We start from the raw sequence: 115,343 nt of genomic DNA, 5'->3' as shown, positions 1-115,343 counted from the left end.
TTCAGTACGCCAGCACTGCGTTCAAACGCTTTAAACGCGTCCACTTGGTTACCAAACCAAAACGGCTGTTTTATCCACTCCTTTAGTTCAGCGGTCATACTGGCTTCCTGCAGTAGAACCAGCTGTTTATCTTCAGAATATTTGGTCAGTTCTTGTGACCAATTGTCGCGATTTTGCTTATAAATATTCCAAACTAGCAGATTTATATCACCATTGTTGTCAATGGACTCCACGTTAGATGCATGTGCACAACGCAATGACACATCTTCCCCTGACGGAGAAATAGTCGATAGTTGAGGCTGCTCAGGAAGAGAAAACGTGAGTTGGAAACCTCCAACCACGACGGCGATAACAACAATAGGTAAGATCAACAGGCGCTTTTTTTTTCACTTGACACTACCATGAAGAAAAAAAGAGCCTTGCGGCTCTTCTAAGAAAATCGGGTTAGATTGCGTCTTCGTCTTCTTCACCAGTACGAATACGGACAATACGCTCAATATCTGTGATAAAGATTTTACCGTCACCAATTTTACCGGTTTGGGCCGTTTCGACAATGGTATCAACACATTGCTCTGCCACATCGTCTGTCACAACAATCTCAAGCTTCACCTTAGGTAAGAAATCCACCATGTACTCTGCACCACGGTACAGTTCTGTATGCCCTTTCTGGCGACCAAAGCCTTTCACTTCAGAAACCGTCATACCAGTGATACCGACTTCCGCCAATGCTTCACGAACGTCATCCAATTTAAATGGCTTAATAATGGCTTCGATTTTTTTCATGTTCATCCCTTAAACTTCAGCAATTTGTCTCATTATCCCATGATAAAAAGGCAATAAAAAGCCCGAGCTTATGATACTCGGGCTAAACACTATTGCCGATGCCTTACTTTAGACTCGCGTAGTAGGCCGCTAAATTAGCAATATCCGCGTCACTCAGCATCGCAGCTTGTGCCTGCATAACAGCAGCTAATCCACCATTGCGCTCTTTGTTTTTATAGGCATTAATTGACGTCACGATGTACTGTTCATTTTGGCCTTTTAGGTTCGGGTAACCCGGAATAACAGCGACACCATCTGCACCGTGACACGCTGCACATACCGCCGCTTTTGTTTTTCCGGCTGCAACATCGCCTGCAGCCATTGCTTGCCCAGCAAACCAACTCATTCCAACCACTATTCCAATCGCGATTTTTTTTCATTGCTCTTCCTTATTAATTCCACTTTATTTGTGTGTTTTTATGTATACAATTTTGACACAAATGGGACAGGCTTGTCCCAGACAAGTTCACAGTCTTGGCCTGCAAAGTGATGATCAATAAAGACATCGGCGACAGCAGCAACCCGCTCTCCACACAGTAAAATGGGTACACGGCGCCGCAACCAACTTGGCACTCCATATTCCTGAAACAATTTTTTCAATTTTCGGCTATGGTTGCGATCAGTAGGCTTCGCGCTCAAACCTTGAGGCTCAAACGTAACGGATAATGGCCCAGTTTCAAGTTTAGCTAGTGAAAGCTGCCCATGATGACTAGGCTGGAGTAATAAGGTGCCTAATAAATCTGGCAAGTTCAGCCTTGTACCGATAGCGACATCCCGCTGCCAGCCTGACAACTCTCGCCACTGTTCAACCAGGTACAAGCGCCGTTCAAAGCGGCGGATTTGGCCTCCTGCTATGGACAGTTCAGGATTGGCATCTTGACGGCTGATCGCCACTTCCTGCCACATCTTTTTCAGTTGCTCGCGGCTAGGCATGCGTACCTGATGATGGTCGAGCCACATCCTGAGCAGCCGAACGCGCATCAATAGCGTCATATTCTGTAAAGGCTCAATCCACAGGCTGCCGTCTTGATGTAACACCTGTGCTAAGCGCTCAACCAATAATTGATCAAGAAGTTGCTCTTGCTCAGCACACAATTCGGCACTGCGTTGCACGGCCTTAGAGAAATGTGGCCAACGCTGCGTAATGACAGGCGTCACCTGATGACGAATAAAGTTGCGATCAAATCGTATGTCTTGGTTACTTTCATCTTCAACCCATTGCAACTGCTCAGCTACCGCATAGGCTTTTACATCTGATCGGCTTACTGCTAGCAATGGCCGAACAAGTAGCCCTTCACTCAAAGGCATTGCCTGAGCCATAGCGGATAGCCCTTTAGGCCCACTGCCACGTTTTAATGCGAGCAAGAATGTCTCGAACTGGTCGTCGCTATGCTGCCCTGTCAGCAGTAAATCTCCTTTGGAAACATACTGACTTAGAGCCTGATAACGAGCCTCTCGTGCGCTTTCTTCAATGCTTTTTCCGCTTTTTTCAAGCGTCACTCTTTCGAGGTTAAAAGGAATACCATCTTCTGAGCACCACTGCTGACACTGCTCGGCCCAATCGTCAGCATTACTGCTTAAACCATGATGGACGTGTACTGCTAGTCCCTCTTGCTGATGCTCACGGCAGTATCTCGCCATTAGTGACAGCAGGACTCTGGAATCCAGACCACCACTCAAAGCTAGCACTAACTTACCGCTAGGCAGCCTATGTTGGTCAATGACAGAAGAAAATGTCTGATATAAATTCATACACAAAGAAGAGAGATTTCAATGCTGTTAGTTTACCACTCATAACAAAAAAGGCTGAACCTAAGTTCAGCCTTTGTTTTTAATCTTGCATGATTAACAGTAACCGTAGCTCATTAAACGCTGGTAACGGCGTTCAAGCAGAGCATCATTGTCAAAATGTTGTAGCTCATCTAGTTGCTTGACTAAAGTCGCTTTCATATTTGCCGCCATTTGGATGTGATCGCGATGTGCTCCGCCTAGTGGCTCTTCGATGATTTCATCGATCAGTTCCAGCTCTTTCAAACGTGGAGCAATCAGTCCCATCGCTTCCGCAGCTTGTGGCGCTTTATCTGAATCGCGCCAAAGGATTGAAGCACAACCTTCAGGTGAGATAACAGAATAAGTCGAGTATTGCAGCATGTTCACGTAGTCACCTACGCCAATCGCCAGTGCACCACCAGAACCACCTTCACCTACCACGTTACAAATAACTGGCACTTTAAGACCTGCCATTACTTTCAGATTTTTCGCGATAGCTTCAGATTGGCCACGTTCTTCAGCACCAACTCCTGGATACGCACCTGCAGTATCGATGAAAGTGATGATAGGCATGTTGAAGCGCTCAGCCGTTTCCATTAAGCGAAGCGCTTTACGGTAACCTTCCGGCTTTGGCATGCCAAAGTTACGTTTTACTTTCTCTTTCGTCTCACGACCTTTCTGGTGGCCAATGATCATCATCAGGGGCGGCCATCAAGACGAGCCATACCACCAACAATCGCTTTGTCATCTGCGTAAGCACGATCCCCTGCTAACTCTTCGAACTCTGTAAAGACATGCTCAATGTAATCTAGTGTGTATGGGCGCAGTGGGTGACGAGCCATCTGAGCGGTTTCCCATGCCCCCAGATCGCTGAAGGTTTTCTTCTTTAATTCTAAGCTTTTCTTTTCTAGCTGTTCGATCTCTTTGTCCAGATCAACGCCAGAGTCACCACCGTGACGAGAAACACTACGAAGTGCTTCAATCTTAGCTTCAAGTTCTGCGATAGGCTTTTCAAATTCTAAAAAGTTCAGGCTCATCTATAGATCCTTTCTGATTCGGCATTCGACTGCCGAACTTAGTTAAATTCGAGTTCTACCTGGCTCATACCAAGCAGTTGTTTCAAATTGTCTATTAATTCGTCACTAGGCGTCACACGCCATTCGGTACCTAACGTTAAGCGCGCTCGCGCGTCACTGCGTTGGTAGTATATATGGACAGGAACCGTTCCTGCCTTGTAAGGCTCTAGTATCTTACTAAAGCGCTCAAAAAATTGATCATCGATTTGAGATTGTTCAATGGACACCGATAAGCCACGGGCATATTTTTCACGCGCCGTGCCGAGATCCATAACCTCGCGCGCGGACATTTTAAGACCACCATTGAAATCATCAAAGCTGACCTGTCCAGAAACGACCAAAATTTTGTCTTGTTCGAGCAATTCAGCGTAGCGATCAAGCGCATCGGAGAACAACATGACTTCCATACGGCCGCTACGGTCATCCAAGGTCATGATACCAATACGAGTACCGCGCTTGGTTGTCATTACTCGAGCCGCAATCACCAGACCTGCAACCGTGACACTCTGATCACGTCTCGTTGGTGTCGCATCTTTTAGTCGACAACTGGTGTACTTACCAAGTTCCTTTATGTAGGCATTTATTGGGTGCCCGGTCAAATATAAGCCAAGTGTATCACGTTCTCCTTCCAGCCAAACTTTTTCTGGCCACGCGGGTACCTTGGTGTATTTGTGTTCAACTTCTTCAGGCGCTTCGGTCAGAACACCAAACAAGTCGCTTTGACCAAACGCTTCCGCTTGGTGGTATTGGCTGGCAGCTTTGACCGCATCATTAAGCGATGCCATCATCGCTGCACGGTGCGGGCCAAGTCGGTCAAGCGCTCCTGCATAAATGAGCTTCTCTATCACGCGCTTGTTCACTTTCTTAAGATCAATACGAGCACAGAAGTCGAACAAGTCTTTAAAGTGACCACCTTTATTGCGCGCTTCTAGAATAGCTTCAATAGGACCTTCACCAACCCCCTTTATCGCACCAATACCGTATACGATCGCACCATTTTCATCGACGTTAAAACGGTACAAGCCAGCGTTGATATCTGGCGGAAGCACCTTGAGCTTCATACGGAAACATTCGTCTACCAGACCGACCACTTTTTCGGTGTTGTCCATATCGGCGGTCATTACGGCAGCCATGAACTCGGCTGGGTAATGCATCTTCAGCCACAGCGTTTGGTAAGACACCAATGCATAAGCGGCTGAGTGTGATTTGTTGAAGCCGTAGCCAGCGAACTTTTCTACCAAGTCGAAGATTTTCATCGCCAACTCGCCGTCGACGCCGTTCTTTACCGCACCATCTTCGAAGGTCGCACGCTGCTTGGCCATTTCTTCCGGCTTTTTCTTACCCATCGCACGACGAAGCATGTCCGCGCCACCAAGGGTGTAGCCAGACAATACCTGTGCGATCTGCATTACCTGCTCCTGATAGAGGATAATGCCGTAAGTCGGATCGAGGATTTCTTTTAGCGATTCATGTTGCCACTTTTCATCTGGGTACGAGATCGCTTCTCGACCATGCTTACGGTCGATAAAGTTATCTACCATGCCCGACTGTAGAGGACCAGGGCGGAACAGCGCCACCAATGCGATGATGTCTTCAAAACAGTCCGGTTGCAGTCGTTTTATCAGTTCTTTCATACCGCGCGATTCGAGCTGGAATACCGCGGTCGTTTCCGAGTTTTGTAACAATCGGAACGATGCCGCATCATCCAGTGGAATCGATTCGATGCGAACGGGATCTTTGCCTTCACGCTCAAGACGTGGGTTAATCAAACCAAGAGCCCAGTCGATGATGGTTAGAGTACGTAGACCTAAGAAGTCAAACTTGACCAAACCAGCAGTTTCTACGTCGTTCTTATCGAACTGAGTAACCGGGAAGTGACCTTCAGAGTCAGCATAAATCGGCGCGAAGTCAGTAATGGTGGTTGGCGAGATTACAACACCACCCGCGTGCTTACCGGCGTTACGTGTACACCCTTCAAGGATGCGACACATATCGATAAGCTCTTTCACTTCTTCGTCAGCTTCGTACAGTTCAGGTAACGCAGGCTCGGCTTTAAACGCTTTCTCCAGTGTCATACCAGGATCAGGCGGGACCAGCTTTGAAATACGATCAACGAAACCAAACGGGTGGCCTAGTACACGGCCTACGTCGCGGATTACCGCTTTCGCCGCCATAGTACCGAAAGTGATGATCTGGGAAACCGCATCACGACCGTACATCTCTGCTACGTGATCAATCACCTGATCTCGTTTATCCATACAGAAGTCGACATCGAAATCGGGCATGGATACACGTTCGGGGTTAAGGAATCGCTCGAAAAGCAGATCGTATTCCAACGGGTCAAGGTCGGTAATTTTCAATGCATAAGCCACCAACGAACCTGCACCCGAACCGCGCCCTGGTCCAACAGGGATATCATTATCCTTCGACCACTGAATGAACTCCATTACGATCAGGAAGTAACCGGGGAAGCCCATATTGTTAATCACTTCCAGCTCGATTTTCAAACGGTCGTCGTATTCAGGACGTCGCTTAGCTCGCTCTTCTGCATCCGGAAACAGAAACTCTAAGCGCTCTTCGAGGCCTTCTTCTGATTTTTTGACCAGAAATTCGGTTTCCTCCATCCCCTCTGTCGGGAATGCCGGCAGGAAGTACTCACCCAAACGTACCGTCACATTACAACGCTTAGCAATTTCAACACTATTTTCCAGCGCTTCAGGGATATCGGCGAACAGCTCGCACATCTCTTCTTCGCTACGTAAATATTGCTGAGCACTGTAGTTTTTAGGGCGGCGAGGATCTTCTAGCGTGTAACCGTCATGAATTGCCACACGAATCTCATGTGCCTCGAACGTCGTTTCATCTAGAATCACGACGTCGTTAGTGGCGACAACAGGCAGCTGCTCTTTCTCTGCAAAGTCCAAGGCAAAGTGAAGATAAGTTTCTTCATCTGCTCGCCCGGTACGCGTCAGTTCAAGGAAAAATCGGTCGGCAAAGTGTTGATGATAAAAATCAGCGCAGTTTTGAGCAACTTTATGGTTCCCCTTCAGTAACGCTTTACCAATCTCTCCACTTTTTGCCCCTGATAGAACAATAAGCCCTGCCGACAGCTCAGCTAGCCATTGCTTATCAATGACAGGTTGATGTTGAACATGACCACGTAGATACGCTTTGGAGATCAGCAAGGTTAAGTTTTTATACCCCTCATTGTCTGCTGCCAGAACAGTGAGTTTAGTTAACTCTTCACCAAACTCTTCTGACTGCATCGCAAAATCAGCGCCAATAATTGGCTTCACGCCACACCCATGAGCCGTTCCATAAAACTTCACCAACCCACATAAGTTGGTGAAATCAGTTAATGCCATAGCTGGCATTCCCATTTCAGCCACTTTCTTAACCAAAGGAGGCACTTTCGATAGGCCATCGACCATGGAAAAGTCACTGTGAACTTTTAGGTGAATAAATTTAGGATCTGACATCAATGATTCCGCAGTTTTGCTTATTCGGAGAGATTACTGGGGTATTTTACGTGATATAAAATCTTAGATATACCCCAGTCAGTGAGGGTTTCTAATCTAAACCCAACGCTTTTTTGACTGGCTTGAAGCTCTTACGATGCTGATCAGTCACACCGTGTTGCTCAATGGCCTCAAAATGGGCTTTGGTTGGATAACCTTTATGCTTTGCAAAACCAAATCGAGGATGAAGTTTATCGAGCTCTTCCATCTCTTGATCTCGCACGACCTTAGCGATAATCGAGGCGGCACTGATCTCCGCAACACGCATATCACCTTTAACCACTGCCTGAGCATCCATATTGAGCTGAGGTACGCGGTTTCCATCGATGAGTGCAAAGTCCGGTTTCACATCCAGTCCTTCAATCGCTCGTTGCATCGCGACCATGGTTGCTTGGAGAATATTGAGCTGATCAATTTCCTCCGCAGAGCAGCGCCCGACAGACCAAGCGAGTGCTTTCTCTTTAATCTCTGGCAGCAATGCAAGTCTCTTCTTCTCGGTTAATTTTTTCGAGTCATTGAGACCTTCGATGGGATTATTGGGATCCAAGATAACGGCCGCAGTCACCACATCACCGACCAGTGGGCCACGCCCTACTTCATCCACACCGGCAATCAATCGATACCCTTGAGGGTATTCAAATGGTGGCAGTTCTTTTTTTTTCTTTTGTCATGATGACTATTTACCTATCAACTTCAATACAGCACTGGCAGCTTGTTTATCTGCATCTTTTCGAATCCAGTAATGCATTTCTGTAAACTTCTCGATCATGCACTGCCCTTGCTCGCCAAATAGTTTTTCAACTTCGCTCTCTAGTTTTTCAGGCGTGCAGCCTTCTTGCAACAACTCTTTGACCAATTCTTGATCAGCCAGAATATTGGGTAGAGAAACGTATTTCGTCTTGAGCATTTGGCGAGCAATAAACGCAGTCACAGCATTCACCCGGTAACCAACCACCATTGGTCGCTTAATCAACATACACTCCAATGCCACTGTACCCGATGCCAGCATTACCGCATCAGATGCAGTGATCACATTTCGGGCAGTATCATTGACCAATTTGAAATCTAATTCGGGAGCCAGCTCTTGCCAAGTTTGCTCAAATTGCTCACGGCGTTTTTGGTTGACCAGCGCGACAACAAAACCTAAATCTGGATGTTTCTGGTGCAAACGTCGACATGTTTCAATAAAGGGACCAGCAAGCATTTTTAACTCACTACCACGACTCCCCGGTAGGACGGCAAGCCACTTTTTATTCTGCTCAAGACCGAGTAACTCACGGGCTGGTGCTTTTGGAGACTCCAGAGGAATCGCATCGGCTAAAGTATGGCCAATAAATTCGCATGGTACCTGATAGTGATCATAAAACGCTTTTTCAAATGGCAGAAAAGCCAGCACCAAATTGGTGGCCGCTTCGATCTTAAAAATACGTTTCTGGCGCCATGCCCAAACAGAGGGGCTGACATAATGCACGGTTTTGATTCCCGCTTTTTTGAGGTCAAGTTCAAGGCGCAGGTTAAAGTCTGGAGCATCAATGCCGACAAAGACATCCGGTGGGTTTTCGGTGAAATAGCGAACTAACTCCGCTTTGACTTTCAGTAAACGAGAGAGCCTGCCTAGCACTTCCACGAGCCCCATAACTGCGAGCTCTTCCATATCAAACAGAGACTCACAGCCCTGAGCGATCATTTTCGGGCCACCAATCCCGACGAACTCTGCGTCTGGATACTGTTGTTTAACGGCTTTGATAAAACCTTCACCTAAGGTATCGCCAGACAACTCTCCTGCAATAATACCAACGCGAAGTGGTTTTTTATTGTCCATAATCCCTAACCTCAAAAACACAAAAAGACCGCAACCTAGGGCCGCGATCTTTTTAATTTGGATTCAGTGACAGTTAGCGAATAACGCCACGCTCTGAACTTTCTACAAAATCAATAAAGTGCTTTATGGATGGCCATTGTTGCGCCATTTCCAACAACACTTCTTTGGCCTCTGCCTGTGTTTTACCCGCTCGGTAGAATTCTTTATAAGCGTTGCGTAATGCGCGCAATTCACTCTTTTCAAAACCATTACGCTGCAAGCCCACCAGATTCAATCCAAAAGGTGTCGCATGGTTACCTTGAGCAAGCACGTATGGCGGCACATCTTTCACAACCGCTGAACAACCACCAATGTAGCTAAATGCACCCACTTTACAGAAGGGATGAATGGCAGATAAAGCCATCACACCGGCATGATCTTCAACCGTCACATGCCCACCTAAGATAGCATTGTTGCCGACGTGAGTATGGTTGCCAACAATCACATCGTGAGCAATGTGTGCATTAACACACAGTAAATTGTCATCACCAATGACTGTGGTCGCTTTGTCTTGGACAGTACCACGATGGATCTGCACCGCTTCGCGAATCACATTGCGGTCGCCAATAACGACGGTTGTATCTTCCCCACCATACTTTTTATCTTGGTTTTCTTCACCAATCACGGCATGCGGAAAAATACGGTTATCTCTACCAATCGTGGTATGGCCTTTAATCACCACATGCGACATAATTTCTGTACCTTCACCAATTTCAACTTTGCCTGAAATGTAAGTAAAAGGACCAACAGTCACGTTAGCGGCAATGTTCACATCTCCTTCAATCACTGAAGAAGGATGCACCTGAGCGGTTTCATGAATCATATCAAAACTCTCTACGAGCACACTTAAGCTCTGCAGAACACACCACGTCGCCATCTACTTTCGCAACACCGTTAAACGCTGCAATACCACGACGCTCTTTAATGAATTCTACTTCAATAACCAGTTGATCGCCTGGCGTGACGGGCTTACGGAATTTCGCACCGTCAACGCTTGCAAAATAGTAGAGCTCATTGTCAGAAGGCGCACCAAACGATTTAAATGCTAGAAGACCCGTAGCCTGAGCCATCGCTTCTAAGATAAGAACACCCGGGAAAACCGGCAGTTGAGGAAAATGACCTGTAAACTGAGGCTCATTCACTGAAACGTTTTTGATCGCCTTAAGGTATTTTTCTTCTTGGAAATCGATAACACGGTCGATCAGCAAAAATGGGTAGCGATGGGGTAACAGTTCTTGGATCTCAGTGATGTTCATCGTTTTGTTTTCAGTAGTCAAAGTCATGTTCCTATCTTGAATGCTAAATTAACTGGCGGGCATTATACCCAAGTCATCTCAATATGCTAAGCACGCACTGCGATGTTATTGTATTGAGTCCACATAATCAGTCAGAAAAAAAGACCCGCACATCGCGAGTCTTTTTATTCACAATCAGACTAAGTGTCTTCACCCTGCTCCAGCAGTTTTTCAACCGCTTTAAGACGCTTGTTCATCTCATCAATTCGATGAACACGAGTTGCGGTCTTACGCCACTCTTTATTTGGCTGCAGTGGGATGCCAGAAGAGTACATGCCCTTTTCTTTAATGCCGCGCATGACCATTCCCATACCGGTAATAGTAACGCCATCGGCAATTTCGATATGGCCATTGATAACAGTACCACCACCAATAATACAGTATTTGCCGATTGTAGTGCTGCCGGCAATAATCGTACCACCAGCTAGAGCTGAACCATATCCGATGTGTACGTTATGAGCAATCTGCATTTGGTTATCGATGATCACATTGTCTTCAATCACAGTATCGTCTAAAGCACCACGGTCTATCGTTGTACAAGCGCCAATTTCAACACGATTGCCAATGCGCACCGTACCCAGTTGAGGAATTTTAACCCACTCACCTTTGTCATTCGCATACCCAAATCCGTCAGCGCCAATCACTGTGTTTGCTTGGATAAGGCAATCAGAACCAATCACTACATCATGATAGATACTGATATTGGACCACAATTTGGTATTTGCGCCAATTTGGGCATTTTTACCGATAAAGCAGCCTGCGCCAATCACAACGTTGTCAGCTAATTGAACACCCGACTCAATCACGGCGTTAGCGCCAATAGAAACATTGTTGCCAAGCTGAACGTTATCAGCGATCACCGCAGATGGCGCTATTTCATCGGCCGGGAGCGGCGTGGTATCCAAAGCTTGTGTCACTTGGGCAAAAGCGATGTAAGGATCGTCAACTACCAGCACATGACCAGTGCACAACTCACGCTGCGCTTCCTTGACCATAATGACAGTCGCCTGACAGTCACCAAGGTGCTTAGCGTATTTAGGATTAGATAAGAAGGTCACATGACCTTCCATCGCTCTATCCATAGGCGCTACCATGGTTACGACTGCATCGGCGTCACCATGTAATTCCCCGCCAGTAATTGAAGCCAGTTCGGCTAGTGTGATTGCTGTCATAGCCAATTATTTCAGTGAGTTAATAACTTGTTCAGAGATGTTGTATTCTGGCTTACCGTATTGCATAGTCTGAATATCAACAATCATGTCATAGCCTTCTTTTTCAGCGACTTTCTTTACCGCCCCCTGAATCAGTTTAAACAATTTTTGTTTTTCCTCCATTTCTCGGCGTTGCTGTGCTTTCTCAAACGCTTGTCCTTGGAGTTTTAATTCATTGTTCAACTGAGTAATTTCAATACGCAATTGTTCCCGGTCTTCAGAAGACATCAGTTCCTTATCACGGTTGAACTTCTCAAGTTTAGTGTTCGCTTTGGCCTGAATAGATTTTAGTTCACCCGCTTTATCTTTGAACTCTTCCTGCATTTTTTGCAGTACGACTTCGCGTTGAGGAAGTGCTTGGAAAACTTGAGCTGTATTGATATAGCCAATTTTTTGCGCCGCTTCTGCTGCATTTGCAAAGAATGAAGACGACATTACAACAAGGCTAAGACCAGCCGCTTTAATCATTTTGTTCACTGTATTTTCCTCTGTAAATATTTAGAAGGTTCTGCCGATTGTGAAAGTGAAGAATTCTTCGTCATCACCTTCATAAATTTCAATTGGTTTGGCAATTGAGAACACCAAAGGCCCCATTGGAGACATCCACTGTAGAGCAGCACCGTAGGACGCACGATAGTTGGTTGGATCCGAGTAATCCTCGTAGTATCGAGTATCTTGGTGAGCTGAGTTGTAATTAAACTCTGTATCCCACACACTCGCGGCATCGACAAATAGACTAGTTCGGATCTGGCTACGTGCTTCATCTGAAGCGAATGGAGTCGGTACAATTAACTCCATACTCGCCAGAGCTATCGCATTACCACCCACAGAGTCATCGGTTGCACTCACACAGCCATTATTTCCGCAGCTTCCACTGTTGGTTGTATACACTGCTTTTGGACCAGCTGAGTTAGAACGGAAACCACGTAATGAAGTGAAACCACCCGCATAATAGTTTTCGTAGAATGGGTATAGATTGTCGTTACCATCCGTTTTACCGTAACCATTGCCGTAGCCCAAACGACCGCGCATCAATAATGTAAATTCATGCTTTTTAGTGATTGGAACATACTGTCGCACTTCATATTGAAGCTTAAAGTACTGTGCATCAGAACTCGGGATCGTTGCTTTAGCAGACGCTCGCTGATAGTTCCCCGCCGTCGGGAAAAAGCCTCGGTTTAGATTGTTTCGAGTCCACGCAACATTCAGGTCAAAATCATTGGTTACAATATCACCTTCAGATTGGCCAATACTTTGTGCAAACAATTGTGCCTGATCATAGTTAGGGACATTACCGATCTTATTGTGCGTATAACCAATGCCAAATTCGATGTTATTTAATTCGTTGACTGGGAAACCCCATGTCAGGCTAGTCCCATAACTTTCATTGGTATAGTCAACAATGCCCGCTTCAGATGCTTCAAACGTGTTGTAGAACACCTTACCACCTAAGCTAACACCATCTAGGTTCCAGTATGGGTCTCGATAATCAAGGCTGACATTCTTTTGGTAGTCATTCATCATCGCACTGACACCAACGCGATTGCCTGAGCCTAGGAAGTTATCTTGTTGCAAACCAACCTGGAAGCTCACACCTGATTCAGTACCATAGCCGATACCAAAGTTGACGCTACCCGAGTTGGCTTCTTTAACATTGTAAACAAGATCAACTTGGTCTTCACTACCTGGCACACGTACAGTCTGAACGTCGACAGTTTCAAAATAACCAAGGCGATTGAGACGTTTTTTCCCTGTTTCAATTGATTTAGAGTTGAGCCAACTGCCCTCCATTTGACGCATTTCCCGGCGCAGCACTTCATCTTTAGTAGCATTATTGCCAACAAAGCGAATATCGCGTACATAGATACGTTTACCCGCTTCAACGTTTACTACTAAAGATACTTGCTGAGTTTCGTCATCAAATTCAGGAATAGTACGCACTTGAGGATAAGCGTAACCAGCTTCCCCCAGAACTCGTTTAACGCCTTCTTCCAAGCTTGTGACTTGAGAACCGTTGTAAACATCACCGTCTTCAAACGGAACCAAAGCTTCAAATTCGGCTTCTTTGCCAATCAACTCACCGCGAAACTTGACATCTTTAACACTGTACGGAAGCCCTTCGTCAACTACCAAGGTGATATACACACCTTTCTTATCCGGAGAAATCGAAACTTGTGTAGAGTCCACTTTAAACTTGAGATAACCACGGTCCAAGTAGTACGACTTAAGCGCTTCAATGTCTCCCGCTAAGACTTGTTTCTGATATTTATCATCAGAAAGAAAATTCCACCAAGCGACGTCGACATTAAGATTGAAGCGACTCAACAACTCATCATCAGTAAAGACTTTGTTACCGATAAAATTGATTTGTTGGATTTTTGCTGACACACCCTCAGAGAAGACGAATTTCAAGTCAGAACGATTGCGAGGAAGAGGGGTTACGACTGCTTTTACAGTTGCGTTGTACTTACCAACACTATAGTAGAAATCTTCCAGCCCTTTTTCGATGTTTGACAGCGTGGTGCGGTCCAAAGCCTCACCCACTCGAATACCCGATGCATCAAGGTTTTGCTGTAATTGCTCTTCTTTAATGGCCTTGTTGCCAGAAAACGAAATATTCGCAATCGTTGGTCGCTCTTTAACCTGAACCAATAGCTGATTACCGTCACGCAAGACTTTGATATCTTCAAAATTGCCAGATGCATACAAAGCTTTAATAATATCCGACACGTCTTGGCTATCAACCGTATCACCAATGCGCACTGGCATCTTAAGTAATGCAGCTCCCAGCGCAACGCGCTGCAACCCATCAATTTGAATGTCTTCAACAACAAAGTTTTCGGCACCGTTTGCAACAACGCTTGTTGCCAGTAGCGTTGCAAACAGAATTTTTTTCATCGCCATATTTGTTTTAGTTATTCCTTACTACAACCTTTGCCCAGCTACAGACGAGCAAAATCATTAAATATCGCCACTGCCATCAGAGAGAAAATAACTGCCCCGCCGATGCGGTACCCTATTTCCTGAATGCGTTCAGGCACAGGGCGTCTGATCACTGCCTCGATAGCAAAAAACAATAAGTGTCCGCCATCCAACATCGGTAATGGCACAAGGTTAATGATACCTAAGTTAACACTGATCAACGCGAGAAAACCAAGAAAGTACACCAATCCATAATCGGCAGTCGTTCCAGCTCCTTTTGCTATCGAAATAGGTCCACTTAAGTTGTTTAATCCAACATCTCCCACAATCAGCTTTTTCAACATGCTGATTGTTAGATCAATAATTTGTCCAGTTTTATCAATCGCTTTACTGACTGATTCAATTACACCAAACTGAAGCTCGAAGCGATAGCTTTCTGGCCATTCTGCGACTTCAGGTACGATTCCTGCAAATCCTATCGTTCGCTTATTCGCTAGCTCACGGCTGTCAGGAGTTAACGTTAGATTGATCAACGCACCAGAACGCTCGATTTGCAAATCAATGGCTTGATTTGGATGACCTTGAATCAGTTCAACCACTTGTTGCCAATTGGTCAGAGGTTCATCATCGGCCGCAATGAGTACATCCCCAGCTTGTAAACCGGCCGCTTCACCCGCTCCGCCCTCTGAAATCGTCATCAATGTCGTCGAGATTGCAGGAGTAAAAGGCTTGAAGCCAAGTGCTGACATAGCAGACTCAACTTCAGGATCAAAGTTCCAAGAAGTTAAATCAAGCGTCTTCACTTCTTCAATGCCAATATCATTGGCCGGCGCGACTGTCATGGTCAGTTTATCGTCGCCAATATGAGCAATTAACCCCATATTGACTGATTCCCAATCCGGTGTTTTGACGCCAGAGACCGCTTTTAGTTCCATGCCAGGCTCTAAACCTGCATTGGCAGCGATAGAATGCGCTTCAACCTGCCCTACAACAGGCTTAACAGCCGGTACGCCGATCATAAAAACTAGCCAGTAGGCAAATACAGCAAACAAAAAGTTAAATGCAGGCCCTGCCGCTACTATCGAAGTTCGCTTCCATAAAGGTTGCGTATCAAAAGCATGCTTTTTCTGCTCTTCAGGCACGTCATCCACACGTCCGTCAAGCATCTTGACGTAGCCACCTAATGGGATGATTGAAATACTGTATTCAGTGCCGTCTTTACCTATTTTGCTCCAGATTGATTTACCAAAACCAATCGAGAATTTTTCGACTTTGACACCACAGCGGCGCGCAACCCAGAAATGGCCATATTCATGCACGGCAACTAAAATACCTAACGCAATAATAAATGATGCGAAATTCCACAATATCCCAGTCATAATGCACGCTCTTCAATGATTTCGACGGCCAACGCTCGCGCCATTTTATCCAGCTCTAAGATGCTTTCCAAGCTATCACAAACTGAATGATTATTGTTAGAGCAAACTTGCTCCACCACTCGCTCGTTGACAACAGCAATGTCAGTGAATGTGAGCTGGCGCGAAAAGAAATGCTCGACCGCCACTTCGTTTGCCGCATTTAGTGCAGTAGTCGCATGCTGCCCTTCATAACAAGCCTCAATGGACAATTTCAGACAAGGGTAACGTTTAAAGTCGGGTTCTAAGAAAGTCAATTCACCCACAGTGGTGAAGTCCAAAGGCTTAACGCCTGCAGACACACGTTCTGGATAAGACAATGTTAGCGCAATTGGTGTCGCCATATCGGGCTCACCCATTTGAGCCAGCACCGAACCATCCTTGTATTGCACCATAGAATGAATGACGGATTGGGGATGAATCAAAACTTTGAGCTGCTCTCGGCATGTGTTAAACAGCCATTTAGCTTCAATGTATTCCAAGCCTTTGTTCATCATGGTGGCAGAGTCGACCGAAATTTTTGGTCCCATCGACCAGTTTGGATGGGCAATGGCTTGCTCAGGTGTGACAGCTGATAACGTACTGATATCGCTATAACGGAAAGGACCACCGGAACCAGTCAACAAAATATGTTGGATGCCGTGCTCACTTAAATCACAACCGCCCAGATTGGTCTGAATCGACTCAGGCAAACATTGGAATATCGCATTGTGCTCACTATCGACAGGCATCAGTTCAGCACCATGTGCTTTCACCGCATCGATAAAAAGCTGTCCTGACATAACCAAAGCTTCTTTGTTAGCCAGTAAGATGCGCTTGCCTGCTTTGACTGCCGCCATTGTCGGTAGCAAACCTGCCGCGCCAACAATCGCCGCCATCACTGTATCAACTTCGTCAAACGAAGAAACATGACACATGGCTTCTTGACCTGCTAACACTTGCGTTGGAATTTTAAGTTCTTGCAACTGTGTTTTCAGCGTCATCGCTGCACTATCGCTGGACATCACTGCATATTTAGGCTGCCATTTCTGACAAAGTTGGCGCATTTTATCGACATTATTACCCGCAGCCAGGGCCACAATCGAAAAGTGCTGAGGATTCTGTTCAATAACTTTAAAAGTGCTATCGCCAATCGAGCCAGTTGCACCTAATATTGTGAGCTTACGCATAGTAAGAAACCAGTAAAAATTAAACAGGCAGCACTCAGGGCTGCCTAAAACTAGAAAACGAAATAAAGAAGAGCAAATACTGGAAATGCCGCGGTCAAACTGTCAATGCGATCCAATACACCGCCGTGTCCTGGGATAATATTGCTACTGTCCTTAATGCCAGCAACACGCTTGAACATACTTTCAACCAAGTCACCCAACACCGAAATCACTACAGTCACCAATGTAATCATAATCATCGCAATTGGGCTGCTAAACTCAATTTCAAACCAGTAAGCAGTCGCCCAACCGACGATAATAGCCGCAATAACGCCACCAACTAATCCTTCAATGGTTTTATTCGGACTGACATGCGGTGCCATTTTTCGTTTGCCAAAACTTTTACCCGCAAAGTAAGCACCGCTATCAGCAGACCAAACAATGAAGCAGACAAACAGCACCAACTTTGCACCATGGTAAGTATCTTGGTTAATGCCCTCGGCGCGAAGCAATAATACACTCCAAAAGAAAGGAAGCAGTGTCAAGATACCAAACAAGTGGCGAAGTAAGTTCGAGTTTTGCCAAAATTTGGCTGAAGTGGGGTAACTAATCGCTAGACAACTAGATGTAATCCACCATAACCCACCAACCAAGAGAACAGCTAAATGGCTGTCCGTTACTGTACCTAAGCTGAGGGCATCAAATGGAATGAAAACCAGCATTGCCGCACTCACAACGACACTTGGCATTAGTGCTGTAACACGCGCTTTACACTCAACAAATTGAGTCCATTCCCAAAAGCCGATAGCAGTAACGATCGCTATGGCAACCATGAATAAGGGCAGAGATAACTCAAAAATGCCAAGTATCACTATCGGAGCAAGGATAAGCGCGGTTATAATTCTTTGTTTCAAACTTGGATCCTTTAGTCGCTTTCCATCAATGCCTTGATTTGTTCACCGGTGCAACCGAATCGCCTTTCTCGATTAACAAACCAAGTCACTGCTTCAATTAAGCTGTTTTCGTCGAATTCAGGCCAGTAAATTGGCGTGAAGTACATTTCTGCATACGCCATTTGCCACAACATAAAGTTACTGATTCGACATTCACCACTGGTTCTAATCAGTAGGTCCACTTCTGGCAAATCTGACATCGTCAAATGCTGAGTCATCATTTCTTCGTTTACATCGCCTGCGTGAATCTCACCATTTGCGACTTTTGTGGCAATTTCTTTCGTTGCTTCTACGATGTCCCACTTACCACCATAGTTAGCGGCTATGTTAACAACCATACCACTGTTATCCGCAGTCATTGCTTCAGCCTGAGCTATCTTCTTTTGTAAACGCTCATTAAATCGGCTCATGTCGCCAATAACACGGAGTCGTAAGTTGTTCTTGTGTAACTTTTTAATTTCTGTCGAGAGAACCGTAATGAATAACTCCATCAATACACCGACTTCCTCTTCAGGACGACGCCAGTTTTCACTGCTAAAGGCAAATAGCGTGATCGCCTTTATGCCCAATTTTGCAGAGGTCGAAATAGTTTTTCGGACAGCAGCAACGCCATTTTTATGACCAAACACACGCGGCTTACCTTGGGCTTTTGCCCAGCGCCCGTTGCCATCCATGATAATTGCAATGTGTTTAGGAAGTGATTCTGGTGAGAGTTGAGAGTTTTGCATACAAGGATTTATGATTACCAGCAGGGGACAAAGATTAGCATAAAAAAACGCTGTGCTGCGAGCACAGCGTTCTCTGTATCCAGAGTCTAGATGGAATTAAACTTCCATCAACTCTTTTTCTTTTGCCGCTAACACTTCATCTACTTGTTTAACAGCTGCATCAGTGATTTTCTGAATCTCGTCTTGACCTTTACGATCTTCATCTTCAGAGATTTCTTTGTCTTTCAGTAGGGCTTTTAGCTCACCGTTCGCATCACGACGGATATTACGGATAGCCACACGACCACCCTCAGCTTCACCACGAACGATTTTAACGAGATCTTTACGACGCTCTTCCGTTAGCGGTGGAAGTGGAACGCGAATAATCGTACCTGCAGACATAGGGTTTAGGCCTAAGTCAGACATCATGATCGCTTTTTCAACTTTTGGCGTTAGCTCTTTATCAAATACTGTGATGGCCAATGTACGAGCATCTTCTGCAACTACGTTTGCCACCTGATTTAGAGGTGTTGGTGCACCATAATACTCTACTGAGATACCAGAAAGTAGGCTTGGGTGAGCACGACCTGTACGTACTTTAGAAAGATTGTTCTTTAGCGCTTCTACGCTTTTTTCCATGCGCTCTTGAGCGTCTTGTTTGATTTCGTTAATCACAATATCACCTTAATGTGTCATTCTTTTTAGAAGAAAGCCTAATCAGGATCCTTCAAAAGGCAATGCCGCAGCATGAATTAGTCACGCTGCGGTTGAATGAATTATTCAGCAGTACTAATCAGAGTGCCTTCTGCTTCACCCATTACCACGCGACGTAGTGCGCCTGGTTTGTTCATATTGAATACGCGGATTGGCATTTTATGGTCACGAGCCAGTGTAAATGCTGCTAAATCCATCACTTTTAGTTCTTTATCAAGAACTTCTGCGTAGCTCAGGTTATCATACAGCTCTGCGTCAGGGTTGGCTACTGGGTCAGCCGTAAATACACCATCAACTTTTGTCGCTTTTAGAACTACGTCAGCTTCAATTTCAATTCCACGTAGACATGCAGCAGAATCGGTTGTGAAGAATGGGTTACCTGTACCTGCTGAGAAGATAACAACACGACCTTGGCGCAGTTCGCGGATTGCATCTGCCCAGTTGTAATCGTCACACACACCTTTTAGTGGGATTGCAGACATAACACGAGCATTGACGTAGGCACGGTGCAAAGCATCACGCATCGCCAAACCGTTCATTACTGTTGCTAACATACCCATGTGGTCACCGACAACGCGGTTCATACCCGCTTCAGCAAGCCCTGCACCACGGAACAAGTTACCACCCCCGATAACCACACCGACCTGAACACCCAGTTCAACCAGTTCTTTTACTTCTTGAGCCATACGATCCAAGATCGCAGGATCAATACCAAAACCTTCTTCGCCTTGAAGTGCTTCACCACTCAGTTTTAACAGAATACGTTGATACGCTGGTTTAGGGTTCGTAGTCATGGAGTTTACCTTCCAAAAGAGAGTTGTTGTTGATTAACAGTCATGGATGGACAAAAAGTGCATTTTCTACTCTAGAAACACTGACTTCTTACCCATTCATCACGGTTAATCGTTTAAACGCCAGTCGTAAAAAGACCGCAGCCTTGGCTACGGTCTAAACTTTATGCACTGGTCTAAGGATTAACCTTTTTGAGCAGCTGCTACTTCGTCAGCGAAGCTCATTTCTTCGCCCTTATCGATACCTTCACCTACTTCTAGGCGAACAAATGTAGCTACTGAAGCACCGCGCTCTTTCAGGATTTCGCCTACAGACTTCTTAGGTTCCATAACGAAAGCTTGGCCAGTCAGAGAGATTTCGCCTGTGAATTTCTTCATGCGGCCAACAACCATTTTCTCTGCGATTTCAGCTGGTTTACCTTCGTTCATAGCGATTTCAACTTGAACAGCTTTCTCTTTTTCTACTACGTCAGCAGGTACGTCTTCTGGGTTTACGTACTCAGGACGAGAAGCCGCAACGTGCATTGCAACGTGCTTCAGAGTTTCAGCATCGCCTTCACCAGCAACAACTACACCGATTTTCTCACCGTGACGGTAAGAAGCGATCGCTGTACCTTCAACGTACTGAACGCGACGGATGTTGATGTTTTCGCCGATCTTAGCAACAAGAGCAACACGCTCTTCTTCGAATTTAGCGACTAGTTCTTCAACAGAAGCTTTAGATGCTAGAGCGTCTGCTGCAACTTTCTCTGCGAATGCTGTGAAGTTACCATCTTTAGCAACAAAGTCAGTTTGGCAGTTAACTTCAAGAAGAGCAGCAAAACCGTTGTCTTCTTTGATGATGATTGCACCTTCAGCCGCAACGTTACCTGCTTTCTTAGCAGCTTTCGCAGCACCTGATTTGCGCATGTTTTCGATTGCTAGTTCGACGTCGCCGTTAGTTTCAACAAGCGCTTTCTTACATTCCATCATGCCTGCGCCAGTACGGTCGCGCAGTTCTTTAACTAGAGCAGCAGTAACAGCCATTCTCTATTCCTCAGTTTAAATCTGGATTTGGTAAAAAACAGGGGCCTACATTTTGGCCCCTGCTGATAACTATAACTCAGTTTAAGTAGCAACTAGATTGCACATAAACCAAGTGTGACGCGGAGCCGCTATTATTCAGCTTCTACGAAACCGTCTTTTTCAGCAGCTGCAGCAACATCTTTGTTACGACCTTCAGTTACTGCAGAAGCAGCAGCGTTTAGGTATAGCTGTACCGCACGGATTGCGTCATCGTTACCAGGGATAACGAAGTCAACGCCATCTGGGTTAGAGTTAGTATCAACTACAGCGTAAACTGGGATACCTAGGTTGTTTGCTTCTTTAACTGCGATGTGCTCGTGATCAGCGTCGATTACGAATAGAGCGTCAGGTAGACCGCCCATATCTTTGATACCACCAAGAGATTTCTCTAGCTTCTCCATTTCGCGAGTGCGCATTAGAGCTTCTTTCTTAGTTAGCTTGTCAAAAGTACCGTCTTGAGACTGTGCTTCTAGGTCTTTTAGACGCTTGATAGACTGACGAACAGTTTTGTAGTTTGTTAGCATACCGCCTAACCAGCGGTTGTTAACGTAGAACTGGTTGCTTGCAATAGCAGCTTCTTTAACAGCTTCAGATGCAGCGCGCTTAGTACCTACAAATAGAACTTTACCTTTCTTTTCGCCAACTTTAGCTAGTTCAGCTAGAGCGTCGTTGAACATTGGTACCGTTTTTTCTAGGTTGATGATATGAACTTTGTTACGAGCACCAAAGATGAATGGCTTCATTTTTGGGTTCCAGTAACGAGTCTGGTGACCAAAGTGAACACCAGCTTTAAGCATATCGCGCATTGATACAGTTGCCATTTTAAAATCCTCTATGGGGTTAGGCCTCCACATCCCCCATAACTCCGACTGGGTTTCTGCCCAGCACCCCGGAATATGTGACGGAATGTGTGTGATTTAAAGATATAAGTTAGTTGGAAGTCATCAGCTTCGCCGTATGGTTTCACCAAACAGAGAGAACAGACGACATTTCCGGCGCGCTTTATACCATATTTTAGCCCTTCATGGCTAGTAAAAAACGATGATTCATTGCACAGACTGGCTATCTCCGTGCTTATTTGCGTATAGGACTACATGAAGAATCATTCTCATTATGCACGGTTCCTGCTAGAATGCGCCCATTCGCACCATAGAGTGCCACTGAATGAAATAGAGAAAGCCGATGTCAATCAAGATCAAAACCGCTGAAGAAATCGAGCGCATGCGAATCGCAGGCGCACTAGCCGCTGAAATCCTAGAAATGATCGAGCCTCACATCAAAGAAGGGGTAACGACAGATGAATTGAACCAAATTTGTCATGACTATGGGCTCGAAAAAGGCGCTTACTCTGCCCCTCTTGATTACCACGGATTCCCTAAATCCATTTGTACTTCAATCAATCATATTGTGTGTCACGGTATCCCAGCATCAGAAGATGAAGTGGGCAGCAACGGTCAGCCAAAACCTGCCGTTCTGAAAAATGGAGACATTATCAACGTTGATATTACTGTCATTGTTCCTAATGATGAAAACGCTGACCTCAGCGTACGACCGCAAGGTTATCATGGCGACACATCGAAAATGTTCTTTGTTGGCGATGTATCTCCGGCTGATAAGCGCTTATGTATGGTCACTCAAGAAGCACTGTATGTAGGAATGCGCAAGGTAAAACCAGGAGCAACTGTCGGTGACATCGGTACTGCGATTGAAAAGTACATCAAGGAAAACAACAAAAAGAACCCACGTAATAAGTTCTCTATTGTGAAAGACTTCTGTGGTCATGGCATTGGTAATGAGTTCCATGAAGAGCCCCAAATTGTCCACTACAAAAACAATGATCGCCGTGTTCTGAAAGAAGGCATGTGCTTTACTATCGAGCCAATGATCAACGCCGGTAAGTTTGGCGTCACAGTTGACGCGGAAGATGATTGGACGGTTTATACGGGCGATGGTAAAAAATCAGCACAGTACGAACACACCCTTCTGGTGACCAAAACAGGTTGTGAAGTCATGACATTGCGCAGCGATGATACTATACCGCGTATAATGAACAACGTTTAACCTACCTGAGTACAATAAAATATCCCCACATCATCGGGGATATTTTTTTATCTGCTCCGTTTTGATAGATTGGTATCTAATGGATGTTTAGCACGGATTTGCAGTATGCCCTTTCAGTCTCCTTTGACGTTTGCCGATGAGCAGATTTCAATTAGTATTCTTAAGTCTCAGCTTGAGCAATTTCATCTCTATCAAAAGCAAGAGTTTCTCAGTCATCATTCAGTAACAGCTCTTGTGCTGGGGCGCTCAGACTACATTGATTTACTTCTCAATCGGCTTTGGCAGCATTTTGGTTTTTCTGAGAAACCAAATATCAGCTTAGTAGCCGTTGGCGGCTACGGGAGAGGGGAACTGCACCCGTTGTCTGACATCGATATACTTGTGGTGTCTAAACATTCCCTACCCGACGCTTTAGCCAACAAAGTCAGTGAATTTATTACGTTACTCTGGGACCTTAAGCTCGAAATAGGCCATGCGGTACGAACGGTTGAAGAATGTGCAGCTATTGGTCGCGACGATCTCACTGTGGCGACCAACCTCCAAGAAGCAAGACTTCTATGTGGTTGTGAAGACACGTTCCAGAAACTGAAATTGGAAATTCACGCCGAATCTTTTTGGCCAAGCGAAACCTTCTATAAAGCCAAAGTTCAAGAACAACGAGAGCGCCACGCTCGTTATCATGATACAACTTATAACCTCGAGCCCGATATTAAATCCACACCAGGCGGATTGCGCGATATTCATACACTCAGCTGGGTAGCACGCCGTCACTTCGGTGCAACTTCTTTGCTAGAAATGAGCAAATATGGCTTTTTAACCGATGCTGAATATCGTGAACTCGTTGAATGCCAAGATTATCTCTGGCGAGTGCGCTTTGCACTACACTTACATCTGAAAAGGTACGACAATCGCCTTACCTTTGCCCATCAGGCTCAAGTCGCAGATTGTCTAGGCTTTGAAGGCGAAGGGAATCGCGGCGTTGAAATGATGATGAAGGAGTTCTACCGTACGCTAAGACGTGTCGCTGAACTCAACAAAATGCTGCTTAAACTGTTTGACCAAGCTATTTTAAACAATGGCATTGAGTGTCAACCTGAGATCCTTAGTGAAGACTTTCAGCGTCGTGGTCACCTAATCGAAGCTCGCAAACCTGCATTATTTCAAGCTCGTCCAGAAACCATTCTCGATATGTTCCTGCACATTGCCAACGACTCAAGTATCGAAGGCGTAGCGCCACCGACACTACGTCAGCTCCGCACGGCACGGCGACGTCTTAATAAGTTCCTACATACCATTCCTGAAGCACGAGAAAAGTTTATTGAGCTTTGCCGTCATCCTAACGCTCTACACAAAGCGTTTAGTTTGATGCATAAGCTCGGTGTTCTCGCCGCTTATTTGCCACAGTGGAGTCAAATTGTCGGCCAGATGCAGTTTGACCTGTTTCACGTCTACACGGTTGATGAGCATAGTGTAAGGTTGCTGAAACATATCAATACTTTCGGCAATTCAAACAACTATGACAAACATCCGATATGCTGCGAAGTGTATCCACGTATTCAGAAGAAAGAATTACTGATCCTCGCCGCGATTTTTCATGACATAGGTAAGGGACGTGGTGGTGACCACTCGGTGATTGGCGAGACAGAAGCCTACAACTTTTGTATTGACCACGGGCTCTCGAAACCTGAAGCCAAATTAGTCGCCTGGTTAGTAAGGCATCACTTACTGATGTCGGTCACTGCACAACGCCGTGATATTTATGATCCAGAAGTCATTACTGATTTTGCCAAAAAGGTGCGTGACGAAGAGTATCTTGAGTACTTGGTTTGCTTAACAGTAGCCGATATTTGCGCTACTAACCCAGAGTTATGGAACAGCTGGAAGCGAACGCTATTGGCAGAACTTTTCTATTCTACCCAAAGAGCCCTGCGCAGAGGCTTGGAAAACCCCGTTGATGTGCGAGATCGTATTCGTCATAACCAACAGCTCGCGTCTGCCCTACTTCGCAAAGGAGGCTTCAGCGCACGAGAAATTGAAGTACTGTGGCAACGTTTCAAGGCTGATTATTTCTTACGTCATACACACAAACAAATTGCTTGGCACTGTACCCACCTACTTCGTCATGACGATCACTCCAAACCCTTAATACTGATCTCAAAGAAAGCGACCCGAGGGGGCACGGAAGTGTTTGTCTATAGCCGTGACCAGCACGCCTTATTCGCAACAGTGGTGGCCGAGCTGGATAGGCGTAATTTTAATGTTCACGACGCTCAGGTTATGACCAGTAAAGATGGTTATGTACTCGATACTTTTATGGTGCTGGATCAACATGGTCAAGTGGTTGACGAAAGCCGCCACAAAGCGGTCATTAAACATCTAATGCACGTACTTCAAGATGGGCGACCAACGAAGATAAAAACTCGCCGTGTACCCAGAAATTTGCAGCACTTTAAAGTTAAAACCTGCGTAGATTTTCTGCCGACAAAGAGCAAAAAACGCACACTAATGGAATTCGTTGCATTGGATACACCAGGTTTACTTGCCACAGTCGGAGCAACGTTTGCTGATTTGGATCTTCATCTCCATGCAGCAAAAATTACTACCATTGGCGAACGGGCAGAAGATTTATTTATCATCACCAGCGAGCAAGGTAGTAAGTTAACCGAAGAGCAAGAAACTAAACTTCGAGAACGTCTTACCGCTAATGTGGCCGAGCTGGCACCGTAAGCGATCTTGCCCACAAGTTGCAAAGCTGTTCTAAAAATCAACTATCTACAACGTGGTTAGACTGCTACATTATTGATGTTAACAATATTTGTTCACTCTGAGCACAAGAGCGCAGGGTGTTTTTAATCAACACAAAGAGGTAGCCTATGTTCCCACACCTCACTGGTTTAGGTATTCAGGATCCTAAACAGATTGAGCGCTATTCATTACGACAAGAAGCGCACAAGGATGTGTTAAAAATCTATTTTCACAAACAAAAGGGCGAATTATTCGCTAAAAGCGTAAAATTCAAATACCCGCGTCAAGTGAAGAATGTTCTGGTTGACAGCGGCAGCCATAAGTATAAAGAAGTCACTGAAATCAATCGTAACCTTACATTAGTGATAGATGAACTGAATAAGCTAACTAAACCGGGGAAAACCACTGAAGTCGATGTCAAACAGAAGATCCTTACCGACTTACGTCATTTAGAGAAAGTGGTTTCAAGTAAGATTGCCGAAATTGAAGCGGATTTAGAGAAGCTGAAGTAAGTCACTTCGCAGACACTAAAAGTTAAGGGTTGGCACGGTGCCAACCCTTTTTATTTTTAATGACGAACCTGTCATCCTCGAGAGTGAGGCACGAACGAGTTGAGGATCTCTTAAAGCGAGCCGAAAAGCGAAGGAGATTCCCTACTCCCTCATTCTTCGGTCTATGGAATGACAAGGGCAATACAATTGATACTGGCATCCCCGAGAGTGAGGGGCGAGCGAGTTGGGGACCTCTTAAACCTAGCCGAACGCGATAAGAGATTCCCTACTCCTTCCTTCGTCAGTCTATGGAATGACGAGGCTTTTACGCCGTTTCCGGATCCGCCTTAAACCAACCAGCCTGCGTATTTACCGACGAGATAAAGAGCTACTCCAGCCATCACGCCTGCGACGATATCGTCCAGCATAATACCCAAGCCGCCATGGACTCGCTTGTCTAACCAACCAATCGGCCATGGTTTAACCATATCGAAGAAACGAAACAACACGAACCCAGTCAGTACCCATTTCCAGTCCGTCACTGAAAGTTGAAATAATGGTACCACCAACATGGTTATCCAAAAACCAGCAAACTCATCCCAAACGATGGAACCATGGTCGTGGACTCCCATATCATCGGAAGTTACCTGACATATTTTGACTCCAAGTAAGCAAGAGACAACGACAGCCACTATATATACAGGCAATGGCAACTGAACAAGTAGTAAATAAAAAGGGATAGCTGCTAAGGTGCCCATTGTGCCCGGGACAATTGGCGATAATCCGCTACCAAAACCGGTTGCCAATAAGTGCCACGGATTCTTTAGAGAAATAAGAGTTAAAGGGTTAGTCATAGTTAATACTGTTTACTTGAAGTGATCATAGCCACTCAGATCCCAATCAATCGGTTGGCCGCTATTATGGAGTTCAAACGTTCCTTGTGGTCGTATTTGACCAATGCAGGTAATCTTAGCGCCACAATGCGCAAGAGCGCTCTCGATGGAGCCTTTATTATGCTCAGGTACCGTAAAGCACAGTTCGTACTCTTCCCCGCTGGATAACGCATATTGTTGAGCTTTAGATAAAGTGCCCGTAAATTGGATAAGTGCATTAGAGACAGGTAATAGCGAGACGTCAAGGCTTGCCCCAACAGAAGAACGTTTCAGAATGTGTTGCAGATCTGAAATCAAACCATCTGAAATATCGATAGCTGAGCTGGCGAGATTAAGGAGTGCTTGACCAACTAAAACGCGAGGCGTCGAGAGATAGTGGCGTTGTTCTAACTCCAGAGCAAAAGGCTGGGACTTCAGTTCCGAGTTGAGGATTACATCCAGACCAGCTTTGCTGTCCCCTAAATCACCCGTGACATAAACCCAATCACCCACTTGAGCCCCATCACGACGTAGTGCTTTATCTGGATCAACCAATCCTTGTACCGTGAGCGTTAGACTTAACGGGCCTTTAGTGGTATCACCACCGATCAACTGCACCCCATAATAATCCGCAAGCTCAAAAAATGATTCACAGAAAGGGGCCAGCCAAGCCTCATCGGGCTCAGGCATTGTTAACGCGAATGACACCCATGCTGGTGTTGCGCCCATGGCAGCGAGATCACTGATGTTGGATGCTAATGCTTTATGGGCAACCCAAGCTGGGTTGGCACTTTCAAGAAAATGAGTCCCTGATACCAGCGTATCTGTGCTGATCGCGACAGAGAGCCCCTCAGGTACTTTGACTAAGGCGCAATCATCACCAGCCGCCAACAAAACATCTTTACGTGATGCTTGACGACCAACAAAATACGTTTCGATTAGATTAAATTCACCAGACATAGTACTCAATGTAACGTTAGGCATAAAAAAGGTCAGCACTTGCTGACCTTTTTTTATCAATTCGACTTATTTTTTGCGAACGTGAGGTGCGGCTTTGTCTAGCACACCGTTAACAAATTTGTGGCTCTCTTCAGCAGCGAACACTTTAGCTAGTTCGATGGCTTCGTTGATGACCACTTTGTAAGGCACATCTTCACGACGAGTCATTTCATACATAGCAAGACGAAGCAAAGCCAGCTCCATCATGTCCAAATCTTGCATTGGACGAGCAGTATAAGGACGAATCTTGCTGTCTAGCTCTGTGTGACTTAGCACAACACCTGTTAGCAGGTCACGGAAGTATGCAACGTCAGTGTCTGGTGCAACAAGCGCTGGTTCAGCAGCATGATGCTCTTCTTCATCATACTTACCACCAGATAAGAACTGCTCTTCGATAGTGGCAACATTCTCTTTAGTAATTTGCCATGAGTAGATCGCTTGTAGAGCGAATCGACGTGCATTACGACGTGCGGCTGGTTTCACACTGGCCCCCATTAGGAATCGATTTCAGATAGAACGTTTATCATTTCAAGTGCGCTTAGTGCAGCCTCTGCACCTTTATTACCAGCCTTGGTTCCCGCGCGCTCAATAGCTTGATCAATTGTATCAACAGTCAGTACACCAAACGCTACTGGAAGGCTGTATTCCAGAGACACTTGTGCAAGGCCTTTGTTACATTCACTACAAACATAGTCAAAGTGAGGTGTGCCGCCACGGATAACAGTACCCAGAGATACGATTGCATCGAACTTGCCTGTTTTCGCTACTCGCTGAGCGACCAATGGAAGTTCAACCGCACCCGGACAGCGAACCACTGTGATGTTATCTTCGCTGATTTGTCCATGACGCTTTAAAGTATCGATTGCACCAGACAATAGACTTTCGTTAATAAAACTGTTGAAACGAGAAATAACGATAGCAATTTTTGCGTTTGGCGCTGGGAAGCCACCCTCGATCACTTTCATAAGCTTTCCTTTAACTATGTTCATCAAGTGAGAATCGCCGGATTCTAGCACAAATCTGTGAGCAATATCTAATGGAAATTTAGCATTACTCAATTAGCAGATCGGCGTTAAAAACAAAGAAGGCAATTGGTTTATCACCCTTTGCCTTCTTATCCAACCTAGTCGTTTTCTGTCTGCTTATTCACAAACGTATTCAACCACATTAAGACCAAAGCCTCCCAAAGCGTGGTATTTCTTATTGGTGGATGAGAGTAGACGCATGTCATGTACACCCAAATCCGCCAAAATCTGCGAACCGACACCAACACGTCGTGATGTCCCTTGCTTCTTCGCTAAGGTTGGCGCTTCGCCTTTATCTTGGGCTTCAAACATTTTTACTCGGTGAATAAGCAGGTCCGTCGACTCTTCATTACCAAGAATCACCAAAACGCCACCTTCTTCGCCAATACGTTTCATTGCTTTATCTAACGTCCAGCTTCTTTCCGCATTGCGGTCGCTGCGCAACAAATCAGTAAACGTATCCTGAAGGTGAACTCGAACCAATGGTGTTTTTTCTTGCACGTCGCCTTTGCACAAGGCGTAGTGGACCTGATTGTCGATCGTATCGCGGAAAGTCACCAGTTCAAATTCGCCGTATTCTGTCGGCAATTTGCACTCTGCAACACGCTCAATCGTCGTTTCTGTGTTGTTGCGGTATTCGATCAAGTCAGCAATCGTACCTAACTTAATATTATGTTTCTCAGCGAAGATTTCTGAATCAGGGCGGCGAGCCATTGTGCCGTCATCATTAAGGATCTCAACAATAACACCGGAAGGCTCTAAACCAGCAAGACGAGCTAAATCACAGCCTGCTTCTGTATGCCCAGCACGAGTGAGAACGCCCCCTTCCTGCGCAGCAAGTGGGAAGATATGTCCAGGTTGAACCAAGTCTGCCGCTTTGGCGTCTTTTGCGACCGCAGCTTGCACAGTGCGCGCACGATCGGCTGCTGAAATTCCCGTTGTAACGCCTTCCGCAGCTTCAATAGAAACAGTGAAGTTGGTGGTATACTGTGCGTTATTGTCCTGGACCATAGGCGGTAAACCTAAACGCTCACAACGTTCTTTGGTCATCGTAAGGCAGATCAGGCCACGACCATGAGTCGCCATGAAGTTGATTGCTTCAGGAGTGACATGTTCGGCCGCCATGATCAGATCGCCTTCATTTTCACGATCTTCATCATCCATCAGGATGACCATTTTACCTAATCGAATATCTTCGATGATTTCTTGAGGCGTACTAATTGGCATTTCTCTAGTTCCTGTTATCTGGGCACTTGGCGACTTGATTCTGTGTCAAAACCCAGCTCCTAGGCTGGGTATCCGCTAATTTATGCAAAACCGTTTTGCTGGAGAAATTCCATAGTCAAACTCGATTCTGGCTGCTCATTTTGGCTGGTCAATAAACGTTCCATGTAACGCGCTAGTACGTCCACTTCCAAATTAACTGTTCGTCCAACATGGAAATCTGCGATGGTCGTCTCTTCTCCAGTGTGAGGTACTATCGTAAGTTTGAAGGCATTTTTGCGTAGAGCATTCACCGTCAGGCTAATACCATCCACAGTAACGGAACCTTTCTCAGCAACATATTTGCATAGCTCTTCAGGCATGGAAACCCAAAACTCAATAGCCCGCCCTACCTGGTTACGTTCAGTAATTTCACCGACGCCATCCACGTGACCAGACACTATATGGCCACCAAAGCGCGTGGTTGGCAACATCGCTTTTTCTAAGTTAACCTTGCCACCCACTTGATAATCCGTGAATCCAGTTTTGTTCAATGTTTCTAACGATAAATCTGCGCTGTAGCTGGTTGAATTGAAATCCACCACAGTCAAACACACGCCATTTGTTGCAATACTGTCTCCGAGTTTGACGTCTGACATATCCAGCTTACCCACTTCAACGGTGACACTAACATCTTCACCTTTTGGAGTAATCGCTGTTAGCGTACCAACAGCTTCAATAATTCCTGTAAACATAGTTACACTTCTTTGTTCTTAAGTCGGGCTACAAGTCGAATGTCTTGGCCAACTTGCCTGATATCTTGAATATCGAGTTCAATAACCTCTGCCATCGACTCTAGGCCAAGCGCACCTAATAACCCTCGACCATCACTGCCCATAATTTTAGGTGCTAGGTACAATATTAACTCATCCACCAAGCCCTCTTTAATCAGACTGCTTGCCAGAGTGGCACCCGCTTCAACCCATAGGTGATTAATATTGTGATGGGAGACTAGGTTTGCAAATACTGATGTCAAATCGATTTGCTCTGAGTCATTAAGTAAAGGATCCATATCGCCTTGTGCGGAGACAACAATACGCTTACCGTCAGTGGAATAGAACTTGAGCTCGGAAGATAGCAGTTGCTGACGATCTAACACCACTCTGACAGGTTGGCGCACATCACTTTCAGGCAGCTTAGCCTGCACAGATTCAGGTAACTCAGACCAGCGTAGATTCAGTGATGCGTTATCCTCGATCACCGTTTTGCTTGTCGATAAGATAGCGCCAGCTTGAGCACGATAGTGTTGCACATCTTGCCTTGCCTGAGGAGAAGTGATCCACTGACTTTGACCATTACTCAGCGCGGTTTGGCCATCAAGGCTGGCAGCCATTTTCAGTTGTACAAATGGCATTCCGGTTTTCATACGTTTGATGAAAGCAGAATTCAGAGCCATTGCATCGCTTTCTAACAATCCAACCTGAACCTCAATACCCGCATCACGCAGCATTTTAATGCCACGCCCTGCTACTTGTGGGTTTGGGTCTTCCATCGCGCAAATCACTTTCGCAACCTTAGCTTTGATCAAACCTTCAGCGCATGGAGGAGTACGCCCGTAATGAGAGCAAGGCTCAAGGGTGACATAAGCGGTCGCCCCTATAGACTTATCGCCTGCCATTTTTAGTGCATGGACTTCGGCATGAGGTTCACCAGCACGATAGTGAAAGCCTTCACCAATGATGTCGTCATCAAGAGCAATAACACAGCCAACGTTCGGGTTCGGTGCCGTGGTGTAAATGCCGCGTTTCGCCAATTTAATCGCACGCGACATCATTTGATAATCTAGAGGAGTGAATTCAGACATTTTACTTTAACCTTTAATCTTCTAGTCGGGCAATTTCTTCGCCAAACTCACGAATATCTTCAAAGCTACGGTAAACGGATGCAAAGCGAATATAAGCGACTTTATCTAGTTCTTTAAGCTGATCCATAACCAAATTACCGATCATTTCACTCGGTACTTCACGCTCTCCAGTCGCTCGCAGCTGAGACTTGATCATACTAATAGCCAGTTCAACAGAGTCTGCGCTCACGGGGCGCTTTTCCAATGCTCGCTGTAAACCACCAACCATTTTATCTTCATTGAATGGTTCGCGATTTCCATTGGATTTAATCACACGAGGCATCACCAGCTCAGCGGTTTCGAATGTGGTAAAGCGTTCGCTACAAGCTAGGCACTGCCTGCGACGACGAACCTGATGACCATCAGCCACCAGACGAGAATCAATCACTTTCGTGTCATTCTCAGAGCAAAAAGGACAATGCATATCACCTCCATAATATACTCAAACAACCTCTGGCGATTAACGCACGTTGATGAAACGAACAAAGGCACTTTGTTGATAAAATTACCAACGAAAAACCCTTTAGAGATAAGTTGTTACCACGTAAACGAAGTCATTTGAGTATATCGCAGCTAGTGTAGCGGATTTGGTAAAGTGAAGAAAAGCAAAAGGGACGAAAATCGCCCCTTTTTCGTATAGGAATACTGAGTTTTGTTAACTACGCGGTAGGTAGTTGGCCTTTCCTACCCATTTGTAGCTGGTTAGCTCCTCTAATCCCATTGGACCGCGAGCATGCAGTTTCTGTGTAGACACCGCCACCTCAGCCCCTAAACCGAACTGCGCGCCATCGGTAAATCGAGTAGAGGCGTTGACGTACACAGCAGCAGAACCCACTGAATTAATGAACAGCTCCGAGTTTTCTAAACTGTTCGTCATAATTGCATCAGAGTGGCTGGCATTATGCACTCGCATATGATCGATAGCTTGTTTGACATCCTTAACCACTTTGACCCCAAGAGTGTAACTGAGCCATTCCGTATCAAAGTCGCCTTCGCCACTATCACGTATCTGCTTAGCATTGGTCATCAAAGCCTTTGCTTGAGGCTCTGCAACAAAGGTGACTTTCTCTTCCATGCGAGCTTTCAACATTGGCAAAAACTCGGCTGCGATAGCTTGGTGAACCAATAAAGTATCCAGAGCGTTACAAGCCGAAGGGCGCTGTACTTTCGCATTCTCGACGACTTCCAGAGATTTCTGGAGATCAGCGCTCTCATCAACAAATACATGGCTGATACCAAAGCCGCCGATAATGACAGGGATAGTGCTGTTTTCTTTACACATTTTGTGAAGGCCAGCACCACCACGTGGAATGATCATGTCGACGTAGTCATCCAGCTTAAGCAGCTGAGAAACTAGCTCTCGATCCGGTTTCTCAATATACTGAACTGAGGCTGCAGGCAGCTCTGCTTTAGCAAGGGCAGACTGAATAACCTTAACCAGTTCCATATTGGAGAAAAATGTCTCTTTACCACCACGGAGGATACTTGCGTTACCCGTTTTCAAACACAAGGCGGCAATATCAATGGTCACATTCGGTCGCGCTTCATAGATAACGCCAACAACCCCTAATGGCACTCGACGGCGAGATAAAGACATGCCGTTTTCCAGCACTTTGCTGTCAATTTCACTGCCAACAGGATCATTAAGGCTAATCACGTTACGTACATCATTGGCAATACCTGCCAAACGCGCTTCGTTAAGCAGTAAACGATCCAGTAACGCTTCTGTTAAACCCGCTCCACGGCCCAGTTCAATATCTTTGGCATTTGCTGCCAAAATAGTTTCTGCGTTGGCTTCGAGTTCATCGGCGATGATCGCTAATGCTTGGTTCTTTTGCACCGTTGATGCTGTTGCTAGTTGGAAAGCTGCGTCTTTGGCAGCTTGCCCCATAGAAATCAGTTCCACTGTCTTTACCTCAATTATTCCTGAATGACGACCATATCATCGCGGTGCAGCACTTCGCTGCCGTAGTCATAACCCAAAATTCCTAAAATATCTTTACTGTGCTTGCCAATTATCTTGCTCATGTCTTGGCTTGAGTAACTGGAAATCCCACGCGCGACCAAAGCACCGCTCTTATCAGTCACACGCACCACCTCACCACGGGCAAATTCACCACTCACGTGAGTCACTCCCTTTGCCAATAGACTGCTCCCTTTATCGATAACAGCTTTCACCGCTCCATCATCGATAACAATATCACCGGATGCAGCAGGACCGGCCAGAATCCAGCGCTTGCGACTTTCAAGTGCTTCTTCAATGGGCAAAAAACGGGTGCCTTGTGGTGCTTCACCTAATGAATCAAACACCACATCAGGCGCACTGCCAGCTGCGATGATCACTTCAATTCCGGCTCTTCGAGCAATATCCGCCGCCTGAAGTTTAGTTGCCATCCCGCCTGTACCTAGCGTTGTGCCACTGCCTCCAGCGATTTTGCGTAGCGTGTCATCAATGGTTTTCACTTCTTTAATCAATTCAGCGTTTGGATCTTTGCGCGGATCAGCGGTAAACAGCCCTTTTTGGTCCGTCAAGAGCAACAGCTTGTTGGCTCCACACAAAATACCCACTAGAGCAGATAAGTTATCGTTGTCACCGACTTTAATCTCACTGGTCGCTACGGCATCATTTTCGTTAACGATAGGAATGATATCGTTATCAACCAACGCATTAATAGTATCGCGGGCATTCAAGAATCGTTCACGATCTTCCATATCCGCACGAGTTAGCAACATCTGGCCAATCTTAATACCGTAAATACCAAACAACGCTTCCCAAGTTTGAATCAACTGACTCTGGCCTACAGCTGCTAACAGTTGTTTATTCGCCATTGAGTTAGGGAGTGCGGGGTAACCGAGGTGCTCTCGACCAGCCGCAATTGCGCCAGACGATACCATGACCACAGAGTGGCCCAATTTTTGTAGCTCTGCACACTGGCGGGCTAGCTCAACCATATGAGCTCTGTCCAACGCCAAAGTGCCACCAGTTAAAACACTGGTACCCAGTTTCACAACCACAGTTTGACGCTGTGTCGCTTGTCCGCATTTTTGATTCATTGTCTTTCTGCTATGAAAAATAAAGAGTTCACCGATTAGCCTACTGATTGCATAACTTTACATGTCACTGGCAAATTGGGTCATGGACCTGATGTTTTAACAATCAAAGCACAAATTCACAAGTAGAAAAGGCGCCGTTGAGCGCCTTTTTATTTGGGAAAATGGTTATGAGGAAAAAATCAGACGAATTCGACCGATTCTTTGTGTAAATCGACACTCATATTGAATTCCGTCTCCAACGTTTCTAATAGCTTTTTATGGAAACCTTCTTGAGTACGAAACACTTCTTCTATGGCTTTTTCGGAAGTTTTTCATCCATCCAATCGCCCTTAACATCATAAAGACCAGTGCGGTAACGAGCTGCGAATGTCTGCCCTTCTTGTTCAAGCTCTAGCCACCATCCCCAGAACTCTCGTTCTTCTGGCGATTTTTTGTCATTCACACACACAGAAAGACAATCAAAAAGGTAGCGACCTTCTTCACATTGAGACTCTCTGAGGTAAGGGCCAATGGCCTTTAGTGTAGACAACAAACGGTAATGAGTTGGATTCTTTGGCTGTTCAGACATAATGAATCTCCGTATTCAAAATCTGTTGTGATTATTCGTTGTAATTATGACGAGCAAGTTAAACAGGACTAATTAGCTTGGGTATTGCTCTTATATGAGTCTTGCCTAATTTATTAGATTTGTCATCTAATTAGCTCCTCCTCCAACCACTTAATCGCCAAATCGAGGGATTGCTCATAACCTTGTGTAATTGTTTTTGCACTGATTTTCTTCGCTTTTCCGTAATCACTAAACAAGGCAACCAGTTGATTGTCACTGTAGGGTGAAACCGGATCGCTTTCGAGACTCATTGCCAGAATAGGCACCTTAGTTTTACGGTTGGACAAAATGCCTTGAACCTTAAGTGACCAAGCCATTAACTGACCCGCCAAACTGTTGACGTCGACGGCGTTTTTCCCTAAGCGTGAGGCTAAAACATCCAAGTACATTTTCGGCATTTTCTTAAGCTTTTCCGGCGATGAAAGCACATCATGAATAGGGGCTCCCAAGCTGACACAGGCTTTAATTTTGTCTGGCTCCATAAAAGACAATCTAACCAGCGCATTGCCACCAAACCTGAACCCAATCAACCCAACTCTATGGTGATCAATCCAAGGAATGTGGAATAACTCGTTCAATACGGCTTGATGGAGACAAGAAGTGTCCTCCGTCAATGTCCAGTGGCTGTTGTGTCCGACGGAGGGCATATCGACAGTCAACATGGCGATATCTTTCTTAGCGAGATGATCACGGAATAACTTCCACATGTCCGTTTGTAAGCTATCTAAGCCCGCACTGACCATTACCACGGGTTGTGGCTTATCTGTTTTAGTCAGATGAAGGTGAGCCAAGATACGTTTGTTCTGGTAGGGAACTTCTATCTGCTTAACGATGTATTTTGTCTTCTTCGACGCTTCAGTATAAGCACTACTAGCAAGGACCTGAGCCTGGACCGCCAAGTTGTCATTCTTAAGGTGCGGGTAACCGGCAATACTAAAGCACAAAGAAGCGTTGAACAGCTCATCTGCGGCTTTTTCACCCGCCAATCCATTGGAACGTTTATGGTGCTGCATACCCAGCTTGGTCCACTCGTACGTCCAATTACCGCTGTGATAGCCCATGACGGTATCCAGCCACTCATCGTGGGTACGTGAATGTTTTGAGGATGCAATCTTGGCGAGAACAGCTTCGAGTTCAATAGGGTCTATACCTTGCCATACCCACTGCATTCGACGTAGATTTCGATACCATTTAAAGCCATCTTCTTCACGCTTTTGATCCAACATCGACTGGCTGCTGGGCATGTATTGTGTCAACGCAGAGGTTTCTTTGGCTTGTTTATGATTGGTGAACAGGGTTTCAGAGAGGTTTTTGCTCACTTCTTCAGACATAAGATGACCTAATGGGAATAATTTCCCACATTGTATACCTGTCGCGAGGTAAAAGTCAGACAAGAATCAAGGTTCGAAGTATTGGCTTACGAAAAGTCATAAAAGGAGGCCAAAGACATATACGGTAGCCTCCAGAAAGCGAAAAAAACCAATGCTCAACCAACAAAAATGACCCATTTAGGGCCATTTCACTTTAATTGAACCACTCAGGAAAGGTTATTTTTGCTTGCGATTGATCGGTTCAGCGTACTGAATCGACATATCCCAAGGCTGTTCAATCCATGTTTCCTGTGCAATATCAACCACATAATCATCAAGGAGAGCAGCACCAGATGGTTTCGCACATACTGCGATCAATTTTGCTTTCGGATACAGTTCACGCAGCTTGCGAGCGGTATCACCACTGTCCACTAAATCTTCGACGATTAAGTAACCTTCGCCGTCACCTTCAGGTGCTTTCAAGACGCTCATATCACGTTGGTGATCATGATCATAACTAGAGATACAAATGGTATCAACATAACGAATACCTAGTTCACGAGCGAGAATTGCACCTGGAACAAGACCACCCCGACTTACGGCCCAGATACCTTTCCACTGCTCTGCCGGCATTTGCTGCTCAGCAAGCTCACGACAATAACTGTGCATTTGATCCCAAGTAATAATGAATTTCTTACTCATTGTTCTAAACCTAATAATAAAAGTTGAGGGGCAGTCCATTCCACTTAGCGCAGAACGTTCGACCCCTTAATGAAGTTCTTTAAGCAACAATGTACTTGAAGATAAAGATTGCTGACATCACCCATACACTGAGGGAAACATCACGACCTTTACCACTGAATAACTTGATTGCCGCATAAGCGATGAAACCGAGAGAAATACCTTCCGCAATAGAGAAAGTCAGAGGCATCAACAAACAGGTAACAACAACAGGTGCCGCCTCTGTCAGGTCTCGCCAATCGATGCTCACCAGACCAGAAAGCATAAGAATCGCCACGTAAAATAGCGCACCAGCTGTTGCATAGGCAGGGATCATACCAGCCAATGGCGAGAAGAAAAGAGCAAGAAGGAACAAAATACCAACCACAACCGCCGTTAGACCTGTTCGACCTCCAGCGGCAACCCCCGATACGCTCTCAATGTAAGAGGTCGTATTGGACGTCCCCAAAAGAGCCCCCACTGAAGTCGCGGTCGAATCAGCAAGAAGGGCTTTGTTTAGACGAGGGATTTTACCATCTTTATCCATCAGACCAGCTTTTTGAGATACCCCGACTAACGTGCCAGCAGTATCAAATAAGTCGACGAAAAGGAAAGCAAAAACCACTGAAATCATACCGATCTCAAATACCGCAGAGAAGTCCAACTGCATAAAGGTCGGAGCAATGCTTGGTGGGGTTGACATGATCCCCCCCATTGCACATCACCAAACACCAGACCTAAGCCCGTAACCGCCAAAATAGCGATCATCACCGCACCTTTTACGCCACGGTGAACCAGTGCGATAGTTAAGAAAAAACCAATTGAGGCTAATACCGCAGGTAGTGAAGTAATCGCTCCAAGAGAAACAAGCGTGGCTGGATTATCAACCACAATGCCTGCATTCTTTAGCGCGATAAATGCTAAGAACAAACCAATCCCCGCAGAGATACCCGTGCGCAAAGAAAGTGGGATGGAGTTTATGATCCACTCTCGGATCTTAAACACACTCAGTAGAATGAATAGCACACCGGATACAAATACTGCTGCTAGAGCGACTTGCCATGTATAGCCCATACCCAGAACAACGGCGTAGGTGAAAAAGGCATTCAGCCCCATTCCCGGTGCCTGGGCAATTGGGTAGTTAGCGACAAGGCCCATGATGAAACAGCCGATAGCGGCCGCGAGACAGGTCGCGACGAAAACAGCACCACGATCCATACCGGCATCAGCCAAAATCGCCGGATTGACAAAGATGATGTAAGCCATAGTAAGGAAAGTTGTCATACCGGCTATGATCTCAGTTTTTACATTCGTTCCGTGTTCACTGAGCTTGAATATTTTTTCGAACATAATCGAATTCCAAAGGGTAAAAGTAAACGGTTGCGTAATCGATTGGCGGGATTATAAAGTCTACAAATGGCAAATTCCAGATAGAATTAGGACTCTAATCAATATTTCTATCTATAAAACTCGAACTCAAATGCTCTACCTAAAGGAACATTGGTAAAAAATCCCGTTAGCTCAATGAATAACGGCGATGCATCTATGAGTTTTTGAAGGGTGATTTTTTCAACCATGTCGTAAACTTACATTGAAGAAAAAGCGCTGGAGCGAGGTTGGATATGTGTTTACGCGAATAATGCGAAGCAAAACTGATGAAAATAAGAAAACCATGCCATTGGAGGCGTTATTTTCAACAGATAAAAAAACGCCACTCAAATTGAGTGGCGGTTGAATCATGTCAGCAAATTGTGAGCTGTAATAAAATTCCAATTATAGGGGTGAACAAACTTGTTCGAGAGTCACAAGTTCGGAATTAGTAACCGAAGCTCGTTGGGTATGCAAAATTGCCAGTGTAAACAGAGTTGTTTATCCAGAACGCTGCACTTGGTAAACCTTTCATAACTATCACCTTCTAAATCAATGAAAACAGATAACAAATATTGATTTCTCGGTTCCTTGGAGGCGACAAATCGGACTCATCCTTTGAGCATTTTCTCTTCGCTTTCGAAGTTGGTTACTAATATACCCTAAAGAAAATTAATTACAACAATAAAGGTGATAAAAGTCACACAAATTTCAATAAATGACCAAGATCAAATGATTTTGGTAATTAAATTACACAAATATTAATTTGGATGTTGTTTTTATTACACTCAATAAGAATTCAGACTCACATAGCAAAATGATTGAATCTAGGTTCTGTGATGGCAGCGAAACATTTCGTTTCTGCTTTGACTACTACCTAACCTTAGGTAGTGCTATTCTGTGCCTCTCTACCCAATAGGTCAGATTTGGTTTTTTGTTCGTTTAATTGACTAAGTTTCCTAACAAGATCTGGCATTATTATGATTAAGGAGTCATCCGTGTCTGAATTCCATTCTGAAATCAGCAACTTATCACCTGCACCATTATGGCAGTTTTTCGATAAGATCTGCTCTATCCCTCACCCTTCTAAATATGAAGAAGCGCTCGCTCAATACATTGTGGGCTGGGCGACTGAGCAAGGCCTAGATGTCCGTCGCGATCCGACGGGCAATGTTTTCATTAAAAAGCCAGCCACACCTGGCATGGAAAACAAGAAGGGCGTAGTTCTTCAAGCGCACATCGATATGGTGCCGCAAAAGAACGAAGACACGGATCATGACTTCACTAAAGATCCTATCCAGCCTTATATAGACGGTGAATGGGTCACCGCAAAAGGGACCACTCTAGGTGCAGACAACGGTATGGGTATGGCATCTTGCCTAGCAGTACTCGCCTCTACCGATATCAAACACGGCCCAATTGAAGTACTTCTGACTATTGATGAAGAAGCAGGCATGACTGGTGCCTTTGGTCTGGAAGCCGGATGGCTAGAAGGTGAGATTCTGCTGAACACCGATTCAGAGCAAGAAGGCGAAGTCTACATGGGCTGTGCGGGCGGTATTGATGGCGAAATGACATTCGACATCAAGCGCGAAGCGATCCCAGCAGGCTACGTAACTCGCCAACTCGTATTGAAAGGCCTGAAAGGCGGCCACTCTGGTTGTGATATCCATACTGGTCGTGGTAACGCCAACAAACTTGTCGCTCGTTTCCTAGCAGGTCACGCACAAGAGCTGGATCTACGTCTGGTTGAATTCCGTGGCGGTAGCCTGCGTAATGCGATTCCACGTGAAGCATTCGTAACTGTCGCTATCCCAGCAGAAAACGAAGCGAAGCTGGCTAAACTCTTCAACTTCTACACTGACTTGCTGAAGCAAGAGTTAGGAAAAATAGAAACAGACATCGTTTCATTCAACGAAGCCATCGAAACTAGCGAGCAAGTGCTGGCCATTGCTGATCAGCAACGTTTTATCGCTGCACTGAATGCTTGCCCTAACGGTGTGATCCGCATGAGTGACGAGATCGAAGGCGTGGTTGAAACGTCTCTGAACGTGGGCGTTGTGACCACAGAGAGTGATAAGATCAACGTACTTTGCCTAGTTCGTTCATTGATTGACTCAGGTCGTCATCAAGTTGAAAGTATGCTGACATCCGTAGCGGAACTGGCAGGGGCGAAGATTGCTTTCTCTGGTGCATACCCAGGGTGGAAGCCAGATGCAAACTCTGAAATCATGGCTATCTTCCGTGACATGTACGAAGGTATCTACGGCCATAAACCAAACATCATGGTCATCCATGCAGGTCTAGAGTGTGGCCTGTTTAAAGAACCGTACCCGAACATGGACATGGTTTCATTTGGCCCAACGATCAAATTCCCACACTCACCAGACGAGAAAGTAAAAATCGACACGGTTGCCCTATTCTGGGATCAAATGGTCGCGCTACTGGAAGCCATTCCGGAAAAAGCCTAACCCGCTCGTCCTATAGAAAAACATGTCAAAAGCCAGCTGGAAACTGCTGGCTTTTTTGCTACCGACGTTGATAATCAAGTTTTGTCGTCACGGTGAAATTAAATCGTTAGTCAACCTCACCTCTCGCTGATACAGTCGCCGCCGTTGAATCGCCATAGGCAATCCATCTTGCCCACTTCAACCCCTATAACAGATACACGCTATCCTTATATATCGGGGATGCTCGGTTCTCAGAGCATCTTGATGACTTCCTCAATGTAAATGACATGCAATGAACGAAAAACTGCTAGTAGGCTGGCGAGAAACCCTGAGCCTTCCTGAGTTAGGTATAGAAAAAATCAAGGCGAAAATTGATACCGGAGCCAGAACTTCTTGTCTGCACGCATTCAAAGTCGAGAGCTTCCATAAGGAGGCTGAGCTGTGGGTTAGGTTCTGGATTCACCCTTTACAGCGTGATACTTCAAAAAAGGTGGTGTGCGAAGCCAAGGTCATCGACCAACGTATTGTGCGCGATTCTGGAGGCCATGAGGAAACACGCTATGTAATTGAATCAACAATTCAACTCGGTCAGCAAAGTTGGAAAGCGGAATTGACGTTAACCAATCGTGAAAACATGGCGTTTCGCATGTTGTTAGGCCGCACTGCAATGCACCATCGCATGCTTGTCGACCCTGCTAAATCGTTTTTAGTCCCCTTCGAGGAAAGCCAACAATGAAAATCGGTATTCTGTCTCGCAACGCCAACCTTTACTCAACCAAGCGTTTGATCGAAGCGTGTCAGAAACGTGGTCACGACGTTAAAGTGATCGATGCACTACGCTGCTATATGAACATTAACTCTGACAAACCTGAGATTCACTTTAAAGGCGAAGAGTTGTCAGGATTTGATGCCATCATTCCACGCATTGGCGCATCCGTGACTTTTTACGGCACGGCGGTACTGCGCCAATTTGAAATGATGGGTGTTTACCCAGTCAACGAGTCAGTGGCTATTACGCGCTCACGCGACAAACTGCGTTCTATGCAATTGCTGTCTCGTAAAGGGATCGGCATGCCAGTTACCGGATTTGCTAGCAAACCCGATGATGTCAAAGACTTGCTAGACATGGTCGGCGGCGCTCCAGTCGTGATCAAACTACTTGAAGGCACTCAAGGCATTGGCGTGGTATTAGCGGAAACACGTAAAGCAGCAGAAAGTGTTGTCGAAGCTTTCATGGGACTTAAGGCCAATATCATGGTTCAGGAATACATTAAGGAAGCGGGTGGCGCTGATATTCGATGCTTTGTAATTGGCGATAAGGTGATCGCAGCCATGAAACGTCAGGGCGCAGAAGGCGAGTTTCGCTCTAACCTGCACCGTGGTGGCAGCGCATCACTCATCAAAATCACACCAGAAGAGCGTCGTACGGCGATTGCTGCAGCAAAGATCATGGGGCTAAACGTTGCTGGGGTCGATCTACTAAGATCAGAGCGAGGGCCTTTGGTGATGGAAGTCAACTCTTCACCAGGCTTAGAGGGAATTGAGGCCGCAACAGGCAAAGACATTGCAGGCATGATCGTTGAATTTATCGCGAAAAATGCCTCAACCAAAGGGACCAGAACTCGTGGCAAAGGCTAAAGACAATCATGTGTTTGACATTCTCGGCGAGCAAATCTCGCCGGGACAAAGAAAGGTGGTTGAACTAGAGTCAGCAAAACTCTATACCCATTCCCCTTTGTCGATCCCAATCGAAATCATCAATGGGAAGTTTGCAGGGCCAACTCTGATGGTTAATGCCGCTATCCATGGTGATGAACTCAATGGCGTTGAAATAGTTCGTCAGTTAATCAACACCATTGATGCACAAAAACTGAAAGGCACTGTGATCGCAGTGCCCATCGTCAACGCGTTTGGCTTTATTCATAAATCTCGTTACTTGCCAGATAGACGCGACCTGAATCGCTGTTTTCCTGGCAGTGAAAAAGGTTCGCTGGCTTCTCGAGTGGCCAGTGCTTTCTTCAATAAGGTGGCAAAACGTTGTGACTATATTCTCGACTTGCATACTGGCGCGATTCATCGCACTAACTTACCGCAGATTCGGGCGGACTTAAGCAACCCTGAAACACTGCGAATTGCACAGGCCTTTGCCACACCTGTCATTGTTGATGCTCCTTTAAGAGATGGTTCACTGCGCAGTGAGGCCGAGCGTCTTGGGATCCCAGTGTTGACTTACGAAGCAGGGGAAGCGCTGCGATTTGAGCCCATTTGCATCAGTGCCGGTTTTATTGGCGTGAAACGTGTAATGCAAGCCATTGGCATGTTACGACCAAGTCGTAAAAAGCTTCCAGAACCCGTGATCGCCAAGTCCACCAGTTGGATACGAGCAGAAAGCGATGGGATTCTACGTACGGTAGTGACACTGGGAGAAAAGGTAGTAAAAGGCCAAACATTGGCCTTCATAAGCGCACCGCTGGGACACAGTGAAGTTGAGCTAAAAGCCCATAAGGGCGGTATTGTGATTGGCCAGCAAACTCTGCCATTAGTGAATGAAGGAGATGCGGTATTTCATCTGGCTTATTTTGTTGAAGACGCCCAACAAGTGGAACAAGTTGTAGAAGAGTTTATTGAAGAGGTGAACGACGCTGACCTCGAGCCACTGACAACAGGTCAAATTCAATTCTCATCTTAACCAAGAAACCGCTTACACCCTGTTTGATGTAAGCGGTTTTTTCTTCAAGTATCGCTTATCAAGTTGATTAACCGAAAGACGCCCAGATCACCGTGGCAACCAATACAGGGCAGACAAACTTGACGTAAGCTGGCCACAGCTTTCCGAACCAACCTTGCGTAAATTCCGGGTAGCCTTGCTCGAGTTCTTTAATTTTCGAGTGGCGATTCCACACCCAGCCACCAAACAAACAGAAGAGTAACGCTGCAGCAGGTTGAAGGTACTGCGTTGCAACTGTGGCAATCAAGCCAAATAGAGCACCAAAATTAAATACTATTATGATACTCACTAAAGCAATTAAACCACCGAGAACCCAGCTTGTGGTGCTGCGTTTAGTGTTGAAGCGTTCACCGACTAGCGCAACTGGACATTCCAGCATAGAGATGGAAGAAGTCAGTGCTGCAATCGTGAGTAGTAGGAAGAACACAGTCGCAAACAGCTGGCCCAACAAACCAAGACTATCAAACATCAAAGGCAATACTTGGAAAACCAGAGTATCTGAACTGAGCAGAGAACCATCCTCAGCATAGATCTGTACACCTTTCTGCATCGCCACAAACATCGCGGGCATCACTACTAGACCCGCGATAAAAGCAACCGCAGTATCTACCAGAGTCACATTCATTGCCATTTTCGGCAAGTTCTCTTTCTTGCTGAGGTAAGAGCCATAAATCAACATGGAACAACCACCAATGGTCAGAGAAAAGAAGCCCTGCCCCATGGCTGCGAGAATCAATTTTCGGTCCATCACCTTGTCAAAATCTGGGACAAGATAATGCTTAAGTCCTTCCATCGCACCAGATTGAGTCATGATATAAATGAACAACAAGCCAAATAGAATGAACAAAGCAGGCATCAAGCGCGTCGACCATTTTTCGATACCTTGTTTGACCCCACCCTGTACGATGAGAATTGTCAGCACGTAGAAAACAAGGGTGCCAAACAGGTTACGTTCAACACTGAATCCCTTAAACCAAGCACTTGCGGCTTGAATGCCTACCACATCGGCCACAGCACCAAACAAAAAACAGATCAACCAACCGCCTACAATGCTGTAGAACGCCAACACTGCGCTTGGGACACTTAAACCTATCCATCCAACAAACCCACCGACCTTTTTAGCGAGTGGATTAGAGCTGAGAGAGCGCATGCTATCAACAGGGTTGGCCTGACCATGACGACCGATCGCCATTTCAACCACCAACATGGGAAACGCCACCAGCAAAATCATCACTAGATATACCAATAGAAAGGCTCCACCACCATTACTGGCAGCTTGAGTTGGGAAGCCCCAAATATTGCCTAAACCAACCGCAGCACCTGCTGCCGCTAGAATAAAGCCTAAACGAGAGCCAAAGTGCTCACGTGTTTGAAAATTGTCTGCTTGTGCCATACCGCTTAACTTGCACCAATAAACTAGTTGACTAGTACGATATTACAAAATTCATATTCACTCCAGCCATAAGGGTATTAAGTAACCAGATTTAGACAAATAAATAGAAAATTAAGCTGTACATTAATTGATACAAAGCATTTTTAACCAATGAGTAAGGGAAGGTTGAAGCGTGAAGTGTGCCGAACAACCAATGCAATGAAAGAATCCAGACAATTTTCATCGTGATATCCAACGAATAAAATCCAAATAATCATTAAGTTAGCGGGAAAAGATCAGCATCTTCGCTATTGGTTATGAGTTGGTTTACTACATCCATTAAGGAGAGAAAAATGGGTTCGAATCTGCTCAGAGTTACCATCGTCGCAGCATTAGGGCTAAGCTACCAAGCACACGCCTATGACTGCATTGGCTTGGAGGTTTGGGATAGCAATACGGTATACACATCTGGAGATCTAGTTCAGACATCCAATCATGCTTATCAAGCCAGTCATTGGACACAGGGCAATGACCCCGTCAGAAATTCTGGGGATTGGCAAACATGGCAAGACCTTGGACAATGCGACACTGGCAGTGGTAACACCGCTCCAGCAGTATCTATAGTTTCTCCTGTCAATAACGCTGAGATCCCCGAAGGCACAGCCACCACGATACAAGCTTCCGCCAGTGATAGCGATGGCAGCATCGCTCAAGTGATCTTCCTGGTTGATGGTCAGAACATCGCGACGGTCACACAAGCACCTTATCAAGCAGATTGGACAGCGATCGCAGGTGCAACCACCATTTCCGTTATTGCCACTGACAATGAAAGCGCAACATCAGAAACGCAGATTGCAATCAGCGTCACCTTAGCTAACGAACCGATCCCTCCTTCGGTCACTTTAACTAGCCCTTCAGGCAGCGAGCAATTAACGGACGGCGACCTTCTCACATTAAGCGCGAATGCCTCCGACACCGATGGCAGCGTTGATAAGGTCGAATTTTTTGTTGATGGACAATTGATTGCCAGCGATACATCCGCACCCTATGAAGCCACGTGGACTTCAGTCAGTGGCACTCATAACATCAAAGCCAAAGCCACAGACAACGGTAACCAAACCACTTCAACACAAGAGGTATCAATGGTTGTGGCCAGCAAGGCAGCAGGTGGCTGTGCAGGGCTACCAACCTATACCGCAGGGTCCAACTACAGTACGGGGCAGCTGGTACAGAACCATAATCAAAAATACCGTTGTGACATCGCTGGTTGGTGTTCTTCAACTGCTGATTGGGCCTATGAGCCAGGACAAGGAGATTATTGGGAGCAAGCCTGGACGGGGTTAGGTGCTTGCGCGGCTCCACCAGCGGTAACCATCACTCACCCTAGTGACAATCAAATATTGCTCGCTGGCAGCACGGTCAGTTTCTCTGCTGACGCATCAGACTCGGATGGGACAATAAACCAAGTCGAATTCTTCGCAGGCAATAACAGCCTAGGTGTAGTGACACAGCCACCTTACTCAGTGAGTTGGACAGCGACTCAAATTGGCCTAAATAGCCTCAAAGCCGTCGCGACAGACAATGAAAACAACACGGGCGAAGCGATGGTTTCGGTAACAGTCAGTGACCAAGACTTAGTAGTTGCACTGACATCACCAGCCCCGGGCCAAACCGTCGGGTTAGGTAAATCGGTCCAGTTTGCCGCCGATGCAACATCGCTGTCTGCCAGCGTGAAGCAGGTCGATTTCTTAGTCAACGGAGCCACTGTCGGTACCGATACTACTGCACCATACAGTTTTAACTGGACCGCAGGTGCAGTAGGTCGTTATACCGTAGCAGCCAAAGCCATAGATTCAACCAACAGCGAAGTGACGTCCGATGCTGCGACAATATCTGTCGAAGAACAGACAGAAAAAACGCACAAGTTGATCGGATACTGGCATAACTTCGTCAACGGTGCAGGGTGCCCAATGCGATTGGCAGATATGTCACAAGCTTGGGATGTTATCGACATTGCATTTGCCGAGAATGATCGCAACAGCGATGGTACCGTCCACTTTAACCTTTACTCTGGTGATATCCATAGCAGTTGTGCTGCACTTGACCCAGCTCAGTTCAAACAAGACATGGCGGCACTACAAGCTAAAGGTAAGAAGTTTGTCCTTTCTCTTGGTGGTGCAGAAGGCACGATTACACTCAATACTGCTCAGGATGAAGCCAACTTTGTCTCTAGCTTGACTGACATCATCAAGGAGTGGGGGTTCGACGGTCTCGATGTAGATTTAGAGAGTGGTTCTAATCTGGTTCATGGCTCGCAAATTCAAGCGCGTTTAGGTCGAGCATTGCTCCAAATCGAGCAAAACATGGGCGGAGATATGTACCTGACAATGGCGCCAGAGCACCCTTATGTTCAAGGTGGGTTCGTCGCTTACAGCGGTATTTGGGGCGCCTACATTCCTATTATTAACGATACACGCAGTACACTAGATCTTCTCCACGTACAGCTATACAACAATGGTGGCCTGCCGAATCCTTACACGCAAGGTAGCGCTGCTGAAGGTTCTATCGATATGATGGTGGCCCAATCTAAGATGCTGATTGAAGGTTTTGAGTTAGCCGATGGCACTCTGTTTGCGCCGCTTCGAGATGATCAAGTCGCTATCGGCTTGCCATCAGGCCCTAGCTCAGCGAACTCAGGGCAAGCACCGACTCAGAATATTCTTGATGCATTGGATTGTCTAACTAAAGGCACCCGCTGTGGCTCAGTCACTCCTGCCTTTAACTATCCTAACTATGCGGGTGTAATGACCTGGTCAATTAACTGGGATGAGCACGATGGGTTCATCTTCTCAGGTCCTGTTGGCGACAAGCTAACCCAGATGAATAACAGCCAATAAAAAAGAGAGCGCCGTTTGGCGCTCTTCTCTTATCGGGCGTTAAATAGTGAAAATCTGATAATCTTTTAGCTGTGGAATTTTTTTATGCAATTCCTGCTCTTGCTCTACCATGTTATCAAGTGAGTCACAAAATTCCTGACTCTGTTTCTCCACGTCAACGGAGTGTGCTTCAAGTCTTTTTGCAATTCGCTCTTTTAGCTCACTCATGGTGTCTGTCATTTCTGTCAGGTTCAGACCGCCTTCCGCTTTCATTTTTTCCGACATCGCATTGAATGCGCTGGTGATGAACTCTTCATTGAACAGCTTCTTCGCACTTTCAAAATCTTCCGCCCACGTTTCACGCAGTGAGCGAAAGCTGTCGGCTGGTAATACCAAATCGCCATTCTGATAATAACGGGCTTCAATATCAGCGTAGAACTTCTGCATGGAGGCTTTCACACTATCGAAAGCTTCCGGTGCATCGAAACTTTGGCCAACATCATCGATGATATCGTTCGCCAAAGCCAAACCATTTTGAGCAATCTGCTTTGCTCGTGGCAAGTAATCATTTAAATTGCTGCGATAGTCAGCGACTGCTTGCTGCTGTGACGCATCTAAAGGGATGACTTCACCATGAATCGTCAAGGTGTTATCGGCATTCACGATCGCACTGTCACCACTGACTTGATGGATCTCTAACGTCTCACCATTGAGGCGGATACCATTTTTCAAATCGACCTGACACTGAGCTGCGTACGCTTGACTCATCACAAGCAACGGGATGGTCATTAGAATTCGTTTCATTTTAATCTCACCATATTGACTCTTCGCTACCCTAACAAAAACCCAAAGCACTTGTGTCAAATTATTGTATCGACCTCATAGTTAAAGGTAGTTGTCGCGACCTGATACTCTATTTCATCCCCCATGACCTTACCCTTCATCGCAAAGCCAAGTGGTGAATCGAATGTGACCAACATGACTTCCTGTTGCTTGTGCTGAACTTTCAAACCACCCGCACAAGGGGCAACAAAAAACCATCGACATTTATCTTCCAGATCAATCAAACAAACCAGACTACCAAGAGTGATTCGCTCTGATTGTTGTGGTAGTTTAAGTTGACCCATGACACTAAGATTTCGCTCGCCGTCCTGTACACGCATTGCCTGTCCATGGGCAAGGTAGGATGCCTCAAGCGCCAAGGTATCATACTTGTGTTCTGGAACCGTTTCTTCATCAGTAGCAGACTCGATTGCGCGTTGAGTCGCACGGTGGGCGACCTCAAGGGATTGTTGCATGGAAGATAGAATAGTTTGCAATAGCTCCAATTTGTTCATACTAAAATCATGTTCCTCCCCTCTTAATACCTCTAGAATACTATGTCAGGCACTTTCGTCATACTGGTAATAGGCAAATGCAAACATCAGGCAACCAAGATCAAATTCACGCTACATTGCGTACCGCTTTTGGCTTTGAACAACTTAGAGACGGGCAATATCAAGTCATAGACAAGGTTTTGGACGGCAAGTCCTGTGCGGCTATTTTTCCGACTGGTTCAGGAAAGTCTCTTTGTTATCAGCTATCTGCTTTATGTTTACCACATCTGACCTTGGTCATTTCTCCTCTACTAGCCTTAATGAAAGATCAGCTCGAGTTCTTGCATAGCAAAGGGATCGCAGCAGCGTCTCTCAACTCCAGCCAAAGCAAGGAAGAAACCCAACGGATCATGGCGCAAGTGCGTAATGGCGATGTGAAGATCCTAATGGTTTCTGTCGAACGATTGAAAAATGAGCGTTTTCGTCACTTTTTATCTCAGATTAGTATCTCGCAATTGGTTATCGATGAAGCACACTGTATCTCAGAATGGGGACACAATTTTCGCCCTGACTACCTAAAGCTTCCTCAGTTTCAACAAGAACTCGCTATTCCTCAAGTTCTCCTTTTAACCGCGACGGCAACGCAAGCGGTATTGGATGACATGAGTAAGAAATTCAACATAGCGCCGCATGACATTACGGTCACTGGTTTTTATCGACCTAATCTAGACATTTCAGTCATGCCCTGTTCGCAAGCACGAAAAAAAGGACGCCTTGTTGTCCGTCATCAACCAAGATCCAAAGTTACCGACCATTGTGTACGTGACCCAGCAGAACAGTGCCGAATTTATAGCCAAGCTACTCACTGAACAAGGCGTTAAAGCAGAGGCCTATCACGCGGGGTTAGATAGTGAAACCAGAGAACGAATTCAACAGGATTTTATGTCTGGTCAAACAGATTGCATTGCCGCTACCATTGCTTTTGGCATGGGAGTAGATAAATCAGATATCCGCCGCGTGATTCATTTTGATTTACCTAAATCAATTGAAAACTATGCGCAAGAAATTGGCCGTGCAGGTCGAGACGGACAAACTTCACAATGTATTTTGCTCGCCAACGAGGACGGTGTGTGTACGTTGGAAAACTTTGTCTACGGAGATACGCCTGAATACGATGAAATCCACAACGTCATTCAGCAAGCGATTACGTCAGAGCACAGCTGGGAAGTGGTGATCTCTCGTCTTTCCTCTGACAGTAATATTCGTCAGCTTCCGTTGAAAACATTGCTCGTGTACATGGAGATGGCTAAGGTTATCACAGCCCAATACAGTTACTTCGCCGATTATCGCTTCAAATTCATCAGGCCTAAGCAAGATATCATTGACCACTTTGATGGCGAGAGACGCCAATTTAGCGAAGCACTGTTTCACTGTTCACCACAAGCTAGGCTGTGGTGTCAGGTTGATTTTGATGCTCTGTGGCAAAGCTATAAAGGCGAACGCTCGCGTGCCGTCGCCGCACTGGATTATTTCCATCAAAACGGATGGATTGAGCTGGAAAGTAAGTTAATGACAGAAGTGTATCGGATAAGCCCACCTCAACAGTCTATCGAGGATCTCAGTGAGCAGCTTTGGCGACTGTTTAGAAGTAAAGAACTCAGTGACGTCAAACGTATTCACAATCTTTTAGCACTGTTTAAATCCAAACACTGTTTGAGTAAAGCACTGGCAAACTACTTTTCAGACAGCCAAGCTCCAGAGGCGTGTGGTCATTGCAGCGTATGTCGTGGAGAACAGCATGCTTGGCCTAATACGACACACCCACAGCTAGAACGCCAACAGATTGCTGACTGGTTGGCTCCTCTACAAGGTAAATCCGCCTCACCACTATCCAACAACCTCAAAACGAAGTTCCTGTGCGGCATAGCTACCCCTTGGTTTACCAAAGTCAAAGCACGCAGCTTAGCTGGGTTTGGCAAACTCAGTGAACATCCATATCAGCAAGTACTAAGTGAAATAGAAGCGCTGTAGTTTAACGTCAGAAAAAGCTCAGTTGCTTGGTCTGCTCTTCGGGTTTAAGCATCACGTTTAAGCCCAACAATCGAATTTCGCGTCCTTGCTGACGTTTAAGGATATCACGCAACAGACCTTTGAAATAATCCAGCTCAAGTTCAGGGTGTATGTGTTCAATTGTCGTGAGCTGGAAGTCGGCAAACTTGAGTTTGATACCCTGCTTAATAATCGCTTTATCAGGAGAGGCTTTGATCAGTCGTGTTTCCAGCTCAGGAAAGAGCTTGTGTTCAATCATGCGCCAACACTCGTCATAAGTACTGATATTTTCACTGAACGTCCGCTCGACACCTACGGACTTCCGTTCACGTTCAACGACTACCTCTCGCCCATCAATACCATGGCTCTTTTTCCACAGAGAAGCGCCTAATCGACCAAAGCGCAATAACAGTTCGCGATAATCACTGTTTTTAACATCCTCACAGAGATAAAAACCGGCCTGATGCAACTTTTCTAAACTTACCTTTCCCACTCCAGGGATTTTTTCTAACGGTAGCTTATCGACAACTTGCTGCACTTTGTCAGGCGGTATCACATATTGCCCATTGGGCTTATTCATGTCCGATGCAACTTTTGCCAAAAATTTGACTGGAGCAACACCAGCCGATGCGGTCAGTTGCAGTTCATTAAAAATATCTCGTCGGATGGCTTCTGCAATTAACGTCGCTGAGCCATAACACTGTTGACACTCTGTCACGTCCAAAAAGGCTTCATCCAAGGATAGAGGCTCAATGAGTGTCGTATAACGGGAGAAAATCTCACGAATATGCTGAGAGGCTTGTTTGTACACCTGCATACGGCCAGGGACGACCAGTAGGTGAGGACACAATTTCAACGCTTGGCCTGTGGGCATCGCACTGCGGATGCCAAACTTTCTCGCTTCATAGTTGCAAGTACTCAGAACGCCACGTTGTTTTTCACGCCCACCAACAGCCAGTGGCCTTCCACGATAACTTGGATTATCACGCATCTCCACCGCCGCATAAAAGCAGTCCATATCAACATGAATGATCTTTCTTACTTTTTCGTCGGACATAAACACACACAAGAACTGTACATAAATACAGTATAACTTTTCTCTCTCTACTCGCCAACTGTGGCACGAAGAGCAACACTTTTTTCCGACTTTCTAATAGAAGTATCAAAATATGCAGTTATTATTAATTTATAGGATGCGATAAGGAGGACTCAGGTGAACCATAAAGTGTTGGTGGTCGAAGACAGCCGTGCTTATCGCAGATATTTGACGCAACAATTGAGCTCTATTGGCTGTGATGTCATAGGATGTGAATCGTACGCAGAAACTCAGAAAGCTCTCTCTGAGCATCGTGACTTCCATTTTGCCGTGCTGGATTACTGCTTGCCTGATGCTCAGGACGGTGAAGTCATTGATCTTGTTTTGGATAATAAACAAAAGGTTATCGTACTCACCGCCACTTTTAGCGATAAGATTCGTGAGCGCTTTATCGCCAAGGGTGTTATGGATTACCTTCTCAAAGACAGCATGGCATCAGTTTCCTATCTTCTGCCACTAGCCAATCGTCTAATGAACAATGTCAGACATCACGCACTCGTAGTGGACGACTCACCAACAGTGCGTAAACACGTCGCCCAATTGCTCGAACATCAATACATTCGTACAACGCAAGCGCAAAACGGTTCTGAAGCACTGCACAAACTCGCAGAAACCCCGGATATTACCTTCATCATTACCGACCATGATATGCCGAGCAAAGACGGAATTGTTATGACGCGGGAGATAAGGCAAATGTACGACAAAAACAGCATTGCGATTCTTGGTTTGTCAGGCAGCGGGGATAGAACGCTAACCGCTAGGTTTCTGAAAGCTGGCGCTAATGACTTTTTGCACAAACCGTTTAACCAAGAAGAATTTTTTTGCCGAGTCAATCAACTCCTTGATATGAAAGAAGCCACTGACGAGCTTTATAAGTTGGCTAATCAAGACACCTTAACCGGGCTGTGGAATCGACGTTTTTTGTTCAATCAATCCTGTACTGAAGGCAGCGCTAGATACATCGCGATGCTGGATATCGACCACTTTAAATCCGTCAATGACACCTTCGGTCATGACGGTGGTGATACTGCACTAAAGACCATTGCCAATATATTGAAAATCTACTTTCCAGAAGATGTGGTTGTGCGCTTTGGAGGAGAGGAATTTTGCGTTCAGTCTTACGCAACACTGGATGAGTTTATCACTCGCCTAGAAAAAATGCGCCAGAGAATAGAGAATTCAATCATTAAGCATAATGGTCAAGACATCACGCTAACGATCAGTATTGGTGTATGTAGTTTAGAAGGTAGCTTGGAACAGCAAATTAAATTGGCAGACGATTGTCTTTATGTCGCCAAAGAACACGGCCGCAATCAAATCATTGCTACAGAATAAAAAAAGCCCGGATTGAACTCCGGGCTTTATGGTCGATTAAGCAATACGGTCTTTTTCCCACGCTGCCAGTTTTTCTTCACGAGCAGCAATCTTTTCTGCTCTTAAAGCTTCGCGAGCTTCTCGTTTTTTACGAGCATCACACGGTTCAGGGCAATTACATACCTTGTCGACACCCACAGCACCAAGACCACCACAACTGCCTTTTACCACTTTCTTTTGGAAAATGTAGCCGACAGACATGGCTGCGATAACGGCAATAAAAATGCCGAAAGTAATCAGAAATGTACTCATAATAACATGCTCACTTGGTATTATTTGTTCATAAATGGCTTATACGCTTCCGATGCCATTTCTTTAAATCCATCTTCGGTCTTAACGATCATAAACACAGGGATATTATTCTCGTTGGCTATCTTCATTCCCTGCTCTTCGCCAAGTACCATCAATCCTGTCGCTAGACCATCAGCAGTCATCGACGATTTATCCAGCACAGTCACTGACACCACTTTATGACGGATTGGTTTTCCGGTCTGAGGATTAATGATGTGCGAGTAACGTACACCATCACGCTCAAAATAGATACGATAATCACCCGAAGTGGCAACTGCCATATCACCCGGCTCGATAATCTCCTGCACAGCACGCTCATCAGCAGATGGTTTTTCAATTGCGATACGCCATTTAACGCCCTCACGATTGATGCCTTTGAGGCGCATCTCACCACCGACTTCTACCATGTAATTTTGGATGCCTTGTGATTGAATATAGTCCGCAACCACGTCTACCCCCCAACCTTTTGCAATGGTTGAAAGATCAACATACAAGTTTGGGATATCCTTACTCAGCAGATTACCTTCCACAGTCAAATGTTGAATACCAGTGTGGGTTTTACGTGCTGCCAGCTCTTCGTCCGTAGGCACAACTTCAGGACGCGCTTCAGGCCCAAAGCCCCATAAATTGACCAATGGGCCAACAGTCACATCAAGTGCTCCTAGAGTAAGACCGTTTAAACGAATCGCTTCTTTCACAACCGTGGCAGTCTGTGGTGACACTTCGAATGGCGTTGATGTCTGGCTTTGGTTGAAGCGGCTCAATTCGGAATTTTTGCGGTAAGTCGACATCTGGTCGTTCACTTCTTCCAGCAAGCGGTCAACTTCTTTTTGTAGGACTTCAGGTGATGGGTTACCCTCAGACTCTATGTACTTTATGTTGTAAGTCGTGCCCATTGTCGGACCACTTAAATGAATCTGTTCTACGGGCTTTTCACAGCCAGCAAGAACCAATAGAGAAGCAAATGCAACAAGCCACTTTTTCACTTGTTAGACTCCTTATAAGAGAAACAGAAATAGCACATGACTCTGTTTCAGAGCACATCGACTATGGCCATTTGTAAAATTCATAGCAGGAAAAAACAAAGGCTGACTCTTACGAGTCAGCCATAGATTTCAATTACTTAGTGGCTAACCACCAAAGTCATCGAGTAGGATATTTTCATCCTCAACACCAAGATCTTTTAGCATGCCGATAACAGCTGCGTTCATCATTGGTGGACCACACATGTAGTACTCACAATCTTCAGGCGCTTCGTGGTCCTTCAGGTAGTTTTCGTACAGTACGTTGTGGATGAAGCCAGTGTAGCCATCCCAGTTATCTTCAGGCATTGGATCAGATAGAGCACAGTGCCATACGAAGTTGTCGTTTTCTGCTTGTAGGCCGTCGAAATCTTCTACGTAGAACATTTCGCGCTTAGAACGAGCACCGTACCAGAATGACATCTTACGTGAAGACTTCAGACGTTTAAGCTGGTCAAAGATATGTGAACGCATCGGCGCCATACCTGCACCACCACCAACGAATACCATTTCGTTGTCAGTGTCTTTCGCGAAGAATTCACCAAATGGACCAGAAATCGTACACTTATCGCCTTCTTTCAGAGACCAGATGTACGAAGACATGATGCCTGGTGGTACGTCTGGGTTGTTTGGCGGCGGTGTAGCGATACGGACGTTCAGCATGATGATGCCTTCTTCTTCCGGATAGTTCGCCATTGAGTAAGCGCGGATAGTCTCTTCGTTTACCTTGGACTCGTAACGGAACAGGTTGAACTTGTCCCAGTCTTCACGGTATTCCTCAGGGATATCGTAGTCAGCATATTTCACGTGGTGAACTGGTGCTTCAATCTGGATATAACCACCAGCACGGAAAGGTACTGATTCGCCATCTGGGATTTGTAGCTTAAGTTCTTTGATGAATGTCGCTTTGTTATCGTTAGAGATAACGGAACATTCCCACTTCTTAACACCGAAGATTTCTTCAGGGAGTTCGATGTCCATGTCAGTTTTCATTGCAACCTGACACGCTAGACGCTCACCTTCACGTGCTTCACCTTTAGTAATATGGTCAAGCTCGGTAGGTAGGATATCGCCACCACCTGATTTAACTTTTACGCGACACTGACCACATGAGCCACCGCCACCACAAGCAGAAGATACGAATACACCAGCACCAGCTAGAGCACCCAGAAGCTTACTGCCTGGCTGTGTAACGATCGCCAGTGAAGGGTCATCGTTTACAGAAATTGTAATGTCACCTGTTGGTACAAGCTTAGACTTAGCGAAAAGAATCACTAGTACTAGCGCAAGTACGATCAGAGTAAACATCACTACACCAAGAATAATGTCCATTGACTATTCCTTAATTGTTGCGGTTTACCCGACTTACAGTTGAACACCAGAGAAAGACATAAAGCCTAACGCCATAAGACCTACACTGATAAAAGTGATACCAAGACCACGAAGACCAGGGGGCACGTCAGAGTACTTCATCTTCTCACGGATACCTGCAAGAGCAACGATAGCTAGCATCCAACCCACACCTGAACCGAAGCCATAAACAACTGATTCAGCAAAGTTGTAGTCACGTTGTACCATGAAAGATACACCACCGAAGATCGCACAGTTTACTGTAATCAGCGGTAGGAAGATGCCCAGCGCGTTGTACAGAGGTGGGAAGAAGCGGTCTAACACCATCTCTAGAATCTGTACTAGTGCTGCAATTACACCGATAAAGGTGATGAAGTTTAGGAAACTAAGATCCACACCTTCAACTAAAGCATTTTCTTTCAGTACGAGGTTGTAAACTAAATTGTTAACCGGAACTGCGATAGTCAGTACCACAACAACAGCCACACCAAGGCCAAAAGAAGTCTTAACTTTCTTAGATACTGCAAGGAATGTACACATACCTAAGAAGAAAGACAGAGCCATGTTTTCGATGAAAATCGATTTAACTAATAGACTAATGTAATGTTCCATGACGCCCTTACTCCTTCGCTTCTACTTGTTCTGGTTTCAGAATACGGATCACCCAGATCATGAAGCCGATGAGGAAGAATGCTGATGGGGCTAGAAGCATCAGACCGTTTGGCTGATACCAACCACCATTGCTCACTAGAGGTAGCACTTCCATGCCAAATAGTTTGCCTGAGCCAAATAGCTCGCGGAAGAAACCAACAGTGATAAGAACGAAACCGTAGCCAAGACCGTTACCAATACCATCGATGAGAGATGGCACAGGTGCAGACTTCATAGCGAATGCTTCAGCACGACCCATAACGATACAGTTCGTGATGATCAGACCTACGAATACCGATAGCTGTTTAGAGATATCGTATAAGTATGCTTTCAGCACTTGGTCTACCACGATAACAAGTGACGCGATGATCGCCATTTGAACGATAATACGCACACTGTTAGGAATGTGGTTACGGATTAGAGATACAGAGAAGTTTGACAACGCAGTTACAAACGTTACCGCTAGTGTCATTACAAACGCTGTCTCTAGTTTAGTTGTTACTGCAAGAGCAGAACATACACCAAGAACCTGTAGCGCGATTGGGTTGTTATCCAACACCGGCGCCATAATGCTCTTTTTAATGTTTTGTGCGCTAGACATTAGTTCAGACCTCCGTCACGAACTTTTGCTAGGAACGGACCAAAGCCCATATCGCCTAACCAGAAGTCGAATGTACCTTGAACACCGTTACCAGTTAGTGTTGCACCTGAAAGGCCGTCGATACCATGCTCTGAACCTTCTGGAGCGCCACCTTTAACAATCTTGATTGCTGGCTTGTGGTTGTCGTCAAACAGTTTCTTACCGACCCACTGAGCACGCCATGATGGGTTTTCAACTTCACCACCGAGTCCAGGGGTTTCACCCTGTTCGTAGTAAGTGATACCAGACACCGTATTACCGTCAGTTTCAACAGCAACAAATGCGTACATCATAGACCATAGACCAGTACCATGAACTGGCAGAATAACTTTAGACACGTCATTGCCGTCTTTCACTAGGTATACAACACCCGTGTTAGCACGGCGGATGATTTTCGCCTTGTCTTCTCCACCAGTAAGTTTAACTGACTCTGAAGGATCTTTTGCAGCTTTACGCTGATCATAATTCTCAGCGGTAGAACCATCTGCTGCTTCTGCAACAAAGTTTCCAGTGTTGAAGTCAACCAAGCGAGGTTCGATGTACTCAGCGAATAGCTCTGGTACTTTTTACCCGCTGTATCAATACCAGCAACTTCGATAATCTTAGTTTGCTTATCTAGTACAGCGTTAGATTTTTGCTGATCGCGTAGACCAACAGCGGCTGTTGATACGATGATTGAACAAACAAGGCTCAACCCGATAACAACACCCAGCGTCTTTTTAATGCTGTCGTTATTACTTGCCATAGCGTGCTTGTCTCCGCTTGATGTTCTTCTCGATAACTACATGGTCGAACAGAGGTGCAAACAGGTTCGCGAATAGAATCGCCAGCATCATACCCTCTGGGTAAGCTGGGTTAACCACACGAATAAGTACACACATCACGCCGATTAGCGCGCCGTACCACCATTTACCACCATTGGTAAATGAAGCGGATACAGGGTCTGTCGCCATAAAGAACATACCGAATGCAAAACCACCTAGAACTAGGTGCCAATGCCATGGCATGTTGAACATTGGGTTGGTATCAGAACCGATAACGTTGAACAGCGTTGCGGTTGCAATCATACCGATCATCACACCAGCAATGATTCGCCACGAAGCGATTCGCATGTAAACGATCATCGCTGCACCAATCATCAGGGCAAGAGTCGATACTTCACCGATTGAACCTGGGATGTTACCGATAAACGCGTCCATCCAAGTGATAGGAGCACCGGTTACTGTGTTAACAAGAGCACCGTTACCACCTTGAGCCCATTGGCTAAGCGCAGTAGCACCTGAGAAACCGTCAGCAGCAGTCCAGACTACGTCACCCGAGATTTGAGCTGGGTAAGCGAAGAATAGGAAAGCACGACCAGCCAGTGCAGGGTTTAGGAAGTTACGACCTGTACCACCAAAGATCTCTTTCGCTACCACAACACCGAATGTGATACCTAGAGCCGCTTGCCATAGAGGCAGCGTTGGCGGAACGATTAGCGCAAACAAGATAGAAGTAACAAAGAAGCCTTCGTTAACTTCGTGCTTACGCACCATACAGAACAACACTTCCCAGAAACCACCAACAATAAACACTGTGGCGTAAATCGGTAGGAAGTAGGTCGCACCCAGTAGCATCTTAGTGCCAACCCCTGCATCAGCTGCAATAGTGCCGCCAAGCATTTCGGTTAGCCAGTAATGCCAGTTACCTGCGATAACGGCTGCTAGCTGCTCGCCAGCATACATGTGGTTAAGTGCTGCAATAGCTTGGCCACCTGCGTTGTACATACCCCAGAACATTGCTGGGAATACCGCGAACCAAACCATGATCATGATACGTTTTAAGTCAACGCTATCACGAACGTGCGAGCTTTTCTTTGTGATAAGACCTGGCGTGTAGAAAACTGTTGCAACAGCTTCGTACAGGGCAAACCATTTTTCATGTTTACCGCCAGGCTCAAAATGATGCTCGATGTCTTCAAGAAACTTTTTAAGAGCCATGAAAATTACCCTTCCTTCTCGATCTTATCTAGGCATTCACGAAGTAACGCACCGTACTCGTATTTGCCAGGACATACAAAGGTACACAATGCTAGGTCTTCTTCATCCAATTCTAGCGCACCCAGTGCTTGAGCACTGTCAACGTCGCCTGCACATAGATCACGAAGTAGCAAAGTTGGTTCCATATCCAATGGCAATACACGTTCATAGTTACCAATTGGCACCATTGAACGATCACTACCATTCGTGGTTGTTGTCATGTTGAACAACTGACCTTTGAAGATATGACCAAGGAAAGCACGGGTTACTGAGAACTTATTCTTACCAGGCATAGCCCAGCCAAACAGTTCTTTGTCACGACCTTCACGTAATACAGAAACCTGTACATGGTAACGACCTAGGTAAGCGTGAGCACCAGTTGCATGAGTACCTGTCAGTACTGAACCAGAAATCACACGAACTTCACCAGGCATTAGCTCGCTATCAGTCAAATCTTCTAGGTTTGCACCTTGAGTTGTACGAACTAAGCGAGGGTTGTTTACTACTGGACCAGCCAGAGATACAACACGATCCGTGTAAAGTTCACCAGTTAGGAACAACTTACCGAACGCAATAACGTCTTGGTAGTTGATGCTCCAAGCCACGCTTTCTGCATTTACTGGGTATAGGAAATGCATGTGGGTGCCAGCTAGACCAGCTGGGTGAGGGCCATCAAAAACATGCTCTTCAACATTTGACTGAGAAGAACGAGGTAGACTGGTGCCAGATTTACAAACGTAAACCTTACCGTCTGTCAGAGTTGAAAGCACATCCAAACCAGCAACAAACGCATCTTGCTGTTCATTGATAACCAACTCAGGCTGAGCTGCTAACGGATTAGTATCCATAGCAGTTACAAAAATAGCCTGTGTAGAAGATTCGATTGCTGGAACCTTGCTAAACGGACGAGTACGTAAAGCCGTCCAAAGACCTGCATCAACAAGCTGAGTTTTAACCGCGGTGCGGTCAAGACTTGCTAGTTGGCTGGCTTCAAACTTATCGAACGTTACCTGCTCCTCACCTGCCACTTCAATCACTACAGATTGAAGGACACGTTTGGCGCCACGGTTAATCTCGATCACTTTACCGCTTGCTGGTGAAGTAAATTTCACACCTGGGTTCTTTTTATCTTCAAAAAGAACTTGGGCTTTTTCACTTCATCGCCTACGCGAACATGCATAGTAGGACGCATGCCAACGTACTCTTCGCCAAGCAAGGCGACTTTCTTGATGGTTTTACCATCATTAATCACCTGGGTAGGAGTTCCTGCGATAGGAAGGTCCAAACCCTTCTTTATTGTAATCATACGCACTTGCACTACTTTTATCGGGAAAAAGATTCTTTGATTGCGTAACTTTTAGACACGACACTAGTGTCCGGTTTTGGCGCAATTTAAAACACCAAAATCGCAACATCCTATTAAAAACCTCGCTACAAATTTAGTCGAGATTTATCAGGTGCGATAGTCTATCATCTTTTTAGAAGTCTATGCCATGACCAATAAGGGTAATCAGATAGATATTTCAAAGGAATTGAGTTTAAAAGGTTAAGTATTGGTCATAAGTTTGAACCATCGCACAAACACCAATAACCACATTATCAACAATGCCTTTAACTATTCACATTGTGAAACATTTCTGATTAAAACTAATTCAGCTGTTTATTTGTTTCTACATTGTTAACGTAGACTGACATAGCAGAAAACAAAAGAGGCAGCATAAGCTACCTCTTCAGATTCTATTATTTGGACCCACCCATACACATTGGACTATCTGGGGCCAGTTGGTTTTGCTCTTTCCACTCCATAGGCGTGTACGTGTGCATCGACAAGGCATGAATATGATTAGCGAGTTCATCGGCTAGCACCTGATTCACTTGGCGATGGCGCCCAATCAGACGTTGACCTTCAAATTTCTCACTGACCACGACCACTTTAAAATGACTTTCCGAACCCGCCGGAACATTGTGCATATAACTTTCGTTTAGCACGTGAACAAACTCAGGCTCGAAATGCTCTTGCAGTTTAGTTTCAATCACTTCTTGTAGCATTGTGTGTCACCATCTAAATATGAACAGTATCAAAGAGCAAATAATAGTCTTCTTATACGCAAAGCAAAAGGTTTTAGTTTCCACACGCACGACCTTCTGCGACAATTTACACCATCAATTTGCCTAAGCGTTCCAAATATGAAAACTGAACTTGTGCTCCATGAGCGCACCTTAACTTTGCATCGATTCCCTCAACGCAATAATGAAACTCTTCAGGCTTGGGATGCCGGCGATGAATACCTGATTAATCATGTAGAAGAACTTGGTCTCACTGGCAAACACATTCTGATTCTAAACGACAATTTTGGTGCGCTGAGCTGCTGGTTGTCGGAGAAAAATCAAGTCACTATGATGAGCGATTCCTTCATCGCTCATCAAGGAACCCGATCCAACCTTAAACGAAATCACTGCCGTGATGTCACCTTGCTTCATACCATGGATGATATTCCGCAAGGCGTGGAATACGTTTTGATGCAAATCCCGCGAAACAACCGCCATTTGGTATGGCAACTTAGCCAGCTTAGACAAAAGTTTGATGCTCCAGTACCTGTGATTGCAGTGAACAAAGCAAAAGAAATTCATACTTCTACATTAAATCTATTTGAAAAGTATCTGGGGACAACAACCACCTCTCTAGCATGGAAAAAGCATCGTCTGGTTTTCTCACAAGCAGATACCACGACGAAGATTTCAGTAGAGCCTACCACCCGCTGGAGTATCGATGAGCACGACTTTGCGCTCGACAACCTGCCTAATGTCTATTCAGGTGAAAAGCTGGATCAAGGAGCACGATTTATGCTTGATCACCTCCCTAAACATCTCGCCGACAGAAAAGTGGTCGATCTTGGGTGCGGTAATGGTGTTTTATCCGTAAAACTTGGACTATTGAACACAGACATACAACTCACTTGTGTCGATGAAAGTTTTATGGCGACAGAGTCAACCAGAAGGAACCTAATTAATAGACTTGGGAAAGAGCGTAAAATAGACTGTGTGACCAACAACTGTCTAGACGGATTCGCAGCGGAAAGTGCAGATTTTGTCGTATGCAATCCTCCTTTTCATCAGCAACAAGCGATTACCGATCATATCGCATGGCAGATGTTCTGTGATGCAAAGCATGTTCTCAGCAAAGGTGGGCAATTATTAGTTATCGGTAACCGCCACCTCGGCTACGATGTGAAGTTATCTAAGCTATTTGGAAAAACGAACGTAAAACTTGTCGCTTCAAATAAGAAATTTGTTATTTTACAAGCAACTAAATAGTTCACTATCATGTCTCTAATACGTTTAGAGTGACGATTAAAGGAAATTACAATGAGAAAACTGGTTCTAGCCGCGTCAATGGCCTTACTTACTGCTTGTTCTGCACCGCAACACGAACAGCTAAACTTTATGCCTCAGCCAGTTCTGAGCAACAATGACATCGTACAAAACGCAAGTTTCACTCTGACAAGTAAAGACGTTCGTTCAGCGCAGTATGTTGCTCTGATTGATAGTGGCCGTTCAAACATTGAGCCCATTCATTCTAAGCAAAATGTACGTATCGCCATTGAGAATGCCTTGTTGGAGCAATTCAAGTCTCAAGGATTCCGCAGCACGGTTAACAGTGAAAACTCAGTCAAAGTGGAAGTACAAGAAGCGCTAGTATCTGTCAAGCACTCCATAATGGAAAATGAAATGGATGGCAAGGTAGTCGTCGAAGTGACGGCTGAAACGCCTCAAGGCAAACTGGTCAAAACATACTCAGGTACAGCAAAACGCACAGGTGCTCTGAGTGCTTCAAATGAAGAGATCGAAATTGTACTCAATGATGTCACTAATCTAGTACTGAAAGAAATTTCAAGCGATCGTGAATTGAAAAACTATATGCAGGAGCGCTTCTAATGTGGAAAGTTGCTATTGCCTCTTTGGCTCTAGTCAGCAACCTTGTTTTTGCTGGTCCGAAAGTTGAGTTCGAAACTACACTAGGTGCATTTACGATTGAGTTAAATCAGGAAAAAGCGCCGCTAACGGTAGAGAATTTCCTCAAATATGTAAAAGATGGCAGCTATGTAGGCACTCAGTTCCATCGCGTGATTCCGGGCTTTATGGCTCAGGGGGGGTGGTTTTGATCAAGACATGAAACAAAAGCCAACTTACGCACCGATAGAAAATGAAGCCTCAAATGGATTAAAGAACGAAACAGCAACCGTTGCCATGGCAAGGACTAACAACCCTAATTCGGCAACGCGTCAGTTCTTTATCAACTATGTCGACAACAGCTTTCTCGACTACGACCAACGTCCACCTGGTTATGCTGTATTTGGTAAAGTGACTCAGGGTTTTGACGTAGTACAGCAGATGTCTAAAAAACGCACCAAGACGGTCGGCAGATACCGCGACGTACCTGCAACGCCTATTGTGGTGACAAAAGTGACTTTGCTTCCATAATCTAATAAGGCTCCAGCTTACTAAGTTGGAGCCTTTTCAAATCCACCTTCTTTCCATAAATTGGCAAGCACTATTCAATTCACAAGGAAGACGTCATGTCTACCAAACCCTCTCCAATGTCTTGGTTGGAAACCATTTATAGTTATTATGATAAGCGCCTACTGTGGGTGTTTATGTTAGGCTGTTCAAGCGGCTTCCCATGGGTGTTGATTGGCTCAAACATGTCGGGTTGGTTAAAAGATGCTGGTTTGACACGCACAGCGATTGGCTACTTTGGCAGCGTTTTTGCTGTTTACGCGATTAACTTTTTGTGGGCTCCACTCGTGGACCGGGTCAAACTTCCGGTACTACATACAGTACTAGGCCAACGCCGAAGCTGGATTTTCTTCTGTCAGTCACTAGTCCTTGTCGGTACTTTATTTATTGCTGGCGTGGACCCATCGCAAAACTTAGCCTTAACCTCAATGCTTGCCTTAGGCATCGCGATAGCATCGGCAACTCAGGATATTGCCATCGATGCTTTCCGCATCGATACTTTCCCTAAATCAGATTCATCCAAGCTACCACAAGCCTCAGCGATGGCAGTGATTGGTTGGTGGACTGGCTATTCACTGCCGGGTTACGTTGCTTTCATCAATGCAGATTCAATCGGCTGGAACGGTGTCTACTATGGTATGGCAGGTATTGTCGGTATTTTGATGTTGTTTACTCTGCTAGTCGGCGAACCAAAGACCAATCGTGAAGCACTCCAAAAACAAGCCGAAGCGCGTCATAACCAAATCGTCGGTTCTCAAACGCTCTCTTGGTTAAGCGTTACCGTGGTTGAGCCTTTCCTAGATTTCTTTAAACGTAATGGCGTCAAAGTAGCAATAACTCTACTTCTATTCGTCTTCCTGTTTAAAATTGGTGAAGCTTTCTTAGGCAGGATGTCCATCGCTTTCTATAAAGACGTCGGCTTTAGTAATGAACAAATCGGCCATTACTCTAAGTTGATTGGCTGGGGAGCCACCATAGTCTTCACTTTAGTTGGCAGCATGTTTAACGTTCGTTTTGGTATCGTAAGAGGTTTAATGATCGGCGGCATCGCTATGGCTGGTAGTAACTTAATGTTTGCTTGGATTGCCTCTGTGGGACCGGATGAAGATTTATTCTTAGCGACCATTATTGTCGATAACTTTACAACAGCATTTTCCACCGTCGCCTTCGTGTCTTTCTTAACTGTCCTCACAGGCCAAGCTTTCTCTGCAACGCAATATGCATTACTGGCATCGTTGGGTAACTTTGGACGGACCACATTAGCGTCATTCAGTGGTGAGTTGGTTGACTTTCTCGATGATTGGTCAATGTTTTTTGTCATTACATCGGTGATGGTCATCCCGAGCTTGCTTATGCTCTATTCACTTCGTCACTACTTCGCTGACCTATTGAACAAAGCCAAAGAGCGAGATTGACCACAACTTAAAAAGTAGTCCCTCAAATAGAAAAAAGGCTTGGCAGTTCGCCAAGCCTTTTGCTTTTGAGTCTCTTATGGGTACATACCTTTGCCGAACATGTTAAATATGCGGGCAACACCTTGAGTAAATATCATAGGCTCTGTGAGTACGGTAATACACAAGCAGTCCTCTCCTTTTTGAGTATAGGGACTGTGTTTTATCGAAGCATCTTTAACGAGGTAATCACCCGCTTCGTAATGGCCATCTTCGTCGCTAAAGCCACCATGCAATATCAGCGTCGATTCCATACCCCTATGAGTGTGCTGTGGAATCTTCACATCTTCCGCGATGTACATTAAGTTCACTCGTACACTGTTACCCAAGTCGACTGGTGCGCTAAATACCTTGCCACCGTAGTTTTTCCATTCCCCCACCTTATCGCGGAAACGTGTAAGAGACAGGGGTAACTGAAAGGTTTTACCGTTGACTTCAATGCTGGATGGCTTTCTGGTCGGTCGAACCGCTTGTGGAGCTGGGTCTGTCTCTAAAATGTCGTTCAGCATACTGTCAAACCCGCTGTCATCGAAAACATCGGTTTCCATTAGCGCTTCACCACATAGACTCTCAAGCGCTAACACTTGTTTTTTGCAACTAGGGCAGCTCTCCAAATGAGTGGCGACAGTAAACCCATCGACAGCATCCAGACTGCCTTCAACATAAGCCTGTAACATATGCTGGTTTGGATGATAGCTCATAGTCTCTCTACCTCTATTGAATGACGTAATTTTTCTACTGCTAGTCGAAGCCTTGATTTTACTGTGCCGACTGGAATATCGTACATGTCTGCCACCTGCTGATGTGGCAGTTCCTCTAAGTACACGGCCTGAACAACCTTCTTTTGCGCCTCAGGGAGGACGTCTAAAAATTTCACGACCTGCTCTTTAAGCATTTCGTGTTCAGGCGCATAATGCTCTACCAAATCTGGTGGACAATAATCATTAGGCCATATGTCCTCCGAATGGATATGCAGATCTTTACCGCGTTGTTTGCGCAGTGTGTCGTAACACAGGTTTCGCGCTATGGTGTAAATCCAAGTCGACAGCGAGCTTTTGGCTCCATCGAACAGGTGACTTTTCTGCCAAACCGTGGTCATCGTTTCTTGCACTAGCTCAATAGCAACTTGTTCGTTGCCCATATGCTTGTATGTGAACTGCTTCAACCGTGGAGCAAAATGCTTAAACACCAAGACATAGGAAGCTTTATCTTTTTCTTTCACTTTTCCCATACAGAGCAGCCAGTCTTGTTTAGCAAAAGAGTCTGTGTCCTTAGCAGCCATATTTTTGGTCCTTTCCAGCGCTTTTGAAGTAGTACGTAAGAAAAAATGAATGGATCACTTTGTCAGTTTAGCTTTCAATGGAGCGGGAGAGAAATTCTATCGCTTCGTTGCAATCTTTTTGCTGCACAAGAAAGTCAAATTGTTTTTGGGGAATGGGCAGTATCTCAAGCCAACGCTGACTCACCCAGCTTGCATCGTCGAAGAAACGTTGGTCATACAGTTCCCCAAGTTGAGGGAACTGACTGTAGACTGTTCGTAATTGTTCACTCAAATATTTGTGTTCGTTGGATAGCTGAGAAAACTCCCAGCTTGAGCGCCACTCAACGCGTGCTCTGCGTAACCCATCAAACTCGGTTCTGATTCTTTTGATTTCGAAGCATCTGATCCCAACAACTGTGACGCCCAACAATCCATCATCAAGTAATTCAAAGTCGACGATTTTCGCGAGCGCCCCAAAAGACGATAAACGAGACATCGCTGGCACTTCGTCATGCTCTATCAGACAAATGCCGAAAGTTCCGTCTGACTGGCTGGCCTCTTTTATCAATCTTTTGTATCTGGGCTCGAATATACGAAGCTTCATCCTTCCTTCGGGAAGAAGAATCGAGCCCAGCGGAAACAACATAATTTCAGACACTATTTATCACCCTCAAACACTTTACAATTGCTTACGTAGAAAGTGAGAGTTAGATCAATCACCAAATATGTTGATTGCTTGATCAGCACAAAAATCAGCGCAAGCGCTTGCGTAAACGATACCCATATCACTTTTTGTGCAAAAAAATCATAGTTCCGTTACATCGTTGAAAAATGATCATTAGTGAGATCTTCATCACTAGTTTTATGTATTTTTGCACTTCGTATCACTATTAATTGAGATTTTTATCGTTATGATGCGCTCCAGAAAAAGCACAACGGAGATTGTGCAACAACGGCTATATGAAAAAATTTTAATATTGAAAAAACATAGAGAGTCTCACTATGCGTAAATCACTTTTAGCTCTTGGTGTCGTAGCAGCAATGTCTGCACCAGCAATGGCGGCCGATTACTCTGACGGCGATATTCACAAGAATGACTACAAATGGATGCAGTTCAACCTAATGGGCGCATTCAACGAAAAGCCAGGTAACTCAACACACGATTACCTAGAAATGGAATTTGGTGGTCGCTCTGGTCTGTTTGATCTGTATGGCTACGTTGACGTCTTCAACTTAACGTCAGATCCAGGCAGTGATAAAGCAAACGCTGAAAAGATCTTTATGAAGTTTGCACCGCGTATGTCTCTAGATGCACTGACTGGTAAAGACCTTTCTTTCGGCCCTGTTCAAGAGCTATATGTGTCTACATTGATGGAATGGGGTGGTAACTCAGGTGTAAATACTCAGAAGGCCGGTATTGGTTCTGATGTCAACGTTCCATGGTTGGGCAAAATTGGCCTAAACCTATACGGTACTTACGATTCGAATAAGAAAGACTGGAACGGTTTTCAAATTTCAACCAACTGGTTCAAACCTTTCTACTTCTTTGAAAATGGCTCATTCATTTCTTACCAAGGCTACATTGATTACCAATTTGGCATGAAGAGCGAGTACTCTACGTCAAAAACTGGCGGTGCAATGTTTAACGGTATCTACTGGCACTCAGATCGCTTTGCTGTCGGTTATGGCCTAAAAGCTTACCAAGATGTGTATGGTATCGAAGACACGCCTGCATTCCGCTCTTCAGGGGTCACTAACTACTTGGCAGTGACTTACAAGTTCTAAGCGACTAAAAAAGCTTCATTGCCTACAAATGGTACCTTCGGGTACCATTTTTTGTTTGCTTTCGCTTAAACGGTGATTATCCTTGTGAGAAATTATCTGTTCGGCAAACCAACGTGAATATCGTTATTCTTGGCCCAGGCGCTATTGGGACACTATGGGCAACTAAACTCTCCATCGCGGGGCATAATGTCGCCGTATGGTCTAACTCAACAGACCGTCACCTGAGTCTGCAGCTTGATGAATTACCGCCGATTCAATGTGATAACCGAGATATCACTTCCATTAGGCAGGCTGATTTACTGCTAGTCACCGTAAAAGCGTGGCAAGTTAAGCGCGCCCTTGAGCCGCTTAAAGCGCATATAACTCCAGAAACCATGATTTCCCTGATGCACAATGGCATGGGAACCGCAGAATGGCTCAGCAACACTTTTCCTCGCAACCCTTTACTCCTAGCGACAACTGCACATGGCGCCTATCAATCGGCCAAACACCAAGTGATACACACTGGGTTAGGCGTCACCCACATAGGTGGTATTAACCATTCAGGCAAACAATGTGACTTCCTCAGGGAAGTCTTACAGCACGCACTGCCAGAGGTTATTTGGTGTGACAATATAGAGCATGCATTATGGCTTAAGCTTGCCGTCAACTGTGCGATCAACCCCTTAACAGCCATATTCCAAATCAAGAATGGTGAGCTGGGTTCTGAACGATTTAAAGAACAACTGACCAATGTTATCGAAGAAGTCTTTCGTGTCATGAATGCTTGTTCCATCCCTATCGACAAGTCCATACTAGCATCCACAGTTCACCAAGTGATCAATGCCACCGCTGAGAATATGTCTTCTATGAGGCAAGATATTCACTATCGACGCAGAACAGAAATTGATTTTATTACTGGTTACTTACTAAAGCAGGCTAAAATTCACAATATTCAAGCCCCTGAAAACCAAGCGCTATACAACCAGATCCACCACATCGAACAAAGCTGGAAACAACAATGAATAAAAAGTACTGGTCCCGATTGCACCGGGAACGGAAGAAATGGAAGCGGTCACCATCATCGACATGATGGTACGAGCTGGCTACGACGTTACCGTGGCCAGTGCTGATTTTGCTGGTCGGCTGACAATGAAAGCTTCTAGAGGCGTCACGCTCACTGCTGACTGTAAACTCGTCGATATCGCCGATGAAGAATTCGATGCAGTGATCTTATCTGGTGGCGTTGGTGGAGCTGAAACCTTTCGCGACAGTACCGTGTTAGTCGAGATTGTTCGCCAACAGATGTATGAGGGTAAGCTCGTTGCAGCTATATGCGCAGCCCCAGCCTTGGTGCTAGCTCACCATAAGCTTTACCCAGACGCTTTAATGACGTGTCATCCAAGCTTTGAGTCTCATATCACTACAGAAAATTGGCGAGTTAAACGCGTTACCTACGATATCAATCACAACTTACTGACCAGCCAAGGTCCTGGCACCGCATTAGAATTTGCTATGGAAATCATCATTAACCTTTCAGGTAAAGAACACGCTTGGACGGTTGCAGAGCCTATGGTAACCATTCCGACACTGCAATATCACAAGCTGGGTGGCCTTGAGTCATGCTAGATGTTCATGCTATCCGTTTACAATTCCCTGCATTAGCTCAAGATGTTAATGGAGAACAATTAGTGTATCTCGATAGTGCAGCGACTACACAGAAGCCTGATTGCGTTATTAGTGCCATTTCACACTACTATCGTTCTCAAAATGCCAACGTTCATCGTGGCAGTCACAGCCTGACCGCACAAGCAACCAGTCACTTTGAAGCCGCTCGTCAAACCGTCGCAGACTTTATTGGCGCGCAGAACAGCAAAGAAATCATCTGGACACGCGGAGCGACAGAAGCGCTCAACCTAATCGCACAAACCTATGCGCGAAACACACTACAGAGCGGTGATGAAATTCTGGTTAGTGAAATGGAACACCATGCCAATATCGTACCTTGGCAAATCGTTGCAGAGCAGACAGGAGCAAAAGTCGTCAAAGTACCAATGACCGACAATTGCCAATGGGATATGGCGGCATTTTCCGCTTTGCTATCCGATAAAACGAAACTGGTGGCGCTGGCTCACATCACCAATGTGACGGGAACACGCCTACCCATTGAGTCAGTGATAGCTCAAGCTCATCAAGTGGGCGCGAAAGTCGTTGTCGATGGTGCTCAGGGCATTGTTCATGAAACGATTGATGTGAAGGCGTTAGATGCGGATTTTTATGTTTTCTCTGGACACAAACTCTACGCTCCTGCTGGCATTGGCGTCTTATATGGCAAACTGTCGCTGCTTGATGCTATGCCACCCTGGCACGGAGGGGGAAAATGGTTGATAAGGTGTCATTTGCAGGGACCACTTTTAGCGAATTACCCGGAAAATTCGAGGCTGGCACACCCAATGTGGCAGGTGTGATAGCCCTAGCTACAGCGATCGACTGGTATCAGTGTTTTGAACAAGCCGACGTAGAAAATCACATTCGCAATCTGGTTCAAAACGCTTATCAAAGGCTATCTCAAATCGATGATGTTAAGGTATTGGGGTATCAACAAGATGCTTCTTTGCTGTCGTTTATCATTGATGGTGTGCATCATCAAGACCTCGCGACGTTACTTGATCAACAAGGTATCGCCGTCCGCGCGGGTCACCATTGTGCTCACCCTTTAATGGATGCACTTGGTGTTAAAGGCACTGTGCGCGCCTCTTTTGCCATTTACAACACACAAGAAGACGTTGACAGGCTGGTCGCAGCTGTCGAGAAAGCCGTTGATATGCTTTAACGAAAAATAGTACGGGGTTGACGATAAGCGCCAACCCTTTTTACACACTATAAAAATACTCTAGCTTACAGTTCGTCAAAAGCTTCAATCGCTTCAGAAAGTTTTTTCACACCATGGATCTGCATTCCCGGGATCCCACCTTTAGGCATATTCGCTGCCGGAACAATTGCTTTCTTAAAACCATGCTTAAAGGCTTCATTCAACCTCTCCTGCCCACTTGGAACCGGACGAATCTCTCCTGCTAAGCCGACTTCACCGAATATCACCACATCTTTAGGTAAAGCCCGATCTCGAAAACTGGATAGAAGCGCAATCACTAATGCCAAGTCAGCGCTGGTTTCTGTTACCTTGACACCACCAACGACATTAACAAACACATCTTGATCCGCCATCTGTAAACCACCGTGCTTGTGTAAAACCGCCAGCAAGAGCGACAAGCGGTTTTGCTCAAGGCCCACAGCAACACGACGTGGGTTAGCCAACTGAGAGTAATCAACCAAAGCTTGAATCTCGACCAATAGAGGACGAGTGCCCTCCCATACCACCATGACTGAGCTACCAGATGTTTCTTCTTCCCCTCGAGAAAGGAAGATGGCTGACGGATTGCTGACTTCTTTGAGCCCCTGCCCTGTCATCGCAAATACCCCTAGCTCATTGACTGCTCCAAAGCGGTTCTTATGGCTGCGCATAGTTCTAAAACGATTATCCGTTCCGCCATCAAGCAATACTGAACAGTCAATGATGTGCTCAAGCACTTTAGGCCCCGCTAACGTCCCGTCTTTCGTCACATGGCCGACAATAAAAACAGAAACATTGTTCTGCTTAGCGTAACGAGTCAAGGCCGTAGCCGACTCACGCACTTGTGCCACACTGCCTGGTGATGATTGCACATCCGCAACATGCATCACCTGAATCGAGTCGATGACCATGATCTTAGGTTGCTCTTTCTCAGCAATTTGACAGATACGATCGACGTTAGTTTCTGAAAGCATTTTCAGGTTGTCTTTAGGCAAACCGAGTCGTGACGCTCGCATCGCAACCTGTTGTAACGACTCTTCACCTGTGACGTATAAGGTTGGCATTTGTGAGGCGAGATAACACATAGTTTGCAAAAGTAGCGTTGATTTACCCGCTCCTGGGTTACCACCAATCAGAATGGCAGCACCCGGCACTACACCGCCACCAAGAACACGATCAAACTCTTTAAAACCACTGGTAAAACGAGGAACTTCCTGCAAATCAATGTCAGATAGGGTCTGAACCTGAGTTTCACCAGAGTTACCTGCATAACCCGCTAACCGCTCATTGCGTGCCGCTGCTGGTGATGCCGCCAACCTGACTTCACTGATCGTATTCCACGACCCACAAGCATTGCATTGTCCTTGCCAACGCGGAAAATCTGCCCCACAGTCATTACACACATATGCTCTTTTTGCTTTCGCCATATCACCTCAGACCTGTATTTGTGACTATGCTATTATCATTCGTCACCTATTCACCTTGATTCGGTGTAACATATCATTAAAGATCTTTATATCAAGGTCGATATTGAGAGTAAGGGACACGCTAACAAAAATATATGCAGCAGTCAGAGATTTTATCTTTAGCAGAACGATTGATTCCTGCTTACAACTCCGGTGATTTTGAATACCTTCTCGCCCAAATGACTGAAGGGGAGCCCCCATCGGTTAAAATTCTGGTCAAAATGGAGCTCAATCGAGTGATGGCTCCGTGTACTAAACCCGTAGACCTTCGCGGCCGTGTAAAAGGTGAGTGCCGCGAATACGAACTCGATGGTGTAAAACATTGGCTCGATGACGTTGCCTTCAACGCCTACCATAAAAATACTCGTAAATTTGGCGGCTATACTGAAGGGGTCTGGGAAGCATTATGTAATACTCATAATAATTTTCGAGTAATGCAAAAACGGGGTAAACCTCACGGCATTGAGTTTTCAGAAAAAAAGCTCAGCATACGATGTTGAAGCAATTAACTTGGGTTACGATCTCAAGCGTCGTGAGAACCGTTTAAAACTCTCTTCTCAAATAGAATTTCAGATCAACAGAGATCAACTTGTCCACGCCACAACTGTCGATATCTCGCCATCAGGAGCAAAGTTTAAGGTCCCATCCGCATTTAACTACAAACTCGGAGAGATCATAGCGGTACGTTTCGTTGAGTTAATTAAAGAAAGTGAAGTCGAAGGGCTAGACACCCCTATCAACTATCGGATTGTTGGAATTGATGAATCTTACGAAAACGATGCCGTAAAATATTTACGGTTACTCAAACTTGACGAGTCAAACGTCGTTGAACAAGTTATCGAAGACAAACTGACAAATGATAGCCAACGAAGCCGGCATGACAATCAAGATAAAGTCATTCGAGCTCGCTCTCGAGGCTATGAGCATACATTCCTTAAGCACACCTGTAATTTACCTGTTTTCTTCAGTGGGAGTGAACTTAAACTCGCCTTAATGACAGAGAACAACCAACCCATTTGGCAATACTGGCAAGATGAGCGCAATCAACAAACCTTGACCAGCTTGTTCAATAAAGAACGTTTAGAACAGCTCACAAAGCCTGGTATGCGAGGTAGCAATAATGTGTTTTACTCCTTCACTCACAGTCATCAAGGTAAGACCCTATTTTTCTCCATGATGATGCCAGAGGCGAGTCGAGAACTCCGTCAGCTTTTCTGGCACGTTGGGGCCAAAAAAGAGAGCTGGAGAGTGTTTCGATTACATGTTTTTGAACTGTCTAAAGAAGAACGGGTAGAGCTGTCCAAGCATTCAACTGAACTCAACTTTAAAACTAACTCGCTCAGCCATTGCGGTATTCTTCAGGAGCTCTCTACTGAGTCTACTAACCAAGATTACCTCCTGACTGCAAAGCCTAGGATGCCAACCAGTGAACTCAACCGCTTTCGCCATGTCCGTAATCCAGAAAATAACCCTGTTTGCATCTACTTTGATGCAATATCCCGTAGGAAAGAACCACGTTTTCAATTTCGTTCACCGATCGAATTGTCTTATCCTCATGATACCGTTCATACAGGGGTGACATTAGACATTTCTAAACGTGGCATTAGCGTCGCCTTAACTTCTCAAAGCGAGCTAAAAGCAGGAGATACATGTTCGGTTAACTTTAAAGAGCTTAGTCTGTATGATAAACAGCTGCCTCTTAATAACGTTCCATACGAGGTTGTTCGAATTTCTCCAGGAGGAAAGCGTCTTCAGCTAGTTATAAAAGAAGACAGCAATACCATGCGCACCATTGCTTTTTTTGGACGGCTGATCGAGCATAATCAAGATAAACTGGTTGCCCAAAAAGAACTGTTGCCCAGTAATCAGTTGCTGGAAGGTTTGCACGACATCTTACTGGATAAGATTGTGAGCTCGCCTATCTTCGTAGAAAAACGAGGGAAAAACCTTAAGCCTCGCGTGATAGGTATTAACTACCCTCTTGCTTCCCACCTAGTGGTATTCGCTAAACTGGGCCATGATGAGAATTTTTCTGTCGAGCCTATCTATAAAGGTCATACTAATACACTGCTCGCTCAACCAATGCGTCGTATTGATGGTGCACAGCCTCAGTTTCAAGAAATTTATTTATCAACCACAAGGTTTGGTACACGTATTCAATCTTATGAATCCAAATTGGTGAGCGAATTTGATTCGCTGAAAGATCGTATTGCTTTCATCAAAGACGCGCAAGGAATGGGAGAGTTTTATGCGCTTCGTATTTGTAGTGCTCCTGTTTTTGATGCCATGAGCGCACTACTTCAAGAAGATCTCAAAGAGCTGGCGGCTATCAGTATGAATCAAGCCAGAAGCTTAGAAAAAGAGCTCACAGGTATCATGGGATATGGCGAAATCACGGATATCACAGAAGAAGTGCTTACTCGTCTTGAAATGACCAAGTAAGAATAATAAGAAGTAAGAAAGCGAGGTTTTAACCCTCGCATCTTCATTATGGAGCTGGTTTAAAACTCAGTTTCTTCTGCTTAGACAGAGCAGCAGATAGAATACACAGTACACCTCCCAGTCCCACATAACGCACGGCCGTTTGCGCTTGTTGCTCCACTTTAGGTTTTGCATGGTACGCGATACCAAGACCTGCAACGGACATCATCATCAGATCGTTTGCACCGTCTCCAACAGCGATAGTATTGTGTGGTTCAATATCGTATTGTTTGGCTAACTCTTCGAGGATATCCGCTTTAGTTTGAGCTGATACAACGTTACCAACCACTTGACCAGTTAACTTGCCGTCAATGATTTCCAGCTGATTAGATTCTGCATGGTCTAAATTCAATGTCTCTTTGAGGTAATCAGAGAAATAGGTAAAGCCTCCAGAGGCAATTGCCGTTTTCCAGCCAAACTGACGTAAGGTACTTACCAGCTCAGGCAAGTCAGGCATCAATGGCAAAGTGTTTCTTACACTAGACAGGATACTTTCATCAGCATCAGCTAGTGCACTCACTCGTTGACGTAAGCTCTGTTCAAAATCCAGTTCACCTTGCATGGCGCGCTCTGTCACTTCCGCGACTTCCTCACCCACACCAGCTAATTTGGCTATTTCATCAATACATTCAATTTGAATCGCAGTCGAGTCCATATCCATAACGATAAGGCCTGGCTTTGATAAATCGGGAAGATCATTAAGCGACGCATAATCCAGCCTAATGTCTTGGAGAACTTTTTCATGTTGAGCAGTCAGCTCACCTTGCATTAATGCTACTTCATAGCGGCCAACCTTCCACACATCAACGACAGCATTGTGTTGGCCAGTACAAAGGTCAATAGTTTCAAAATATTGCGATGACAAGCACTCTGCGAACACAATCCAATTAGCCTTAGCTTTATCAAATTGACTAAATAAGCGTGTCTCGGGAATTCGATTGTATAGTGATGTATGTTTTTGAATAGAAAAGGTCTTAAACGTTTCCATGTGAATCATTCCTAAAAAATCTACTAACACGTTAACCTATTGCAATTTAGCTGTGCAAGCATCAATATGCTCTATAGGAGAATTAACCTTAAGTTAGGCGAGTATGGAACCCTCTCTGTTCTCATTTCGTATTGCCTTAAGAGCGCTGGCAATCCTCTCGTTGATAGCAATGATGGGAGTAATTGGTATTAACAGCGTAAAAATTACTAAAGGCAATGAGCAAATTCAGAAAAACCAGTTGGAAACACTGATAAAAGTGTTGGTTTCTCAAGCTTCTTTATCAGCAGGTGATATGATAGCCAATCAAGATCAAGAGCGCTTATTGAAGCTAACCAACCAACTGGCTAAAGACAATCTCGTGTTTGATGCCACCATTTATGACGCGGAAGGGATTCGCTTGGCCTCAAGCGACAAGGGGAAAAGTGTGCGTGAAGTTCTCGGTTTAGATACGCCACTTGAAACCGCTCGAATTGGCAAACAGCAATTAGTTGAGCCCATTATGCACGACAATACAGCCATTGGTTTTGTTCGTATCACCTTTGAGACGGGTAAAGTAACTGCCTTTTCTGATCACTACTACCGTAAAAGCGACCGTTACATGTATACGATGGTCGGAATGAGTTTTATCGCAGGCTTACTGTTGGCCATTGTGGTGAGAAGAAAACCCAAACGCAACAGTGAAAACCTGCTTCTTAAAGAAATGAGTTAGCCAATGGCGAGTAAAAAAGAGGGGTAGTACTTTAAGTCACTCCCCCTCTTTTTACTATTTTTCAGCGATTGAGACTGTATCTAGGCCTCATCACCTAACAGGATAGAGTCTAGCGCGATAATCATCATATCGTTAAACGTAGTTTGACGCTCATCAGATGTTGTCTGCTCGCCCGTTTTGATGTGATCAGACACAGTACAGATAGTCAGAGCTTTCGCACCGTACTCAGCACAAACGCCGTAGATACCTGCAGCTTCCATTTCAACACCAACAATACCGTACTTGTCCATTACATCGAACATCTCTGGATCTGGCGTATAGAACAGTTCAGCGGAAAACAGATTACCGACTTTCACTTCGATACCACGTGCTTTCGCTGCCTCTTCTGCTGCTCGAACCATCTTGTAGTCAGCGATAGCAGCAAAGTCATGGCCTTTAAAGCGAATGCGATTTACTTTAGAGTCAGTACAAGCGCCCATACCAATCACAACATCACGGACTTTGATGTCTTCGCTAACTGCACCACAGCTACCTACACGGATGATTTTCTTCACACCGTAGTCTTTAATCAGCTCAGTAGCATAGATTGAACAAGATGGGATACCCATACCGTGGCCCATCACAGACACTTTACGACCTTTGTAAGTCCCTGTGAAACCGAACATATTACGCACATCACAAACCTGAACGACATCTTCTAGGAAGGTTTCTGCAATGTACTTCGCACGTAGCGGATCACCCGGCATAAGAACGACATCTGCGAATGCACCCGTTTCAGCATTAATATGTGGAGTTGCCATGTCTGTTAATTCCTTAACTAAGTTAAACGTTGTCAGAGAGGCGGTTTACCTCTCTAACTCTCTCATTACAAAAAGTTTTTACCGTAATCCATTGGTGAAGTACCAAAGTAAGTCGCCAATGATTGACCAATATCCGCAAAAGAGTCGCGCAGGCCTAGAGAACCAGCTGGCACTTTCTGACCATAAACAATTACAGGGATGTGTTCACGTGTGTGGTCAGTACCTGGCCAAGTTGGGTCACAGCCGTGGTCGGCCGTCAGGATTAGAACATCGTCTTCTTCCATCAGTTCCATCACTTCATGGATACGACCATCGAAGTACTCAAGCGCAGCCGCATAGCCTGCAACATCACGACGGTGACCATAGGCGGAATCAAAATCAACAAAGTTAGTAAAGACGATAGTATTGTCGCCCGCTTCTTTGATTGCCTGTTTTGTTGCTTCAAATAAAGCAGGAATACCTGTTGCTTTAGTCTTCTTGGTGATACCGCAGCCAGCGTAAATATCAGAGATCTTACCGATCGAGTGAACTTCACCGCCCTTCTCGTCAACAAGCTTCTGTAGAATCGTCGCTGAAGGTGGCTCAACAGACAGATCGCGGCGATTACCAGTACGCTCAAACTGGCCTTTACCCGGGCCAATGAATGGGCGAGCGATAACTCGGCCGATGTTGTAGTCTTCAAGCTCTTCGCGTGCGATCTGACAAAGCTCAAGCAAACGATCTAGGCCGAAGGTTTCTTCATGGCAAGCGATTTGGAATACCGAATCCGCCGACGTATAGAAGATAGGTTGCCCTGTCTTCATATGCTCTTCACCAAGATCATCCAGTACCTGAGTGCCTGATGCATGACAGTTACCAAGGAAACCGTCTAGACCAGCACGCTCAAGAATGCGATCCGTCAGCTCTTTCGGGAAGCTGTTCGCTTTGTCGGTAAAGTAGCCCCAGTCAAACAGAACCGGAACACCGGCAATTTCCCAGTGGCCTGACGGCGTGTCTTTACCTGAAGATAGCTCAGCAGCATGGCCGTAAGCACCAATGATCTCCGCCTCAGTATCTAAACCTGGCGCAAAGCGACCCGTTGACTCTTTGTGGGCCATTGCTAAACCAAGCTTTGACAGATTAGGCAACGTCAGTGGCCCTTTACGATCAGCGTTATCCGCTAGGCCTTTATCACATTGGTCTGCGATATGGCCCAGAGTGTCTGAACCAACATCACCAAATTTCTCAGCGTCTGCTGTCTCACCGATTCCAAATGAATCCAGTACTAATATAAATGCTCTTTTCATTGCTCTTCCTCAGGCCCACCGGTAATCATTTTTATATGGCGGGCCTTAGTGTAATTTTTGATTAAACGTCTTCTGCGCGGATCTGACGATAAACCTCAGGCGTTGGAGTATACTCACCGCCGATAGTAATAGCCTGCTTCAGCGCTTCAGCCGCTTCACGCCATTGCTCTTCACTACGTGCATGAATCACGGCCAGTGGTTTATCACTCGATGCTTTTTCACCAAGACGGATGAACCCGTCAAAGCCCACAGCATAGTCAATGTCATCTGTTGCCACACGGCGGCCGCCACCCATGGAAACCACCGCCATACCGATTGCACGAGTGTCCATAGCCGATACCACGCCGTCCTCATCAGCGAAGACAGGTTTGATGATTTCTGCTTTTTCCAAATAGTTTTCGTAGTTTTCAACAAAATCGGCTGGACCGCCTAGGCCTGCGACCATCTTACCAAAGCACTGAGCAGCTTTACCGTTATCCAAAACTTTCATCAGTTTGGCGCGTGCATCTTCTGTGTCGTCAGCCAATTTAGCCAACACCAACATTTCTGCACATGACGCCATCGTAACTTCAAGTAAACGAGGGTTGCGGTATTCACCAGTCAGGAACTGAACCGCTTCACGTACTTCGACTGCATTACCCGCAGAAGAAGCCAGAACTTGGTTCATGTCAGTTAGGATAGCTGTTGTCTTGGTACCTGCACCGTTTGCTACTGCTACGATAGATTTAGCGAGCTCTTCCGAGGCTTCATAGGTTGGCATGAATGCACCTGAACCCACTTTTACATCCATCACCAGTGACTCAAGCCCAGCAGCCAGTTTCTTAGACAGGATTGAAGCCGTGATCAGAGAAATGTTGTCGACCGTCGCGGTAATATCGCGGGTTGCGTACACACGTTTATCGGCTGGCGCTAAATCACCTGTTTGGCCAATAATAGCAACACCTGCGTCTTTCGTAACATCACCGAACACTTGATTGGTTGGCGTGATGTTATAGCCAGGAATTGACTCCAGCTTATCCAGAGTACCGCCAGTGTGACCAAGACCTCGACCCGAGATCATTGGAACGAAGCCACCACATGCCGCAACCATTGGCCCAAGCATCAGCGAAGTCACGTCACCAACACCACCTGTTGAATGCTTATCTACAATTGGGCCGCCAAATTCTTTATGGCTCCAATCGATAACCATACCGGAATCACGCATCGCACACGTCAGCGCAATGCGCTCTGGCATTGTCATTTCATTGAAAAATATCGCCATCGCAAAGGCTGCGATTTGACCCTCTGAAACGGTGTTTTTGGCCACACCTTGGATGAAGAAATTGATTTCGTCGGCAGTCAGGACTTCGCCATCGCGTTTTTTACGAATGATTTCTTGAGGTAAATACATTAGTTCCTCCCACACTAAAAGTAGCGGTGGTTGTAAGGTAAAGAGGTATTGTGGAGCAGCAATTCGCTACTCCACCAAACAGACTTAGTGATTGCTTTACTCTAAATATTTGACGTTGCAGCTAGGCGGCAAATAAGTTCATTCCTATGAGCATAGGTTTTCTATGTGATTAGGATGAACTTATGCAGTCAACAACGCTGGAGCGCCAAATATGACGAGTAAATTAGTACGCTGTAGGGTCTGCAGTCTCGTCTGTTACTTCTAATGTATTTAGTAGGTTAGTAAGCAGGCTAGAGGCACCAAAGCGGTAGTGGCGAGCATCTACCCAGTTGTCGCCCAAAATCTCATCTGCCATTGCTAGATACGCGGCTGCATCTTCAGCCGTGCGCACACCACCTGCTGGCTTGAAGCCAACCGATTTTGCAACCTCCATATCACGAATCACTTCCAGCATCATGCGTGCATATTCAGGTGTTGCATTGACTGGCACTTTACCCGTTGAAGTTTTAATGAAGTCAGCGCCTGCTTTAATTGAAATTTCAGAGGCTTTCTTAATTAGAGCTTCTTCTTTCAGCTCACCGGTTTCGATGATGACTTTCAGAAGAATGTCACCACACGCTGCTTTACATTGCTTAACGAGCTCGAAACCCACTTCCTCGTTACCTGCCATTAGAGCACGGTATGGGAATACAACATCCACTTCATCTGCACCGTAAGCAACGGCCGCTTTCGTTTCTGCAACCGCGATATCAATATCATCGTTACCGTGTGGGAAGTTCGTTACTGTCGCAATACGAACGTCTGGTGTACCTTGCTCGCGAAGTGTCTTCTTAGCAATAGGAATAAAGCGAGGATAAATACAGATCGCTGCTGTGTTACCGACAGCAGATTTTGCGTCATGACATAGTGAGATCACTTTTTCATCAGTATCATCATCATTCAGCGTTGTAAGATCCATAAGTTTAAGTGCACGTAGTGCTGCTGCTTTTAAATCGCTCATTTCTATCTCCGATCAATATTCATAAATATATCTGCTCAACCTAAAATAGTTGACGCATTCATTAATGAACGGACTTGGTTCCCTGAAGACTTAGGGATAAACAGCGAATCTACCCCCAATTGCTATCCTTGTCACCGCACAGTACCAGTTTGGTCTATGGCACAACAATCTGCGATTGTGGTGTCTAACGGTATCTGTAGCCGATTGTCCAATGTACTGACATCGCTACAACCAGCACCAATCATACTCCTTGTACTAACAGGTGCTAGCTAAAATCACTTTTCAATAATCCATTGATAAGTCACATCATTAAGATAAACCCAACGATTCCCGATAAGCCAGCTAACGCGGCAATGCAGGTTTGGGCAACTTAATGGCAGAAAACAGGACTCTAACGACAAAACCCGACAGGGTTGCGAGGTAAACTTCGTTAATGAGTTTTACCCTACTCTCTATATTTACATACATTATAGATATTCGTCGCAGAACTGTAGTGGTCCATAAAGCGCAAACGGTTTGTATCTCAAAAAAGATTCTAGTTAACGTTCACTCAATAACCTTACTGAATAATCGTTGCGAATCAGATTGTCTGAACTCAGTCCAAACTTGTCATACAAGCTAACGAAACCTCTTGCCAACTTGTACGAGTTTTCTCTCCAAGCAGTGCGTGTAAAACAAGCTAACTATGGTTAAACCCCAGTTAATATCGTCATCGAGCTCACTCTATTGGAAGAAACAAAAAAGCCCCGTAGCACACAAGAATGTGTGTCTACGGGGCTTTTTAAAACGGCGTCTATATAATCTTTCGCTTACTTAATTAGAAAGATAGGAAGAAGCCAGCGATTGTCGCCGCCATTAGGTTAGATAGCGTACCAGCACAAACCGCTTTGATACCCATACGGGCAATGTCATGACGACGGTTTGGCGCTAGACCACCTAGACCACCAAGCAGAATCGCAATAGAAGAAAGGTTTGCGAAACCACATAGAGCAAACGAGATAATTGCTGCAGTCTTAGTTGACATTACTTCGCCAGTCTCTTGGACTACTTGCGCAGCATCACCAACGTATGGTACGAAGTTTAAGTACGCGACGAACTCGTTAACCACAATCTTCTGACCAATGAATGAGCCAGCCAGCGTAGCTTCTTCCCACGGAACACCGATTAGGAATGCTAGAGGCGAGAAGATGTAACCAAGCAGAATTTCAAGTGTTAGTTCAGGCATACCGAACCAACCGCCAACACCACCTAGGATACCGTTGATAAGAGCAATTAGGCCGATAAACGCTAACAACATTGCACCAACGTTCAGTGCCAGTTGCAAACCAACAGAAGCACCGCCAGCGGCTGCGTCAATCACGTTAGCTGGTTTATCTTCACCACCGTCAATGTCAGTGCCTAGTTTTTCATCAGGTGTTTCTGTTTCCGGCTTGATGATTTTCGCGAATAGTAGACCGCCTGGTGCTGCCATAAATGATGCCGCAACTAGGTACTCTAGAGGTACCCCCATAGAAGCGTAGCCCGCTAGTACACCACCAGCAACAGAGGCAAGACCACCACACATTACCGCGAATAGTTCAGATTGCGTCATCTTAGGAACAAACGGACGAACCACAAGAGGTGCTTCAGTTTGACCTACGAAAATGTTCGCAGCCGCAGACATTGACTCCGCACGCGACGTGCCAAGCGCAGCCTGTAGACCGCCGCCAAGAATCTTGATGACCCACTGCATGATACCAACGTAGTAAAGTACAGAGATAAGTGCAGAGAAGAAAATTAGCGTTGGAAGTACTTGGAACGCAAAAATGAAGCCAATACCGTCAACTGAGAAGTTAACTAGGCTGCCAAATAGAAAACCAGTACCGTCTTTACCGTAGTCGATTACATCCTGCACACCAGCTGAAAAGCCAGCTAGGAGGTCACGACCCCATGGTACGTAAAGAACGAAACCGCCGATGATAAATTGGATAGCAAATGCGCCACCCACAGTTCTTAGATTGATAGCTTTTCGGTTATCAGACAGTAGTAATGCAATTCCTAGCAATACTGCCATACCGACTAGGCTCATAAACAGGCTCATAGTTTATGATTTCCTTATATGTTATTTGTTGGCGTGTTACAAAATGGAGCTCTAAAGCGGAGTCAATTATACTCATCCGTCCAATGATAAAGTAATGCTGCCCTCACAGTTTCTAATAAGATTCATCATGCGTTTACCCATTTACGTGAAGAAGATCACTATATAGGGAACTACAAATCATAAAAAGAACATTTTCTTTAGAAACTATTCACAAATACCGAACGCCGAATTGCTATTTTTCCAAATATTTTCAGCAAGCGTTTGCTCATTAATACCCTTCAGCTTTGCGAGGCAGGACAAGGTTTGAGCTAACATTTCCGGATGATTAGGTTTGCCTTGGTGCCCATAAAGAGGCATGTCCGGTGCGTCCGTTTCCAGTACGATACATTCTATGGGTAAGTTCATCACCGCTTGGCGCGTTTTCCGTGCTCTTGGATAAGTGATAACCCCACCAATACCAATATAGAAACCCAACTCGACAAATTGCATTGCCTGCTGATAGCTACCCGAAAAACCGTGTAACACTCCACCGTAAGGAAATTTATGACGCTTCAGCAACTGAAGAACCAAATTGTGGGTTTTCCTCGCGTGGAGGATCAGCGGCAACTTGAGTGTTTTCGCCAATTCAACCTGAGTAATAAACACTCGCCGTTGAATCTCTTCGTCAACAGCAACCATTGCATCTAAGCCACACTCACCAATCGCTTTACAACATTCAAGCTTTGTTTCAAACAAAGTGTGTAACTCAGGTAACTGCTGCTGACTATCTTTCGTTAAAAAGTAGGGGTGCATGCCCAACGCAATATAAAGAGATGGATATAAAGAAGACAGTGCAATTAATTGCTGCCAATTGGAGGGCCCAATAGCCGGAATCATGAACCGTTCAACACCCGCTCGCTTTGCCAGTTGCAGTTGAGCCGGAAAATCATCTGAAAAGGGGGCGAAATCGAAATGACAATGGGTATCAAAAAGGCGCATTACCGCTGCGCCTTTTTATTAGATTGAGAAGCTTGCTGAACGGGGTCTGTGTGATAAGGAACACAACTGCGTTTATTCTGCGGAGTTAGCCCCATCGACTGACACCACTCGTCGTATCGCGCAACCCACTGTTTAAACCAAGCTATCATCTGTTGATTCCTTTATTGCTCTTCGCGTTTAAAGACCAATTCGGTCGGTGAAGACTCATCTTCAACAAAATAATAGCCCGCTGTGTCAAATTTAGTCAGGTCCGCAACGCTCTCGATACGATTCTCAATGATGTATCGCGCCATCATGCCACGTGCTTTCTTCGCATAGAAGCTGATCACCTTGTACTGACCATTTTTGCAGTCTTTGAAAATTGGCGTAATTACCTGAGCATCCAGAGATTTTGGTTTTACGGCTTTAAAGTACTCGTTTGAAGCAAGGTTAATCAGAACATTATCACCCTGTTCAGTAATAGCTTGATTTATCTTATCAGTAATCACATTACCCCAGAACTGATACAGGTTACTGCCGTTTTCATTGGCAAGCTTCGTTCCCATCTCCAAACGGTAAGGCTGCATTAGATCAAGTGGTTTTAATAAACCATATAAGCCAGATAACATGCGTAAGTGCTGTTGAGCATAATCAAAGTCATCGTCTGACAGGCTTTGAGCGTCTAAGCCAGTGTAGACATCACCTTTAAAAGCCAGAATCGCTTGGCGTGAGTTCTCCGTCGTAAACGTCTCACTCCACTCCTGAAAGCGGCCAACGTTCAGGTCAGCGATCTTATCACTCACTTTCATCAAGCTAGCGACATCGGCAGGCGTCAGCTTACGACAGACATCAATCAGTTGTTTGGAATACTCAGTCAGTTCTGGCTGAGTAAATTTCTCTGTAGCCAGTGGAGATTCATAATCTAAGGTTTTCGCTGGTGAAACGACGATTAGCATGGCTTTACTCTATCCGTTCTGTTTTTATTGGCTATAGGTTACAAAAAAAGCCATGCAATGTCTGCATGGCTTTTTGAATCGTTTTAATAGGTAAAAGTTATAACCTAAATAATTGGAGCTGTAGCTAGGCGGCAAATCAATTCAGCCCATGAGCATAGCGTTCCTATGTGATTAGGGCGGCCGGCGCTCCGGTGGATTTATGCAGCCAACGACGCTACGGCTTCAAGTATGACGGTTATATTAATCTTTTTTGCTTTGATCCCAGATACCATCTTCAAGCTGAGATTTCAGCTCAGGAAAATCGTTCGAATCAAATGTCGGCACTTTACCTTCTTTTAGCTGACGGTTGTAATCTTTCGCCAGCTTAATCACGATGCCAGAAAGAAGCAAAATCGCCACCAGGTTGACAATCGCCATCATACCCATAGAAACATCTGCCAATGCCCAAACGATAGGTAGTGATGCAACGGCTCCAAACATCACCATCGCTAGTACAACCAGACGGAACACGCCCAGACCTGCTTTATGATTATGCTCAAGGAAAATAAGGTTTGTTTCCGCGTATGAGTAGTTCGCTATAATAGATGTAAAGGCGAAGAAGAAAATCGCAACAGCTACAAAGATTCCACCCCACGAGCCTACCTGAGAGCTCAACGCTGCCTGAGTCAGTTCAATACCCGTGATCTCACCATGAGGAACGTACTCACCGGACATGAGGATAATCGCCACCGTCGCTGAACAGATCACGATAGTGTCCATAAACACACCTAACATCTGAACATAGCCCTGAGACGCAGGGTGTGGCGGATAAGGTGTAGCTGATGCCGCTGCGTTTGGCGCAGAACCCATACCGGCTTCGTTTGAGAAAAGACCACGTTTGATACCGTTAATCATTGCTTGAGCAATGGCATAACCTAAACCACCTGCCGCGGCTTCTTGCAGGCCAAAGGCACTCTTGAAGATCAAGCTCAGTACTGCCGGTAACTTATCGATATTCATAAACATAACGAATAGCGCCAGTAGCAGGTAAAGTAGCGCCATTGCAGGGACAATCATTTCTGCTACGCGCGCGATACGCTTGATGCCACCAAAGATAACCACTGCAGACAACAGAACTACGGCAACACCGACATAAGTTTCATCCCAACCAAATGCCGTATTCATGGCACCAGCAATTGAGTTAGCCTGAACCGCGTTAAATACCAAACCAAAAGCGATGATCAAGAAGATAGAGAACAATACGCCCATCCAGCGCATCCCTAAACCTTTCTCCATGTAGTAGGCAGGGCCACCACGATAGTTACCGTCATCATCTTTGGTTTTGTATAACTGCGCCAAGGTACTCTCGGCGAACGAGGTTGCCATACCCAGCATTGCGATCAGCCACATCCAGAAAATTGCACCTGGGCCCCCGGCGGTAAGAGCGACGGCAACACCCGCCATGTTACCTGTACCCACACGGGCTGCCAGGCTAGTACACAGAGCTTGGAATGATGAAATACCCGCTTTATCCGCTTTACGGCTGTTCTTTAACACCGAAAACATATGGCCAAAATGGCGGAACTGGATAAAGCCCAGTCTGAATGTGAAGTAGACCCCCACACCAACTAAGAGATAAACCAGAATAGAGCCCCAAAGTAGGTCATTCATCAAATTAATTAAATCTGTCATAAGATCCTCATAGTGAGTTTTCGCTGATCTCTGCTTCCCAGCCTTCCATCCAGTTGCAAACCAAGTGTCAATTTTGCTTAGTATTATTGTGTAATTATTGTGCAACTCAGATATGTAAAACGCGCCTCATGCTTCCATTTTACGTACCAGCGTATTTTTGACGGGCGGATAATGCAGTCAAGGATACCAAAAATCAATATGCATCAAAATGTATATTGTTGTTATTTTTCACTATAAAATCACCATTGATTAACACAAAAAAGAACATAAAAACCACAAAAACAGAACATTAACATCAAAATTTAACAACAATAAAGAACACACAACTCGATAAGAAATAGCAGAGCCGCAAATAATTGACACTCCTTTGTCATCAAGGACTCAGAGAAGAGAAGGTTAAGTGATTCGATCTGTAAATTCGATGTATCAACTCAGCCAAATAAACCTAATTGCATAGTTCAAGAAACCGCTGTTTTTTCACACACAGCGTTAACATACATCTTTTGAAAATTTAATCGTTTTCGGCAAACCGTTTGAACAAAAAACAACCAATCATTACTCCGTTTTTTGTGAAGCCAAGTCTAAAACAACATGAAAACTTCATGGAATCGTAACAAATGAGAAACGAATCAAAGTTACGCTCCAAACAGAATGGTATTTAAACAGTACCCCTTCAAAGAGTAATCATTAAAAGAGGTAGCTTATGGAAGGCTTAAACTTTGAAGAAATCATGGAAATGGATTTTCCAAAAAATCGGGCAACACGTTCTAAACCCGCAAAGCGTAAATGGCGTGAAATCGAAGCAATAAAGGACAGGCAGAGACTTCGACGTGAATTAAAAGATATGGACATCGGATTCGACGATATTGATAATCTAGATTACTAACATTAGAAAAGAGGCGTATTAGCGCCTCTTTTTTGTTTATCGGCACTTGAGCGTCAAACACACTCTTGATCGACCTGCCTAACACGTTGGGCTAATTGCTGATACTGCTCTGCAATGGTGTGGCCAAAAACAGGGTCGTCTTCAGTGACGCTCCAACGTTTCTCGACAACTTGCCAATCATGTAAAGTGAAGCTCTTATTAATGAGAGGTAATATTGACTGCTCTTCAAGATCCATGTGGCGCTTTTGCGTCAGGACAAAATCTTCGAGTTGCTGTACAAACAGAGCTTGAGGTACCACAGCATCTTGGAGAATCATATCAACAGTATCGAGAAAAGCATGAGTTCTTTGTGACAATGTCTCATGCTCTAGTTCAAGATTCTCGATATCCGTGTGATGGCCGTAATGCTCTAGGTAATAGTGGTAGAGAATATCCTCTTTAGGGTGATGGACACGCTCAGAGTGGTGAGCCAGATAGTCCACTATTTCTCTCACTAAACTGTAATTGATGGTCTGTTCTTCCTTTAGCAGGGCAATCTTTTGCCTCAATACTGCCAGCAAACGAACCATGTAACCATGCTCTCGCCTTATCCTTTCAATCATCATAGCGCTTCTCCTTAACACCTACTTTTAATGAGTGTATAAAAGAAGCGCCAGTCAAATTTTGACATTGCTCGAAGATTAAGCAATCCACTTTAGGGAGAACTACATATTGACTTGAGCAGGAAGGTGCCAATTTATAGTTGGTTTACCTTGTGAACTAAGAATATGATTTGCTTGAGAAAAGTGTCGGCAACCGAAAAATCCGCGATGCGCTGACAATGGAGAAGGGTGTGGCGCAGCTAATACATGGTGCTTATTGCGGTCGATGAAACGCCCCTTCTTTTGCGCATGGGAGCCCCAAAGTAAAAACACCACACCAGACTGATGCTGATTAACCGCTTCAATGACTTTGTCAGTAAAGGTTTCCCAACCGGTTTTAGAATGCGAATGGGCTTTTCCCTGTTCGACCGTAAGAACAGTATTAAGTAGCAAAACACCTTGTTCAGCCCAGCTTTGAAGGTAACCATGCGCCGGAATCTGAAAACCATCAATGTCCTGTGCTAACTCTTTATACATATTGACTAAAGAGGGAGGAGTCTTGATACCTGGTAAAACAGAGAAACACAGACCATGAGCCTGTCGAGGGCCGTGATAAGGATCCTGTCCTAAGATCACAACTTTCACGTCATTAAACTCAGTCGCCCGAAAGGCATTAAACACATCTTTTGCCGGAGGAAAGATCGCTTTACCTGATGCCCTTTCCGATTCAACAAAATTCAACGTCTGCTGAAAATAGTCCTGCTGCTTTTCAGCCCCAATGACGTCTTGCCATGTCAATGACGGGTTCATGTTTTGTTCCTTCTACTATTTGCGCTCAAACAATTGTCGCAAAAGTTAATGAAGGAACAAAGCGATAAAGTGAACTAGCTTTTTTGTGGGATCCGATAATGCCCCTGACCCGTCACATGGCGATTAGGAACAGGAAGGCGTGGCGAGCGTGCGATAGTATAAAAAGCAGTGTAAGGCATAGTGGCATCCTTATTGGTCTGAGTACCTCAACTCACTATGAAAAATTAATGCCACTTTTAGATAGTTCGGCCATTTCATTGAGCTGAGTAACATGATGCTGACGTATAAACTCAATTTCGTCAGGCCAACTTTCCGGCTCTATTGTTTCTAGAATCAATGGGATATGGTCAAATCGAGGATCTTTGGCGATATACTCAAAACACGACCAACCAATTTCTCCTTTGCCTAATGCGTGGTGACGATCGACCTTCCCACCTAGGGCAACCTTTGAATCATTAATGTGCATTGCCCTTAAATAATGCATACCAACAACGCGCTCAAACTCCTCAAAAGTCGCCTCGCACGCATCAAAGCTGCTCAGATCATACCCAGCAGCGAAAGCATGGCAGGTATCAATACAGACACCAACGCGAGATTTATCCTTAACTTGTTGAATGATTTCCGCCAAATGCTCAAATCGCCAGCCTAGGTTGGTACCCTGACCCGCCGTATTTTCTATCACCGCGGTCACGTTTGGTACCGCTTGGTGGGCAATATTGATCGATTCCGCGATTCGCACTAAACACTCTTTCTCAGAAATTTTCTTTAAGTGGCTTCCAGGATGAAAATTGAGTAAGCCTAGCCCAAGCTGATGGCAACGCTGCATTTCATCAATAAATGCAGCGCGGGACTTCTCAAGTTTTTCTTCTTCTGGAGCGCCGAGATTAATCAAGTATGAATCGTGTGGGAGTATCTGCTCAGCGGTAAAACCTAACAGGGTACAATTAGACTTGAATGCGGCGATGGTTGTTTCATCAAGCGGTTTGGCATTCCACTGGCGCTGATTTTTAGTAAATAAGGCAAACGCATTTGCTCCTATTTCATTTGCCCTCAATGGTGCCTGATCCACACCACCTGCTGCGGAAACATGAGCACCGATAAACTTGTTACCGTACGACTTTTCTAACATGTTGCTTTATCACTTTTGACTTTCAATATATGGCACGAATTACAGCAAGTTATTAGACTCATCTCAACAACCACACCACAATTGTAGTAATATTACAACAAAACAAGAAATCCGAATCTATCGCCAAGGCCATAAATCATTGCTATATATGACATTATTGATTCAAATCAACATATTAACCGCTTAGTAAATAATGATATTAGTAGTTATTTGACTTAAATCAAAACCACCCAAGTAATTTCGGGTTATATAATACGCAGCTCGACAAAATTCGGAAATTAACACCAATAAAACCACTAATGTGGATAGGAGACTGTGATGATTCAAGGCATTCAAATTACTAAAGCGGCAAACGATGCACTACTGAACTCTATTTGGTTACTTGATAGTGAAAAAAATGAAGCGCGCTGCGTGGCTGCAAACACAGGTTTTGAAACTGACCAAGTGGTAGCAATCAACGAACTTGGCGAATACGAAAGCCGCGAAGTTGCGATCGAGAAAGCACCTCGCATCGAAGGTGGTCAACACCTGAACGTTAACGTTCTTAAGCGTGAAACTTTAGAAGATGCGGTTGAAAACCCTGAGAAATACCCTCAGCTAACTATCCGCGTTTCTGGCTACGCTGTTCGTTTCAACTCACTAACGACTGAACAACAACGAGATGTAATTGCACGTACATTTACTGAATCTCTATAATTCAGTGAGTGGTACATTGAACATGACAACGGCGCCTTAATGGCGTCGTTTTTTATGACTTTAGAAAGAAGCAGTGCAAGCGAGCTTTTTTTCCGTTACATTAATTGACCCATTCCTAGTTTTCATCAGTAGCTATGTTACTTGAAGGCATCGAGACTTTATTAGTTCTTAGTAAAGCGAAAACCATGAGCCGAACTGGCAGCTTACTGTATATCAGTCAATCAGCAGTCAGTAAGCGAATCGCCAATTTAGAAAAAAAACTCGGTAAAAAATTAATCGAACCTTCTGGCCGTTCAATCAAACTGACACCCGATGGACAGGCTCTGATTGACAACATAGGTCCTTCTTTTAATGAGCTGCGAGGTCTGATCTATGAACAACAAGCGTTGGAAGATACCTCCCTCATCAAACTCGATAGCTCAAAATCTTTGATTGCAGGATATCTAGGCAAGACCATTGGCGACTACATCAAAAGCGATCAGTACATTACAATCACGACCAACCACACACCTCGTATTGTAGAACATGTTCAATCAGGTAAAGCAACGCTGGGCCTCTGTGCGGGTTTACTACCAGCCCATCATGGATTGATGACCTTTCACTTATTTGATGAGCCTTTCGCTGTCGTAAACGATGCACCTTTAAAGCAATTACCCGACAAGATCATCACAAACGATTTAACCAATCCCGCCAACAGCTATCAACTCATCACGCTAGAAAAGCTCGGTATCAAGCCAATCATGGAAATGGATGCTTACACCGCTGCAGCCCAGCTGGCGTTAGGCGGAACAGCGCCAGCGTTGATCCCTCACTCAATCATTAAAGCGCTCAATATCCCCGACAAACATTGCTTTCATTTCAAACAATTACAACACCTAATTCGACCTATCCATATTTGCGTCAGACAGAGTGTGTATCAATCACCTCGGGTTAAAAAGCTGATAGCAACCATTGTTGATGCTGTTCCCAAAGCAGTTTAAATGCCATCGCCATCGACATCACGATCACTAGGGGACGGATCCATTTTTGGCCTTTGGTCACAACCACTTTCGCTCCCATACGAGCCCCAAAGAACCCACCGACCGCCATTACCAATCCTAATTCCCAGATCGGTAATCCTGCCAGCACAAAAAACAGTAATGCAGCGATGTTAGAAGTAAAGTTCAGCACCTTGGTGCGAGCGGTCGCATCGACCAACGAAAAATGCCCAATGGCAACAAAACACACAGTAAAAATGGAGCCTGTTCCTGGGCCGAAGAAGCCATCATAAAACCCAACCCCACCGCCTACGGACAAAGCAAACATCGCTTCTGACAGCTTGGCTTGCCCCGAGTGTGGTTTCGTTTTTGGCATCAGCAAAAAGTAAAGCGAGATAGCGACAAGAAGAATGGGAATAAGACTGGTCAGGGTACTTGCGTCAATATACTGCACCGCTTCCGCACCAATCGCTGAGCCAATGAAAGTACACAGAATGGCTAAGCGCATCTCTTTTATACTGACAATACCGTTGCGCACGAAATACCAGCTAGCAGAAAAACTCCCAAATGAGCTTTGCAACTTGTTTGTCGCTAAGGCTTGAGTCGGTGGAACCCCCGCCGCCAGTAGCGCAGGTAGCGTTAATAAACCACCGCCACCAGCCATAGCATCGATAAAGCCTGCAGCAGTAGCAACAAAGAAAAGTATGGTCAGTATTTCGAGGGAGATTTCCATAACTTATGTCTAAACAGCGAAACAATGGCCATAACCATAACACTGAGCTTTCCAGTCGGATAAGGAAAGCATCGACATTGACCTATTCCATTTTTTCATCATTCTAATACACCGCATAAAAAAGCCCGCTCAAAAGAGCGGGCAACGAGGTTGTCATATAGGCTCTGTTGCGAGCCTACTGGTTTTTATTGCGCTTCGTTCTGTGCCACTTTAGCGTGCAGCTCTTGAACTGAAGTCACTGACGTTTTAGCGTCAGCCGTATGTGCCATACACACTGCAAACGCTGCATTCAGTGTCGTTGTGTAGTTCACTTTCTCAGCCAATGCGCCACGACGTAGTACTTTTGAATCCTCAATCGCTTGACGACCTGCCGCGGTGTTGACGATGTAGGTGTACTCGTTGTTCTTGATACGGTCAAGAATATGTGGACGACCTTCGTGTACCTTGTTCACTAGACGCGGGTTGATACCTGCTTCGCCTAGGATAACTGCTGTACCGTGCGTTGCATCCAGTTGGTAACCAAGTTTAGTTAGCTTAGATGCCAGGTCTACCACACGCTGCTTGTCGCCTTCACGAACTGACAGCAGCGCACGACCACCTTCTGGGTAAACTGCGCCACAACCAAGTTCTGCTTTCGCGTAAGCTTCTGCAAACGTTGCACCTACACCCATTACCTCACCAGTAGAGCGCATTTCTGGACCTAACAGTGGGTCAACACCAGGGAACTTGTTGAACGGAAGTACTACTTCTTTCACTGAGTAGTAAGGAGGAATAATCTCTTTAGTAAAGCCCTGAGACTCTAGAGATTGACCCGCCATCACACGTGCAGCGATTTTCGCTAGTGGAGCACCTGTTGCTTTAGATACGAATGGTACGGTACGAGCAGCACGAGGGTTTACTTCGATTAGGTAAACTTCGTTTTCTTTAACAGCAAACTGAGTGTTCATCAGACCGCGTACACCAAGTTCGAAAGCGAGTTTCTCTACTTGCTCACGCATCTTATCCTGGATTTCCTGACTTAGCGTGTAAGCAGGGAGTGAACATGCCGAGTCACCAGAGTGAACACCCGCTTGCTCGATGTGCTCCATGATACCGCCGATAACGACGCGCTCACCGTCACAGATAGCATCGATATCAACTTCAGTGGCGTCGTCTAGGAAACGGTCGAGAAGCACTGGTGACTCGTTCGATACGCTCACCGCTTCGTTAAAGTAGCGACGTAGGTCTTGCTCGTCGTAGACGATTTCCATTGCGCGACCACCAAGTACGTATGAAGGACGCACAACCAACGGGAAGCCAATTTCTTTCGATTTCTCAACCGCTTGCTCGATTGTCGTTACTGTCGCGTTTTCTGGCTGTAGAAGACCTAGGCGGTCAACGGCAGCTTGGAAACGCTCGCGGTCTTCAGCGCGGTCGATGGCATCTGGGCTGGTACCAATGATTGGTACACCTGCCGCTTCTAGAGCTCGAGCCAGTTTAAGTGGAGTCTGACCACCGTACTGAACGATAACGCCTTTTGGCTTCTCGACACGTACGATTGAAAGCACGTCTTCAAGTGTGACTGGTTCGAAGTACAGACGATCTGACGTGTCATAGTCAGTAGAAACTGTCTCTGGGTTACAGTTAACCATGATAGTTTCGTAACCATCTTCACGTAGAGCTAGTGAAGCGTGTACACAACAGTAGTCAAATTCAATACCTTGGCCGATACGGTTTGGACCACCACCAAGAACCATGATCTTGTCTTTGTCTGTCGGCTGCGCTTCACACTCTTCATCATAAGATGAGTACATGTAAGCCGTATCAGAAGAGAACTCAGCCGCACAAGTATCAACGCGCTTGTACACTGGGTGAATGTCGTACTGGTCACGCAGGCGACGAATTTCGTTCTCAGAGACACCAAGAATTGAAGAGAGACGAGCATCAGAGAAACCTTTACGCTTCATCTTACGTAGCACATCTTCAGTCAAGCCAGCAAAACCGCCTGCCTTAACTTGGTTTTCCAGATTAACCAGTTCTTCAATCTGAACTAGGAACCAACGGTCAATTGCCGTTAGATTGAATACGCCATCGACTGACATACCAGCACGGAATGCGTCTGCGATGTACCAGATACGCTCAGCGCCAGCTTCTTTTAGTTCATGACGAATGGTTGTTAGTGCGTCAGGCGCATCCAGATCAACCATTTCGTCAAAACCGTTAGCACCAACTTCAAGGCCACGAAGCGCTTTTTGTAGAGATTCTTGTTGGTTACGGCCGATAGCCATAACCTCACCCACTGACTTCATCTGGGTTGTCAGACGGTCGTTAGCGCCGGCAAATTTCTCGAAGTTAAAGCGAGGGATCTTAGTTACTACGTAGTCGATTGTTGGTTCGAATGATGCCGGAGTCGCACCACCAGTGATGTCGTTTTGTAGCTCATCAAGAGTGAAGCCAACGGCCAGTTTCGCTGCAATCTTAGCGATTGGGAAACCTGTTGCTTTAGAAGCAAGAGCAGAAGAACGAGATACACGTGGGTTCATCTCGATGATAACCATACGGCCATCTTTCGGGTTAATACCAAACTGTACGTTTGAACCACCTGTCTCAACACCGATTTCGCGCAGTACCGCTAGAGATGCATTACGCATCAACTGGTACTCTTTGTCAGTCAGCGTTTGGGCTGGTGCCACTGTGATTGAGTCACCAGTGTGGATACCCATTGGGTCGAAGTTTTCGATAGAACATACGATGATACAGTTGTCCGCTTTGTCACGAACCACTTCCATTTCATACTCTTTCCAACCGATGAGTGATTCATCGATGAGAAGCTCGTTGGTTGGCGACAGGTCCAAACCACGACGACAGATCTCTTCGAATTCTTCTTTGTTGTAAGCGATACCACCACCAGTCCCCCCATAGTGAATGACGGACGGATGATACATGGGAAGCCGACCATATCGAGAACTTTGTAAGCTTCTTCCATCGTCTTAGCCGTATCCGCACGAGGACACTCAAGGCCGATAGACTTCATCGCTTTATCGAAACGAGAACGGTCTTCTGCTTTGTCGATAGCGTCAGCGGTTGCACCAATCATTTCTACGCCGAACTCTGCAAGTACGCCGTGCTTCTCAAGGTCTAGAGCACAGTTAAGTGCAGTCTGGCCACCCATAGTAGGTAGTACTGCATCAGGGCGCTCTTTCTCTATGATCTTGCGAACCACTTCCCACTGGATTGGTTCGATGTAAGTGGCATCCGCCATATCTGGGTCAGTCATGATGGTTGCAGGGTTAGAGTTTACAAGGATAACTCGATAACCCTCTTCGCGCAGTGCTTTACATGCTTGAGCACCAGAGTAGTCAAACTCACATGCCTGACCGATAACAATCGGGCCTGCACCTAGAATTAGAATACTTTTTAAGTCAGTACGTTTTGGCATTCTCTACTACTCCGAATTAAGCGCTGTGTTGTTTGATTAGTTCGATAAAGTGGTCAAATAATGGTGCTGCGTCGTGTGGACCAGGGCTTGCTTCAGGGTGACCTTGGAAGCTAAATGCTGGCTTATCTGTACGGTGGATACCTTGTAGAGATCCATCAAATAGTGACACGTGAGTTGCACGTAGGTTCTCAGGCAATGTTGCTTCATCAGCAGCAAAACCGTGGTTCTGAGAAGTAATCATCACAACATTACGATCTAGGTCTTTAACTGGGTGGTTAGCACCGTGGTGACCAAATTTCATCTTAACGGTTTGCGCACCAGACGCTAACGCAAGGATTTGGTGACCTAAACAGATACCAAAGATTGGCAAACCTTTATCCAAGAACACTTTGGTCGCTTCGATTGCGTAAGTACATGGTTCTGGGTCACCAGGGCCGTTCGATAGGAATACGCCATCTGGGTTTAGAGCCAATACTTCTTCTGCACTGGTTTCAGCAGGTACAACCGTTAGGCGGCAGCCTCGGTCAACCAGCATGCGCAGGATGTTACGTTTCGCTCCGAAGTCGTAGGCAACAACGTGATATGGCAACTCGCTGTCGTCTTGCGCTTCAGGAAGTCCACCCTCGAGCGTCCACGAACCTTGTTTCCATTGATACGCTTCTTTTGTAGTAACTTCTTTCGCAAGGTCCATACCTTTTAGGCCAGGGAATTCTTTTGCTTTAGCCAGCGCTAGAGCCTCGTCTAAGTTGTTACCCGCAACGATACAACCGTTTTGTGCGCCTTTTTCACGCAGAATGCGAGTCAGCTTGCGCGTATCAATATCAGCGATGCCAACGATGTTTTGCGATTTAAGGTAATCAGAAAGGGATTGTTCGTTACGAAAGTTAGAAGCGATGAGAGGAAGATCGCGAATCACAAGGCCTTGTGCATGAATGGAAGAGGATTCTTCGTCTTCGGAATTGGTTCCGGTATTGCCTATGTGAGGATAAGTAAGGGTGACGATTTGTTGGGAATAGGAAGGATCAGTGAGGATTTCTTGGTACCCCGTCATCGAGGTATTAAAAACAACTTCACCAACGGACGACCCATCTGCTCCAATGGAAACTCCGCGGAACACTGTCCCATCTTCTAGGACTAACAGTGCTGATTTACTCAAGACAACCTCCAGAATAAAAATGCAAAAATAATAAATTAAACTGCAAACTTGCCTTCCTTCACGCAATAAAAACGCGTTCTCAGGTTATTTAGACAAATTGGCGGTATTCTAATGAGGCGATAAAGAAGTGTCAACAGAGACACGAAAATAAATTTAATATTTAGAGCAGTTAAAACCAAAAATGTTTTTAGATGGCTAAAATATACAGTTTAGTCCCACTAACAAGGAGATAAGGTGAACGATTTCTGAAATGGAGTATTTTCAACATATCTGAGATCACAGTTTTTATTATCACCTTAGCGCAAACGTTGAACAACACACAGTTACCATAACTTTTAAGCAACTAAGCAAAAATCAACACACAAACAACCAAAAACGACAGTAAACTTAGATGCAGATATCATACATCAACTTGTTTATTGGATTACTAATTTAAACCAGATACAAAAAGCGCCGGGCAAGCCCAGCGCATAATTATTTACTTTCAGTTTCTAGCTTCACTTTAATACTAAGATGCAGGATAATTCCCTTCAAACTAAAGCTCGTTTAGACCCAATACATCGGTCATAGTGTAAAAACCCGCTGGCTTCTCATTAAGCCAAACTGCTGCCTTAATTGCACCATTAGCGAAAGTCATGCGATCTGTAGCTTTATGGGTCACTTCCACACGTTCGCCAATATCAGCAAACATGGCTGTATGCTCACCAATGATGTCACCAGCGCGGATGGTCGCGAAGCCAATTTCATCTTTAGTACGCTCACCTGTGATACCTTCACGAGCGTAGACCGCCACATCACTTAGCTTATTCCCCATCGCATCAGCAATCGCTTCTCCCATACCAATTGCAGTACCTGATGGCGCATCTACTTTATGACGATGGTGTGCTTCTACAATTTCAATATCGCAATAATCGCCCATTACCTTGGCGGCTTTTTCGAGGAGCTTAAAAACTAGGTTTACTCCCACAGAGTAGTTAGGCGCCATGACCACAGGTACATGCCGAGCAAATGCGTCAATTTGTTCACGTTCTTGCTCGGTAAAGCCTGTCGTACCAATAATAATACCCTTTGCGTGTTGCTTACATAACTCAAGGTTAGCAAGGGTGCTTGAAGGGGCAGTAAAGTCGACTATCACATCAAAGTTATTAATATCTTTTGCCAAATTATCGGTCACTACAATGTCAAACTTTCCTTCACCACACAGCTCCCCAATATCTACGCCGACTAAAGATGACTCTGGTCTCTCGGAGCCTGCACCTACTTGAGCCTGTTGGTTCAAGTAAGTGGCTTTAACTAAGTTTCGGCCCATACGACCAGCAGCTCCTGCAATTGCAATACGTACCATTGCACCTCTCCATTATTATCATTAAATGTGCTTAGTAGATTAAAACTACCAACATTAACCATTGCTGGCTAGATCCGGATGATCTTTCATCACAAAATTTTTATCAAAACGAACGACACTTACCTACCTCTGTGCAAATTCGTTCATCACTCGATGTAAAATGGGTATGTTAGCTTCCGGGAATGCATAGTGAGTAAGCTCAGTTATTGGTACCCAAACGCCTTGTTGACCTTCTTTACCATACGGAGTGTTCTCGAATCTGGTCACACTAATGAAATCAAACTTGAGCGACTTTTCTGGGTAGTCATATTCAAGATGTTCGAATAGACTCTGCTCTGTCACCTTAATACCGACTTCTTCTTCGAGTTCCCGAACAATAGCGTCTTCTATGGTTTCACCTAACTCCACTTTACCACCAGGAAACTCCCAGAAGCCCCCCTTATGTTTATCATCTGGCCGTTTGGTGATAAAGACTTGTGACTTATCTTGATTGAAGATGATTGCTGCTACGATGTGAATTCTTTTCATATGATAATGTTCCTAAATAAAACGCTTAGATAATCTAGTCAGTATCGCGTCATCCTCAAGAAGGAGGAACGACTGAATTGGGGAGCTCATACCACAACAATCCTAAGCCAAATTATCAGCGAGATTCCCTACGACGCTCATTCTTCGCTATAGGGAATGACGACTTTTCTTCTTAATATCGAGATAACTAATTAAATTCGCATATAAAAAGAGCCGCTTAAGCGACTCTTTACTTTTCATGTACGATTTCAAATTAGCTATTAATTTGACCGTGACATTGCTTGTACTTCTTACCGCTACCACATGGGCATGGCTCATTTCGGCCAACTTTGCGTTCTTCACGAACCGTTGGCTGATGTGCACCATCATGGTTTTCTTCGTCGGAAAGTTGATTTTCAGCAGATGCATGCTGAGCTTGAGCACGACGAGCCGCTTCTTCTGCTTGGGCACGGCGCTGCGCTTCCATACGCTCAACTTCTTCCTGCTGTTGAACTCGCACTTTAGACAGTATGGTAATGACGTCTGATTTAAGCGCATCTAGAAGACCTTCAAACAACTCAAACGACTCACGTTTGTACTCTTGCTTCGGGTTTTTCTGAGCATAACCACGTAGGTGGATACCTTGACGCAAGTGATCCATTGCCGCCAAATGCTCTTTCCAAAGCGTATCCAGCGTTTGTAGCATAACGGATTTTTCAAAGTTACGTAGAACCTGCTCACCCACCACCGCTTCTTTCTCTTTATAAACGGCAACAGAAGTTTCAAGGATCTTCTCACGTAACGCTTCTTCGTATAACTTATCGTCTTCTTCAAGCCACTGTTTGACCGGCGCATCCAAATCAAAATCGTTCTTCAGACGCTCTTGAAGGCCTTCTACATCCCACATATCTTCCAGAGATTGTGGTGGAATGTATTCGTCGATAATAGCACTGATCACATCAGCTCGATTTTGCTCAATCATTTCACTGATGTCTTCAATACTCATCAGTTCATCACGAAGCTCATAAACCACTTTACGCTGATCGTTCGCCACATCATCGTATTCAAGTAGCTGTTTACGAATGTCGAAGTTACGACCTTCGACTTTACGTTGCGCTTTTTCAATGGAGCGAGATAGCATCTTAGATTCAATCGCCTCACCTTCTTCCATACCACTTTGGATAAGACTAGCCATGCGATCTGAGGTGAAGATACGTAATAGGGAGTCTTCCATCGATAAATAGAAACGCGAAGAACCTGCATCTCCCTGACGACCCGAACGACCTCGTAGCTGGTTATCAATACGACGGGACTCGTGACGTTCAGTACCAATGATGTGCAGACCGCCAGCTTCAAGAACTTTGTCGTGTACTTCTTTCCACTCTGCTTTAATCGTTTCGATTTGCTCTTGTGTTGGATTCTGCATTGAATCCACTTTCGCCTGCCAGCTTCCGCCTAACACAATATCAGTACCACGACCAGCCATGTTAGTGGCGATTGTCACCGCGCCAGGGGTTCCTGCTTCAGCAACAATTTCTGCTTCACGTTCGTGAAATTTTGCATTCAAAACGTTATGTTTGATCTTCGCTTTTTTCAGCGCATTAGACAGCAGTTCAGACTTTTCAATAGAAACTGTACCTACTAGAGAAGGCTGACCTTTAGCAACGCGCTCTTTAATATCTTCAATAATCGCATTGAATTTGTCTGCTTCAGTACGATAAACCACATCCGGCATATCGTTACGAATCATGGGTTTGTTGGTTGGGATCACAACCGTTTCTAGGCCATAAATAGACTGAAATTCAAACGCTTCAGTATCCGCAGTACCCGTCATACCTGATAACTTTTCGTATAAACGGAAGAAATTCTGGAATGTAATAGATGCGAGCGTTTGGTTTTCGTTCTGGATCTTCACACCTTCTTTGGCTTCAACAGCTTGGTGAAGACCTTCAGACCAACGACGGCCAGGCATTGTACGGCCAGTATGTTCATCAACGATCACCACCTCGCCATCTTCATTGACGATGTAGTCTACGTTCTTTTCAAACAGAACATGGGCACGCAGAGCCGCATTAACGTGATGCAACAGGCTAATGTTCGCCGGAGAGTAAAGTGTATCTCCTTCTTCCATTAAGCCATTCTTGATCATCAGTTCTTCAACAAACTCCTGACCCGTCTCTGTCAGATGGACCTGCTTCGATTTTTCATCGACGGTGTAATGGCCATCACCACGATACTCTTCTGAATCTTCCTGATCTTGTTTCTGAAGATTTGGAATAAGTGTGTTAATACGCGTGTACAGTTCAGAACTATCTTCTGCAGGACCAGAGATGATCAATGGCGTACGTGCTTCATCAATAAGAATCGAATCTACTTCATCCACTACTGCAAAGAACCGAGCACGTTGAACGCGGTCTTCGGGACGGAAGGCCATGTTGTCACGCAGGTAGTCAAAACCAAACTCATTGTTGGTTCCGTATAGAATATCCGCTAAGTAAGCTTGTTTCTTTTCTTGTGGAGGCATATTTGGCACATTGACGCCAACGGTCATCCCAAGAAATTCGAAGAGAGGACGGTTTGTTTCTGCATCACGCTTTGCTAGGTAGTCGTTGACGGTAACAACGTGCACACCCTTTCCTGCAAGAGCATTAAGATAAGCAGGTAATGTCGCTGTCAGTGTTTTACCTTCACCGGTGCGCATTTCAGCAATCTGACCAGCATTCAGTACCATACCACCAATAAGCTGGACGTCGAAGTGACGCATACCATAAACACGCTTTGATGCTTCACGTACTGTCGCAAACGCTTCTGGCAGCAGTTTATCTAAGGTTTCACCCTGTTCAAGACGCTGGCGGAACTCAACCGTTTTGGCTTTCAATTCTTCATCAGAAAGCGCTTCGAAGGTTGGTTCATAGTTATTAATTTCTTTTTACAATTTTTCTAAGGCGACGTAACGTGCGGTCGTTGCGACTGCCAATTACTTTTGTCAGTAGCTTAGTTATCATTTGCTATGCATCTCTCTTTACTTAGATCGGGCCCGATCTACATTCTGTGCCTTCAGTCTCTAACAGTTTTGAACTAAGAATACTGAGATAAATCACTTTACTCAGATATTGTGATGAGAACTATAGATTTCAAGGCTTAAGTGGCGGTTAGTTTAAGGAATTTTGCCTCTAACGACCAATAACAAGGTGATTTGTTTGAAGCATTCTTTATTTTTGTTCGTTATATGATGGATGTTTATCCTCTGAGATTAAAATATGCCCAGTAAACCGAATAAATTTATTTATTGGACCTAAAGATTTAAATTGATCGGCAAGATCTTTTGAACCGTTGGCAGATCTTTGCCATGCGGCAAACGACAAAAACAAAAAAACCAGGCTTTCGCCTGGTTTTTCAAATTTTTTGCTTTTTACGCTACAACCATGCTTGGTTGCGCGAAAGCGACTGGTGAAACTGCTTCTTCTTCAAACGTTACCCACTCCCACGCTTCTTGATCTGCTAGAACAGAACGTAATAGTTGGTTGTTTAAACCATGGCCAGATTTAAACGCACGGAACTCACCAATGATTGGGTGGCCACACATGTAAAGGTCACCAATAGCATCCAATACTTTATGAGTGACAAATTCGTTTTCGAATCGCAGACCTTCTTCATTAAGAATACGGTATTCGTCTAATACGATGGCACAATCAAAGCTTCCACCTAAACATAGGTTTTGAGATTGTAAGTATTCAATGTCGCGCATAAAACCGAAGGTGCGTGCACGAGATATATCTTTGACAAAGCCTTGTGATGAAAAATCAAACAATAAATGTTGTTCATCTGATTCAATTGCTGGGTGGTTGAACTCAATCTCGAAATCCATACGGAAACCATTGAAAGGTACAAACTCTGCCCATTTATCGTCATCTTCAAAGCGCACAGGTTTCTTGATACGAATAAAACGCTTAGGTGCGTTCTGTTCTTCAATACCAGCTTGTTGCAGCAAAAACACAAAAGGACTGGCACTGCCATCCATGATTGGAATCTCTGGCGCATCAACCTCAACGATAATATTATCGATGCCCATACCTGCAAGTGCAGCATTTAAGTGTTCAACTGTTGAAATGCGTACGCCTTCGTCATTAACCAAAGCGGTACAAAGCATGGTATCACGAACTGATTCTGGATCTGCTGGAAAATCGACAGGTGGATTAACATCTGTACGACGGTAGATAATACCTGTGTTTGCAGCCGCTGGGCGAAGAGTAAGTGTCACTTTGCGACCAGAGTGGAGTCCCACACCAGTTGTTTTCACTATTTCTTTCAGAGTACGTTGTCTGATCATCTGCTTGCCTCAGTACTAATTGCTACAAAACGCGGTCAATGAGTAATATTGACCGCGAATCGTACCATAATTTTGAACAGTGTCAAATTATGACTTAATTTTAGTCAGCCTGACGACGTAAGAATGCTGGAATATCAAGATAACCAGTGTCCTTATCAGCTTTAGGGGCGGCACTTTGTTGACCAGCACCTGAGCTCGAAGGAGCAGAACTTGTCGGCTGAGGAGTCACCTGAGGTTTCTCTTGCAAACTTGGTGCCGGTTTTTCTTCCACTTTATTGACAGCTGGCTGCTGAGTAGGTGCAGCTGGTTGTGTTTGTGGTTGTGCGACAGAAGAAACTTTCGTTTTTCCACCGGCCACCAAAGTGATATCAGGCTTTTTCTCTGTGCCAATACCAGTAGCAACAACAGTTACGCGAATTTCATCAGCCATATCAGGATCTAACGAAGTACCAATAACAACTGTAGCATTATCTGAAGCAAATGCTTTAACCGTGTTACCCACTGTTTCAAACTCATCCAGACGCATATCAAGACCAGCTGTAATGTTAACAAGAACACCACGAGCACCAGCGAGATCGATATCTTCCAGAAGTGGACTTGAGATAGCCATCTCAGCCGCTTCTTCAGCACGATCTTCACCTTTGGCAACGCCGCTACCCATCATCGCATGACCCATTTCCGACATCACAGTTCGAACATCTGCAAAGTCGACGTTAATCATGCCCGGACGAGTAATAAGTTCTGCAATACCTTGTACTGCATTCTTAAGTACGTCATTCGCGCTAGCAAAAGCTTCAAGTAGAGTGATGCCACGGCCCAAGACTTTGAGTAGCTTTTCGTTTGGAATTGTAATTAATGAGTCTACATGTTTAGACAGCTCTTCAATTCCTTGCTCAGCAAAAGCCAAACGCTTTTTGCCTTCAAAGCTAAATGGCTTAGTGACAACAGCGACAGTAAGAATACCCAGCTCTTTTGCGACTTCTGCAATCACTGGAGCAGCTCCTGTACCTGTACCGCCACCCATGCCAGCTGCGATAAATACCATATCGGCACCATCGAGCTCTTCTTTAATTCTATCTCGATCTTCGAGAGCAGCGTCACGCCCAACCTGAGGGTTAGCGCCTGCACCCAGACCTTTGGTCATGTCACCACCAATCTGGATTACGCTATTCACGCTTGTTTTACGAAGCGCTTGCGCATCAGTGTTGATGCTAATGAACTCCACGCCTTCGATGGATTCACGTACCATGTGTTCAACGGCATTACCACCACCGCCACCAACCCCAACGACTTTAATTACTGCGTCGTCAGACATTTCCATCATCGGTTCAAACATGTGTTATCTCCGTTTATCCTGCTGCTCAGGTTAAAATTCTTTTTGTATCCAGTTACGCAAGCGTCCAAATAATGTCGTTACAGATTGGCGTTTCGGCTCATTGTATTCTGCATCGTCATTGATTTGGCTGTCTCTTGCATAATGAAGTAAACCCACCGCCGTCGAGTGATACGGCTCTTTTACATAATCTGTTAGCCCACTAACCTCAAGAGGCTTGCCGACTCGCACTTGATTGCGGAATACGCGTTCCGCACACTCTACCAACCCTTCAATCTGTGCAGCACCACCAGTCAGTACCACACCAGCTGCAAGGTGATGTTTAATCCCTTCTTCACGCAGCTTCTCCTGAACAGTATCGATAGTTTGGTTAACCAATCCCATCAACTCAGTATAACGAGGTTCAATCACCTCAGACAAAGTTTGTCTTTGTAAACTGCGCGATGGTCGACCTCCCACACTAGGAACGTTAACCGTGTCATCCTTGCTGACCAGCTCACTGAGAGCACAGCCATATTTCACTTTTATTTCTTCAGCATCACTGACTGGCGTACCAAAAGCAAAGGCAATATCGCTTGTTACAGCATTGCCTGCATAGGAAAAGACTTCCGTATGCCTCAGGGCACCACCAGTCCAAATCGATACATCCATAGTGCCAGCACCGATATCGACAACGCAAACACCCAGTTCACGTTCATCTTCAGTGATCACAGCATTACTCGCTGCTAAACCAGAATAAACCAGATGCTCAACTTTCAAACCGCAACGTTCAACAGCTTTGATAATGTTTCTTGCCATGTCATTGTGGCAGGAGATCAAATGCACGCTCACTTCCATCCTTACTCCTGATAAACCTAGCGGATTTTTAATCCCTTCTTGGTAATCAATCGTAAATTCTTGTGGAATTACATGCAGAATGCGCTGTTCGTCACCTATTTTGATAGATTTAGCAGTATGAATCGCACGGTCCATATCTTCTTGAGAAACTTCTTCGTCAGAAATAGTTCCCATGCCTTTTTCTATACGGCTAGCAATATGTCTACCAGAGATAGAAATAAATACATGACTGATTTGGCATTCGGCCATCAGTTCAGCTTGATCAACCGCTCTCTGGACAGACTTCACAACGGATTCAAGATCGTTGACGCCACCCTTGTCCATTCCGCGCGATGGACTACTACCTGCACCGATTATGTTTATCTGACCATCAGGCAGTACTTCTCCAACCAGAGCCGATACGGTTGCAGTACCTATATCAAGACCAACAATAATGTTGTCATCAGCGGTCTTAGTCATCTGTGCTCTCTTGTTCTAAATCTTGCTCAGGGAACCACCCAACGGAAGCTCCCGTATCATACCTGAGGTCAATATAACTGACTCTTTGGGAGTCACTACCTAAGTTTTTGTACAAAGAGAGGAATCTTTCCACCCTCTCTTCTAAAGATTCTTTACCTAGTTCTAGCCTGATACCGTTATCAAGGATAATCTGCCATGCACGGCGTTCATTCAGTAATAACGAAGAGATTTTTAGGTTTAATACTGCAAATTGAGGATTGATTTGTTGCCATATATCCAAGACTTCTTGGTTCGTGCCTATGGGGCCATAGAGCTTAACTCGCTCTTCCTCTAACTTGCCAATATCTCCATTAAATACCAACCCCCGACTATTGAGCAGCTCATTACCATTCCAGATAGCGACCGCTTTATACTCGGTCAGAAAAACTTTTACAGTATCTGGCCACTGTTTACGAATCGATGCATGCGAAACCCAAGGAATAGCCTCAACCGTATCCTGAAGTACTTTCACATCTTGTGACATAAAAGTACCGACATGCTGTAACCTAGCGAACGCGCGCTGAACGTCGAGAGGGGAAACGTATTTCAAATCCCCCTCTAAAACGATGTGAGATAAAGGTAGACGCTTATCATCCCACATCCAAGATAACGTGGCATAAAGGGTAGACCCTATCAACATCAAAACCACCAGCAAAAATGCACCGCCAAAGGTGTGCTTTTTCACTCGTGGTGAGTCAGTAAAACGACGGCCTTCATTCACAGCACTTTCAATCAAGTCCGCTGTCCCTACTATCAGTTCGCAACTCTAATCCCTATCTCATTTTTCGTAAAAAAGGCAAAAGCAATTACTTTAACCTTCGGATTATACTGGCGTCATTGAAAGTATCAAACACTGAAATTGAGAAATCGCACTTTAATTGCATTAATTAATCGAATTAATCGAAATCTCATATTTAAATCATGCCATTTGCATCTTATCGATACTTAATTCAAAAGCAGCTAGCTGCTTGGCTACTTTGCCAATATCTCCAGCACCTTGCGTTAGTACCAAGTCACCATCTTGCAAAACATTCGCTAAAACAGAGGGTAAAGTGTAACTATCTGAGACAAAAATGGGGTCAATTTTACCTCTACTACGAATAGTGCGGCATAAGTCACGACTGTCAGCTCCAGCAATTGGTTTCTCACCGGCAGAGTAAACGTCGAGCATCAAAAGAACATCGACTTGCTCTAGCACATTAGCAAAATCATCGTACAAATCCCGCGTTCGACTATAACGATGGGGTTGAAAGATCATCACCAAACGCTTGTCTTGCCAGCCATTGCGAGCAGCATGAATTGTGACATCTACTTCGGTCGGGTGATGACCATAGTCATCCACCAACATAGCGCTGCCATTGCCTGTATCAAACTCGCCAAGGTGTTCAAAGCGGCGTCCTGTTCCTTGCGTTCCGGCCATAGCACGTAAGATAGCTTTATCGTCTATATCATCTTCCGTCGCAACGGCAATCGCCGCAGAAGCATTAAGTGCATTGTGGCGGCCAGGAATATTCAGTGTAATATCCAGATTTACACGCCCTTTACGCACCACGGTAAATTGTCCCTGCTGGCCTTCCTGGCGGTAGTTTTCAATACGAACATCTGCGTCTTCAGAAAAGCCATAAGTGATGACTTGTCGACTCATTCTCGGGATCAAATCTCGAACTACCGGATCATCAATACACACAATCGCTTGCCCATAAAAAGGCAAATTGTGAAGAAAATCGATGAATGTTTGCTTTAGAGTTTCAAAGTCTCCGCCGTAGGTATCCATATGATCGGCTTCGATATTGGTTACGATACTCACCATAGGTTGAAGATGAAGAAAAGACGCATCGCTTTCGTCCGCTTCAGCGATTAGGATACGACTCGAACCAAGACGTGCATTCGTGCCAGCGCTCTTAACTAAGCCCCCGTTGACAAAGGTAGGATCGAGGCCTGCTTCAGAATAAATTTGAGTAACCAGTGCAGTCGTCGTGGTTTTACCATGAGTACCAGCCACGGCAATACCGTGACGGAAACGCATAAGTTCCGCCAACATTTCCGCACGGCGCACAACAGGTATCCGCGCTGTTCTTGCTGCTTTAATCTCAGGATTTTCTTCATTGATAGCGGTCGAGACAACGACAACACTTGCTTGCTGAACGTTATCTTCAGTATGACCAATAAAAATCGTCGCACCTTTTTTAGCAAGTCGCTCAGTGACAGGGTTTTCAGCTAAGTCAGAACCAGTAATTTGATAACCTTCATTGAGGAGAACCTCAGCGATCCCACTCATTCCTGCGCCACCGATACCGATAAAATGAATACATTTGACACGGCGCATTTCTGGTACCATGGCTCGAATTTGCGCTAAATCTTGGGTATGTTGAATTGTCATGAATATTTCTCTTTAATTCGCGAGCGCAATGATAGCTTCAGCGACTTTGGTATCGGCATCTAACTTGGCAGCAGTTCGGGCACTTTGTGCCATCTCAAGTAGCTTCGTGCGATCCAACTGGTGAATTTGTTCAGTTAATTTTTCGATGGTGAGGTCAGGTTGCTCAATCATTTTTGCTGCACCACATTCAACTAAGTGATCGGCGTTCAATGCTTGCTGCCTGTCTTTGTGCATAAATGGAATAAACACAGCGCCGACTCCAGCAGCCGACACTTCGGAAACCGTCAGAGCTCCCGAGCGACACACTAACAAATCTGCCCATGCATAAGCTTGTGCAACATCATCAATGAATTCTATTGCCTGAGCATTTTCAACATTAAAAGCTTGGTATGCCGCAGACACTTCTAAGTGATTATTTCTACCTGCCTGATGGCGAATTTCATACTTAGAGCCTAACCTAGACATGACTTCCGGCATTGTAGTATTGAGGATTTTCGCGCCTTGGCTCCCACCCATCACTAGGATACGGATTTTCCCATCGCGCTCCATCATTCTCTGTTGTGGGCAGGGCAATGCTACCACATCCTCGCGAACAGGATTACCGACCACCTCAGCATTTGGGAAAGCCCCTGGAAATGCTTGAAAAACCTTAGATGCAATGCGCGATAGCCACTGGTTAGTGAGTCCTGCCACCGCATTTTGCTCATGCAGAATAACCGGTATTCCTAATATCTTAGCCGCAATACCACCTGGACCGCTAACGTATCCGCCCATTCCAAGCACAGCATCAGGCTGCCATCGTTGCATATGTTTCTTTGCTTGCAGTATAGCATTCGCAATTTGAAAAGGCGCTTTGATAAGTCTACTCAGTCCCTGACCACGTAATCCTTTGACTTTAATAAAGTCAATATCAATACCGTGCTTAGGTACCAGTTCCGCTTCCATACGATCGGCCGTTCCAAGCCAACGAATTTCCCATCCTTGCTGCTGAAGCTTCTTCGCGACAGCCAATCCAGGAAAAACGTGACCACCAGTGCCTCCGGCCATCACCATTAATCGTTTATTCTCTTTCATTTTCTTCTTTCTGTTGCTGCTCGCTATGCAATGCGATCAATCGACATTCATGATCTATACGGAGCAATATCGCGACGGCTGTCGACATTATAATCAGACTGGAACCACCGTAACTAATCAAGGGTAACGTCAGGCCTTTCGTTGGTACCATACCAGCCGCAGCGCCAACATTAACCAAAGTCTGAAAAGCGAACCAAATTCCGATTCCAAACGCTAAGTAACCTCCAAACAATAAATCGTGTTCAAAGGCTTTACGGCCTATCAGAATCGCTTTAACCACCAGACTAAAAATCAGCATTAAAACCAGTACTACACCAACAAAACCCAATTCTTCAGCTAGTACTGCAAATACAAAATCTGTGTGTGCTTCTGGCAAATACTCTAACTTCTGAATCGAATTACCCAGCCCCTGACCAAACCATTCACCTCGACCAAACGCCATCAGTGACTGAGTTAGCTGGTAACCACTACCAAACGGATCTTCCCAAGGATCAAGAAATGACGTCACACGACGCATTCGATAAGGCTCGACTAAAATAAGTCCAACAACAGAGACAATCCCTACGACCATCAGTGCCAAAAACTGAGTGAGCTTTGCCCCAGCAATAAAAAGCATACCAAACAAGGTAACAAGCATTACAATGACAGTACCAAGATCCGGTTGAAGCAACAGCAAACTTGCAAGGGTGCCAAACACTATAATGGGTTTGATAAAACCACCAAAAAAGCTGGATCGAACTTCTTCGTGTTTGCGGACTAAGTAATCGGACATATAGATAAACAGAGACAGCTTGGCAATCTCAGCTGGTTGAAGGTTAAACAGCCCCAGGGGTATCCAGCGGGAAGCACCATTAACCGATTTACCCGCCACGAGTACAACCACTAACAGAAAGAAAGATAGCCCAAGCAACACAGAACTGTACTGAGACCATTTTCTCAGCGGCACCTGCAAAATGACGCTAGCTGTAGACAATGCCAGTAGCAAAAAGACAGCATGGCGAAACATAAAATGGAACGGTTGATCTGTTAAACGTGAGCTGATCGGGAATGAGGCTGAAGTCACCATCACTAAACCAGTTAACATCAAACCTAAAGAGATCCACACCAATTGACGGTCAAAAAGGCCTCTGGAGACGAGGTTGTCATCCACAGTTTGGTAGTCGAAAATAAGTGTCTTATCTGCATTCCAGTCGGTTCAATTAAGCATATTGCTTAGCGAGGGCAGCAAAAGCCTCACCACGTGCCATAAAATTCTTAAACTGATCAAAGCTCGCACATGCAGGAGACAACATAACCATATCTCCTGGCTCGACCTGTAAGCTGACCCATTTTACAATCTCTTCAAGAGTCTCAAATCGTTTGGCGTCTGGATGTAACGGCAGAAACTTATCGCCGTCAGCTCCAAAACAACATAGCTGAACGTTCAATGGACTCAATACTGACGCTAATTCAGAAAAATCCGCCCCTTTTCCGTCACCACCGACTAACAAATACAGTCTGCCAGAGAGAGTTAAACCGGAAAGTGCTGCCAATGTACTTGCTAAGTTGGTAGCTTTGGAATCGTTGACCCACTTAACACCCTGATTATCCATGACTACCTGACATCGATGTGTCAGGCCGCTGTAAGTCCTAAGTGCATCTATTCCGAGAGAAATAGCAATACCGGCTTGTTCGAGTAAGGCAAAGACAACTAATGCATTAGCTAAATTGTGTCTTCCCACTAGGTTAAGCTCATCAGACGCCAATATTTTTACATTTTGGTGACACAAGTACTCTCTTCCATCCACGACTTTGATATGGAACTCGCAATTTTTTTCTAGGCTAAATTCGACGAGAGGGGCATGATCCTTGTCTGGATAGGTAGCGAGATCATCTGCATTGACAATACATGCCTGAGCATTATCAAAAATGCGAAGTTTAGCCTGACGATAGTCTTCCATACCGTCATAGCGATCCATATGATCCTCAGACAGATTTAAGAAGGCCGCCGCTTTAAGACTTAGGCTAGATGTTGTTTCCAACTGAAAACTGGATAACTCAAGCACATACAATTCGGCTTCTTGCTCAAGCAAGTCCAACGCAGGTACACCAATATTACCGCCAATGGCAGTTTTTACTCCCGCGGCATTGGCGACCACACCCGTCAAATCGGTCACAGTGCTCTTACCGTTTGAGCCTGTTATTGCCAAAACTGGCTTATCTACCTGCCAAGCGAACAGCTCTATATCACCAACTACGCGAATATTAGAGTCTATAGCATGTTGAATTTCTGGATTGGTCAGCGCAATACCAGGATTGGCGACGATCAAATCGGCTGCCATCAACCAGTCCAAGTTCCAACCACCAGAATGAAGTTCAACTCCCTCAGGTAGCGCTTCACTACCCGGTGGGTTATCGCGTGTATCGATGACGCGAATGGTTAAATAGTAAGGTAATTTTACCAAGTATTTAACAACCGAGAGCCCAGTAATACCGAGCCCCACAACGACAACACTCTCTATGTTCTGCCAACGATCCATAGTCAAATTCTGATTTCCCTAACGTACTTTGAGTGTTGCTAAACCTACAAGGACCAGAACGATAGAAATGATCCAGAAGCGTACAATAACACGTGGTTCGGGCCAGCCCTTAAGCTCGTAGTGATGATGAATTGGAGCCATACGGAAAATACGCTGACCACGTAACTTGTAGGAACCAACTTGAAGAATCACCGACAGAGTTTCCATGACAAATACCCCTCCCATGATAACTAACACAAACTCTTGGCGAACAAGCACTGCAATTGTGCCCAGTGCACCACCTAGTGCCAGTGAACCAACATCGCCCATAAAGACTTGGGCTGGATACGTGTTAAACCATAAAAAACCTAACCCTGCACCGACTATTGCCGTACAAACGACCACCAGCTCAGAAGCGTGAGGAACGTGAGGAATATGGAGGTAATTGGCGAAGTTAACATTGCCAGTAGCCCAAGCAATCGCGGCAAAGCCTGCTGCGACCAAGACTGTAGGCATAATGGCTAAGCCATCAAGACCGTCGGTCAAGTTAACGGCATTACTAGTGCCAACAATAACGAAGTAAGTCAAAACAATGTACATCAGGCCAAGTTGAGGCATGATGTCTTTGAAGAAAGGCACAACCAGTTGAGTCGCCGAAGTTTCATTTCCATACGCATACAAGCTGAAGGCAACAACCAATGCAATAGCCGATTGCCAAAAGTATTTCCAGCGCGCAATAAGTCCATCGGTATTTTTACGCACAACTTTTCGGTAATCATCGACAAAACCGATAGCACCATAGCCAATCAGAACAGCCAGCACCGCCCAAACGTATGGATTAGAGAGATCAGTCCAAAGTAAAACCGTCGTCACTATGGCAGTCAGGATCATGATTCCCCCCATTGTCGGGGTCCCACGTTTACTGAAGTGAGACTCTGGACCTTCGTTGCGCACGACCTGACCAATTTGAAGCATCTGTAAACGGCGAATCATGAGCGGCCCCATCCAAAGTGATATGCCTAACGCAGTCAACACACTTATGATAGCCCGAAACGATAAGTATTCGAACAAACGGAAGAATGAAAAGTATGGCTGTAGGAGCTCTGCAAGCCAAATGATCATGTATACATCTCCTTCAAAGCAGCCGCGATCTTGCTCATGCCTGCACTGTTTGCTCCTTTAACCAGTAATGTCTGAGAGCCAGTATTCAGGTTGAGCTGCTGCTCAATAAACTCAATCATGCTGTCATGAGTATCAAAGTGCTTACCCTTGCACACATCGCTGATCGCTTGAGTATCAGCACCGTAAGTAAGCACATATTCAAATTTAAATGGGGCCGCATGTTCACCGACTTGGCGGTGAAGTGCAAGACTTTCATCACCTAACTCCGCCATATTGCCCAAAATCAACCACCGTATGCCGTCGAAGCTATTTAATAGATCTGCAGCTGCTTTCATAGCAGGGACGCTGGCGTTATAACTATCATCAATCAGCCTTATGCTATCGCTTAGCTCAATCGTTTCAACTCGACCTTTCACTTTTGATAAGTTGGCTAGACCTGATGAGATCATCTCTGATGTTGCCCCCAGCTCTATTGATAAAGCTACTGCTGCGAGTGCATTTGCTACATTGTGCTGACCGATCATCCCCAGCTTGACATCAAATGA

General features: G+C 45.2%; 93 protein-coding genes and 11 pseudogenes (2 of these 104 cut by a window edge). 23 read left to right on the top strand and 81 right to left on the bottom strand.

Translation table 11 applies throughout. The annotated features are described in order from the left end of the window. The 21 genes and pseudogenes from KW548_05485 to rpsB form a co-directional block, all read right to left on the bottom strand. Positions 1-374, bottom strand: partial view of an endonuclease/exonuclease/phosphatase family protein gene (locus KW548_05485; GenBank protein ID QXX07987.1) — the 5' portion only. 469 nt of this gene lie to the left of the window's left edge; only the first 374 of its 843 coding nucleotides appear in the window; its start codon is at positions 372-374; the stop codon falls past the left edge of the window. A gap of 70 nt (positions 375-444) precedes the next feature. Then, complete coding sequence (glnB, locus tag KW548_05480; protein QXX07463.1) at positions 445-783, bottom strand: nitrogen regulatory protein P-II; 339 nt, start codon at positions 781-783, stop codon at positions 445-447. Between the two features lie 103 nt (positions 784-886). Continuing rightward, positions 887-1,168 carry a cytochrome c gene (locus KW548_05475; protein ID QXX07462.1) on the bottom strand — a complete coding sequence of 94 codons (282 nt, stop codon included), beginning with the start codon at positions 1,166-1,168 and terminating at the stop codon, positions 887-889. Positions 1,169-1,239: 71 nt separating this feature from the next. Then, positions 1,240-2,574, bottom strand: a complete 1,335-nt coding sequence (gene tilS / locus KW548_05470; GenBank protein QXX07986.1) for a tRNA lysidine(34) synthetase TilS — start codon at positions 2,572-2,574, stop codon at positions 1,240-1,242. 93 nt (positions 2,575-2,667) lie between these two features. After that, positions 2,668-3,629 (bottom strand): annotated as a pseudogene (gene accA / locus KW548_05465) (acetyl-CoA carboxylase carboxyl transferase subunit alpha). Between the two features lie 38 nt (positions 3,630-3,667). Beyond that, positions 3,668-7,147: a DNA polymerase III subunit alpha gene (gene dnaE / locus KW548_05460; protein ID QXX07461.1), complete on the bottom strand. Its 3,480-nt coding sequence runs from the start codon at positions 7,145-7,147 to the stop codon at positions 3,668-3,670. 91 nt (positions 7,148-7,238) lie between these two features. Further along, positions 7,239-7,835: a ribonuclease HII gene (gene rnhB / locus KW548_05455; protein ID QXX07985.1), complete on the bottom strand. Its 597-nt coding sequence runs from the start codon at positions 7,833-7,835 to the stop codon at positions 7,239-7,241. 27 nt (positions 7,836-7,862) lie between these two features. After that, entirely contained in the window at positions 7,863-9,008 is a 1,146-nt protein-coding gene (gene lpxB / locus KW548_05450) for a lipid-A-disaccharide synthase (GenBank protein ID QXX07460.1), read from the bottom strand. A 73-nt stretch (positions 9,009-9,081) separates the two neighbouring features. Further along, on the bottom strand, positions 9,082-9,870 hold the full coding sequence (gene lpxA, locus KW548_05445) for an acyl-ACP--UDP-N-acetylglucosamine O-acyltransferase (protein ID QXX07459.1): 789 nt from the start codon (positions 9,868-9,870) through the stop codon (positions 9,082-9,084). A 1-nt stretch (position 9,871) separates the two neighbouring features. Further along, positions 9,872-10,324 carry a 3-hydroxyacyl-ACP dehydratase FabZ gene (gene fabZ / locus KW548_05440; protein ID QXX07984.1) on the bottom strand — a complete coding sequence of 151 codons (453 nt, stop codon included), beginning with the start codon at positions 10,322-10,324 and terminating at the stop codon, positions 9,872-9,874. A gap of 158 nt (positions 10,325-10,482) precedes the next feature. Further along, positions 10,483-11,514, bottom strand: coding sequence for a UDP-3-O-(3-hydroxymyristoyl)glucosamine N-acyltransferase (lpxD, locus tag KW548_05435; protein QXX07458.1), 1,032 nt, complete (start codon positions 11,512-11,514; stop codon positions 10,483-10,485). Between the two features lie 6 nt (positions 11,515-11,520). Continuing rightward, the gene (locus KW548_05430; protein QXX07983.1) at positions 11,521-12,021 is read right to left on the bottom strand and encodes an OmpH family outer membrane protein; all 501 of its coding nucleotides are present in this window, start codon (positions 12,019-12,021) and stop codon (positions 11,521-11,523) included. A 30-nt stretch (positions 12,022-12,051) separates the two neighbouring features. Further along, positions 12,052-14,457, bottom strand: a complete 2,406-nt coding sequence (bamA, locus tag KW548_05425) for an outer membrane protein assembly factor BamA (GenBank protein ID QXX07457.1) — start codon at positions 14,455-14,457, stop codon at positions 12,052-12,054. Positions 14,458-14,495: 38 nt separating this feature from the next. Further along, positions 14,496-15,854 carry a sigma E protease regulator RseP gene (gene rseP, locus KW548_05420; GenBank protein ID QXX07456.1) on the bottom strand — a complete coding sequence of 453 codons (1,359 nt, stop codon included), beginning with the start codon at positions 15,852-15,854 and terminating at the stop codon, positions 14,496-14,498. Continuing rightward, complete coding sequence (gene ispC / locus KW548_05415; protein ID QXX07455.1) at positions 15,851-17,059, bottom strand: 1-deoxy-D-xylulose-5-phosphate reductoisomerase; 1,209 nt, start codon at positions 17,057-17,059, stop codon at positions 15,851-15,853. The genes rseP and ispC overlap by 4 nt, the downstream gene beginning before the upstream one ends. Before the next feature lie 50 nt (positions 17,060-17,109). Then, positions 17,110-17,952 carry a phosphatidate cytidylyltransferase gene (locus KW548_05410; GenBank protein ID QXX07454.1) on the bottom strand — a complete coding sequence of 281 codons (843 nt, stop codon included), beginning with the start codon at positions 17,950-17,952 and terminating at the stop codon, positions 17,110-17,112. Between the two features lie 11 nt (positions 17,953-17,963). Then, positions 17,964-18,719 carry an isoprenyl transferase gene (locus KW548_05405; GenBank protein QXX07453.1) on the bottom strand — a complete coding sequence of 252 codons (756 nt, stop codon included), beginning with the start codon at positions 18,717-18,719 and terminating at the stop codon, positions 17,964-17,966. Positions 18,720-18,815: 96 nt separating this feature from the next. After that, positions 18,816-19,373 carry a ribosome recycling factor gene (frr, locus tag KW548_05400; protein QXX07452.1) on the bottom strand — a complete coding sequence of 186 codons (558 nt, stop codon included), beginning with the start codon at positions 19,371-19,373 and terminating at the stop codon, positions 18,816-18,818. Between the two features lie 101 nt (positions 19,374-19,474). Beyond that, positions 19,475-20,206 carry a UMP kinase gene (pyrH, locus tag KW548_05395; GenBank protein ID QXX07451.1) on the bottom strand — a complete coding sequence of 244 codons (732 nt, stop codon included), beginning with the start codon at positions 20,204-20,206 and terminating at the stop codon, positions 19,475-19,477. Between the two features lie 180 nt (positions 20,207-20,386). Further along, entirely contained in the window at positions 20,387-21,229 is an 843-nt protein-coding gene (gene tsf / locus KW548_05390; GenBank protein QXX07450.1) for a translation elongation factor Ts, read from the bottom strand. A gap of 131 nt (positions 21,230-21,360) precedes the next feature. Then, on the bottom strand, positions 21,361-22,089 hold the full coding sequence (rpsB, locus tag KW548_05385) for a 30S ribosomal protein S2 (GenBank protein ID QXX07449.1): 729 nt from the start codon (positions 22,087-22,089) through the stop codon (positions 21,361-21,363). Positions 22,090-22,450: 361 nt separating this feature from the next. Here rpsB and map point away from each other — a divergent pair, with 361 nt between their 5' ends. From map to KW548_05370, 3 genes are all read left to right on the top strand, one after another. Next, positions 22,451-23,329 (top strand): type I methionyl aminopeptidase, encoded by an 879-nt coding sequence (gene map / locus KW548_05380; GenBank protein QXX07448.1) that lies wholly within the window; start codon positions 22,451-22,453, stop codon positions 23,327-23,329. A gap of 105 nt (positions 23,330-23,434) precedes the next feature. Then, positions 23,435-26,056, top strand: coding sequence for a bifunctional uridylyltransferase/uridylyl-removing protein GlnD (gene glnD, locus KW548_05375; GenBank protein ID QXX07447.1), 2,622 nt, complete (start codon positions 23,435-23,437; stop codon positions 26,054-26,056). 146 nt (positions 26,057-26,202) lie between these two features. Further along, entirely contained in the window at positions 26,203-26,586 is a 384-nt protein-coding gene (locus KW548_05370; GenBank protein QXX07446.1) for a DUF3461 family protein, read from the top strand. A gap of 326 nt (positions 26,587-26,912) precedes the next feature. Here KW548_05370 and pgpA read toward each other — a convergent pair whose 3' ends face one another. The 14 genes and pseudogenes from pgpA to KW548_05300 all read right to left on the bottom strand — a co-directional run bounded on the left by pgpA (position 26,913) and on the right by KW548_05300 (position 39,608). After that, a complete protein-coding gene (gene pgpA, locus KW548_05365) occupies positions 26,913-27,419 on the bottom strand; it encodes a phosphatidylglycerophosphatase A (GenBank protein QXX07445.1) in 507 nt (168 codons plus the stop codon). A 12-nt stretch (positions 27,420-27,431) separates the two neighbouring features. Further along, positions 27,432-28,397, bottom strand: a complete 966-nt coding sequence (gene thiL, locus KW548_05360; GenBank protein QXX07982.1) for a thiamine-phosphate kinase — start codon at positions 28,395-28,397, stop codon at positions 27,432-27,434. Between the two features lie 66 nt (positions 28,398-28,463). Next, positions 28,464-28,931, bottom strand: coding sequence for a transcription antitermination factor NusB (gene nusB, locus KW548_05355; protein QXX07444.1), 468 nt, complete (start codon positions 28,929-28,931; stop codon positions 28,464-28,466). Further along, a complete protein-coding gene (gene ribE, locus KW548_05350) occupies positions 28,931-29,401 on the bottom strand; it encodes a 6,7-dimethyl-8-ribityllumazine synthase (GenBank protein ID QXX07443.1) in 471 nt (156 codons plus the stop codon). The genes nusB and ribE overlap by 1 nt, the downstream gene beginning before the upstream one ends. A 177-nt stretch (positions 29,402-29,578) precedes the next feature. Next, positions 29,579-30,688 carry a 3,4-dihydroxy-2-butanone-4-phosphate synthase gene (gene ribB, locus KW548_05345; protein QXX07442.1) on the bottom strand — a complete coding sequence of 370 codons (1,110 nt, stop codon included), beginning with the start codon at positions 30,686-30,688 and terminating at the stop codon, positions 29,579-29,581. Positions 30,689-30,768: 80 nt separating this feature from the next. Then, positions 30,769-31,419 carry a riboflavin synthase gene (locus KW548_05340; protein ID QXX07441.1) on the bottom strand — a complete coding sequence of 217 codons (651 nt, stop codon included), beginning with the start codon at positions 31,417-31,419 and terminating at the stop codon, positions 30,769-30,771. Between the two features lie 2 nt (positions 31,420-31,421). Continuing rightward, a complete protein-coding gene (ribD, locus tag KW548_05335) occupies positions 31,422-32,528 on the bottom strand; it encodes a bifunctional diaminohydroxyphosphoribosylaminopyrimidine deaminase/5-amino-6-(5-phosphoribosylamino)uracil reductase RibD (GenBank protein ID QXX07440.1) in 1,107 nt (368 codons plus the stop codon). Between the two features lie 13 nt (positions 32,529-32,541). Beyond that, positions 32,542-32,991, bottom strand: a complete 450-nt coding sequence (gene nrdR, locus KW548_05330; protein QXX07439.1) for a transcriptional regulator NrdR — start codon at positions 32,989-32,991, stop codon at positions 32,542-32,544. A 231-nt stretch (positions 32,992-33,222) separates the two neighbouring features. Beyond that, positions 33,223-34,473 carry a glutamate-5-semialdehyde dehydrogenase gene (locus tag KW548_05325; protein ID QXX07438.1) on the bottom strand — a complete coding sequence of 417 codons (1,251 nt, stop codon included), beginning with the start codon at positions 34,471-34,473 and terminating at the stop codon, positions 33,223-33,225. A gap of 14 nt (positions 34,474-34,487) precedes the next feature. Continuing rightward, complete coding sequence (gene proB / locus KW548_05320) at positions 34,488-35,621, bottom strand: glutamate 5-kinase (GenBank protein ID QXX07437.1); 1,134 nt, start codon at positions 35,619-35,621, stop codon at positions 34,488-34,490. 179 nt (positions 35,622-35,800) lie between these two features. Further along, positions 35,801-36,189: pseudogene (crl, locus tag KW548_05315) on the bottom strand (sigma factor-binding protein Crl). 122 nt (positions 36,190-36,311) lie between these two features. After that, a complete protein-coding gene (gene frsA, locus KW548_05310) occupies positions 36,312-37,559 on the bottom strand; it encodes an esterase FrsA (GenBank protein QXX07436.1) in 1,248 nt (415 codons plus the stop codon). A 216-nt stretch (positions 37,560-37,775) separates the two neighbouring features. After that, the gene (gene tet(34) / locus KW548_05305) at positions 37,776-38,240 is read right to left on the bottom strand and encodes an oxytetracycline resistance phosphoribosyltransferase domain-containing protein Tet(34) (GenBank protein QXX07435.1); all 465 of its coding nucleotides are present in this window, start codon (positions 38,238-38,240) and stop codon (positions 37,776-37,778) included. Positions 38,241-38,319: 79 nt separating this feature from the next. Beyond that, positions 38,320-39,608: pseudogene (locus KW548_05300) on the bottom strand (NCS2 family permease). A 1,016-nt stretch (positions 39,609-40,624) separates the two neighbouring features. On the opposite strand from KW548_05300, the gene KW548_05295 reads away from it, so the two are divergent. The 4 genes from KW548_05295 to KW548_05280 all read left to right on the top strand — a co-directional run bounded on the left by KW548_05295 (position 40,625) and on the right by KW548_05280 (position 44,765). Continuing rightward, entirely contained in the window at positions 40,625-42,097 is a 1,473-nt protein-coding gene (locus KW548_05295; protein ID QXX07434.1) for an aminoacyl-histidine dipeptidase, read from the top strand. A 271-nt stretch (positions 42,098-42,368) separates the two neighbouring features. Continuing rightward, complete coding sequence (locus KW548_05290; GenBank protein QXX07433.1) at positions 42,369-42,812, top strand: ATP-dependent zinc protease; 444 nt, start codon at positions 42,369-42,371, stop codon at positions 42,810-42,812. Continuing rightward, the gene (rimK, locus tag KW548_05285; GenBank protein ID QXX07432.1) at positions 42,809-43,714 is read left to right on the top strand and encodes a 30S ribosomal protein S6--L-glutamate ligase; all 906 of its coding nucleotides are present in this window, start codon (positions 42,809-42,811) and stop codon (positions 43,712-43,714) included. The genes KW548_05290 and rimK overlap by 4 nt, the downstream gene beginning before the upstream one ends. Further along, a complete protein-coding gene (locus KW548_05280; protein ID QXX07431.1) occupies positions 43,674-44,765 on the top strand; it encodes a succinylglutamate desuccinylase/aspartoacylase family protein in 1,092 nt (363 codons plus the stop codon). Before rimK ends, KW548_05280 begins: the two co-directional genes overlap by 41 nt. A gap of 67 nt (positions 44,766-44,832) precedes the next feature. On the opposite strand, the gene KW548_05275 is transcribed toward KW548_05280, so the two are convergent. Further along, the gene (locus KW548_05275) at positions 44,833-46,197 is read right to left on the bottom strand and encodes a sodium-dependent transporter (GenBank protein QXX07430.1); all 1,365 of its coding nucleotides are present in this window, start codon (positions 46,195-46,197) and stop codon (positions 44,833-44,835) included. 332 nt (positions 46,198-46,529) lie between these two features. On the opposite strand from KW548_05275, the gene KW548_05270 reads away from it, so the two are divergent. Next, positions 46,530-49,073 carry a chitinase gene (locus KW548_05270; GenBank protein QXX07429.1) on the top strand — a complete coding sequence of 848 codons (2,544 nt, stop codon included), beginning with the start codon at positions 46,530-46,532 and terminating at the stop codon, positions 49,071-49,073. A gap of 39 nt (positions 49,074-49,112) precedes the next feature. Here KW548_05270 and KW548_05265 read toward each other — a convergent pair whose 3' ends face one another. Together KW548_05265 and KW548_05260 are read right to left on the bottom strand one after the other, a co-directional pair. Then, entirely contained in the window at positions 49,113-49,856 is a 744-nt protein-coding gene (locus tag KW548_05265) for a YggN family protein (GenBank protein QXX07428.1), read from the bottom strand. Positions 49,857-49,912: 56 nt separating this feature from the next. Beyond that, on the bottom strand, positions 49,913-50,389 hold the full coding sequence (locus tag KW548_05260; protein QXX07427.1) for a GreA/GreB family elongation factor: 477 nt from the start codon (positions 50,387-50,389) through the stop codon (positions 49,913-49,915). 77 nt (positions 50,390-50,466) lie between these two features. Here KW548_05260 and KW548_05255 point away from each other — a divergent pair. Beyond that, positions 50,467-52,399, top strand: a pseudogene (locus KW548_05255) (RecQ family ATP-dependent DNA helicase). Between the two features lie 7 nt (positions 52,400-52,406). Here the strand turns inward: KW548_05255 and dinB are convergent. Next, positions 52,407-53,474, bottom strand: coding sequence for a DNA polymerase IV (gene dinB, locus KW548_05250; protein QXX07426.1), 1,068 nt, complete (start codon positions 53,472-53,474; stop codon positions 52,407-52,409). A 156-nt stretch (positions 53,475-53,630) separates the two neighbouring features. On the opposite strand from dinB, the gene KW548_05245 reads away from it, so the two are divergent. Then, positions 53,631-54,848, top strand: a complete 1,218-nt coding sequence (locus tag KW548_05245; GenBank protein QXX07425.1) for a diguanylate cyclase — start codon at positions 53,631-53,633, stop codon at positions 54,846-54,848. Positions 54,849-54,884: 36 nt separating this feature from the next. On the opposite strand, the gene nqrM is transcribed toward KW548_05245, so the two are convergent. From nqrM to bolA, 9 genes and pseudogenes are all read right to left on the bottom strand, one after another. Beyond that, on the bottom strand, positions 54,885-55,139 hold the full coding sequence (nqrM, locus tag KW548_05240; protein QXX07424.1) for a (Na+)-NQR maturation NqrM: 255 nt from the start codon (positions 55,137-55,139) through the stop codon (positions 54,885-54,887). Between the two features lie 20 nt (positions 55,140-55,159). Further along, entirely contained in the window at positions 55,160-56,164 is a 1,005-nt protein-coding gene (locus KW548_05235; protein QXX07423.1) for an FAD:protein FMN transferase, read from the bottom strand. A 144-nt stretch (positions 56,165-56,308) separates the two neighbouring features. Then, positions 56,309-57,532 (bottom strand): NADH:ubiquinone reductase (Na(+)-transporting) subunit F, encoded by a 1,224-nt coding sequence (gene nqrF / locus KW548_05230; protein QXX07422.1) that lies wholly within the window; start codon positions 57,530-57,532, stop codon positions 56,309-56,311. Between the two features lie 33 nt (positions 57,533-57,565). Further along, entirely contained in the window at positions 57,566-58,162 is a 597-nt protein-coding gene (gene nqrE / locus KW548_05225; protein QXX07421.1) for an NADH:ubiquinone reductase (Na(+)-transporting) subunit E, read from the bottom strand. A gap of 7 nt (positions 58,163-58,169) precedes the next feature. Beyond that, entirely contained in the window at positions 58,170-58,802 is a 633-nt protein-coding gene (nqrD, locus tag KW548_05220) for an NADH:ubiquinone reductase (Na(+)-transporting) subunit D (GenBank protein QXX07420.1), read from the bottom strand. Next, positions 58,802-59,586 (bottom strand): annotated as a pseudogene (locus KW548_05215) (Na(+)-translocating NADH-quinone reductase subunit C). The gene nqrD and the pseudogene KW548_05215 overlap by 1 nt, the downstream one beginning before the upstream one ends. Further along, positions 59,576-60,820 (bottom strand): NADH:ubiquinone reductase (Na(+)-transporting) subunit B, encoded by a 1,245-nt coding sequence (locus tag KW548_05210; GenBank protein ID QXX07419.1) that lies wholly within the window; start codon positions 60,818-60,820, stop codon positions 59,576-59,578. The pseudogene KW548_05215 and the gene KW548_05210 overlap by 11 nt, the downstream one beginning before the upstream one ends. 5 nt (positions 60,821-60,825) lie before the next feature. Then, positions 60,826-62,165: pseudogene (locus tag KW548_05205) on the bottom strand (Na(+)-translocating NADH-quinone reductase subunit A). Positions 62,166-62,599: 434 nt separating this feature from the next. Beyond that, the gene (gene bolA, locus KW548_05200) at positions 62,600-62,908 is read right to left on the bottom strand and encodes a transcriptional regulator BolA (protein ID QXX07418.1); all 309 of its coding nucleotides are present in this window, start codon (positions 62,906-62,908) and stop codon (positions 62,600-62,602) included. Between the two features lie 138 nt (positions 62,909-63,046). Between bolA and KW548_05195 the strand changes: the two genes are divergently transcribed. The 4 genes and pseudogenes from KW548_05195 (at position 63,047) to KW548_05180 (ending at position 66,792) form a co-directional block, all read left to right on the top strand. Continuing rightward, positions 63,047-64,174: a methyltransferase gene (locus KW548_05195; GenBank protein QXX07417.1), complete on the top strand. Its 1,128-nt coding sequence runs from the start codon at positions 63,047-63,049 to the stop codon at positions 64,172-64,174. A 51-nt stretch (positions 64,175-64,225) separates the two neighbouring features. Further along, a complete protein-coding gene (locus KW548_05190) occupies positions 64,226-64,795 on the top strand; it encodes a hypothetical protein (protein ID QXX07416.1) in 570 nt (189 codons plus the stop codon). Continuing rightward, positions 64,795-65,341: pseudogene (locus KW548_05185) on the top strand (peptidylprolyl isomerase). Before KW548_05190 ends, KW548_05185 begins: the two are co-directional and overlap by 1 nt. A 116-nt stretch (positions 65,342-65,457) precedes the next feature. Further along, positions 65,458-66,792, top strand: coding sequence for an MFS transporter (locus KW548_05180; protein ID QXX07981.1), 1,335 nt, complete (start codon positions 65,458-65,460; stop codon positions 66,790-66,792). Positions 66,793-66,866: 74 nt separating this feature from the next. Here KW548_05180 and KW548_05175 read toward each other — a convergent pair whose 3' ends face one another. The 3 genes from KW548_05175 to KW548_05165 form a co-directional block, all read right to left on the bottom strand. After that, entirely contained in the window at positions 66,867-67,529 is a 663-nt protein-coding gene (locus KW548_05175) for a ChrR family anti-sigma-E factor (GenBank protein ID QXX07415.1), read from the bottom strand. Then, complete coding sequence (locus tag KW548_05170; GenBank protein QXX07414.1) at positions 67,526-68,110, bottom strand: RNA polymerase sigma factor; 585 nt, start codon at positions 68,108-68,110, stop codon at positions 67,526-67,528. Before KW548_05170 ends, KW548_05175 begins: the two co-directional genes overlap by 4 nt. Before the next feature lie 67 nt (positions 68,111-68,177). Then, a complete protein-coding gene (locus KW548_05165) occupies positions 68,178-68,747 on the bottom strand; it encodes an LON peptidase substrate-binding domain-containing protein (protein QXX07413.1) in 570 nt (189 codons plus the stop codon). 344 nt (positions 68,748-69,091) lie between these two features. On the opposite strand from KW548_05165, the gene KW548_05160 reads away from it, so the two are divergent. The 4 genes and pseudogenes from KW548_05160 (at position 69,092) to csdA (ending at position 72,686) form a co-directional block, all read left to right on the top strand. Beyond that, complete coding sequence (locus KW548_05160) at positions 69,092-69,874, top strand: hypothetical protein (protein QXX07412.1); 783 nt, start codon at positions 69,092-69,094, stop codon at positions 69,872-69,874. A gap of 113 nt (positions 69,875-69,987) precedes the next feature. Next, entirely contained in the window at positions 69,988-70,878 is an 891-nt protein-coding gene (gene panE / locus KW548_05155) for a 2-dehydropantoate 2-reductase (protein ID QXX07411.1), read from the top strand. 40 nt (positions 70,879-70,918) lie between these two features. Further along, positions 70,919-71,482: a DJ-1/PfpI family protein gene (locus tag KW548_05150; GenBank protein ID QXX07410.1), complete on the top strand. Its 564-nt coding sequence runs from the start codon at positions 70,919-70,921 to the stop codon at positions 71,480-71,482. Then, positions 71,476-72,686, top strand: a pseudogene (gene csdA, locus KW548_05145) (cysteine desulfurase CsdA). The gene KW548_05150 and the pseudogene csdA overlap by 7 nt, the downstream one beginning before the upstream one ends. 65 nt (positions 72,687-72,751) lie before the next feature. Here the strand turns inward: csdA and radA are convergent. Beyond that, complete coding sequence (gene radA / locus KW548_05140; GenBank protein QXX07409.1) at positions 72,752-74,131, bottom strand: DNA repair protein RadA; 1,380 nt, start codon at positions 74,129-74,131, stop codon at positions 72,752-72,754. A 134-nt stretch (positions 74,132-74,265) separates the two neighbouring features. On the opposite strand from radA, the pseudogene KW548_05135 reads away from it, so the two are divergent. Then, positions 74,266-76,612 (top strand): annotated as a pseudogene (locus KW548_05135) (PilZ domain-containing protein). 46 nt (positions 76,613-76,658) lie between these two features. On the opposite strand, the gene serB reads toward KW548_05135, so the two are convergent. Further along, positions 76,659-77,639: a phosphoserine phosphatase gene (gene serB, locus KW548_05130; protein QXX07408.1), complete on the bottom strand. Its 981-nt coding sequence runs from the start codon at positions 77,637-77,639 to the stop codon at positions 76,659-76,661. Between the two features lie 103 nt (positions 77,640-77,742). Between serB and KW548_05125 the strand changes: the two genes are divergently transcribed. Then, positions 77,743-78,348 carry a YtjB family periplasmic protein gene (locus KW548_05125; GenBank protein ID QXX07407.1) on the top strand — a complete coding sequence of 202 codons (606 nt, stop codon included), beginning with the start codon at positions 77,743-77,745 and terminating at the stop codon, positions 78,346-78,348. An 80-nt stretch (positions 78,349-78,428) separates the two neighbouring features. On the opposite strand, the gene deoD is transcribed toward KW548_05125, so the two are convergent. The 9 genes from deoD to KW548_05080 all read right to left on the bottom strand — a co-directional run bounded on the left by deoD (position 78,429) and on the right by KW548_05080 (position 88,488). After that, a complete protein-coding gene (gene deoD / locus KW548_05120) occupies positions 78,429-79,148 on the bottom strand; it encodes a purine-nucleoside phosphorylase (GenBank protein QXX07406.1) in 720 nt (239 codons plus the stop codon). Positions 79,149-79,213: 65 nt separating this feature from the next. Further along, complete coding sequence (locus KW548_05115; GenBank protein ID QXX07405.1) at positions 79,214-80,434, bottom strand: phosphopentomutase; 1,221 nt, start codon at positions 80,432-80,434, stop codon at positions 79,214-79,216. Between the two features lie 61 nt (positions 80,435-80,495). Next, positions 80,496-81,824, bottom strand: a complete 1,329-nt coding sequence (gene deoA / locus KW548_05110) for a thymidine phosphorylase (protein QXX07404.1) — start codon at positions 81,822-81,824, stop codon at positions 80,496-80,498. 223 nt (positions 81,825-82,047) lie between these two features. Further along, positions 82,048-82,824 carry a deoxyribose-phosphate aldolase gene (gene deoC, locus KW548_05105; GenBank protein QXX07403.1) on the bottom strand — a complete coding sequence of 259 codons (777 nt, stop codon included), beginning with the start codon at positions 82,822-82,824 and terminating at the stop codon, positions 82,048-82,050. An 817-nt stretch (positions 82,825-83,641) separates the two neighbouring features. Continuing rightward, the gene (locus KW548_05100; protein QXX07402.1) at positions 83,642-84,904 is read right to left on the bottom strand and encodes a NupC/NupG family nucleoside CNT transporter; all 1,263 of its coding nucleotides are present in this window, start codon (positions 84,902-84,904) and stop codon (positions 83,642-83,644) included. A 204-nt stretch (positions 84,905-85,108) separates the two neighbouring features. Continuing rightward, entirely contained in the window at positions 85,109-85,882 is a 774-nt protein-coding gene (locus tag KW548_05095; protein QXX07401.1) for a TatD family hydrolase, read from the bottom strand. Further along, the gene (locus KW548_05090) at positions 85,882-86,031 is read right to left on the bottom strand and encodes a DUF5363 domain-containing protein (GenBank protein ID QXX07400.1); all 150 of its coding nucleotides are present in this window, start codon (positions 86,029-86,031) and stop codon (positions 85,882-85,884) included. The genes KW548_05095 and KW548_05090 overlap by 1 nt, the downstream gene beginning before the upstream one ends. A gap of 12 nt (positions 86,032-86,043) precedes the next feature. Continuing rightward, complete coding sequence (gene yaaA / locus KW548_05085) at positions 86,044-86,817, bottom strand: peroxide stress protein YaaA (GenBank protein ID QXX07399.1); 774 nt, start codon at positions 86,815-86,817, stop codon at positions 86,044-86,046. 240 nt (positions 86,818-87,057) lie between these two features. After that, the gene (locus KW548_05080; protein QXX07398.1) at positions 87,058-88,488 is read right to left on the bottom strand and encodes a sodium:alanine symporter family protein; all 1,431 of its coding nucleotides are present in this window, start codon (positions 88,486-88,488) and stop codon (positions 87,058-87,060) included. A 703-nt stretch (positions 88,489-89,191) separates the two neighbouring features. Here KW548_05080 and KW548_05075 point away from each other — a divergent pair. Next, positions 89,192-89,374, top strand: coding sequence for a DUF3545 family protein (locus KW548_05075; protein QXX07397.1), 183 nt, complete (start codon positions 89,192-89,194; stop codon positions 89,372-89,374). Between the two features lie 53 nt (positions 89,375-89,427). On the opposite strand, the gene KW548_05070 is transcribed toward KW548_05075, so the two are convergent. The 3 genes from KW548_05070 to nfo all read right to left on the bottom strand — a co-directional run bounded on the left by KW548_05070 (position 89,428) and on the right by nfo (position 91,894). Continuing rightward, positions 89,428-89,979 (bottom strand): hemerythrin domain-containing protein, encoded by a 552-nt coding sequence (locus KW548_05070; GenBank protein ID QXX07396.1) that lies wholly within the window; start codon positions 89,977-89,979, stop codon positions 89,428-89,430. 99 nt (positions 89,980-90,078) lie between these two features. Continuing rightward, on the bottom strand, positions 90,079-90,765 hold the full coding sequence (gene ung / locus KW548_05065) for a uracil-DNA glycosylase (protein ID QXX07395.1): 687 nt from the start codon (positions 90,763-90,765) through the stop codon (positions 90,079-90,081). A gap of 214 nt (positions 90,766-90,979) precedes the next feature. Next, positions 90,980-91,894, bottom strand: a complete 915-nt coding sequence (gene nfo, locus KW548_05060; protein QXX07394.1) for a deoxyribonuclease IV — start codon at positions 91,892-91,894, stop codon at positions 90,980-90,982. Between the two features lie 318 nt (positions 91,895-92,212). On the opposite strand from nfo, the gene grcA reads away from it, so the two are divergent. Together grcA and KW548_05050 are read left to right on the top strand one after the other, a co-directional pair. After that, positions 92,213-92,590, top strand: a complete 378-nt coding sequence (grcA, locus tag KW548_05055) for an autonomous glycyl radical cofactor GrcA (GenBank protein ID QXX07393.1) — start codon at positions 92,213-92,215, stop codon at positions 92,588-92,590. 134 nt (positions 92,591-92,724) lie between these two features. Further along, complete coding sequence (locus KW548_05050; GenBank protein ID QXX07392.1) at positions 92,725-93,570, top strand: LysR family transcriptional regulator; 846 nt, start codon at positions 92,725-92,727, stop codon at positions 93,568-93,570. Here the strand turns inward: KW548_05050 and KW548_05045 are convergent. The 16 genes and pseudogenes from KW548_05045 to murF all read right to left on the bottom strand — a co-directional run. Then, positions 93,521-94,300, bottom strand: coding sequence for a TSUP family transporter (locus KW548_05045; protein ID QXX07391.1), 780 nt, complete (start codon positions 94,298-94,300; stop codon positions 93,521-93,523). The two genes, KW548_05050 and KW548_05045, sit on opposite strands and share 50 nt — an antisense overlap. A 185-nt stretch (positions 94,301-94,485) precedes the next feature. Next, positions 94,486-97,718, bottom strand: a pseudogene (gene carB / locus KW548_05040) (carbamoyl-phosphate synthase large subunit). 16 nt (positions 97,719-97,734) lie between these two features. After that, positions 97,735-98,874, bottom strand: coding sequence for a glutamine-hydrolyzing carbamoyl-phosphate synthase small subunit (carA, locus tag KW548_05035; protein ID QXX07390.1), 1,140 nt, complete (start codon positions 98,872-98,874; stop codon positions 97,735-97,737). A 535-nt stretch (positions 98,875-99,409) separates the two neighbouring features. Beyond that, positions 99,410-100,219, bottom strand: a complete 810-nt coding sequence (dapB, locus tag KW548_05030; GenBank protein ID QXX07389.1) for a 4-hydroxy-tetrahydrodipicolinate reductase — start codon at positions 100,217-100,219, stop codon at positions 99,410-99,412. 123 nt (positions 100,220-100,342) lie between these two features. Continuing rightward, positions 100,343-100,747, bottom strand: a complete 405-nt coding sequence (gene mutT, locus KW548_05025; GenBank protein ID QXX07388.1) for an 8-oxo-dGTP diphosphatase MutT — start codon at positions 100,745-100,747, stop codon at positions 100,343-100,345. 253 nt (positions 100,748-101,000) lie between these two features. Then, positions 101,001-103,731 (bottom strand): annotated as a pseudogene (gene secA, locus KW548_05020) (preprotein translocase subunit SecA). 407 nt (positions 103,732-104,138) lie between these two features. Continuing rightward, entirely contained in the window at positions 104,139-105,056 is a 918-nt protein-coding gene (gene lpxC, locus KW548_05015; GenBank protein ID QXX07387.1) for a UDP-3-O-acyl-N-acetylglucosamine deacetylase, read from the bottom strand. A gap of 100 nt (positions 105,057-105,156) precedes the next feature. After that, complete coding sequence (gene ftsZ / locus KW548_05010; GenBank protein ID QXX07386.1) at positions 105,157-106,392, bottom strand: cell division protein FtsZ; 1,236 nt, start codon at positions 106,390-106,392, stop codon at positions 105,157-105,159. Between the two features lie 30 nt (positions 106,393-106,422). After that, positions 106,423-107,685 carry a cell division protein FtsA gene (gene ftsA / locus KW548_05005; GenBank protein ID QXX07385.1) on the bottom strand — a complete coding sequence of 421 codons (1,263 nt, stop codon included), beginning with the start codon at positions 107,683-107,685 and terminating at the stop codon, positions 106,423-106,425. Then, positions 107,678-108,460, bottom strand: a complete 783-nt coding sequence (locus tag KW548_05000; protein ID QXX07384.1) for a cell division protein FtsQ/DivIB — start codon at positions 108,458-108,460, stop codon at positions 107,678-107,680. Before KW548_05000 ends, ftsA begins: the two co-directional genes overlap by 8 nt. 183 nt (positions 108,461-108,643) lie before the next feature. Then, positions 108,644-110,104, bottom strand: coding sequence for a UDP-N-acetylmuramate--L-alanine ligase (murC, locus tag KW548_04995; GenBank protein QXX07383.1), 1,461 nt, complete (start codon positions 110,102-110,104; stop codon positions 108,644-108,646). Between the two features lie 12 nt (positions 110,105-110,116). Next, on the bottom strand, positions 110,117-111,178 hold the full coding sequence (murG, locus tag KW548_04990; GenBank protein QXX07382.1) for an undecaprenyldiphospho-muramoylpentapeptide beta-N-acetylglucosaminyltransferase: 1,062 nt from the start codon (positions 111,176-111,178) through the stop codon (positions 110,117-110,119). Then, complete coding sequence (ftsW, locus tag KW548_04985; GenBank protein QXX07381.1) at positions 111,165-112,328, bottom strand: cell division protein FtsW; 1,164 nt, start codon at positions 112,326-112,328, stop codon at positions 111,165-111,167. The genes murG and ftsW overlap by 14 nt, the downstream gene beginning before the upstream one ends. A 49-nt stretch (positions 112,329-112,377) precedes the next feature. Beyond that, positions 112,378-113,697, bottom strand: coding sequence for a UDP-N-acetylmuramoyl-L-alanine--D-glutamate ligase (gene murD, locus KW548_04980; protein ID QXX07380.1), 1,320 nt, complete (start codon positions 113,695-113,697; stop codon positions 112,378-112,380). Between the two features lie 18 nt (positions 113,698-113,715). Beyond that, positions 113,716-114,798 (bottom strand): phospho-N-acetylmuramoyl-pentapeptide-transferase, encoded by a 1,083-nt coding sequence (mraY, locus tag KW548_04975; GenBank protein QXX07379.1) that lies wholly within the window; start codon positions 114,796-114,798, stop codon positions 113,716-113,718. After that, positions 114,795-115,343, bottom strand: partial view of a UDP-N-acetylmuramoyl-tripeptide--D-alanyl-D-alanine ligase gene (murF, locus tag KW548_04970; protein ID QXX07378.1) — the final stretch only. It continues 810 nt past the right edge of the window; only the last 549 of its 1,359 coding nucleotides appear in the window; its start codon lies off the right edge, out of view; its stop codon occupies positions 114,795-114,797. The genes mraY and murF overlap by 4 nt, the downstream gene beginning before the upstream one ends.

The organism is Vibrio neptunius, assembly GCA_019339365.1.
GTDB lineage: Bacteria > Pseudomonadota > Gammaproteobacteria > Enterobacterales > Vibrionaceae > Vibrio > Vibrio neptunius.
The sequence above is the reverse complement of the archived record's forward strand: the minus strand, read 5'-3'. Positions and strand labels throughout refer to the sequence as shown.

Coding starts and splice junctions, on each gene's coding strand:
- mraY (QXX07379.1), bottom strand. CDS start 114,798: ATGATCATTTGGCTTGCAGAGCTCCTACAGCCATACTTTTCATTCTTC.
- dnaE (QXX07461.1), bottom strand. CDS start 7,147: ATGTCAGATCCTAAATTTATTCACCTAAAAGTTCACAGTGACTTTTCC.
- nrdR (QXX07439.1), bottom strand. CDS start 32,991: ATGCATTGTCCTTTTTGCTCTGAGAATGACACGAAAGTGATTGATTCT.
- murC (QXX07383.1), bottom strand. CDS start 110,104: ATGACAATTCAACATACCCAAGATTTAGCGCAAATTCGAGCCATGGTA.
- mutT (QXX07388.1), bottom strand. CDS start 100,747: ATGAAAAGAATTCACATCGTAGCAGCAATCATCTTCAATCAAGATAAG.
- murD (QXX07380.1), bottom strand. CDS start 113,697: ATGGATCGTTGGCAGAACATAGAGAGTGTTGTCGTTGTGGGGCTCGGT.
- rseP (QXX07456.1), bottom strand. CDS start 15,854: ATGACTGGGATATTGTGGAATTTCGCATCATTTATTATTGCGTTAGGT.
- KW548_05170 (QXX07414.1), bottom strand. CDS start 68,110: ATGGCTGCTAAGGACACAGACTCTTTTGCTAAACAAGACTGGCTGCTC.
- ribB (QXX07442.1), bottom strand. CDS start 30,688: ATGCCAATTAGTACGCCTCAAGAAATCATCGAAGATATTCGATTAGGT.
- ribD (QXX07440.1), bottom strand. CDS start 32,528: ATGTCTGAATTCACTCCTCTAGATTATCAAATGATGTCGCGTGCGATT.
- KW548_05090 (QXX07400.1), bottom strand. CDS start 86,031: ATGATAGCTTGGTTTAAACAGTGGGTTGCGCGATACGACGAGTGGTGT.
- glnD (QXX07447.1), top strand. CDS start 23,435: ATGCCCTTTCAGTCTCCTTTGACGTTTGCCGATGAGCAGATTTCAATT.
- KW548_05150 (QXX07410.1), top strand. CDS start 70,919: ATGGAAGCGGTCACCATCATCGACATGATGGTACGAGCTGGCTACGAC.
- rpsB (QXX07449.1), bottom strand. CDS start 22,089: ATGGCAACTGTATCAATGCGCGATATGCTTAAAGCTGGTGTTCACTTT.
- glnB (QXX07463.1), bottom strand. CDS start 783: ATGAAAAAAATCGAAGCCATTATTAAGCCATTTAAATTGGATGACGTT.
- ftsZ (QXX07386.1), bottom strand. CDS start 106,392: ATGTTTGAACCGATGATGGAAATGTCTGACGACGCAGTAATTAAAGTC.
- frsA (QXX07436.1), bottom strand. CDS start 37,559: ATGTCTGAAGAAGTGAGCAAAAACCTCTCTGAAACCCTGTTCACCAAT.
- KW548_05070 (QXX07396.1), bottom strand. CDS start 89,979: ATGATGATTGAAAGGATAAGGCGAGAGCATGGTTACATGGTTCGTTTG.
- lpxC (QXX07387.1), bottom strand. CDS start 105,056: ATGATCAGACAACGTACTCTGAAAGAAATAGTGAAAACAACTGGTGTG.
- ispC (QXX07455.1), bottom strand. CDS start 17,059: ATGCGTAAGCTCACAATATTAGGTGCAACTGGCTCGATTGGCGATAGC.
- KW548_05270 (QXX07429.1), top strand. CDS start 46,530: ATGGGTTCGAATCTGCTCAGAGTTACCATCGTCGCAGCATTAGGGCTA.
- KW548_05280 (QXX07431.1), top strand. CDS start 43,674: ATGCCTCAACCAAAGGGACCAGAACTCGTGGCAAAGGCTAAAGACAAT.
- KW548_05265 (QXX07428.1), bottom strand. CDS start 49,856: ATGAAACGAATTCTAATGACCATCCCGTTGCTTGTGATGAGTCAAGCG.
- KW548_05080 (QXX07398.1), bottom strand. CDS start 88,488: ATGACAGATTTAATTAATTTGATGAATGACCTACTTTGGGGCTCTATT.
- nqrD (QXX07420.1), bottom strand. CDS start 58,802: ATGTCTAGCGCACAAAACATTAAAAAGAGCATTATGGCGCCGGTGTTG.
- bamA (QXX07457.1), bottom strand. CDS start 14,457: ATGGCGATGAAAAAAATTCTGTTTGCAACGCTACTGGCAACAAGCGTT.
- KW548_05210 (QXX07419.1), bottom strand. CDS start 60,820: ATGGCTCTTAAAAAGTTTCTTGAAGACATCGAGCATCATTTTGAGCCT.
- KW548_05100 (QXX07402.1), bottom strand. CDS start 84,904: ATGAGCCTGTTTATGAGCCTAGTCGGTATGGCAGTATTGCTAGGAATT.
- KW548_05190 (QXX07416.1), top strand. CDS start 64,226: ATGAGAAAACTGGTTCTAGCCGCGTCAATGGCCTTACTTACTGCTTGT.
- proB (QXX07437.1), bottom strand. CDS start 35,621: ATGAATCAAAAATGCGGACAAGCGACACAGCGTCAAACTGTGGTTGTG.
- KW548_05430 (QXX07983.1), bottom strand. CDS start 12,021: ATGATTAAAGCGGCTGGTCTTAGCCTTGTTGTAATGTCGTCTTCATTC.
- KW548_05275 (QXX07430.1), bottom strand. CDS start 46,197: ATGGCACAAGCAGACAATTTTCAAACACGTGAGCACTTTGGCTCTCGT.
- deoD (QXX07406.1), bottom strand. CDS start 79,148: ATGGCAACTCCACATATTAATGCTGAAACGGGTGCATTCGCAGATGTC.
- pgpA (QXX07445.1), bottom strand. CDS start 27,419: ATGACTAACCCTTTAACTCTTATTTCTCTAAAGAATCCGTGGCACTTA.
- KW548_05075 (QXX07397.1), top strand. CDS start 89,192: ATGGAAGGCTTAAACTTTGAAGAAATCATGGAAATGGATTTTCCAAAA.
- murG (QXX07382.1), bottom strand. CDS start 111,178: ATGAAAGAGAATAAACGATTAATGGTGATGGCCGGAGGCACTGGTGGT.
- grcA (QXX07393.1), top strand. CDS start 92,213: ATGATTCAAGGCATTCAAATTACTAAAGCGGCAAACGATGCACTACTG.
- nqrF (QXX07422.1), bottom strand. CDS start 57,532: ATGGACATTATTCTTGGTGTAGTGATGTTTACTCTGATCGTACTTGCG.
- KW548_05290 (QXX07433.1), top strand. CDS start 42,369: ATGAACGAAAAACTGCTAGTAGGCTGGCGAGAAACCCTGAGCCTTCCT.
- serB (QXX07408.1), bottom strand. CDS start 77,639: ATGGAAACGTTTAAGACCTTTTCTATTCAAAAACATACATCACTATAC.
- ribE (QXX07443.1), bottom strand. CDS start 29,401: ATGAAAGTGATCGAGGGTGGCTTCCCAGCGCCAAACGCAAAAATTGCT.
- radA (QXX07409.1), bottom strand. CDS start 74,131: ATGGCGAAAGCAAAAAGAGCATATGTGTGTAATGACTGTGGGGCAGAT.
- dapB (QXX07389.1), bottom strand. CDS start 100,219: ATGGTACGTATTGCAATTGCAGGAGCTGCTGGTCGTATGGGCCGAAAC.
- deoC (QXX07403.1), bottom strand. CDS start 82,824: ATGAGCGATTTAAAAGCAGCAGCACTACGTGCACTTAAACTTATGGAT.
- nqrM (QXX07424.1), bottom strand. CDS start 55,139: ATGAGTACATTTCTGATTACTTTCGGCATTTTTATTGCCGTTATCGCA.
- KW548_05260 (QXX07427.1), bottom strand. CDS start 50,389: ATGAACAAATTGGAGCTATTGCAAACTATTCTATCTTCCATGCAACAA.
- nusB (QXX07444.1), bottom strand. CDS start 28,931: ATGGGGGCCAGTGTGAAACCAGCCGCACGTCGTAATGCACGTCGATTC.
- deoA (QXX07404.1), bottom strand. CDS start 81,824: ATGTATTTACCTCAAGAAATCATTCGTAAAAAACGCGATGGCGAAGTC.
- bolA (QXX07418.1), bottom strand. CDS start 62,908: ATGCTACAAGAAGTGATTGAAACTAAACTGCAAGAGCATTTCGAGCCT.
- KW548_05045 (QXX07391.1), bottom strand. CDS start 94,300: ATGGAAATCTCCCTCGAAATACTGACCATACTTTTCTTTGTTGCTACT.
- KW548_05340 (QXX07441.1), bottom strand. CDS start 31,419: ATGTTTACAGGAATTATTGAAGCTGTTGGTACGCTAACAGCGATTACT.
- dinB (QXX07426.1), bottom strand. CDS start 53,474: ATGTCCGACGAAAAAGTAAGAAAGATCATTCATGTTGATATGGACTGC.
- tilS (QXX07986.1), bottom strand. CDS start 2,574: ATGAATTTATATCAGACATTTTCTTCTGTCATTGACCAACATAGGCTG.
- KW548_05405 (QXX07453.1), bottom strand. CDS start 18,719: ATGCAAAACTCTCAACTCTCACCAGAATCACTTCCTAAACACATTGCA.
- KW548_05180 (QXX07981.1), top strand. CDS start 65,458: ATGTCTTGGTTGGAAACCATTTATAGTTATTATGATAAGCGCCTACTG.
- ung (QXX07395.1), bottom strand. CDS start 90,765: ATGAACCCGTCATTGACATGGCAAGACGTCATTGGGGCTGAAAAGCAG.
- KW548_05125 (QXX07407.1), top strand. CDS start 77,743: ATGGAACCCTCTCTGTTCTCATTTCGTATTGCCTTAAGAGCGCTGGCA.
- thiL (QXX07982.1), bottom strand. CDS start 28,397: ATGTCTGGTGAATTTAATCTAATCGAAACGTATTTTGTTGGTCGTCAA.
- tsf (QXX07450.1), bottom strand. CDS start 21,229: ATGGCTGTTACTGCTGCTCTAGTTAAAGAACTGCGCGACCGTACTGGC.
- KW548_05160 (QXX07412.1), top strand. CDS start 69,092: ATGCGTAAATCACTTTTAGCTCTTGGTGTCGTAGCAGCAATGTCTGCA.
- KW548_05370 (QXX07446.1), top strand. CDS start 26,203: ATGTTCCCACACCTCACTGGTTTAGGTATTCAGGATCCTAAACAGATT.
- KW548_05095 (QXX07401.1), bottom strand. CDS start 85,882: ATGCGCCTTTTTGATACCCATTGTCATTTCGATTTCGCCCCCTTTTCA.
- KW548_05475 (QXX07462.1), bottom strand. CDS start 1,168: ATGAGTTGGTTTGCTGGGCAAGCAATGGCTGCAGGCGATGTTGCAGCC.
- nfo (QXX07394.1), bottom strand. CDS start 91,894: ATGTTAGAAAAGTCGTACGGTAACAAGTTTATCGGTGCTCATGTTTCC.
- KW548_05195 (QXX07417.1), top strand. CDS start 63,047: ATGAAAACTGAACTTGTGCTCCATGAGCGCACCTTAACTTTGCATCGA.
- lpxB (QXX07460.1), bottom strand. CDS start 9,008: ATGGACAATAAAAAACCACTTCGCGTTGGTATTATTGCAGGAGAGTTG.
- rimK (QXX07432.1), top strand. CDS start 42,809: ATGAAAATCGGTATTCTGTCTCGCAACGCCAACCTTTACTCAACCAAG.
- nqrE (QXX07421.1), bottom strand. CDS start 58,162: ATGGAACATTACATTAGTCTATTAGTTAAATCGATTTTCATCGAAAAC.
- lpxA (QXX07459.1), bottom strand. CDS start 9,870: ATGATTCATGAAACCGCTCAGGTGCATCCTTCTTCAGTGATTGAAGGA.
- map (QXX07448.1), top strand. CDS start 22,451: ATGTCAATCAAGATCAAAACCGCTGAAGAAATCGAGCGCATGCGAATC.
- ftsA (QXX07385.1), bottom strand. CDS start 107,685: ATGACTAAGACCGCTGATGACAACATTATTGTTGGTCTTGATATAGGT.
- KW548_05115 (QXX07405.1), bottom strand. CDS start 80,434: ATGAAAAGAGCATTTATATTAGTACTGGATTCATTTGGAATCGGTGAG.
- pyrH (QXX07451.1), bottom strand. CDS start 20,206: ATGACTACGAACCCTAAACCAGCGTATCAACGTATTCTGTTAAAACTG.
- KW548_05050 (QXX07392.1), top strand. CDS start 92,725: ATGTTACTTGAAGGCATCGAGACTTTATTAGTTCTTAGTAAAGCGAAA.
- yaaA (QXX07399.1), bottom strand. CDS start 86,817: ATGCTAATCGTCGTTTCACCAGCGAAAACCTTAGATTATGAATCTCCA.
- KW548_05175 (QXX07415.1), bottom strand. CDS start 67,529: ATGAGCTATCATCCAAACCAGCATATGTTACAGGCTTATGTTGAAGGC.
- lpxD (QXX07458.1), bottom strand. CDS start 11,514: ATGACAGCAATCACACTAGCCGAACTGGCTTCAATTACTGGCGGGGAA.